Source organism: Gilliamella sp. wkB171, assembly GCF_001693755.1.
Classification (GTDB): domain Bacteria; phylum Pseudomonadota; class Gammaproteobacteria; order Enterobacterales; family Orbaceae; genus Gilliamella; species Gilliamella apicola_F.
In genome coordinates this window covers 1-97484 of record NZ_LYST01000034.1, presented here as the reverse complement: position 1 = coordinate 97484, position 97484 = coordinate 1, and the positions used below count along the sequence as shown (strand labels likewise).

Sequence of the window (97484 nt, the reverse complement as noted above, 5' to 3'; positions counted from 1 at the left end):
GAGAATCAGTAAGGTCCGTTTGAGACTAAGACGTAGATAGGTCAGGTGTGTAAGTGTAGTGATACATTGAGCTAACTGATACTAATGAACCGAGAGTCTTAACCTTACAACTCGGAGTTGTTTTGGATACGCGAAGTTGAGAGTAAGAAGTCATCGAAAGATGGTTAAAGATTAATAAAACAGTTTGTTCCGGATTGAGCGATTGATGAAGATATGTGATAATGTTCGTCAATTGAGAGAAAGAGAAGACAGGATATGTCTGGCGGTAATAGCGCGGTGGTCCCACCTGACCCCATGCCGAACTCAGAAGTGAAACGCCGTAGTGCCGATGGTAGTGTGGGTATTACCCATGTGAGAGTAGGGTGCCGCCAGACTTTTAAATTAGCGCGAGAGCCCAGCAGAGATGCTGGGCTTTTTTGCTTTTTACGGTTTAACGGCTGAATAATTATGACTAACAGTGCTAGAAAATCGATAATGATTTACTATATTATTAAAAATATTGTTATTGAACATAGTTAATAGTTAAATGGATAGGAATAAAATGCGCTCATTAATTGCTTTTAACAAACCGTACAATGTAATTACGCAATTTTCTCCCCATGAAAAATATCAAACATTAAAAGATTTTATTTCATTACCCAAATTTTACCCCGCAGGTCGGCTGGATACTGACAGTGAAGGATTATTATTACTGACCAATGATGGTAAATTGCAGTCAAAAATCAGCTCGCCAAAATTTAAATTACCAAAAACTTATTGGGTACAAGTTGAAGGCATAGTAAGTCAACAAGCTATAGACAAACTCGCTCAAGGTGTTCAGTTAAAAGAGTTCTATACTGCTCCAGCTATAGCGACAAAGCTTGAAGCACCGACTAATCTATGGCAACGCGTTCCGCCTATTCGAGAACGTAGAGCTATTCCTACTTCTTGGTTGAGTTTAACTATTACGGAAGGAAAAAATCGTCAAGTTAGAAGAATGTGTGCTGCGGTTGGTTATCCTTGTTTACGTTTAATACGTGTTCAAATTGGCAATTATAATCTTTTTACTCAGCATCTGCCGTTAGGTGAATGGCAATCTATCAGCGTAAATGATCTTTAGGCTTAAATAGATCACATTAATAAATACTAAATCATCACTTATTATCATTATTTTATCATAATATAACTCAATAATATTATTCACATTTATTGAATACATTGGGGTTTATTCTAAAATAAGATAAAATGATTATCAGTTATGCTCATGGGACAATTTATTTATGGTTGAACAAAAAAAAGAAGGTTTCTTTGCTCGTTTAAAAAAAGGTCTTTTCAAGACTAAACAAAATATTGGGTCGGGTTTTTTAAATTTATTCAAAGGCAAAAAAATTGACGATGAATTATTTGAAGAACTAGAAGAACAACTGATTATTGCAGATGTAGGATTTGATACTACACAGAAATTAATAAGCTCATTAACACAACAAGCCTCAAGAAAAGAGTTAAAAGATGCAGATGCACTTCATGAAATTTTAAAGCATGAAATGAAGTCTATTTTAGACGGGGTTGATCAACCGCTTGATATTGAAAGTCATAAGCCATTTGTTATTTTAATGGTAGGGGTAAATGGTGTTGGTAAAACAACGACAATTGGTAAATTAGCTCGTCAATTTCAACAACAAGGTAAATCAGTCATGCTTGCCGCAGGCGATACCTTTCGTGCAGCCGCAGTTGAGCAATTACAAGTTTGGGGTGAGCGAAATAATATCCCCGTTATTGCACAGCATGTTAATGCTGATTCTGCCTCAGTTATTTTTGATGCAATACAAGCAGCAAAGGCAAAAAAAATAGATGTCTTAATTGCCGATACAGCAGGTCGTTTACAAAATAAATCACATCTAATGGATGAATTGAAAAAAATAGTTAGAGTGATTAAAAAACAAGATGAGACTGCTCCACATGAAATCATGTTAACAATAGATGCAGGAACAGGCCAAAATGCCATTAGCCAAACTAAATTATTTAATGAGGCTGTTGGTGTAACAGGAATGACATTAACTAAATTAGATGGTACTGCGAAAGGTGGTATTATATTTAGCATTGCTGATCAATTTAATATTCCAATCCGTTACATCGGTGTTGGTGAAAAAATTGAAGATTTAAGACCTTTTGTTGCTGATGATTTTATTAATGCGCTGTTTGAACAAACAGATGAATAGAGAGAACTCATGATCCAATTCCAGCATGTAAGTAAAGTTTACTCAGGTGGAAAGCCCGCCCTTCAAAATATAAACTTTACATTATTATCCGGAGAAATGGCATTTTTAACAGGTCACTCTGGTGCAGGTAAAAGTACTTTGATGCGTTTAATTTGTGGATTAGAAAAAGCTAACGACGGCAAAGTATTATTAAATGGTATCAATGTATCTAGCTTGAAAAAACAAGATATGCCGTTTTTACGCCGCACAATTGGGATGATTTTTCAAGATCACCAATTATTAATGGATCATACCGTTTATGATAATGTGGCTATTCCATTAATTATTTTAGGAAAACCTATAGAAGAAATTCGTAGACGTGTTTCGGCCGCGCTCGATAAAGTCGGTTTGATAGATAAAATGAAATTCTATCCTATACAGCTATCAGGTGGTGAACAACAGCGCGTAGGAATAGCGCGTGCTATTGTTAATCGCCCAAGCGTCTTATTAGCCGATGAACCAACCGGTAACCTAGATGATAAACTTTCGAAAGATATTTTAAAGCTATTTGAAGAGTTTAACCAAGCAGGCGTCACCGTATTAATGGCAACCCATAATATGGGGCTTATTCGTCGTAAACATCATCGAATACTAAATTTAAATCAAGGGCGTTTAGAGGAATAACATAATGATAAACGCTAACATTAACACTATTAAGTCAAAATTAAAAAATAAAAATAGCTTTTTATCCCGATGGAAAAGACAAATTAGTTATGCATGGCATAACGTATTTAATGATTTTCGTCAGCATATTTTTGCTTCAATATTGACAATCTTTGTCATTGCAATTTCAATAACATTACCAACGATTAGTTATTTGTTGTGGAAAAATGCAAATCAAGCAGCGCATCAATGGTATCCAACTCCAAACTTAACCGTGTATATCAACAAATCACTTACGGCAGAACAAACTAAAGAATTAATCAGTAAATTTAAAACATACCCGGAAGTTGAGAAAATAGATTATCTTTCACGAGATGATACACGAGAAGAATTTAAAACTTGGTCTGGTTTTGCAACAGCACTTGATCTTTTAGATGAAAACCCTTTACCTGCCGTTGCTATTCTTTTTCCTAAAGAAGAGGCTAAGCAAACTAGCATTTTACATGGATTACAATCACAAATCTTGAAAATAGAAGGAGTTGATGATGTACAACTTGATGATAGCTGGTTTACGCGATTAATGGCATTAACAGACATGGTAAAATCAATAGTCTGGACAATTTCGATTTTCATGATTATTGCTGTATCACTTGTTATTGGCAATAGTATTAGATTAAGTATCTTTTCCCGTCGTCAAACGATTTTGGTGATGCAATTAATTGGCGCTACTGAAGGTTTTATATTAAGACCATTTTTGTATAATGGGATTTTTATTGGGTTTATCAGTGCAGTACTTGCATTAATATTATCCAAAATATTCATTTGGCAAATTGATTCAATTATTTTGCACGTTTCAACTGTTTTTGGAACAAAATTTACTTTAGAAGGGCTTTCATGGGATGAAAGTGTATTAATTATCTTGTTTTCAATAATTATTGGATGGCTTTCAGCCTTAATCGCGACTAAAAAATATTTGAAAGTAATGTACATTACTTAATTACAAAAATAAGATAGTTACTTATTGTTAAAAATTTTAATAAAATGTGAACTAATTGACTTTTTTGTAGTCTAATATAATAGTTAGAATTTAAATTGTTGCATACTTAAAATTATGCAACAAAATCAGTTTAAATGAAGGAGGGAATTAAATGAGTACTGATTTAAAAATGCCAGTAAGTGCTTTAATCCCACAAGGCAATATAGAATCATACCTTCGTATGATTAACACCTATCCGATGTTAACAGCAGAAGAAGAAAAATCGTTAGGTGAAAAACTTTATTATCATGATGATGTTGATGCTGCACGGCAATTAATCTTATCTCATTTGCGCTTTGTTGCGCATATTGCTCGAGGTTACTCTGGGTATGGTTTACCGCAAGCAGATTTAATTCAAGAAGGTAATATTGGATTAATGAAAGCTGTGCGTCGTTTTAACCCTGAAATGGGGGTTCGATTAGTTTCTTTTGCTGTACACTGGATAAAAGCTGAAATTCATGAATATGTACTTAAAAATTGGCGAATTGTTAAAGTCGCAACCACAAAAGCACAAAGAAAATTATTTTTTAATTTAAGAAAAAATAAACAACGTTTAGGTTGGTTTAATAATGCAGAAGTCGATATGGTGGCAGATGAACTTGGTGTAACACCTAAAGATGTCCTTGAGATGGAATCGCGAATGTCTGCTCAAGATATGTCATTTGATGTAGATAGTGATGACGATGATAATTCAATTGTTGCTCCGGCACTTTATCTAGAAGATAGTAATTCTGATTTCTCAAAATCAATTGAAAATGATAATTGGGAAAATGACGCAACAGATAAATTACATGATGCTTTATCACAATTGGATGAACGAAGTCAGGATATTATTAAAGCACGTTGGTTAGATTCCGACGATAGTAAATCAACTTTGCAAGTTTTAGCTGATAAGTATAGTGTTTCTGCTGAACGTATTCGTCAACTCGAAAAAAATGCAATGAAAAAATTACGAGTTGCAATCGAAGCATAATTTTTTTTCGTTAATGTTAACTTCCTGAGCCTTACTTGTAACAAAGTAAGGTTTTTTTATAACTAAATTTTACTCACTATTGATTTTGCTATTTTTATTTAAAATAAATCTTAAACGATAATAAATTATCGTTTTACTTTAATTTATTATTGTTATTTCTATTTTTATAGGCTAGACTGTGCTCAATCTTTATAAAAAAGGAAATAAATATGAACACAACATTAGCTCGATCAAACTTACGCTTAAATCAATATTGTCGATTTATGGTACTATTAACAACCCTTATTATCATAGTTATGTTGATTGGTGCATTATCACCATCACTTTATTACTTTTTTAATATTGAAAATATTGGATTATCCTCAGGAGGATATTCTTTTTTTATATCTAACAGTGTTGATGTTGATCCAACTGAACTCGAGTTTTGGCAGGCTTTTTTAGCAACGTTAATTGATACTATACAAATCTTTATTTTAATTTATGCATTTTATCAGTTGCGATTACTTTTTTTAAAATACAGTCAATCTGATTTCTTTTCAGAAAGGTCAGCTAATCACTGCTATATTTTTGGGAAAATGTTAGTCATCTGGTCTATTTTTAGTATTTTATCTGAGCCTTTATTAACTTTAATTTTAAGTTTCAACCAAGCTGAACGTTATTTTTCTTTTTCGTTTTCAAGTGATGATATTATGGTATTGTTCCCAGCTATCAGTATTATGGTTATTGGACAAATATTAAAAAAAGCATGCCAACTAGCGGAAGAAAATCAGCAGTTTGTATAGGGGAATTAAACATGCCAATTACTATAAATCTAGATGTAATGCTCGCTAAACGAAAAGTAAAATCTAAAGATTTAGCTATGGCTATCGGTATTACAGAACAAAATCTATCTTTGCTTAAACAAGGTAAAGTGAAAGGTTTTAGATTAGCCACACTTGAGGCAATCTGTGAATATTTAGATTGCCAACCTGGAGATATTTTAGAATATATTAACGATAAAAATGATAATGCTTAGTTACTTATTGCTAGCATAGCGGCGGCTTCTCCATGAATTAAGGCTGTATCAAAAAAAGGGATATTTCGATCTGATTGTGAAATTAATAAACCAATTTCTGTGCAGCCTAAAATAACACCTTGTGCTCCGCGTTCAACTAGTTTATCAACAATAGTTAAGTAAGCTTGTTTAGATGCAGGTTTAATAATCCCTTTACAGAGTTCATCGTAAATAATTTGGTTAACAACATTTCTATCTTCTTGATCCGGTATTAATACTGTTAAGTCTTGGTCAATTAATTTTGATTTATAAAAATCTTGCTCCATTGTGTATTTAGTACCTAACAATGCTACAGTTTTAATACCTTGTTGAATCAATTTTTTAGCTGTGACATCTGCAATATGAATAATTGGAATAGTAATTGCTGCTTGAATCTGATCTGCGACTTTATGCATGGTATTCGTACAAATGACAATAAAATCTGCACCTGCTATTTGTAATCTTTTGGCTGCATCAATTAAAATCAGTGCACTTTTATCCCATTCACCATTGGCTTGACAATGTTCAATTTCTTGAAAATCTACGCTATATAATAGCGTTTTCGCTGAATGTAATCCCCCTAATGATTTTGCTACCATTTGATTAATTACTTGATAATAGGTAACGGTACTTTCCCAACTCATACCGCCGATTAAGCCAATTGTTTTCATTTAAAATACCTTATAAAAATTTATTCAACTAATTGATAATATCATATCATCTGTAAAATTAATTAATATCAACTTTCGATCGTTAAGCAAGGGTTCACTCTATTTATTTAAGGCGGTTAATTTTTTTATTTAAAATTAGATAACATAAAACAGCCTATTTATTTTTTACATTACAACCATAAAATTTATAAGGAAACTGCTTTTAAGTTATCACACTAAGCTATATGGTTAAGCGTAAACCAATGTTGATTACCTTACTATTTACTTGGTGCTTCTCTTTTTGTCGACTGATTGGCAAATCAACTCAAAAACCAGGCGTTATTGGGCCCATGATGTTCCATTTGGTAAGGATATTGGTCAAATTAGCTATCTCACCATACTGGCTAGCAATCTATTTAGAACTAGACATCGTAGCAAGCGGTAACTACAGCTTTGAACCTTTTCCTGATAAAGAACGTGTTTTACCTTTTGGCTTGGATAGGGTTATTTTTATACTTATGTCGATTTAATGCGCTATAATCTGACTGATAAAGTTTTGCAAATTGTATTAAATGTCGACTCGCATTAGCTGGAAAATAATTATTGTATAATCAAGAAAATCAATGTAATTATTATATTGATGAAAAATGCCGTTATTGGTCAAAACGGTGTTATTTAGCGAAATCATGAAATCTGGAAAGATACATTGATTAAACAGAATGCTGCCGGTATGCTGGAATGTATTTCTTGCAAAGTGATGTATAAAAATTTAGTTATAGTTAAATATGAAATTGATGGGGAAAGTATCAGTTATGAACAAAATTAGTCCTTATTTATGGTTGATATCATTCTTATCGTTTTTTTTATCTTTTTCATGTTTAGCCGACACAAAAGTTATTCATGTTCTGGTCGCATTATGTGATAACAAATATCAAGGTATAGCACCTGTTCCAGCTGCGATTGGTAATGGTCAAGATCCAAAAAATAATCTCTATTGGGGCGCGGCTTACGGTTTTAAAACCTATTTTGCTAAGCAAAAAGAGTGGCAAGTTATACAAGTTAATAAGCCTAAAGATGGTAAAATATTAGAAGAGATTATCTATAAGCATCAAAATCAAGATGTTTACCTTATCGCTCAAGCCTATGATGGTAAATACATTGATGATACGGTAAATGATTTTATTGACTATTCTGCGGGAAAAAATTCGCTGTCATTATCAGTAGATAAAAAGCAAATCAATTCTGGTGGTAATGCTGATCTTGTTGTTTATATTGGGCATAACGCATTAATGGAAACGTCATCTTGGCGCAGTTATTTACCAGGTAGTTGGCGTTGGATCACATTATCCAAAACTCAACAAGAAAAGCAAAAATCGCGTTATGCTGCTGTATTTGCTTGTAAAAGTCAGAAATATTTTACTCCACCACTATCTCATTTAGGTATTAATCCATTGATCTTAACCTTGCACCGTATGGCGCCAGAAGCTTATAGTATTTATGCTATGATTAATAGTTGGTTGGATGGTGAATCAAAAGATGAAATAAGGCTTAAAGTAGCAAGTGCTTACAGCCAATATCAAAAATTAAGTCAACCAGCCTTACATATATTTACCACCGAATATAGCCAATAATCTTTTATATCACGGTAAATTATTTAACTTATCAATAAAAAGGAAAATAGATATGTTAAAAACACCCAAAATTGTCATTTTAACTGGGGCTGGCATTTCAGCCGAATCGGGGTTATCAACCTTTCGAGCCCAAAATGGATTATGGGAAGGTTATGATGTTAATGATGTTGCCACTTATGAAGGTTACCGTCGAGATCCCATTGCGGTTCATAATTTTTACAATATGTTACGAAGAAAATTGCAAGATCCATCGGTAAAACCTAATCAAGCTCATATTGCACTGGCTAAGTTAGAACAAAAACTCGGTTCAAATAATGTATTGGTTGTAACTCAAAATGTTGATAACTTACATGAACAAGCTGGATCGAAAAATATTATTCATATGCATGGAGAATTATTAAAAGCGCGTAATGAAAAAACAGGAGAAATTATTGACTGTTTCAACGATATTAATTATCAACAAAATAAATTAATACGGCCGCATATTGTTTGGTTTGGTGAAATTCCATTACAGATGGATCAAATTTATGATGCGTTATCACAAGCAGATTATTTTATTTCAATTGGCACATCGGGCAATGTCTATCCTGCTGCTGGTTTTGTTCAAATTGCTAATCAATCCGGTGCTAAAACGATTGAACTTAATTTAGAACCAAGTTTAGGTGAAAGTTTATTTCAAACTAAAATTTATGGCCCTGCAAGTCAGGTGGTACCCGAATTTATTCAGACATTAATTTAAAACAGTCTTTACTCCATTTGTTTTAAATAATTTTTACCGCCAAGGTTAGCCATTTGCGCTCGAATCCATTCTGCTTTTTTTTGGACATAGTTTGTGGGGTTGGTTGGGCTCCATTTTCTTGGATTAGGTAACGTTGCTGCAAGTAAACTCGCTTGATAAGGCGTTAATTGGTTTGCACTGACATTAAAATAATAACGAGATGCTGCTTCAATGCCAAAAATCCCCTCACCCCATTCTACACTATTTAAATAGATTTCAAGGGTTCTTTGTTTTGACCAAATTAACTCAATCCAGATAGTAAACCAAGATTCTATTGCTTTACGTAGCCAACTTCGTGATGGCCATAAAAAAATATTTTTGGCTACTTGTTGGGTAATAGTGCTTGCGCCACGAATTTTTTTTGCATTTTGATTATGTATTAATGCTCGATTAATTGCATCAAAATCAAAGCCCCAGTGTGTTGCAAAGTTCTGATCTTCTGAAGCAATAACTGCGATTTTAATATTGTCTGAAATTGCATCCCAATCTTTCCATTCCCGCTGTTGTGTGATGCCCCAATTAACAATTTTTCTTTCCACCATTAACATTGAGCCAATTGGATCGATCCAACGCATTATTAAAATAAGAAAAATAGATAACAGCATTAATCCAATAACTACGTTTCTTGTTTTGATTAATATCTTTTTTAATAATGGATGCATATTACTTAAATCATGATATGGCTAAAGGTTAGCTATATTAACATATCATTTACATTGTTTTATCCAATACTTATAAATTTTTGTTTGGAATAGCAATCTTTCTTTTTTTCAATTGGCTATTTATGTTAAACAAGCTAGTAAATGAGTTACATCGCTATAAAAAATTAACTTTACTCAATACGTTTTATTGCCAATCAGAACATCATCATTAGATCAGTTAAATAGGTAATCGAGTATAAACTTCACAACTTGTTGTGGCTGATTGATATCCAGTAATGGAATCGATATATTTAATTGGTTATCACTGGCGATAGCAAGCGTTAAGTCATCGATAAAAACGGGATGATTAATGGTTTGACGATGACAGATAATTTTAGGTATTTTTTCGTGTTTAAATCCTTCAATTAATATGATGTCTACATCAGTAAACTGATTTATCACTGTGGCCAGATCTGCTGGTTTATTGGGGGTTTCATGGATGATTGCATAACGATTATCGCATACGATGGCTGTTTGTACTGAGCCGGCCTTACGTAACTCATAACTATCTTTACCTGGGATATCTAATTCGATGTCATGGTGAGCATGTTTTAATGAGCCTACATTAAAGCCCTGTTTAATAAGTAGTGAAATAACCTGTTTTAACAATGTAGTTTTGCCACTACCGCTATAACCACAAATTCCGATAATCTTTTTTTTATGCATCACTAGTTTATGTTAATGTACTATATTCTATAGATAAACAATATTACATGATTTTTTGCAGCAGATGTTCAAAAAGAGAATAATATGAACGATTTTTTGAATGATTACAATCAAACTGTTCACCCCAGTTTGTTAAAAAGTTTTATTGATATTAATAATAAGAAATTAGCGGGTTATGGTTTAGATGAATATTGCAAACAAGCTATAACAAATATCCAAAAACGATTACAATCTCCTCATGCTGATGTGCATTTTATGCCTGGTGGCACAATAACCAATCTAACGGTCATTTCACATATTTTAAAACCCTATCAAGCCGTAATTGCCGCTAATACCGGACACATTAACGTGCATGAAACCGGAGCGATTGAAGCGACAGGGCATAAAGTAATCACGGTACCAACAGCAGATGGAAAACTTACGCCGGAATTGATAGCACCTGTATTATTTCATCACAGTGATGAACATATGGTACAACCTAAGCTTATTTACATCTCTAATACCACCGAATTAGGCACAATATATAGTCAGCAAGATCTTAAAAATCTTTATCAATTTTGCCAAAAAAATCATCTTTTTCTCTATTTAGATGGAGCCCGCTTAGCGATGGCATTGGCAGCAAAAGATAATGATCTGGCTTTGCCTGATTTAGCTAAATACACGGATGTATTTTATATTGGTGGAACCAAAGTCGGGGCGTTTGCTGGTGAAATGGTTATTTTTAATAATCTATCTATTAATCAAGACTTTCGTTTTAGTATGAAGCAAAAAGGTGCGATATTAGCAAAAAGCTGGATCGTTGCTGTACAGATGAATGAGTTGATGCAAAATGATCTGTATTTCCAGTTGGGACAACACAGTAATAATATGGCTAATAAACTAAAAACTGTCTTTGAAAAAGCTGGATTAACTTTTGCCAGCAAACCACAAACTAACCAACTATTTGTTAATTTTCCAAACCAACTGGCTGAAAAAATTATTGCTCATTACGCGGTTGATAATTTAGGTCCTATTGATGACCATAACTGCTGTTTACGTTTTTGTACTTCATGGTCAACTCAAATAGATGAAATTGATAGGTTAGAGAGACTATTGCAATCATGGTTATCGTAAAATTTTATTTAGGATAAATGTGCATTGGCTAATTCGTCATAGGTATTAATATTCACAAAAGATGTTGGCGTATCACTAAAATCTACGCCTTTAGCTTGTACTTGCTGTAAAAATAGCATTAGTTTGCGGTTTCCTAGTGCTAAATATTGTTCTAATTGTACAAGTACACAACGATGTATAAGTAAAATCGTTGGATGCGAGTATTTGCCATCAAAAGGGTAGATAGCGCTATAATTTATCGTATATTTTGCTAAACGGGCAATTAAATCCTTGGGTAAATAAGGGGTATCACAACTAACAAATAAGTTCCAATCGGTATTGGTCCGACGTAATCCACTATAGATGCCCGAAAGTGGTCCTAAAAAACCGTCTAAATCATCACTAAATATGGCATAACCTGCTTTTTGATATTGATCTAAATGACGATTACAGTTGATCATTAGTGTGCCGACTTGAGGCGCAATGCGATCAATAACATGTTGATAAAGAGGTTTATCATTTAATAAGATTAAGCCTTTGTCATCACCATTCATGCGTGAGCTTTGACCTCCAGCTAAAATGAATGCGGTAATAGCGCTTTTCTGCATAAATTATTTCTCTTTTACATTGCCAAAACACAAAATAGCATTACTATATAGCAAAGTTATTTTAAATCGTACAATTTATAACATAGCCTTTATACTTAGATTAAGTTATCAAGTGTTGTAATTGCAAAATGAAATATATCTGTATTGGTTTTTCAGGTATGGAATAGTTGATAAATTCAATTAAACATGTTTACATCATTTATTTTGATAAATTGTTTTTATCAATAGTGTTATGCTTAAACTAACAAGTAACACAATATCAAAATAAAATATTAAATCATCATCTTCAATGGGTTTGAAGATTCAAAAAAGGTATAATTTATGAAATGTCATCGTATTGATGAAGTAATGGAATTATTAAAGTCAGCTTGGGAAAATGATTCAGATCTCAGTTTGTTACAATTTTTAGTTAAACTCGGTCAGGAAGCTGGTTTCGAGGGCGATTTAAAAGATCTGGGTGATGAAGTGTTAATCTATCACTTAAAGATGCGTGATGCTGATAAAAGTGAAGTCATTCCTGGACTAAAAAAAGATTATGAAGAAGATTTTAAAACCGCACTATTAAAAGCTCGCGGCATTATTAAAGAATAAGGAGAATTAGTTAAATGAAAAAAACGCTTATTGCTATGGGAGTATTACTGTTTTCGGTAAATTGTTTTGCCGATGAAGCGCCTTCTAATGCAAAAACAGACGCATCGCAAACAACCACTCCGGCGACGACTCAAGCTCCGATTGAAGTGGATAAACAATATATTGTATTACCCACTAACCCATCGCCAGACAAAGAAGTGATCGAATTTTTTTCGTTTAATTGCCCTAGTTGCTATAGATTTGAAAACCAATATCATGGTTCACAAGTTATTGCTAAAGCTATCCCTCAAGATATCAAAATTAAACGTTATCATTTATTGGATTTTGGTCCACTTGCTCAAGATTTAGCTCAAGCATGGGCGATTGCTAATGTACTTGGTATTGAAGATAATGTTTCACAAGCACTTTATAATGCAGTACAAAAAGATCATAGTATAAAAACGCCAGATGATATTAAAGCTGTATTTGCTAAACTCGGAGTGGATTCTGAAACTTATGATAAAACCAAAGACAGCTTTTTAGTTAAAGCTTTTATGACGCAACAAGCTAATGCTATTAAAGAAATGCAGCCAACATCCATACCAACACTGATTGTTAATCGTAAATTCTATATCAATGCTCAAGGGTTAGATGTGTCGAGTGATGATGCATTTATTAAAGATTATGCGAGAGTTACTGCTTTTTTAGTTGGTTTAGATCCAAATGTCAAAGCACATGATAATCAAGAAAACAGTAATGAGTAATTTATTACTTTTTAAATAATTGATAAATACATAGCAAATATTCATTGTTTTGATCAATTAGCGAGCTGTAAATTAACCAATCCCTTTGTTTGAATTATTTCAGCAAAGGGATTTTATTGGATTATTATTCACGTTCTAGTGCATAAATTGGATCAAGTTTTGCCGCTCGTTTGGCAGGAAAATAACCAAAAATAATACCAATGATACTTGAACAACTAAATGCCGCAATAATTGAAATGATTGAAAAACTCATAGCAAATAAAGAGACAAAATAATTGAAAATCAGTCCAACCACAAATGATAGTATAATTCCTAAAATACCACCAATTAAACAGACTAACACTGCTTCAATTAAAAATTGTTGAAGAATATCACTAGAGCGAGCACCAACCGCCATTCTTACCCCAATTTCTCGCGTTCTTTCTGTGACTGATACCAGCATAATATTCATTACGCCAATACCGCCAACCAACAGTGAAATTAACGCAATAGTTGATATCAATAGGGTTAACACCAATGTTGAAGAGTTAACGGTTTCACGAATACTATCGGAATTAAATATAAAAAAGTCTTTGGTGCCATGGCGTTGTAGCATAATCTTATTAATCGCTTGTTCTGCTACGGATAGATCAACATTATCATTTACTCTAACAGTAATGCTTTTTAATGATGTTTGCCCAACCATACGATTGATCACTGTGGTATAAGGTAACCAAATATTCAGGCTTTCATTACTACCAAAGCCTTGCTGTTGTTTAGTTGCAATACCAATGACTTTAACTGGTAGTTGCCCAACCATAATAATTTTACCAATTGGATCTTGATTGTTAAATAAGCGATTAACGGTATTTTCATCGATGACAGCATCCTGCGCGGACGACAGAACACTTGTGTGATCAAACGCTTTACCTTTAGTTATATTATAACCACGTACAGTAAAATACTGTTCACCAACCCCATTAACCGTTCCTGTTACCGCCAAATTATTAACGCGAAAATAGACACTAGTTGAAAGGTTAGGCGTGGTACTATGGACAAAACTTTGTTTAGCTAAAAAGTCAGCATCAGAAGATCGCAATGTTGTGATTTTATCGGCATTACGATCACCAAATCCATTACCAGCATAAATTTCTAACGTGCTTGTTCCTAATGAATTAATGTCAGACAGAATTTTTTGCTTGGTTCCTTGCCCTAATGCCACCATTGATACAACAGAAGCGATACCAATAATAATACCAAGCATGGTTAAAAAAGTACGTAGTCGCTGCGATAACATAGATAATATTGCCATATTAAATGCATCACGAAAACGATAGTATTTGGCTAACCAGTTATCTTGTGTTTTGGTTGTTTCTATCTGTTTAATTTGTCGATTATCGTCATCATCATGATAGCTAGGATTGCTAGCATCTGAAATAATATTTCCATCACTGATTTCTATAATGCGCTGTGCACTTTGAGCAATATTGCTATCGTGAGTCACAATGATGACGGTATGTCCTTGTTTATGAAGTTCGCGCAATATTGCCATAACTTCTAAACCGCTTTTACGATCTAGCGCGCCGGTTGGTTCGTCGGCTAAAATTACTTGCCCACCATTAATTAACGCGCGCGCAATACTGACTCGTTGCTGCTGACCACCAGATAATTGGTTCGGCTTGTTATTAATTTTATCTTCTAACCCTAATCGCGTTAAAATTTCAACAGCACGTTGTTGCCTAAATTCATTAGATGCGCCAGCATAAATTGCTGGAATTTCGACATTCCCTTGCGCAGTAAGGGCACTTAATAAATGATAACGTTGGAAGATAAAACCAAAATGTTCACGACGTAATTCGGCTAATTCATCGGGAGATAATTGATTAGTGGTTCGACCTCCAATAGTATAAACCCCCGAACTGGGTTTATCTAAGCAGCCCAAAATATTCATTAAAGTTGATTTGCCCGATCCTGAAGCGCCAATAATGGCAACCATTTCACCAGCGTTAATCGACAAATTGATACCTTTAAGCACTTTTATGGTTGAATCGCCAGCAGGAAATTCACGTACTATATTTTCCAGTTTAATCAGCGGATTATTATTTGTCATATTAGAATCTTATCCTTGGGGTCCGTCCATTAGGATTGAGTTGTGCACCATTGATACTACTCACAATGACGACTTCTCCTTCTTTAAGCCCAGATTTGATTTCAACATTAACATTATTATTGACACCTAAACTGACTTTTCGCTCTTCAATATCATTATGTTGATTAAGTACGTAAACAATAGCTTTATCGCCATCTAAATTCTTTTCAATAGCTTGTGATGGAATCGCAAGCACATCCTTCGCTTGTGATAATACTATATAAACTTGAGCTGTCATCGAAATGCGTAAAATATGATTTGGATTATCAACATCAAACAAACCATTATAGTAGATAGCTGTTTTAGTTGTTGAAGAGGAGGTGCTTGAGTTAGATGAACTTTCGGTATTAATTGAGTCTGGTGCAGGCTCGATTGCTCGTAGTGTTAACCCCTCAAAACGTTTATTAGGCTGACCTAATATCGTGAAATAAACAGGCATGCCTTTTTTTACATTAATCACATCTGCTTCAGAAATTTGTGCTTCAATGGTCATTTTATCCAGTTGTGCGACTTTGACTATTGTTGGTGCACTTTGAACAGAGTTAACAGTTTGCCCTTGATCAACCGGAATTGCCACAATGACACCGTCAATTGGTGAGCGAATTTTAGTATACCCTAAATTCACTTTAGCGGTATCAACGGCAACTTGAGCACTGATGATATCTGCATCTAGTGCTGCTATATCGGCTTTAATTCCATCAAGATCAGCTTTAGCGGCATCTAAATCAGATTGAATACCAACCCCTTTATTGACTAACTTTAATTGACGATCGTAAGTAAGTTGATAGTTAACTAATTTTGCTTTTTTCGATTTACGTTGAGCTTCTAAACTATTTAATGAGGCTTCTGACTGTCTTAAATCATTATTTTGTTTAAGATCATCAATTTCGGCAATCATATCGCCTTGTTTAACTTCATCGCCTAATTCCACATATAATTTTTTGATCTGACCCGAAACCTGAGCACCAACGCTTACTTGCTTAAAAGCACTGATAGTTCCATCGGCAAGAACAGTTTTTTCAATATTACTTTTGGTCACTGGGGCGGTAATATAATTTACCGCTTTTTCAGAAGGGGATAAAATCCAATAAACAAGATAAATAATGGCTAATATAATAAAGGTTATAGCAATATTTTTAATTTTTAAAAACTTTGACAATCTTTTCATCCTATTATTTTTTATAAAATTTTTTGTCATTGTATCGTATAAAATCAAATGTCATTGATAACTAACGATAATAAATTGTAATAATTATGAAAATATTTTAAGCAATTTTAAGTGTGTTAAGGCTCTCTTTGGTTGTAGCATTAAAAATTGAAATATATTTTTGAATTTCAACAAAAATACTCATTTAACTAATCTAATAGTTTATATTACCTTATTTAGATAAGGGTATACTGATACATTACTTTTTTATAAAACAGACTAATTTTGAATTTGCTTACTGCATCTTATCTTAGGTTTTATTAAGGATTGCGTTATAATGGCGCAAATTTTTTAAATGAATTAAGAATAACAAAGTAATGGCGTTAAAAATAACCTCTAAGTGTATTAATTGTGATATGTGTGAACCTGAGTGCCCGAACGAGGCAATCTCAATGGGGTTTGACACCTACGAAATTGATCCCAATAAATGTACTGAATGTGTGGGTTATTATGATCATTCAACCTGTCAACGTGTTTGTCCTATTCAAAATGCGATTATTGCTGATCCTGAGCATGTCGAGACCCATGATCAGCTACTGGCAAAATTTGAACAACTAAAACACTCAAATTAAACTGTTAGTTTGTTTTTACTTCAATCCGGAGTTCTTTAGGTATTTCAAACGTAATATTTTCTAAAATACCGTCGGTTTCGGTGAGTGTTGTACAACCTAAATTTTTTAAGTGATCGATAACTTGTTGGACTAAAATATCGGGTGCAGAAGCGCCTGCCGTCACTCCTATTGTACGGGCATTGGCTAACCAAGCGGGATCAATATCAGAGGCAAAATCAATTAAATAAGCATGCTTGCTATTACGTCTAGCGAGTTCAGCTAAACGATTTGAATTAGACGAGTTTTTAGAGCCAACAACCAATACCACATCCGCTTGTGAAGCAAGCTGTTTAACCGCTTGTTGGCGATTAGTTGTGGCGTAACAAATGTCATTTTTACGAGGGCTGCGGATATTTGGGAAACGCTTTTTTAGTGCAGCAATAATTTCAGCTGTATCATCAACTGATAGTGTGGTTTGCGTGGTAAAACAAAGGTGTTGTTCGTTTTTCACTTTTAGTTTTTCAACATCTTCAATGGATTCAATCAGATAAATTCCACCTTCTGGATTATTGTACTGCCCCATGGTGCCATCGACTTCAATATGTCCAGCATGACCAATTAAAATGACTTCTTCACCTCGATAACTCGATCGAGCCACTTCCATATGCACTTTAGTGACTAATGGACAAGTGGCATCAAAAATACGAAGTTGGCGCTGTTTGGCTTCTTCACGAACGCTTTTAGACACACCATGTGCTGAAAAAATTAAAATTGCATTGTCTGGCACCTCATTGATCTCTTCAATGAAAATAGCCCCTAACTCTTTAAGGCGATTAACCACATAGCGGTTATGAACAACTTCGTGACGGACATAAACTGGCGCGCCAAATAACTCTAGCGCTCGTTCAACGATAGTAATCGCACGATCAACACCGGCACAAAAGCCTCGTGGATTCGCTAAAATAATTTGCATGTTAGATGGTCTTCTTTGGTTTTTTTAAGCTGCTAAGAATAAATAATCCAATACCTACGCAAATTGCACAGTCTGCAATATTAAATGTTGGATAGTGCCAATCACCAAAATTGACATCAAGAAAATCGACAACAAAACCATGGTAAAGGCGATCGAATAAATTTCCTAATGCGCCCCCTAAAATTAATGATAATGAAAAGTTTTCTAATTTTTGTCTGCCTGTATTGCGATATAACATATAGATAATTACAGCACTAATAATTAATGCAATAGATGCAAGCATCCAACGTTGACCTTCAAAAATACTAAAGGCTGCACCAATATTACGCACATAAGTGATTGAGAAGAAAGGTAAAAGATTAACTGACTCATATAAAGCAAAGCGATCTAATATCCAGAATTTACTTGCAATATCAACAATAAAAACGACTATTGCTAACAATAGCCAGTAAAGCCCATTGTTTTTTTTCATAGCGTATATGCTCATTATGTTTCCGCCGACAATTGTCGGCGGTAAAGAAATTAAATTGTTATAGTGTGGTTGCCTATAACCCTTGTTTGATGAATTAATGACTATTTATTAAGCAAAATGTCTGATTTCACCATTACCATGGATGTTTTGTTCACAACGTTTGCATAAATGCGTTGTTGGATCATTATCGACAGTATAATGCCAGCAACGAGGACATTTATCTCCTTGCGCTTTAGCCAATTCAATTTTCAAACCTTTGATATCGCTTTGTATTGCTGATTCAGGCGCAGACTCTAAAGTTTTAACACTAGCTTGTGAAGTTAATAAAACAAAACGTAACTCATTTTCTAATTTTGCTAAAGCATCAGCAATTTTTGCATCGGCATAAAGTGTCACAGCAGCCTCAAGTGAACCACCAATTACTTTATCGTTACGACCTTGTTCAAGCACTTTATTGACTTCGCTACGAATAGCTAAAATTTGTGCCCAATATTCGCTATTTAATGCTTCACTATCAGATAAACTAAAGAGTGAACAATACCATTCATCTTCAAACACAAATTCTGATTTTTGTGATGCTGGTAAGTATTGCCAAATTTCATCCGCTGTGAACGATAATACCGGCGCTATCCAACGTACCATGGCTTGCGCAATGTGATATAGCGCTGTCTGGCAACTATGGCGAGCAATACTGTCGCTTTTTGCTGTATATTGGCGATCTTTAATAATATCTAAATAGAATGAGCCCATTTCGATCGAACAGAACTGCATAATACGTTGAACAACTTTATGGAAGTCATAGTTTTCATAAGCTTGTATGATTTGTTCTTGCGCTTCTTTAGCATTACTAACAGCCCATCGATCTAGCACCACCATATCTTCCGGTTTTACCATATCCTTAGCTGGGTCAAAGCCATTTAAGTTAGCTAATAAGAAGCGAGCTGTATTACGAATTCGACGATAGCTATCGGCTGAGCGTTTGATAATTTCATCGGAATAGCTCATTTCACCCGAATAATCAGTTGATGCGATCCATAAACGTAAAATATCTGCTCCCAGTTTATTCATCACTTCTTGTGGTGTCACAATGTTGCCAAGTGATTTTGACATTTTGCGGCCTTGACCATCAACTACAAAGCCATGGGTCAATACTTGCTGATAAGGAGCTTTGTTATCAATCGCAGTTGATAACATTAATGAAGACATAAACCAACCACGGTGCTGATCTGAACCTTCTAGGTACATGTCTGCTTCATGACCTGCAAATTCCGGACGAACACCAACGACTGAATAGAAAGTTGATCCGGAATCAAACCAGACATCTAATGTGTCGGGTACTTTACGGTAATCATCGGCATCAGGACCTAATAGATCTTTAATATCAGCATCCCACCAAGCTTGAATACCATTTTGTTCAACTAATTTAGCGACTTTTTCAATTAACGCTAATGTGTCTGGGTGTAGCGCTTCGGTCTCTTTATGCACAAATAACGTCATTGGTACGCCCCATGTGCGTTGACGAGAAATACACCAATCTGGACGGTTTGCTACCATGGTTTCAATTCGCGCTTGTCCCCAATCAGGGATCCAACGAACTTGTTTGATCTCTTTTAATGATTGTGCACGTAGCCCTTGCTTGTCCATGCTGATGAACCATTGTGGTGTTGCTCGGTAAATGACCGGTGTTTTATGTCGCCAACAACATGGGTAACTATGTTCAATGTTTTCAAAATGCAGTAATGCATTATTTTCTTTTAAAATTTCAATTACAACTTTGTTAGCTTTAAATACAAATAAGCCATCTAAACCTGCACCTGTACCCGGTAAATAGCAGCCATTGCCACCAACAGGATTAGCCACTTCAAGACCATATTTTTGACCGACAATAAAGTCTTCCGCGCCGTGACCTGGTGCGGTGTGCACTGCACCTGTACCGGCATCAACGGTAACATGATCACCCAGTACAATAGGTTCGTCAAAGTCAAGGAAAGGGTGTTTAAAGCGTAATAGTTCTAGAGCATCACCTTTACAGCTGCCAATAATTTTCCACGCTGAGATCTCGGCACGTTTCATAACGGATTCGACAAGATCAGTCGCTAAAATTAAACACTCTTTATCATTGATTTGTACTAGTTGATACTCAACGTCAGCATTTAAGGCAATACCTCGGCTTGCTGGTAATGTCCAAGGTGTTGTTGTCCAAATCACGGCATAGATAGTTAAATCAGTATTAACACCAAATTTATTGGCAACAGCTTGGTTATCCATCGCTTTAAATTTTACGTCAATGGCTGGTGAAGATTTATCGTAGTATTCAACTTCGGCTTCAGCTAACGATGACATACAATCAGTACACCAATAAACAGGTTTAGCGCCTTTGACTAAATGACCATTTTGAATCACTCTACCTAAAGCCCGAATAATATTCGCCTCAGTATCATAGTCCATTGTACGGTATGGATTTTGCCAATCACCCAGTACACCCATACGAATAAAATCGGCTTTTTGTAGTTCAACTTGTGAAGCGGCATAATCACGACAAATTTGACGAAACTCAGCAGGTGTTACTTTTACGCCCGGTTTTCCTACTTGTTCTTCAACTTTTTGCTCAATCGGTAAACCGTGACAGTCCCAACCTGGAATATATGGGGAATCATAACCACTTAAACCTTTTGATTTAATAATAATATCTTTAATTATTTTGTTAACTGCATGACCAATATGAAGTTTGCCATTGGCATATGGAGGTCCATCATGCAAAATAAAGGCTTTTTTACCCTTTTTTACTTGGCGGATTTTACGATAAAGTTCTTTATCGTACCAATTTTGTAACATTGCCGGTTCTCGTTTAGCAAGATCGCCTCGCATTGGAAAGCCCGTTTCCGGTAAGTTTAGTGTATTTTTATAATCTGTCATGCTGATTTATTCCAGTTAATTTGGTTGATACTACTTCTTTTTAATGGGTTAATTGTGCACTGATCTGTTTGGCAGTGCAAACATCTTGTGTAATTTGTTGTTTTAACTCAGCCAATGAGTCGAATTTTTTCTCGTCGCGTAATTTTTGGACAAATGTCACGTCTAAATATTGTCCATAAATGTCACCCGAAAAGTCAAATAGATTCACTTCTAAAACTGCTTTTTTTCCTTGAATAGTCGGTCTTAAGCCAATATTAGCAATGCCAAAATAATATTGTTGGTTACAGCAATTTTTAACTTTAACCACATAAACCCCTTGCAATGCTGGCTTTTTGCGATGTAGATGAATATTAGCTGTTGGAAAACCAAGTTGTCTTGCCAACGCATTACCGTGCACCACACGACCTTGGATGGTGTAATCACGCCCTAATAAACTGTGTGCTAATTGAAAATCATTATTCAACAAAGCTTGGCGCACTGCTGTGCTACTAATTCTTAAATGATTCCAAACAAATGTTGGCATATTTTCCACAGTAAAATCGTGTTGATGTGCATAGTGTTGTAAAAGGTTGATATCACCTTGCCGTTCGAATCCAAATCGAAAGTCATCACCAATAGTGATAAATTTGGCTTTTAGCTTATTGATTAACCAATCTTGAATAAAACAATCAGCTGACATGCGGGCAAAGGTCTGAGTAAATGGAATCGCTATAATATAATCAATCCCAAGTTCTTTAATAAAAATCACCTTTTCTTGAAATGATGTTAGCCGTGAGGGCGCATTATTAGGATTAAAAAACTCTAATGGCTGTGGTTCAAATAACATTAAAACAGTCGGTAAATTTAATTTTTTACCTTGTTTAATAAGATGATGAATTAATTGCTGGTGACCCAAATGCACACCATCAAAATTTCCTAATGTTAAAACGCATTGAGAAAATTGATTTTTTAAATTAGCGATACCACGGATAATCTTCATGAAAACAATGTTATTTATATTAAGTAGCCGAGAATTATACCAATCTTTCTTGAAGATGCACGCAATATAAAGCCGGATTTGTTATTGTCTTACATCACTTATTTTAATATGTTTTGGACCGATATTTAATGCTAAGTTTGGGCTTAACATCAATATCAATCAAATCGGGTTATTGTTGTTAATAATGATTGAGTGCTCGTAAAAATTCTTGTCTAGTACTTGGGTTTGTTTTAAACCCGCCGCCTAAAGCTGTTGTCGTTGTTCTACTGCTTGAATCTTTAATGCCTCGCGCTTTAACACAATAGTGGGTTGCATCAATAGATACTGCTACATTGACCGTTCCCAATAAGGTCTGTAGTGCGACTAAAATTTGTTGGGTCAGTCGTTCTTGTACTTGAGGGCGCTGCGAAAAAAATTCAACTATACGATTAATTTTTGATAAACCAATCACTTTATCTTTAGGAATATAAGAAACTGTTGCTTTGCCGTCGATGGTGACAAAATGGTGTTCGCAAACACTGGTAAGCGTAATATCCCTAACGGTTATCATTTCGTCAACTTGCATTTTATTTTCAATTAAGGTGATTTTCGGAAAGTTTTCATAGTAAAGCCCCGAAAAAATCTCATCAACGTACATTTTAGAAACTCGATGTGGTGTTTCAGCCAGACTGTCATCTGTTAAATCAAGTTCCATTAACTTCATAATTTCACGAAAATGAGCCTCAATTTTAGCCTTACGCTCACTATTATCCATAGCTAGACGACATGATGGCGTTTCAAGATTTTTATCAGCTAAGGCCGCTTTGACTTTTTGCGCAGCTAGACTTAATTGTGTCATTTATCAAATACTCAGGCAAAAAATAGATACGATATTATATAACAGTCACAGTGTAAGATACAGTTTTTTACGCGTTTTTTATACTAAAGTGTATGACTTACATTAAACATTTTTACGTTATATTATCGGTCATAATAAGAATATTATTGCCAATTAGGTTATACTATTGACTATTATATAGCATAACCTAGGTGATTATGATGCCAAATGACACACCCATTATCTTAATTGATGGATCTTCTTATCTTTATCGTGCTTTTTTTGCATGTCCTCCGTTAACTAATGCCAAAGGTGAACCAACAGGGGCTATTTTTGGTGTCATTAATATGATTCGTAGTTTAATTAACCAATTTAATCCGACTCATATCGCTGTGGTTTTTGATGCTAAAGGGGGATCTTTTCGTAATGAGATTTATAGCGAATATAAAGCAACCCGAGAGGCGATGCCTGAAAATCTTCGACCGCAAATTGAGCCTATTCATACTATTTTGAAAGCGATGGGATTACCTTTACTATGTATTGAAGGTGTTGAAGCCGATGATGTTATTGGTACGTTAGCCAGACAAGCTGAAAGCGAAAATTTGGATGTGCTAATTAGTACTGGTGATAAAGATATGGCTCAGTTAGTGAGTAATAACATTACTTTAATTAACACTATGAATAACACCGTACTTAATCCTCAAGGGGTGATGGAAAAATTTGGTGTTCCACCCGAGAAAATTATTGATTATTTAGCACTGCGTGGCGATTCTTCCGATAATATTCCTGGCGTTCCTGGTATTGGTGAAAAAACAGCTCAAAGCTTATTAGCTGAATTTAGTGGCATCACAGATATTTATGCTCGTCTTGATGAAATTGAAAAACTTTCAATTCGTGGCGCAAAATCTTTAAAACAAAAACTGATTGATAACCAAAAAGAGGCTGAACTCTCTTATCTACTTGCCACCATTAAAACTGATGTAGAATTAGATTTTACCAGCGAACAACTGATGGTAAGTGATATTGATGTCAATGCATTAAACGAATTATTTGCCTACTACGGTTTTCATCGCTGGCAAAAAGAGTTAATGGCTGGTAGCTTTTTAAAACAGCAGAAAGGACGAGTAACCGAAATTAATGATAATCTTTCGCTGTTTACTGACGATGAGAGTACAGTTAAAGCGAAGCGTGAAACTGATTATCAATGCATTTTAACTTCAGCACAACTTGAGCAATGGCTCACTAAGTTAAGTAGTAGTAAGCAATTTGCTTTTGATACAGAAACAGATAGTGTTGATCATGTGCATGCTAAACTCGTTGGAATATCGTTAAGTGTCGTTCCTTATCAAGCCGCTTATATTCCTCTAGCTCATCAATACTTAGGAGTTCCAGATCAGTTACCACTTGATGAAGTATTAGCAAAATTAAAACCAATTTTAGAAAATCCTAATATCAAAAAGATCGCGCAAAATGCTAAGTTTGATTATAGTGTTTTGGCTAATTATGATATTAAAGTGCAAGGCATTGCTTTTGATACGATGCTTGAATCTTATGTCTTAAATAGCACCGAACGCCATGATATGGATAGTATGGCTAATCGTTACTTGAATCATAAAACTATTACTTATAATGAGCTGACTAAGTTAGATAAAAAACAGCTAACTATTGATGCCATTGATATTGAAAGAACCACCCAATATGCCGCTGAAGATGCGGATATTACGTTACAGCTGCATAATAAATTGTGGCCAAGCCTTGAAAAAGATCCAAAATTAATCAAACTCTTTACTGATGTTGAAATGCCGCTTGCTCTGGTACTTGCCGAGATGGAAAGAACAGGGGTATTAGTCGATGCTAAGTTACTCAATGAATATTCAAAGGAATTGGATACCAAACTTAGGGAAACCGAGCAGCAACTACAATTACTGGCTGGCGAAAAATTTAATCCAGCTTCGCCAAAACAAATACAAGCTATTTTATTTGATAAACATCAATTGCCGGTATTGAAAAAAACACCTAAGGGCGATCCCTCAACCAGTGAAGAAGTATTAAGTGAACTTGCTAACAATTATCAATTGCCACGTATAATTTTGTTTTATCGCGGCTTGGCAAAATTAAAAAATACCTATACCGATAAATTACCGTTAATGATTAGCCCTATTGATCATCGTATCCATACCAATTATAACCAAATTGGTACAGTGACAGGGCGCTTGTCTTCCAATGACCCAAATTTACAAAATATTCCAGTTAGAAATGAAGAAGGTCGCCGCATTCGTCAAGCGTTTATCGCCCCAGAAGGGTATAAGATCATCTCGGCTGATTACTCCCAAATTGAGCTACGTATAATGGCGCATTTATCGCAAGATAAAAGTCTACTTAATGCTTTTGCTCATGACAAAGATATTCACCGTGTAACTGCGGGCGAAATTTTAGGTAAATCAGAAAGTGAAGTGACATCAGAAGAAAGGCGTCGAGCAAAAGCGGTGAATTTTGGACTGATTTATGGCATGAGTGCTTTTGGTTTGTCGAAACAAATCAATGTAGCTCGTAAAGAAGCGCAATTTTATATTGATCGTTATTTTGAACGCTATCCGGGTGTGCAAATTTATATGGAACAAACGCGTCAGTTTGCCGCTGAACATGGTTATGTTGAAACATTATCGGGGCGACGTTTATATCTACCAAAAATTACCTCAACAAATGGTATTGAGCGCCGCGGCGCAGAACGCGCAGCGATTAATGCGCCGATGCAAGGCACTGCTGCTGATATTATCAAAATCGCCATGATTGAGATGAACAAATGGATTAAAAAACAGCAAGCTGGCAATATAAGAATGGTTATGCAAGTGCACGATGAGTTAGTGTTTGAGGTTAAGCATGAATTAGTTGATGCGTATCGAACTGAAATTAAATCTATTATGGAAAATTGTTACCAATTATCAGTCCCATTAAAAGTGGATGTTGGTGTGGGTAATAATTGGGATGAAGCACATTAATTTTTAGTTAAAACACCAATAGATTTAGTTGTTCAGCGGTTTATATTAAATCGTCTAAATCAACTTAACTGTATTAACGATTGTCGCGATAATGTTGCCGATAGTAATCGGCTATTGCCGAAACCTTTTACCATGCTAGAATAAGCAACTAAACTGAATTTATATCAAAAAGTTATTCTATTGACTGATTGGGTCGAATTAGAGAAAAAAGCGTTGGTTTTGAGTTTTCATGACCAAGCTTACTTTTGTTATTATTAGGATTATTTCATGAAAATTAAAACTCGTTTTGCGCCAAGTCCAACAGGCTATTTACATGTTGGTGGTGCTCGTACTGCACTTTATTCTTGGCTCTATACTCGCCATGCCAAAGGTTCATTTGTCTTACGTATAGAAGACACTGATCTTGAGCGTTCAACACCAGAAGCGATTGAAGCTATTATGGATGGTATGAATTGGCTTAAATTGTCATGGGATGAAGGTCCATATTTCCAAACAAAGCGTTTTGATCGTTATAATCAAGTTATTGACGAAATGTTGGCGAAAGGGACAGCTTACCGTTGCTATTGTTCTAAAGAGCGTCTAGAAAAACTACGCGAAGAGCAGATGGCAAAAGGGGAAAAAGCCCGTTATGATGGGCATTGTCGTTGTGATGCTGTACAACAACAGCATAATCATAATGAGCCGCATGTTGTGCGTTTTGCTAATCCAGTTGATGGTGTTGTTGTTTTCAATGATTTAATCCGTGGTCCAATTGAAATTGCCAATAAAGAACTTGATGATTTAATCATTCGCCGAACTGATGGTTCACCTACTTATAATTTTTGCGTAGTCGTTGATGATTGGGATATGCAAATTACGCATGTTATACGTGGTGAAGATCATATTAATAATACGCCTCGTCAAATTAATATTCTTAGAGCATTAGGTGCACCGCTTCCGGAGTACGGGCATGTCTCAATGATTTTAGGTGACGACGGGCAAAAATTATCAAAACGTCATGGTGCAGTAAGTGTGATGCAGTATCGTGATGATGGTTATTTACCTGAAGCATTACTCAACTATTTGGTGCGTCTTGGTTGGTCACATGGTGATCAAGAGATATTTTCAATATCTGAAATGATTGATTTATTTTCGTTAAATGCAGTAAGTAAATCTGCTAGTGCATTTAATACCGAAAAGTTACTTTGGTTGAATCATCATTATATTAATCATTTGGATGCTGATTATGTTGCGCAGCATTTAGTTTGGCATATGAACCAACATGGCTATGATTTAAGTAAAGGCCCTGATCTTATAACCATAATTAAATTATTTGCTGAGCGTTGTAAAACTTTGAAAGAGATGGCTGAGTCATGTGCGTATTGTTATCAAGATTTTGATGATTTTGATGCTGATGCAGCTAAAAAACACCTACGCCCAGTTGCTAAAGCGCCACTATTAACGATTAAAGCGAAAATTGAGGCGATTGCTGATTTTGATTGGCAAATTGATAAAATACATCATGCTATTGAAGCAACCGCAACTGAGCTTGAGGTTGGTATGGGTAAAGTGGGTATGCCATTACGCGTTGCTGTAACGGGTATTGGTCAATCTCCATCGGTTGATGCAACCGTTTTTGCTGTAGGTAAAAAACGTACTTTAGCGCGCATAGATAAAGCGCTTGCTTATATTGCTCAACGAGAACAGACATCAGTGTGATTTAATTATCATTGCCGGCAAAACCGGCAATGAATGTTATGGGTTAGGAATATTAAATGGTACGTTTAAAGAAGCGTTATTCGATCCCATCTTTTCTATTACTCATTGTGCTATTATTTAGTTCATTTGGATGGTGGTATTGGCAGACTTTAAAACAAGAACTCGGCCTTACAGTTGATTGGCGAGGTATGAGTATTAGTTTTAATGGTTTATGTTTTGATGAACTGACCCTAACTAAACAATCTCAACTGACAATTACCGGTAAAAATTTAAAATTTTCGTGGTCGAATTTATCGGCAACAGATTTAGAAATTTACTGGCAAGCAAATCAAAGTAAAATCGATACAGATTCATTGCCAATAGATGATAAAAGTCATACTGAACAATCAGATAGCCCCTTTTCCAATTTCGCTAGTTTTTATGCATGGCTTCCAAAATTAATACATATTGATTCATTACGTTTTTATCAGCAACAAAATGAACTTATTGATATTAAAATTAATGTCGAAAAGCAGCTAGATTCATTGCAACTTCACGCCTCATTCAATAAAAATTATAGTGGTGAACTTTCAGCTAATTTATTGTTAAATCGTGCTGAATCTCGAGTGGATATAACCACTGCTGAATTTAATACTATCTTAAATCAAGCTGATATAAAAAATGGCAAAATAACGGTTCTTTTTAATGGCTGGCTAAAAAATGATCGCCTTTCACTCAATGTCAGTAACTCGACAATAAATGCAGAGCAAGTAAATATTTCACCCAACATAATGTTAGCTAATCTTAATGGCACACTTAATTTTGCAATGCAATCTAAAATTCCAGTCAATATTGAAGATGTCATAATTGATGGAAGATTCAATATCCAAAATTTAGATGGTATTTATGATAATGTTGAAATTAAATCAGCATCAAGTGGTGGGCAACTTTTAGTTAAAGATAATAAATTCTTGATTGAAACATTTAATACAAAAATACGAAATGTGAATGTCGGCATATTATTTGAAAATGTAAAATTTGCCGGAGAATATTTAGCATCTTTTGAAGCCATAAGCAAAGGCAAATTAAGTTGGCATCGCTTTGAGTCAAAGCTTTTTTCTGGAAAAATTTTGGTTAACAATAGCACAATAAATTTCAATAAACTTAAGCAAACTATCAGAGTCTATTTAAAAGCAATCCAATTAAAAGATATCTTAACCACTTATCCGGTTGAGGGACTTAAAGGTGAAGGATCTATTGATGGTATGTTACCAATCAAAATAACTCAGATTTCAACAGCAAATAATAATAGGTATAATGTCTCTATTGAAAACGGTGAACTTGCTACAACTGCATCAGGGTATTTAGCATTTAATAATTCAGCATTGCAAGATTATGCAAAAAACAATCCTAACATGCAATTAGTCACCAATGTGTTACAGAATTTTGAATATACTAAACTTGCCGCTAGTGTTAATTATGCTGATGAAATAGCAAATTTAGCGATTAACATTCAAGGCAAAAATCCAAAAATAAAAAAAGGCAAAGCCGTTAATTTAAATATCAATCTACAAGAAAATATTGTCAAATTATTGATGAGCTTACAATTATCAGATCACATTAGTGAACCGATTCGTCAACGTATTGAAGCACATTTAAAGAAGGAATCTTTTAAATAAGAGGTTATTTTATGCTACGAAATGTTATTGCAATGGTGATATTTGCCACTATATTAAGTGGATGTTCACCCACAGTTAAAGTAGAAGCGCCAAGTGAACCTATTAATATTAATTTAAATGTAAAGATAGATCACCAAATTAATATTAAAGTTGATAAAGCATTAGATAATATTATTAATAAATCTGGCTTATATTAAATGATTGGATTTTAGTGTTTGATTGGCATTTTTAAAAATAATAAATAAAAATTTAATATGGTATATCAATAACTTTTGTTATTTATATTCAATTTAATAAATTATGATGTAATTGTTTAGGGGGTTGTTATGACAATCTATAAAAAAGTATCATGTGTTTTATTGTCGATGGTTTTATCTTTTTCCGTTTTTGCATTAAATTTAGATCAAGCAATGGATGCATTGAGTCAAGCTAAAGCACAAGGTTTTGTCGGTGAGCAAGATGATGGTTATTTAGGTGTAGTTAAAAATGAAGCTAATGCAAGTGAAATTGCTCAATTAATTAACCAGGCTCGTAAAGCACAATATCAAAAAGTCTCTGCTGAAACTAATGTGTCTTTAAGTGAAGTTGAAAAAAGAGCGGGTAGTAAAGCCCAAGAGAAAACCCCAACAGGGCAATATATCAAGCAACAAGGTCGCTGGTTAAAAAAATAATTTTTAGCTTTTCGCAGTAATAGGAAAAGTATAATCACATTGTACTTTAATTGTGTATGAATAATGTGTATGCTGTTAAACAGATAGTTTGACATACCTTATTTTACTAATAACAATGGTATGAATTTTTTATATAGTTAGTTTTTTATTTTGTAATAGTATCGCGTATGCGATTTTAAATGGAGAAAATCAATGTGTTCGATTTTAGGTATTCTTGATATTAAATCAGATCCAGAACAACTACGAACAAAAGCACTAGAATTATCAAGTCTACAGCGTCATCGTGGACCTGATTGGTCTGGTATTTTTGCTTCTGATAAAGCAATTCTTGCTCATGAACGTTTATCAATTGTTGACGTCAATACTGGATCTCAGCCACTTTATAATAAAGATAAAACATTAGTTTTAGCAGTTAATGGCGAAATTTATAATCATCAAGAACTCCGAAATCAGTACAAAGATCGTTATGAATTTCAAACAGGATCAGACTGTGAAGTGATCCTTGCCCTGTATCAAGAAAAAGGCATTCATTGCCTTGATGACTTACAAGGTATGTTCGCTTTTGTTCTTTATGATATTAATAAAGACGCTTACTTTATTGGTCGTGACCATATTGGTATTATCCCTATGTATATGGGTTATGACGAAAATGGTACATTTTATGTCGCTTCTGAAATGAAAGCATTAGTCCCAGTTTGTAAAACAATTGAAGCTTTCCCGCCGGGCAGTTATTTGTCAAGCACTGAAGGTGAAATCAAAACTTATTACAAACGCGATTGGATGGATTACGAAAATGTCAAAGATAATAAAACTGACATTAACGAACTTCGTGTAGCATTAGAAGAGTCGGTTAAAAGCCATCTTATGTCTGATGTACCTTATGGTGTACTACTTTCTGGAGGACTTGATTCTTCGGTTATTTCAGCTATTACCAAAAAATTCTCAGCAAGACGGGTTGAAGATCATGAAAAATCTGAAGCTTGGTGGCCACAACTACATTCATTTGCTGTTGGCTTGAAAGGCGCGCCTGATCTTAAAGCTGCACAGGCTGTTGCTGACCATCTTGGTACCGTTCACCACGAAATTAACTTTACTATTCAAGAAGGTATTGATGCTATTCGTGATGTGATTTATTTTATTGAAACTTACGATGTAACAACCATCCGAGCTTCTACACCAATGTATTTGATGGCTAGAAAAATTAAAGCGATGGGCATTAAAATGGTCTTATCGGGTGAAGGTGCCGATGAAGTATTTGGTGGTTATTTGTATTTCCATAAAGCGCCAAATGCCAAAGAGTTCCATGAAGAAACGGTTCGTAAATTAGCAGCACTTCATATGTATGATTGTGCTCGTGCTAATAAAGCAATGGCAGCATGGGGCGTTGAAGCTCGTGTTCCATTCTTGGATAAAAAATTCTTAGATGTGGCTATGCGTATTAACCCTAAAGATAAGATGTGTGGTAGCAACGGCAAAATGGAAAAACATATTGTCCGTGAAGCATTTGAGTCTTATTTACCCGCATCTGTTGTTTGGCGTCAAAAAGAACAGTTTTCTGATGGTGTAGGTTATAGCTGGATTGACACATTAAAAGAGATTGCTGAAAGTAAAATTACTGACCAGCAATTAGCAAATGCTAAATTCCGTTTTCCGTATAACACACCAGCTTCAAAAGAAGCATATATGTATCGTGAAATTTTTGATGAATTATTCCCAGTTGAAAGTGCTGCTCACTGTGTACCGGGTGGTCCAACTGTTGCTTGTTCAACTGCAAAAGCGATTGAGTGGGATGAATCATTTAAAAATCTCAATGATCCATCAGGTCGTGCTGCGATAGGCGTGCATAATGATGCTTATAAAAAGTAATATATCAAATTTAAATACTCGCTTATTTATCTGAGTTAATTATAAAAAGGGCTATATGCCCTTTTTTATTTTCAGTGAAGTCTAAATGCTTTCTTTATGGTCCTATCTGTTCGGGATCTTATCATTCACCTGCCGTGATCAATTATTTCTATTACCGATTCTCATTTTCAGTACGATTCAATTGGATTGGTTAATTTGATAATTGATCGATTAAATTGCATTAAGATTTTTATCAAAAATGGTTTTATTGGCTTTCCAATATCTCTGGTTTTTGGGCTCTATTTAATAGAAAAGTTTTTTATTAAATCTGTGATCTAAATTCACTTTTTTCTAAATCTTATAAACTATACTAAATGTTACCAGTCACATTATGGCTGTTTGGAAAGTAAATTATCTTTATTTTCCGATAATTAATACGTAAGGGTGTATGATTAATTAGGAGCATTGAGTGAAAAATTATAAAATTGCAATAATCAACTCAAGTAGTTTTGGAAAATATTTTCCTGATCATTTAAAACGATTAGAAAAAATTGGTGAAGTAAAACATTTTACTTTCGAAAATAATATTCCCGGAATAGAACTCGCCGACGCATTGCAAGAATTCAATATTGTTATAGCAAGTGTTAGACCCTTTTTTAACAAGGCGTTTTTTGATAATAAAAAACAACCTTTACTCCTACTTTCACGCCATGGCATCGGCTTTAATAATGTTGATGTTGTAGCAGCTAAAGAGCATGGAACTATCGTCACTATTGTGCCGCCTTTAGTGGAGCGTGATGCGGTTGCCGAAAATGCTGTGACTAATTTATTAGCATTAATTAGACAAACAGTTCAATCTCAAGCTGCGGTTAAGGCAAATGAATGGAAAAAAAGAGCCTCTTTTCTAGGCATCAATGTTACGGGTAAAACTGTTGGTGTTATAGGATGTGGGAATATTGGTAGCCGCGTAGCAGAGATATTTAAACACGGTTTTAATGCTCGATTGCTGGTTGTTGATCCTAAGGTTAACAAAACATGGGCGAGTAAACACAATATTGAAATTGTTGAGTTAGATTATTTGCTAAAAAATGCTGATATCATCTCTTTAAATGCATCATTAAACGAAACAAGCTACCATATTTTAAAACAACCTCAATTTTCTTTGATGAAAAAAGGTGTTTATATTACAAATACCGCACGAGCCGAATTGATTGACGAAAGTGCATTAATTAACGCCCTAGATAGTGGTATTGTTGCAGGACATGCAACAGATGTAATGTACGTTGAACCTTCATATAACGATAATCCCTTAGTCCAGCATCCAAAAGTGCTTGTCACACCTCATACTTCAGCTTATGCCATTGAATGTTTACAAGGTATGGGTGAAAAATGTGTGCAGGATGTGGAAAATTTTGTCAATAAATTACAATTGCAATCCGTTGTTTCTTAAGGGTTTATTTTAAAGTTTAATTGATAATAACAATATCAAGGAGTTTAGATATGCAAGATATGCATGTTACATTTCTACAAGCCGCTATTATTTCAATATGGGTTGCGATGGTTATGTCTCGCGGACTAGGTGGCGCAACTTTGACACTCAGATTTACACCGATGATGACGGGTTTAATTGTCGGTATTGTCTTTAATGATATTCATAATGCCATGATAACCACAGCAGCTATTCAGCTAATCTACATGGGCGTTTTTTCACCAGGCGGGCAAATGCCATCAGAACCCGCTATAGCAACAGCCGTTGCGGTTCCTGTCGCTTTACTGGGTAAAATGGAACCAACCGCCGCAGTTGCTGTTGCAGTGCCTGTTGGATTATTGGGATCTTACCTATATCAGTTAAGATTTTTCTTTAATACGATGATTATGAAATTAACTGAAAAGTATGCACAAGAGGCAAATAGCTCTGGTCTAACTTTATCAATCATCATACTACCAATAATTTGTAGCTTTGTTCTTTTTGTCCCATTTATGTTTGTAGCACTGTATTTTGGTGCACCAATTATTGCGGATGTTATTAAAACAAATGCAGGGGGATTAGTTTTCCACATTCTTAATGTTATTGGTGGCGGACTTGCTGCTGTTGGTATTGCATTAACTATCTATGTTATTGGTAAAAAAAGTTACATTATTTTCTTCTTACTTGCGTATTTTATGGCTGTAATGGCAAAACCACTTAATATCACCATGGTCACTTACGCGATTGTTGGCGCTATCATTGCATTTATTTTTGTTCTAGCAAAAAGTGAAGCAGTTAATTCTGTCGCAGATCAACCAAGAAGTAATTCAAATAATAACAATCAAATTGATGATGATGATTATTAATCTGTAACTATTTGATTAATAGATTAGAATGAGGAATTTTATAATGACACAAATAGTACAAGAAAGTATCGATCTAAAACCAGAGGCAATTACTAAACGAGATATCACTTTTGCTTGGTTACGGTGGTATTATGCTAATGAGATCCCACACTCATTTGACCGTTATCTAGCTGCTTCTTTAATGTGGGGATTAATGCCAATTCTTAAAAAATTATATAAATCAAAAAGTGAGTTAGCTGCTGCTTACCAAAGACATTTGCTGTTTTTTAATACTCAGATAACCTGGGGAGGCGGCACTATCTCAGGCATTATGGCTTCATTAGAATCTGTAAGAGCTGATGAAGTTTATCAGAAAAAATCGATCAGTATTGATAATGATGTACTTTATAATACCAAAGCGGGTTTAATGGGGGCCTTAGCGGGAATTGGTGACGCGATTGACTCAGGAACCATTCAGTATATCTTCATAGCCATTGCGCTACCTTGGGCTCAAGAAGGTCTAGCAATCGGTGCTTTATTTCCTTTCTTTGCTTTTGTTATCTATCAACTTTTTGTGGGGTATTATTTTGCTCAGTTAGGCTTTAAATTAGGTCGAAATGCGGCAACTGAAGTTGTTGGTAATAAAATGCAGATGATTATTGAAGCACTATCCATTTTAGGGTTGTTTATGATGGGTATTTTAGCTGCTAGTTATATTAAAGTATCATCAAGTTTAAAATTTACTTTATCAGGCAAAGATTTTGTGATCCAAGACACGTTGGACAAAATTTTGCCTGGTGTTTTGCCACTTATGGTTGTGATGGGATTATATTTCTATTTTTATAAGAAAGGATTAAAGGTAACTCAAGCATTAGTTGGATTAACAGTAATACTCGGTGTATTAGCAGCTATTGGCATTTTATAAAGTTAAAAAATATAGAGGTTAAATTATGGGAAAAGTCGTTTTAGCGCGCGTAGATAGTCGCCTTATTCATGGTCAAGTTGCCACTAATGTTTCTAAAGCAGCCGGAGCAAATGCGTTGTTTGTAGCTGATGATTACTCTGCAAATGATGAGTTTACTAAAAATATTATTTTAGGTGCTGGTGCCAGTACAGGACATAAAATAAGAGTATTAAAAGAAGATGGTGCAGTAAGATATTGGAATGATCGCCAGTATGATGATTTTAATGTTATTTTGATTACTAAAAATATTGAAGTCATGTATAAAATTATTAAAGCGGGCGTGCCAATAACCAATCTTAATATTGGAGGTTTACCACTTGTACCGGGAGCAACGTCAATAATTAAAGAAGTATCAATTAATAAACAACAACTTGATTTGCTAATCGATTTACAAAACAGCTATCCCAATATGGATATCTATTTTCAAGCAACCCCTTCTTTGAAAAAAGTAACGTTAAGTGAAGCGATTAAAATGTTTGAATAATCGAGGAAAATAATATGATAGGTGTATTATTAGTTAGTCATGGCAAGATGGCTGAAGGGATTAAAGATAGTGTCACAATGATTGTTGGCGAACAAGATAAATTTGCATCATTATCGCTCAATCCAGGACAAGATATTAATCAATTAAAAACCGATTTGTTTAATTGTTCAAAGTCACTTAATAGTGGTAAAGGTGTATTAATTTTTGTCGATTTGTTTGGTGCCTCGCCTTATAACGCATCAATGCGATGTTTACCTGAGTGGGAAAAATTAGGTATGAATGTTCGGATAATTACCGGTATGAACTTGCCAATGGTCATTAATGCTGTATGTAATAGGGATTCATTATCACTACTGGATTTAGCAAAAGAGTCTATTGAGGCAGGACAAGAAAATATTCAAGAAGCTATTGGCAATATGGCTAATTTAGCCCAATCTCAAAACGAAGATGATTATTGATTAAACTTACATCTTCAATAGATAATCATCATTTTAATATTATCTATTTGTTTCGCTGTTAGTGTGAATGATAAATCGCACTAACAGTTTTTCTAAATTCAAATAATGATTAAAAATGGATAAATTTAAAGACCTTGTACTAAGATATTGTGTCATTTTTGGTAAACGATTTACGTCTAAAGAGAAAATTACTTTTTTAAGAGTAATATCGAAAGAACTGATTCAATTAGGTTATAGTGTTGAAGCCAAATTAGCAAAATTAAAGTTAGCAACAAGACGATATGAAAATTATTACAATGCTTATATTGGTGATTTAAATAATGCTGAATTAATTATTTGTACTTATTATGATACAGGTATTAAAAATTTTAATCTTCAGAAAAAATACGCATTCACGCCTCAATTTAGTAAATTAGGTTATTTTGTAGGTATTTTACCTATTATTATCTTATTTATCGCGTCACTGATATTAAATTACTTTGTTTTTATTCCTAAAATTCAATTTGAGGGATTTTTTAGTATTTCCGGCATATTGTCGATTATTTCGACCATTTTATTATTTTTTATTGTTTTAAAATACAAAAATGGCATTCCCAATCAAAAGAATTTTGTTTGTAATACTTCAAGTATTATTACAATTATTAATTTAATTCATAAGTTTGATAAAAAAGAAAAGAAAAAAATTGCGTTTGTTTTATACGACGATGGTAATGGTGGCCAATATGGTTTAAAAATGTTAGAAAGCTATTCGGAACAAATAAAAGATAAAAAATTTATTTTTATCGATAGTATTGGTAATGGGGATGATTTAATTTTTTTAAAACCGAAAACATCAATGCTAACTTTAGATGGTGTGACTTTTCATTCTGGTGAAATGGCAACACAATTAACCAACTACTTAATGATTACATCTGGTAATATCGATCAAGATAGTAAAATTCTTATCAAGAATGCTAGCTCTTCAAAAGATAATTATCTATCAGAGCAAATAATCACCAAGCATACTCAATCTCTTGTAAATGTATGCAAGGCTTTACTCACCAAACACACTAAATAATTCATTAATTGAGTAATTTTTTATAAAAAAAACGGGGTATACCCCCGTTTTTATTACTCGCTTATTCGTCATTGCATGACGACTTAATATTATTAATGTGCAGCACCTTTAGGCGCGCCAATTGGTAAAATTGTACGACCATATTGTTCATTAAGTACTTCGGCCATGGCAAGGTAAATAGCGCTAGCTCCGCAGATAATACCTTCAAAACCAGCTATATGAATAATGTCATGGTTGCCACAAATGTTACCAATTGCTAATAAAGCAAATAAAATCGTTAAACTAGCAAAAACAAATTGTAATGCACGATTAGCTTTTAAGGTACCTATAAACATGAAAGCGGTAAAAATCCCCCATAACGCAAGGAAAATACCGACAAAAGTTGCATCAGTTGGTGCAGTTGCTGGTGATGTTGGTAAATACCAAATTCCCACTAATGCAATCCAAAAGAAACCATAAGAGGTGAATGCAGTTGTACCAAACGTGTTACCTTTGCGAAATTCTAAAATTCCAGCAATGACTTGCGCAAGCCCACCATAAAAAATACCCATAGAAACGATTGCTGTCATCACAGGGAAAAATCCTGCATTATGAATATTTAATAAAATGGTGGTCATGCCAAATCCCATCAAGCCAAGTGGACCTGGGTTTGCAAGTTTAGTTTGTTCCATAAGGATCCTATAAATAATTATCATAATAAAAAAGAGCGGCAATAATAAGTGTAGAAAAGCTGATAATCAAGATTTAAGAAAAAATAATTTTTTTTCCCCTTGATATTGATAATAATGTTCCCATTTATGTGGAAACAATAACATTTCTTTGTGAAAAATAAGCTCTTGAAAATAAATATTTAAGACTTATATACAAGAAATAAAATACAGGTTTTGAGGAGAAAAGATTATGGGTAAAATTATTGGTATTGATTTAGGTACAACAAATTCATGTGTTGCAGTAATGGACAATGGTCAAGCAAAAGTATTAGAAAACGCCGAAGGCGATCGTACAACTCCGTCAATTATTGCATATACACAAGATGGTGAAATTTTAGTTGGTCAACCCGCTAAACGCCAAGCAGTAACCAATCCACAAAATACACTATTTGCAATTAAACGTTTAATTGGTCGTCGTTATGATGATGCCGAAGTACAACGTGATGTTGCTATTATGCCTTATAAAATTGTTAAAGCTGATAATGGCGATGCATGGGTAGATGTCAAAGGTCAAAAAATTGCGCCACCGCAAATCTCTGCTGAAGTATTGAAGAAAATGAAAAAAACCGCAGAAGATTATCTTGGTGAGCCAGTAACTGAAGCAGTTATCACTGTTCCAGCGTATTTTAATGATGCACAGCGTCAAGCAACTAAAGATGCGGGTCGTATTGCTGGTTTAGATGTTAAACGTATTATTAACGAACCAACAGCCGCTGCACTTGCTTACGGTTTAGATAAAGATGTAGGTAACCGCACTATTGCTGTATATGACCTTGGTGGTGGTACATTTGATATCTCAATTATCGAAATTGATGATGTTGATGGCGAAAAAACATTCGAAGTATTAGCAACTAATGGTGATACTCATTTAGGTGGTGAAGACTTTGACTCACGCTTAATTAACTATTTAGTTGATGAATTTAAACGTGAACAAGGATTCGATCTTAAAAATGATCCACTTGCAATGCAACGTTTAAAAGAAGCGGCAGAAAAAGCGAAAATTGAATTATCATCAGCACAACAAACTGATATCAACTTACCATATATCACTGCTGATGCATCAGGTCCAAAACACTTAAATATTAAAGTGACACGAGCTAAACTTGAATCATTAGTTGAAGATTTAGTAAAACGCTCAATGGATCCGGTTAAAACTGCACTACAAGATGCTGGTTTATCAGTATCTGATATTAAAGATGTTATTTTAGTCGGTGGTCAAACTCGTATGCCTATGGTGCAAAAAGCGGTTGCTGACTTCTTTGGTAAAGAACCACGTAAAGATGTTAACCCTGATGAAGCTGTAGCAGTAGGTGCAGCAGTACAAGGTGGGGTACTTGGTGGTGATGTTAAAGATGTGTTATTACTTGATGTAACACCATTATCTTTAGGTATTGAAACAATGGGTGGTGTGATGACTACCTTGATTGAGAAAAACACAACTATCCCAACTAAACATAGTCAAGTGTTCTCAACAGCTGAAGATAATCAATCAGCGGTAACCATTCATGTGTTACAAGGTGAACGTAAACGTGCAAGTGATAACAAATCATTAGGTCAGTTTAATCTTGATGGTATTCAAGCTGCACCGCGTGGTATGCCACAAATTGAAGTAACATTTGATATTGATGCTGACGGTATCTTACATGTATCAGCAAAAGATAAAAACACAGGACGTGAACAAAATATTACTATTAAAGCTTCTTCTGGTTTAAGTGAAGAAGAGATTCAAAAAATGGTAAATGATGCTGAGGCGAATGCGGAAGCTGACCGTAAGTTTGAAGAGTTAGCTCAAATTCGTAACCAAGCAGATCACCTTGTTCACTCAACACGTAAACAAGTGTCTGATGCAGGCGATAAATTACCAGCTGCTGATAAAACAGCCATTGAAGATGCAGTGAGTGCATTAGAAGTTGCAGCGCGTGGTGAAGATAAAGCTGAAATCGAAGCGAAAATTAATGCATTAATGGAAGCATCTAAAAAATTGCTTGAATTAGCACAGCAACAAGGTCAGACAGAACAGTCAGACCAAGCTGGAAGTAGCTCTACAGCGCAAGACGATGTTGTTGATGCAGACTTTAAAGAAGTTGATGATGATAAAAAATAAGCATTAACCGCTGTGTTTTTTAATGAGTTATTTCAACGAGTTTTAAACATGTAACACATTAAACGGGCGCGAGGTAACTCAAGCCCGTTTAGTTGTTTATGTAATAAATAAAAATAAAGGTAAATTATGGCGAAGAAAGATTATTATGAAACATTAGGCGTAAGTAAAAGTGCCACTGAAGCTGAAATAAAAAAAGCCTATAAACGCCTTGCCATGAAATATCATCCTGATAAAAATCAGGATAATAAAGCTGAAGCAGAAGCAAAATTTAAAGAAGTGAAAGAAGCTTATGAAGTTTTGACCGATGCGCAGAAAAAAGCAGCTTATGATCAATATGGGCATGCTGCTTTCGAGCAAGGTTTTGGCGGTGGTGCAGGAGCGGGTGCCGGTGGATTTGGTGGCTTCGGCGGCTTTAGTGGTGGTTCAGCATTTGATGATATATTCAGTGATTTCTTTGGTGGTGGTCGTGGCGGACGAGCGCAAAGCGCATCACGTGGTGCTGATCTGCAATACAATATTACCTTAACACTTGAAGAAGCCGCTGCAGGTGTCAGCAAAGAAATAAAAGTACCAACATGGGTTACTTGTGATACTTGTCATGGCCAAGGTACAGAAAAGGCATCAGATGTTGTTACCTGTGAAACTTGCCATGGTGCAGGGGTTGTGCAAATGCGCCAAGGTTTCTTTGCCGTACAGCAAGAGTGTCCAACTTGTCATGGACGAGGCAAAGTAGTTAAAAATCCTTGTAAAAAGTGTCATGGCGAAGGTCGTATCCAAAAAACAAAAACACTTTCTGTAACTATTCCTGCGGGGGTGGATACGGGTAATCGTATTCGACTTTCCGGTGAAGGTGAAGCAGGCTTAAACGGTGCACCAGCTGGTGATTTATATGTTCAAGTGCAAGTTAAACCACATGGTATTTTTGAACGTGATGGTAATAATTTACATTGTGAAATTCCAATTAATATTGCATTGGCGTCACTAGGTGGAGAAGTTGAAGTACCAACACTTAATGGTAAAGTCAGTTTAACAATACCGGCCGAAACACAAACAGGAAAAATGTTTAGATTACGTGGTAAAGGTGTCAAATCATTACGCGGTAGTGCAATGGGTGATTTGTATTGTCATGTTGTGGTTGAAACTCCTGTTAATTTAACGGGTAAACAAAAAGAGTTGTTAAAAGAATTAGGCGAAAGTTTTAAAGCCGATAAAAGTTCTAAGCATAGTCCAAAAGAAAAAAGCTTTTTTGATAAAGTGAAAAAGTTTTTTGGCTAATAATTTTCAATAATGTACAAATGGCGAGGCAGAAAAACTACCTCGCCATTTTTATTTATCTAGTTCATATCAATAAACCCTCATTTTTAAATGTTTTTTTGTTAATTCTTGATAGCTAAATTTTGTGCAATATTTTGTATCAAACGTAGATAATCGATGTTGTTCAAAATTAAATTGATGTAGTATATTGAATTACATATTATTTTTATTTGTACATAATTTTAATCACTTTTATCTATAGGATTTTTCTATGTTTTTTAAAAAACTTTGGCAAAAATTGCGACCACAAAATGTAGTCATTCCAAAACAATCAACACCAGATGATAACCTCAAAATAGCTATCCAATCCTTTTGGAATAAAGTTAAACAGTCAGAACAGTCGCTTAGTGAATTGCAACCCTTAGATTTAATGGAAAAGCTCAATAACTTGTTAAGTGAAAACCAATTAGACGTTATTGCCGAAATTATGGGGGGAGAGGTAAAAAAACATAAAATTATTTTTACTGCCGAAGGTAAAATTGAACGTTTTGAACTAGTAGTAGAAATTGTTAAATTAGCACCTAGTTTAGATCTATTTGAAGTCGAGGCATTTCGTCAACGAGCTAATAAAATTTCTGATTTTGAAATAAATTTTAATGGTACCTCTTTTTCATTGGGGGCATCAGATTTATTGATTCAATATCATGAAGATCATCGTAAAATTGCTTTGGATTTAATGTTTGCTAAACCAATCGCCAAAGATCAAATAAATTATGCACAAACATTAGCTTTAGTCATTTTGGATCATCTTTTAGGGGAGTACGACTTAGCTATAAAAGTGCAATCAATTAATTTTGTCGACACAATGCTTGATTCTAATAGTATTACGGCTGAAGAGTTTGCTAAACGATTTGATGATATCTGGAAAAATGATTTAAAACACACCGGTATTTTTCCTATTTCTGAAAGTGAAGATCAATTGTTTGTATTCGAATTGGCAAGTAAAGATGATCCTGATGATACGACTTTAGTGCAGCGTAACGAGACGGCTAATGCATTGGCTTGTGATATTAATTATGGTTATGGACTTAATCTGAGTATAGAACTAGATTGTAAAGAGACCTTATCGTTGGTTTACGATATAGAAGATGCCATTAGCGCCGCTTTCCGTGAAAATAAGAAAGGCATTCATGCCCAAAATTCTTTACACCAAGCAACAAGAACTATGCTTTGGTATGTAGAAGATAAACATCGTGCTACTCAAATAATTCAAAATATATTAAATCAATATCAAGATCTATCAGTAAAAATCGACTGTGAGTTTGATCCTGCTTGGATGGAGTATTTAGCTTGGGTAGACTAGTTTAGAACAAAGAAATTTGTTTTTTCATAAAAATAAACCCAGCATAAGCTGGGTTTTAATCATTCGATAATAAACTAAAATTACATTTTAGTTGTGAATGTACGAGCAATAACGTCGCGTTGTTGTTCAGCAGTTAATGAGTTGAAACGTACTGCATAACCAGAAACACGAATAGTTAATTGTGGATATTTTTCTGGATGTTGAACAGCATCTTCTAAAGTTTCACGACGAAGAACATTCACATTTAAGTGTTGACCACCTTCAACTTTGATAGTTGGAGCAACATCTAATGGAACTTCACGATATTCGAATTGACCAAGTTCTGCAGTTGGGATAACTTGATCTTCTTTATAAACTGATTTTGCAGCTACACAACGAGCTTCTTTTGTTGAGTCGTCCAATAACCAGAAAGAGTTAAGAAGTGCTGCATTGTCTGCTTTAGTAATTTGGATACCTGTAATCATTTTTAAATCCTCCTAACGGGGCCTTATTGCCCTAAAATAATTAAGGTTAATATAGCACTTTCAAGTTTTGATTAAAGTCAAAAAAAGCTATTAATTCGATAAGTAATACCTTTGATAAAAAATGATTAATAATTTTTTTAAACTAATCAACTTATTGATATGTAAGATATTATTATTCAATTGTATTAAAATACTTTACAAGTAATAAAACGATGATTAATAAGTTAGGTAAATCAAGTTGCCTTAAAAACGGTATTTTTTACTTCAATTTTAAGTGGTTCACTTAAGGAAAAAGTAAATTTTAATGCCACACCTAGCCTATTATCATTTAATAATTTTTTATCAATAGCAATACGCTTATCAATACAAATATGATTTTATGTATATTTTATCTTATTCATCCAAGTATACACATTACCAATAAACCATAAATATCATTAATCCCTTTGGGATGATTACTTTGATGATGAGTGTGTTACTCATTAATAAAATTAATCAGATTATTAATAAATCCAAATTTCAGATCTTAATTCATAAACTTGGATTATTACAAAAAAGATCGTTAAATATTGATACTATACGAACAAGTTATGTCTAATTTATGTTTGACTGAATTTTTAAGCGTGTTTATTTAGATTAAACGTACTTGATTACTGTTAGGTTTATTATTATTTTTAGGTATAATTAATGTTATCGGCTGATAATGTTGTTGAGCCATATGAAATAATAATATAGGTATTGTATGAGTAATCAATTAACATGGCATGATGTCATTGGATCGGAAAAAGATAAACCTTATTTTCAACAAATAATGCAATTTGTCGCATCAGAACGAGCTAAAGGTAAAGTGATTTACCCTCCACAGCATGATGTGTTTAATGCATTTCGCTTTACGCCTTTTAATGACATTAAAGTCGTGATATTAGGACAAGATCCATATCATGGACCAAATCAAGCTCATGGTTTGTCGTTTTCAGTACTACCTGGCGTTAAACCACCCCCATCGTTACTTAATATCTATAAAGAGCTTTCGACGGATATTGAGGGTTTTAAAATTCCTTCTTATGGTTATTTAGGTTCTTGGGCAAATCAAGGTGTTCTTTTATTAAATACGGTATTAACTGTTGAAGCAGGACAAGCTCATTCCCACGCTAAAATAGGTTGGGAAACGTTTACTGACCATGTTATTGCGGCAATTGATAAATATCTTGAAGGTGTTGTATTTTTATTGTGGGGATCACCCGCTCAAAAAAAAGGGCAATTTATCGATCGGCAAAAACATCATGTTTTAACGTCTGTGCATCCATCACCATTATCTGCACATCGTGGCTTTTTGGGTTGTAAGCATTTCTCAAAGGCAAACGATCTTATTATAAAACAGGGTAAAACCCCGATTGATTGGCAGCCACAACTTCCGGAAAAACAGTAATGAGTTATAGTAAAAAACGGCGAACTGGTTTGCAAGAAATTGCTAATTTAATTGGCATAAGTAAAATGACAGTGAGTCGATATTTACGCGATCCTAATTTAGTGTCTAAACCACTACAGTCTCAGATTTCAGCAGCAATCGAACAGCTTGGTTATATCCCTAATAAAGCACCTGATATGTTATCAAATGCAAAAAGTAATGCGATTGGGGTTGTGTTTCCATCGTTAACCAACCAAGTTTTTGCTGATATTTTAAAAGGAATTGAGATGGTTACTGATGCCAAAGGATATCAGACCATGATTACTCATACAGGATACAATGCCGATAAAGAAGAGCAACGGGTTCGTTCGTTACTCTCTTATAATATTGATGGATTAATCTTAACTGAAAGAATCCATAATCCTGCCACATTAAAAATGATCGAAATTTCGGGCGTTCCTGTAGTTGAAATTATGGATAGTGTATCACCGTGTATTGATATGGCGGTTGGTTTTGATAATTTTACTGCAACCCGAAATATGATTCATCGTATGATCGAAAAAGGGCGTCGCAATATTGTTTATTTTAGCGCAAGGCAAGATCAACGTAGCATCATTCGGCAAAAAGGCTATGAAAAAGCTATGCAAGAAGCAGGGTTAACGCCGCGTACGTTAGCGACTAAAGAAGCCTCCTCTTATGAACTTGGCGCACGTTTTTTACACCAAATTTTAAAAGAGTTTCCTGCCGTTGATGGGATTTTTAGTACTAACGATGATTTGGCTTTAGGAGTACTGCTTGAATGTCAACGAATGGGTATTGAAATTCCTAAACAAATCGCTATTGTTGGTTTTCATGGGCATCAAATCGGTCAATATATGAATCCAAGATTAGCATCGATACATACTCCAAGAATTGAAATGGGTAAAATAGCTGCAGAACTATTATTAAAAAGAATTAATGGGGAAAGGATAGATCAAAAAGTGGTGGATTTGTCTGTTGAATATCTAGATGGAGAAAGTATTTAATTGCATAAAAATAATGTTGGAATAATAGAACCTCATCAATAAAATTGATGAGGTAAACAAGCAATTATAATCCTTTCGGATTATCACCATATTGGTTACTACCTGGTGTAGAATTTATACACATGAAAATAAACAGTATAATACCACCAACAAATGGGATGAAGCTAATTAAATACCACCAGCCTGATTTATCGGTATCATGCAAACGACGTACAGTCACCGCTATGCTTGGGATAAGAATAACAAGTAAAAAAATTACTTCAATTAGTGACATTGCTGATGCCATAGTTTCACTGAGTGAAGCTAAAATGATTAATACCAAATAAAATATAGCGACAAATAAGGTGAAAAGCCAATACTCTTTACGACGAGCTCGACCACTAAAGTTTGCATAATTTTTTGTCATACAACTGATAAACCAATTCATTGTTATAATTCCTTCTTTATTTATATTTGACTTTTGCTATTTAAAGCGGCGACTATTCTAATAAAAAAACACAAATAAAACAAAATATTTACACATCACTAATAATATATTAACAAACAATATGTTATTTTTATGTTTGCTATACTTTGCTCACGATTATAGGTTTTCAGTTACAATGATCTATGTTAACATTATCGCTCAGTGGTTATTTATACCTACTAATAGATGATAAAAAGTAACACTGAGGCCCTCCCATGAAAATAGTTGAAGTAAAACACCCTCTAGTACGCCATAAAATTGGTTTAATGCGCGAACATGATATTAGCACTAAAGATTTTCGCGATCTTGCTAGTGAAGTTGGCAGTTTATTAACCTATGAGGCTACCGCTGACTTACCCACTGAAAAAGTGACCATTGAAGGCTGGTGTGGACCAGTACAAGTTGAACGAATTAAAGGTAAAAAAATTACCGTAGTACCTATTTTACGTGCCGGCTTAGGCATGATGGATGGTGTACTTGAGCATATACCTAGTGCACGTATAAGCGTTGTTGGTTTTTATCGTAATGAAGAAACGCTTGAACCTGTTCCTTATTTCCAAAAATTAACTTCTGATATTGATGAACGTATGGCTTTAGTTGTTGATCCAATGTTAGCAACGGGTGGTTCTATGGTTGCAACAATTGATCTACTAAAAAAAGCAGGTTGTAAAAATATTAAAGTGCTTGTTTTAGTGGCCGCACCAGAAGGTATTAAAGTCTTGGAACAAGCTCATCCTGATGTTGAACTTTATACTGCTTCAATCGATGATAAATTGAACGATAAAGGTTATATATTACCAGGGCTTGGCGATGCTGGAGATAAGATATTCGGCACAAAATAAAATCTCAAATTTTAGACCGGTTTATCCGGTTTTTTTATGTCCGCTATTTAGTAAAGAAATAAATATTAATTAATAGAGTAATTAAGAGAGGACCACGTGACTAAAAATGCTCTTGATCAAATAAACAATAATATCTCGCCACTTAAACATGCTTGGCAAGATATTTTTACCGGTGCGCAAATGTTATTTGTTGCCTTTGGTGCATTGGTTTTAGTGCCACTTTTAACTGGATTAAATCCAAATGTTGCAATGTTTACAGCGGGTGTGGGTACGTTATTATTTCAATTAACCACTAAAGGAAAAGTGCCTGTATTTTTAGCTTCTTCATTTGCATTTATTGCACCTATCTCTTTTGGGGTTGCACAGTGGGGAATTCCAGCTACGTTAGGTGGATTAGTTGCGGCAGGTTTGGTTTTTATGTTTTTTGCTTTTTTAGTCAAAATTAATGGCAGCCATATTATTGATCGCATTTTACCTCCAGTTGTAACAGGGCCAATTATTATGGTTATTGGTTTATCTTTAGCGCCGGTAGCGGTTGGCATGGCAATGGGTAAAAATAGCGGTTTATCCGCAGAAAACTATCAATTGATTATTATTTCAATGGCTTCTTTATTAACGACGTTGATTGTGGCAATCTGGGCAAAAGGTTTTTTTAAATTAGTACCAATTATTGCTGGAATTATTGTTGGTTACATGTTTTCTTGTATTTTTGGTATTGTCAACTTTCAACAAGTCATCGATGCACCTTGGTTTAAAATTCCCGATTTCACTTTTCCTGAGTTTCAGTGGCAAGCCATTTTATATATGATTCCGATCGTTATAGCACCAACTATCGAGCATGTTGGTGACATTATGGCTATTAGTTCTGTCACCGGTAAAGATTACACTAAAGAACCAGGATTACAGCGCACGTTACTGGGGGATGGGTTAGCAACATCTGCTGCTGGTTTCTTTGGTGGCCCGCCATGTATTACCTATGCTGAAGTTATTGGCGCAGTCACATTAACGCGTAATTTTAGAACTAGAGTAATGACCTGGGCAGCCATTTGGGCTATTTTAATGTCATTTATTGGTAAGATTGGTGCTTTTTTAAGCTCTATTCCGACAGTTGTAATGGGCGGAATTATGGTATTACTTTTTGGCTCGATAGCTTCGGTTGGCATTAATATTTTAGTCAAACATAAAGTTGATCTTTCTGTATCACGTAATATGTGTATCGTCTCATTAGTACTCGTATTTGGTATTGGCGGCATGATTTTTGATTTTGGATCTTATGCTTTGCAAGGAATCAGTTTATGTGGAATTTTAGCGATTCTACTAAATTTAATTTTACCTCATAAATCAGCTGACTAATAAATAGCCGTTAATTATTAAGTTGATTAACGGCTAAAAATGTCGCTTATTTTTTCGAAAAGAGCGGGGGATATATTTTTGAATATAAAAATAATCCGCTATATTTTAACTATATCTGACTATTTAAAGGCTATTAGCGTTTATTATTTATGGTGTTATTTACATTTCTTTACAAATAATTCGGCTGAATGAGTGACTTTTTTTTATCATAGCCTTATAATTCCGAAAATTAAGCTTATTTAAGCTTGATTTATAGCCATTTAACATAAAAAAATCAAATAAAATAACAGATTAGTTGACGGGTGGAACGCCATGCAGTATAATTATAGACACCAGACACCAGACACCAGCGCTGGCAAAACAATGTTTTAAAAACTCCCCAATCTCTCTTTAGGCTAAAATTTAATTCAACTCTTACTTCTACACCTAACTTATTTCATCAAAGTAAGGTAACTCACCATCGTTTTTCAGCAATCAGAGTAAGCAAAAGATGCACATTTAGTTTAGCGTTATGCTATCGCTTAATTAAAGCGATAAATTTAAGGTTAATCTTACGTCCAACCCTGTTTTTTACGCAAATTCAAGCATCAGGCCCGTTATCTAAACTGGCTTTAGCATCGATACCATGGTTATTATTGCTGTATGCCGCTACGACTCAAGCATTGTCGGCAACGACGGCGCAAGTCATTCATGGTAGTGCGCCCTATTTAACCTTTGATAATGGGGTCACTAAGGTCACCTCGACTGAAGGGCTGTTAGGTATTACCGTCTCTGACGGCACGACTCAAACCACCTACACACCGGACAATAATACTTCAACCGCAGATAATCCAATCGTTCTCCCAGAAGCCAATGAACACTTTAGCGATATTGGAATGCTGGTTCCTGCCACTGTTAACGCTATCGCCTTAAACGACTTAATTGGTGAGCCTTACAATTATTGGGGGGATGATGATGGTGATGGTCAGGGTACTAATGGAATTACCGCGACTGGTAATTTAAGCGTGAGCATTACCGATAGATTGAATCGAGCAGTGACGCGTAGTGCCAATGTAGATAACTGTATGGCACCTTATAAGGTAGAATTAACCAGTACTGCTGGTAGTTTAACCACCCAGTATGGGGTACCAAATAGTGGTAATTTTAGTGGTAGCACTGCTGCCTATTATATCAGCAGACCTAAATCCGTGCCTAAAATCTGTTACGCATGGCCGGGTCGTCAGGGGGGGCCCGTTTATTCCAAACCTTCCGATATTTGGAATCGACAACGGGGTTTTGTAAAGCAAGCAGCTGAGCCATCACAGTACAAGCTTAACTTCCCGACTACCGGTGCTAATAATCTGTATTTTGATTTAGACATAGAAAATATTGATAGCTCTACATTAACCTGGCCAACTGTCACTCAAGGTGGTATTACCGCTACCATGACACCATCACCATCTAAGCCAAATTTCATACGTGTCACGCTTACTGGTCCAGCAGTAACAAAAGCCCAACAGGATTCAGCATTACCGGGTAGTGTTGCTCCAGCTAGCTTGCCGCAGACTTTTGTGATAGCGGGTAAAGATAGTCGTAATAAAGCGGTATTAAGCTATGGTTTTGTGTTAAAGCAGTGGTTTGTTGCCCGCCCATTAGGCGTAGGCGATATCACTGTTGATAGCGCCTCATCCTGGTGTAGCAGTTTAGGCGGTGGTTATCGTCTGCCACAAGTAAAAGACTTAACTAACGCAGTTCAAAGCAACATTGTACGGGGAACATGGACACCTGCCACACCGCCATCCAGTGGTAACTATGCCGATGCTAATATCGGCGCAGGTTTCCTTTCTGAATGGGGCAATGTGCATTTTTATATCTCTTCCATTTTTACCGGCAGCACCGCTATTGCCATCGGTGATGATTCGACACTGTTGACTGTTTTTTACGACATAGGCGTCGTTCACGACTACTCCTCCCGAAACGATCTGGTTTGTGTCTATCCTTAGTGCTTATTTCTTGAGCGCGAAAGTTGAGGGTTAGCAAAAATAGTGTTTATTCGTTAACTTAAATGGTTTTGTGAGCGATAAATAGTAATTTTGTGGTGTCTAAGCCTGTACCGATATAGTTGAGTAAATTGCAGTAACATCACGTTGGTTAAATTTATAGCCAACGTTGCTTGCGAACCCAAAATCTACATAAAGGCTAAGTTATTGTATTGATGAACAATCGGTTATGATCTAAAGTGATTAAGTACTTACTTTCTAGGTTAAGCTATACGTGATTGATTATCATATTATGGTTATTTATGTAATTAAGTGAACCTAATGCTAAATAATAGTGAGCATTAAAAACGCAAAGACTGCTGATTTGTTTTAGCGTAAGTTAATAACTTATTTGGGTATGAATCAAACAAATATACTCTATGATTGCTAAGTTATGTTTATGTAAAATTCACTTTTCAGTATTTAGTTTAATGAAAAGTCTTGATAAAACCTTTATATATTCGTAATCCACGTTTAGTGGTCATGTTTATAGTGAGTAATAACTTACTATATTATTTATCTGTTGCTAATTAAGTTACAGGCTACATGTGTGGAGTTAAGCATGATGCTAAATTATATTAATGTTAATTGAACTTGATTGGTAATTGGAAAAGTCTAATTAGATATATATTGTATATATAATATGCTTATTGTGAGTAAAATAATTTTAGAAAAGTTAAAGAAAATATGAGTGTTTACTGACAAAACTCACCTATTTTTTAATAGATGAGTTTTTTTATGGTATTGGGTTTATTTAATTGGACGCATAGTTGGGAACAAAATGACGTCCCGAATGGTATGGCTATTGGTAAATAGCATTACTGTTCGGTCAATCCCAATTCCTAGTCCAGCTGTTGGCGGTAAGCCGTGCTCTAATGCGGTGATATAATCTTCATCATAGAACATTGCTTCGTCATCGCCCGCATCTTTTTGCGATACCTGATCGGCAAAACGTTGTGCTTGGTCTTCAGCATCGTTAAGTTCTGAGAAGCCGTTACCAATTTCACGTCCACCAATAAAGAACTCAAATCGATCTGTTACAAATGGATTTTCGTCGTTACGGCGAGCAAGTGGCGATACTTCAGCCGGATATTCAGTAATAAACGTTGGTTGAATTAAGTTAGCCTCGGCAACTTCTTCAAAGATTTCAGTCACTACTCGACCGAGTCCCCAACTTTTTTCAATTTTAATACCGACAGCTTTGGCAATTGCACACGCTTTATCAAAATCATCTAAATCAGCATTATCGGTTTCTGGGCGGTAATGACAAATTGCCTCACGCATAGTCATTTTGATAAATGGTTTGCCAAAATCGAAAGTATGCTCGCCATATTGTACAACTGGATTACCCGTTACGGCGATTGCAAGGCGGCGGAATAATGCTTCAGTCAAAACAATCAGGTCTTTGTAATCGGCATAAGCCATGTACATTTCCATCATGGTAAACTCTGGATTATGTCTTGGCGATACCCCTTCGTTTCGGAAATTGCGGTTGATTTCAAATACTCGTTCAAAACCACCTACAACTAAACGTTTTAAATAAAGTTCAGGGGCAATTCGTAAATACATGTCTAGATCAAGCGCATTGTGGTGAGTAATAAATGGCTTGGCTGATGCACCACCAGGAATGACTTGCATCATTGGGGTTTCGACTTCCATAAAGTGATTTTCTAACATAAAGTTACGAATTTCAGTTACCACTTTTGAGCGAGCAATAAAGGTGTCACGTGATTGTTGATTAGTAATTAAATCAAGGTAACGTTGACGATAGCGCATTTCTTGATCTGCTAAGCCGTGGAATTTATCGGGTAATGGGCGTAATGCTTTAGTTAGTAGGCGGATTTCTTCACAGTGGATTGATAGTTCGCCTGTTTTGGTTTTGAATAAGTAGCCTTTAGCGCCAACGATGTCACCAAGATCCCATTTTTTGAATTGTTCGTTGTAGTAGTTTTCGGGTAGATCATCACGAGTGACATAGAGCTGGATTTGCCCTGCAACATCTTGTAATGATACAAATGAGGCTTTACCCATAATACGGCGCATCATCATTCGACCGGCAACAGTGACAGTAATTTTATTTTCAATTAACTCTTCGTTAGTTTTTTCATCATACAATTTATGAAGATCGCTTGAAATTGCGTCACGACGAAAATCATTCGGGAAAGCAATGCCTTGTTTGCGAATTGCAGCTAGCTTTTCACGACGTATTGTAAGCTCGTTATTTAACTCTTCAATATGGTTTTGTTGCTCTTGCTGTGTTGACATAATTTTACCTTTTATTTATTACCAGTTATAAACCGGCTTTTAAGCTTTCTTCAATAAATTGATCTAAATCACCGTCTAAAACGGCTTGCGTATTGCGTGTTTCAACGCCTGTGCGTAAGTCTTTGATTCGTGAATCATCAAGTACATACGAACGAATTTGGCTGCCCCAACCAATATCGGATTTGTTTTCTTCCATTTGTTGTTTTTCGGCATTCTTTTTGTGCATTTCAAGCTCATACAGTTTTGCTTTTAACTGTTTCATGGCCTGATCTTTATTACTATGTTGCGAGCGGTTATTTTGACATTGTGTCACAATTCCCGTTGGTACGTGGGTAATACGTACAGCAGATTCGGTTTTATTAACATGCTGACCACCTGCGCCCGATGCACGATAAACGTCGATGCGCAGATCGGCTGGATTGATGTCGATATCAATATTGTCATCAACTTCTGGATAGACAAATACCGATGCAAATGAGGTATGACGGCGGTTTCCTGAATCAAATGGGCTTTTTCGTACTAATCGATGCACACCGGTTTCAGTGCGTAACCAACCATAAGCATAATCGCCGGTTACTTTGATTGTGGCTGATTTTATGCCAGCTACATCACCGTCTGATACTTCCATCACTTCAGTTGTAAAACCTTTCGATTCAGCCCAGCGTAAATACATTCGCAGTAACATTTCAGCCCAATCTTGGGCTTCAGTACCACCTGAGCCTGATTGGATATCTAAGTAACAGTCAGCACTGTCATAATCACCCGAAAACATTCGGCGAAATTCAAGACTGGCTAGCTTTTTTTCGAGTTGTTCAAGTTCTTGATTGGCTTCGTCAAAAGTGTCTTGATCTTCTGCTTCAATAGCAAGTTCAAGTAGACCTTCGACGTCGTCCAGACCTTGTTCTAAAGTATTGATGGTATTGATGATCTCTTCTAGCGCAACGCGTTCTTTACCTAATGCTTGTGCTTTTTCAGGATCGGCCCAAACTTCGGATTGTTCTAATTCGGCATTGACTTCCTCAAGACGTTCTTTCTTGAGATCATAGTCAAAGATACCCCCGAATGACATTTGTGCGCTCGGTAAGTTCAGCTATTTTGGATTTTATTGGATTAATTTCAAACATGTTTTATTTTTGTTAGTTTTTATAACTTTGGCATAATCGCACATTGTAGCGGATTTATACATAAATTAGCAATTGGCAATTTTATGCCTTATCCTTGCTTTGATACATTATTGTTGAAAATAAAAATGACGCATGATGCGTCATTTTTAACTCAAAACAGAACTATTTAAATTAATTATTTTTTAGCTTGAGCATAAAGTTCAGCCACTTTGTCCCAGTTAATGACATTCCAAAATGCACCAATGTAATCAGCACGGCGGTTTTGGTATTTTAGATAATAAGCATGCTCCCAAACATCAAGTGCTAAAATTGGTGTACCAGAAACACCTGAATATTTTTCACCCATTAGCGGAGAATCTTGGTTTGCTGTTGAAACAACGGCAAGTTTACCATTTTGTAATACTAACCATGCCCAACCTGAACCAAAACGACTTGCCGCTGCTGCTGAAAATTTTTCTTTAAACGCATCAACTGTACCAAAATCTTTTTCAATTGCGGCTTTTAGTTCACCTTTAAGTTCAGTTCCCACTTTTAGGAGTTCCCAAAATAACGTGTGATTAACATGTCCACCCACATTATTTCTAATTCCAGTAACTTTATCGCTTGGCACTTTGTCCAAATTAGCTAATAAAGCTTCTGGGCTTAATTGTTTGATTTCATCGGATAGTGTTTCTAAAATACCGTTAGCATTATTGACATAAGTTTGATGGTGTTTGTCATGATGTAGATGCATAGTTTGTTCATCAATATAAGGTTCTAATGCATCATACGCATAAGGTAGCGCTGGTAAAGTGTAGGCCATGAAGTTGCTCCTTTCATATATATTATTAACTACTTAATCTAAACAGTATACGAGTTATTAATATGGCTCACAAACTATTATTTAGATAGTTGATGACTATTTGTTTGTGAAAATTACTATTTTTCTTATGGTTGTTAATTAATCTTCATTATTTTTTAAATAGGGTACGTACATCATAATGGCATGATTTTCACTAATCAGCTTTTCTTGCTGATAATGATCTATTAAATGGGTTTTTCGTTGCCATATTTTATTGTGCCTTGTGTAACCTCCCCCACCATTGTTGCTCAATGCGATGATCCGTTTCGAAAACTTCATATTGATAACATATTGGTGTATCAGCAAGTAGTTCCCCATGTAAATATTTATCATCAAACCAAAGATTGAGTCGGTATGTCGTATTGGTTTTGTTGAGTAGCTGCAAATCAACATAGTTATAAGATAAGGTCGCACCACAAGCAAAAGGGATAGTGCGGTTCACATCAGGAAAAACATCAAAACTATGTCGCCAGCGTTCTGTAACCGTTAATTCAGAATGCAAAAACATCCAATAAATTAAATTGCCTAACTGACAGATTCCCCCTCCAATATCTTTACCAATTTTGCCATTGTGCAGTGAAAGACCTTCTAAAAAACCACGTTTTTTCGTTGGGCGCCCGACATTATGCCAGATCGAAAAACGTTGATTCGGTTTTATGATTGAACCATTGAGTTTTTCTACCGCTAAGCGTAGATTGGTGATTTTGTTGTATTGCAGATACATATCCACATCTTTTAACTGCCTTAATAAAACTGATCGATGTTTTTTTGGGGAATAACAACACGAATGATTATTGATGTCGACAGTACTATATAGCTTACGATTTTTTCACCAATTTAGTTTACGTTTTAAAATAAAGTATTCTTTTCCTAATTTTAACCTTAAAGAGCTGCGTTTTTCCGGTTTATCTACTACAAATTTTTGCATAATTGACTGTTTTTATATCGAATAATGGATCAATTTTTACAGGTGGAGTGATAATACTTGTTAAGTTTATCGAGAAAAATAAACAGCTTTAAGTTCATTTGGCTATAATCGTGCGCGCGTAATTTGTCTTCTGTATCGACAAAGCGATAATTTGCAGCTTGACTAATATCATCTTGAGAATGTGCAATGAGCTTAGCAACCACTTCATGAGTTAACTCCATATGACATTGAAAACCATACACCAATTTGCCATAAGCAATAATTTGCCGAGGACAACCTTCGCTATAGGCAATGATTTGGGCATTTGGGGTTAAACCCGGCATATCATTGTGCCAATGGCCGACCGCCAAACTATCACCGAAATGAGAAAAAAGCGGATTTTTTTTGCCTGCTTCGGTCAACGTAATTGGGAATTTGCCAATCTCTTTTTCTGGGCTATGTTCGTAATGTGCACCGAGTGCTTCACCAATTAGTTGTGAACCAAGGCAAACACCAATAACAACTTTATTGGCTTTAATTGCAGATAAAATGGTAGCTTGCTCAGCTAACGAGTCAAAATGGGCACATTCTTGTTTTGTGGTTGCCGGTGATTGTGGTCCACCCATAATAATTAGAAAATCAATACTATTGATATTATCTGGAAGGGGTTCACCAAGGTAGACACGTGAATAGCTAATTGTGTGTTGATGTATTTTTGCCCATTGTTCATAAGCGCCGGGTGCTTCAAACTCTTCATGAATAATAAAATGTATATGCATTATTCTTTTTCCTAAATTTCATTTTTACAAAATTTATTTTAATTTTATTATAAATTATTGACGATTGTTAATCGTTTAAGCCATTGTTCATAAATGCGTTTTAGCAGCTAACTTATTTTAAAAATAAGCTTTAAATCAAATAAATAGTATTAAATATGCTATTGATTGATTTTTTTTGCAAGATATTCTTTCAATTTATCAACTAAAATTATTTTTTAAATTCTATATTCTAGTGGTGAGTCACAGTTCAAACTCATTTAGATAATATCATTAAACCGTTATCATTTAGGATTTTAGCAAAACAATTTTGTTTTATAACGTTTTGCAGGATTGAAGGATGATTGAGGCTTATAATTTCAACAGCATTATGCCATTTAAAGAAGCTTTCTAGTTAGCTTAACGCCAAGTATTCATCAGTAACTTTGAAAATCGATAATTCAAATGATTTGCTAAGATTGGAAAAACATAAGGTGAATGAAGTTGGCTCCTCCAACAGGACTTGAACCTGTGACATACGGATTAACAGTCCGCCGTTCTACCGACTGAACTATGGAGGAACCGAAATGTAGCGCGCATATTATAGATTTAATGCCGTTATGTCAACAATTAAATTATTTCAAATCGCTTTTTTATGTTCAATTGACCTATTTTATTGACTTTATTTGCTAAGCTTAATATGTTCGGATAGTTTTAAATAAATGTGTTTGCCGCATTAACTGTTGTGGATGTGAACCTAATGCACCTTGTGGAATAGTTTGGTTAAGTGCTCGATAATAATCGATCCAATAGGGGATAATTTGGTTAGTAACAGAATCTTTAAAATTCATTGGATATAATTGAAAATAATCTTTACCTGACGGGTATTTAAAGGCAAAAGTAATCAGTTCACTACAGTAAAAGCCCTTATCATCTGCTCGAAAACTATGGTTATAGGGCAACCCAAGGCAGGTTTGAACTCGTGTTAATGCATTTTTGATGACTGACTCATCATAAATGGTTGCGACAAGATTATATTTTGCAACGGCTAAAAAGTCATTAAGGGGGGTATAGATTACCCCATGTTTTTGGGTGGCTTCAATAACGATATTATCGCCAATATATAACCCAACATGGCTTATTTGATTGATTATGTCATCATCGCTGATTTGGGCACCAGAATGAGTAATCGCTGTATTGAATTTGCTTTCTTCATTCTGGGATTGAAATATAATATCGCCAATTTGCATGGTTATTAATGTTTTTTTGCGTGATGATGCCACAATGAGAACATCACGCAAGTTGCAATAATAAATTTAGCTGCATCAACACCAACAAAAGGTAAGTAGCCGACTTTTAGTGCTTCGATAAGTGAAATATGCATATATCCCATTAGATAAACGACACCAAATACAAACAATAGTTGGTGTGCGCAAGCGAAAGCGATTAAGCCTAGAATGAAGCGACGATCGTAACCTTTTTCGGCAGCAAAACCAGCTACATAAGCACTAAATACATAGCCATATAAATAACCTGCTGATGGTGAAGCCAGTGCCATAATTCCACCACTACCCTTGGCGAATAATGGTAGACCTATCGCACCTAAAAAAAGATATTGAAGTATGGTTAATGCACCTAGTTTACGACCTAAAAAAGCGCCAATTAACAATACGGCTAACGATTGAAGTGTGAATGGTACTGGGTATGTGGGAATACTGATATTAGCTGCTAACCCTAGCAGTAGGGCCGCCCCTGTAGTTGCACACAGTTTGCGTTGCCAAGATGATAAGTTAAATAGTGTATTGATATAAGTTGGATAATATGTTGTGAGTTTCATTATTTTCTACCATTAAAAGATAAACAGTAGTGCAATAATAATACAAAAATTTATAATGTAAACTTTTTTAACATTAAAAAGTTTACATTATTAATGTTGCTTTTTATTTAAACCAATAGTTGTCTTAGACTAAAAAAGGGTTAGTCATTCGTTCATTGCCAAAGCTCGACATAGGTCCATGGCCAGGAACAAAGATAAAATCATCACCCAGTGGGAAAAGTTTATGGGTTATTGATGAGATTAAATCAGCATGATTTCCACGAGGAAAATCGGTTCGTCCAATGCTACTTTTAAATAGTACATCACCAACAAATGCAATTTTATCTTTTGCATTAATAAATACGATATGTCCTGGAGTATGGCCGGGGCAAAAAAGTACATCAAGTGTAATATTGCCTACTTGGATTTTATCGCCTTCTTTCAGCCAGCGATCGGGTAAAAAACTTTCGGTATAGGGAAAACCAAATTGCATTGATTGTTGTGGTAAAGCATTAAATAAAAACTCATCTTCTTGACTGGGTCCGATAACCTTCACACCAAAATTAGTTGCTAATGTAACCGCTGCACCTACATGATCTAAATGCCCATGTGTTAGCAAAATTTGTTTTATTTTAACGCCTAACTTTTCTACTGCTTTTTCTAATAATTCAGGTTCACCACCAGGATCGATAATTGCGCCTTCCATGGTTTTATCACACCAAATGATGCTACAATTTTCTTGGAAAGCTGTAACTGGAATGATTTGATACTGGAACATATTGTTATCTCCTTGTTTCTTGATGATGAGAGGTTAGATTTTGTCCATCCTCTTTTTTTAACTGGGCAAAGATCATGCTTGATAATATGGTAACAACGCCAAGTATAATAAAGGTATACTGAAATGCATGAATAGTACTGGTTGAGTTACTAATCAATCGTACCAATACTGCGCCAAATCCTGTACCAAAACTAATCGCTAATTGTTGGTTTACTGCCATTAAACTATTACCACTGCTAGTATTTTCGCCTTCTAAATTTGCTAATGTGATGCTATTCATCGCTGTATACTGAATAGAGTTAATGCCACCAATACAAAATAGCAATAAACACATAAAGATAAGCGGGGATGATGAATTCAAAAGTGACATTAAAGCAATCATAATGCCTGCAAAAATGGTGTTGGCAACTAACACAAAACGGTAACCTAAACGCCCTAAAATTCGAGGAATGAATATTCTGGTACAGATTGAAGCTAGCGCCATTGGTACTAACATCACACCTGCAAAAATGGCTGAATAACCAAATCCTACTTGTAATAATAGAGGAATTAAAAAAGGCACGCCCGATATGCCTAAACGACAAATTAGATTGCCAATAATTCCTATTTTGAATGTACGAATCTTAAATAGTGATAAAGGAAATAACGGCGCGGGTTTTTTATTTGCATATCCACGATAAATAAATAAAAACACAATACTAATTATTACAAGTAACAAGGGTAGCTGATATTGTTGATTTTGATTTAAAAGTTCAACACTTAACGTTGCACTAATAAAAGTAATGACAATGAATATAAAACCAAATAAATCAAAAGGCATTCGTACACCTTTTATGTTGGGCATATATCGGAAACTAATTATCATCCCTAGTAGACCAATAGGAAGGTTGATCAAAAATACCCAATGCCAACTTACCATATCAACTAAATAACCGCCGAGTACTGGCCCTAATACCGGTCCAATTAAACCGGGAATAGTGGCGGTGTTTAAAGCGACTAAAAAGTCGCTTCGTTTAAATGACTTGATGAGCACCAAACGTGATACTGGAACCATCATGGAGCCACCAATACCTTGAATGACGCGTGAGATATCTAAGAAAATTAATGAATTGGATGAAGCACAAAGTAATGACCCTAAGGTAAATAACCCCACCGCCATAACAAAAATATTTCTGGTACCAAATTTATCAGATAAAAAACCACTAACCGGAATAAATAATGCAAGTGTTAAAGCATAACTAATGACAGCTGATTGCATATTTAACGGTGATTGATTAAGGTCTTTAGCCATGGTTGGCAGTGCAGTGTTTAATATCGAGGTATCGAGCGATTGCATAAAAAAAGCAAATGCCGCGATCCACGGTAATATGCGATACACAAAAGGGGATAATTGTAATTCGCTATTCATTTTAATTAACCTAAAATTCATCGGAATACTGGGCTTAACAGGGGAAAAATATCAGCCCTGAATTTATATTGTTTTGCCGGGTTTAATCGATTATTAAGCCCGACAAAGTACTGAAGGTTATTCTACAATATTATTTATTAATTGTTGGCTTTTTTCTTATTTTTAACGGCTTTGCCTTGCCAATATCCTGCAAGTAATGAACCTGAAATATTGTGCCAAACTGAGAATACTGCTGCTGGTAAAGCGGATAATGCTGAAAAATAAGTTGTACCAAGGGTTGCTGCTAATGCTGAGTTTTGCATACCTACTTCCAGTGACATAGTTCGACAGGTTGATTCATCAAATCCAAATAAACGTCCGCCCCAATAGCCACCCAGTAATCCTAAGCCATTATGAATAATAACTGCAAAAATAACTGTAAAACCAACTTGTCCTATTTGTGCATGGCTACCTGCAACTACAACACAAAGAATTAATAAAATACAGATCATTGATAAAAGTGGTAAAAAACGTTCACATTTTTTTACTAATGGGTTGAGTAAATGGTGCACCAATAAACCTAATATAATGGGAATTAACACAATTTGCACAATATGAACAAGCATATCCAGAACCGGAACTTCAACAGTGGTACCAACTAATAATAACGTGAGTAGCGGGGTAACAACTACGCCAACTAGGGTAGATACTGACGAAATTGTGACAGATAACGCGACATCGCCTTTTGCTAAATAGATCATAACATTTGATGCGGTACCACTCGCAACACTACCGACTAAAACCATGCCAACTAATAACTCAGGTCGCATGGTAAACAATTTAGATAAGATTAAAGCGGTCAGTGGCATGACGATATAATGCAGTAGGGTACAAATTATTACCGCTTTAGGTTTGGTAACGACGCGTTTAAAATCATCAATACTTAACGTTACGCCCATAGTAAACATTACAAACATTAATAACTGTGATGTATGAGGGCGCACAGGTAAAAATGTACTTGGAAAAAAATAGGCTGCTACGGCACAAAGTATTGCCCACAGCGGGAATAAGCGTGTAAGGGATATGAGTGATTGAATAAAAAATTGGTTATAACGTTTCGCCATAAAAAAACACCATCTGGTTAGTTAAATAAAATATCTTTATAATAATTAATTAGTTATTTATTTTTTGCACAGTGTGGTCATTCTATTAATTCTACTAAATAGCGTCAAGGTATTTGTTAAGATAGTGTTAAGTATTTGCTCGGGCGATTCACTGCGTAATTCGGTTAAAATTTTAAATATCTCGACGATATTTTCAGGTCGATTTGCTTGACCTTGCTTGCCACTTAATGGCATATCGGGCGCATCAGTTTCGAGCACAAGGCTTGCAAGCGGCAAGTTAGCAATTGTGTTGCGTGTTTTGTTTGCGCGATCATAACTAATTACTCCTCCAACACCAATAGAATAACCAAGCTTAATAAATTGCATCGCTTGTTGATAGCTACCTGAAAAACCATGTATCACGCCACGACAAGGTAGATCGGCTTGGCGTAACTCGTGATACATAATATCATGAGTTTTACGCGAATGAATAAGAACCGGTAAATCGAATTGTTTAGCCAACATTAATTGTGATCTAAAAAAGAATAACTGCTGTTGCCAATCGATCGTCAGATTATATTTATCTAAACCTATTTCACCAATTGCAACGACTTTTTGGGGAAGATGGCTGAGTCGATTACGTAATTGGTCTAAATCAGCTTCAGTATGGCTAAATATTGGGTGTAATCCTAATGCAGCATAAATTTCATTATAATGATTGGCTAATTGTAGCACTGTATCAAAATGATGAGCGGCGACTGCTGGGATAATCAATCCCCTAATATTTGCTTGTCGAATATAATTTATTGATTCGTCTAAATGATTGGTAAACAGTGGAAAATCAAAATGACAATGTGTATCAATAAACATAATGCCTCCTATTCAACTGTTGTTTGATGTAATAAGATCGGCAATAAAAATCGCTTAGCTAAAACATTAATTTGTTCTATCAAATTTTGGGTTAGTTCAGGATAAAGCCTTTGATAGTAACTATCACATTCAGCTGGATGAAACAAACCACCTTGCCAAGTACTTAACAATTTATTATTGGCTTTTTCACTTGGTACAATTTCACCGGTTTTCGGGTTGTAGGCTGTCATTAACCAACTCCACGCACTTTCGATTGGCATAAATAAGGGTTCATTTATCCCCTGTAAATACCCTTCGACTAAATCAGTCAGAAAACCTAAGGCTTGATTAGCGTTTAAATATGAAAAACGCCATTGGGTCTCTTCTCGACCATACATACGGCTTTGAGTTTCAAGTTTATCGGGATTTAAAATACAATAGAGTAAGTGATCAATCCATAACGAAATCCCATTACGAATTGATAATTTAGATGGGCGCCAAGTTAAAATACCATCTTGTTGAATATGGGTTAACCATCCTTGCAATTGACAATCGTATTGACTTGTAGAAATAGTTAAATTGACTTCTTGAGTAGTAAAGTTTAGGCGTTCTTGATTAATTTTATCAGCTAAAGTGTGCATAGCTTGATTTTGCTCATCATAGATGATCTGTCCAAAAGCGCCATCGGGTAAATCACCACTTAATGCTAAACGTTGATAAAGATCGTCTTGTGAATTATTGCCATCTTTTGTAATTAGTTGTTCAAGTATTGCTATATTTAATTGATAACGCTCTAAGTTATCTAAATTAAAATTTTCTGCATCCGGTAAGTTATCATCTAAATAATTAATATAAAAATTGAAGCGTTTTTGTAAAAAAAACCTTATTGAATGCTGATAAAACCTTTTTAGTTCATCAACATTGATACTATCTACTGTGATAGTGGCAATTTGGCTGATAAAAGGTACAGTTTTACCTTGCTGTAATGCGGCAGGTAACCATTCATCGGCATAACTTCTTGGTTCTTGTAAAAAGTTTTGTGGATTAAAAGGGGTACGGGTATGATGGGTACATAAAAAATCAGGAAAATGTTGTGTATTTTCTGTTTTTTTATCACCTTCTTCACAATAGTATTGTGCTATATAATCGCAAAGTTCATCAACTAAAACAGATGGATAGCGCTCACTATCATCTTTCATATCACGACCTATATAGCTGATATATAATTGATTTTCAGCCGATAATATTGCTTCTAAAAAAAGATAACGATCATCATTACGACGACTTCGATCACCTCGCCTTGGGTGCTCAGCAATTAAATCAAAATCTAGTGGTAATGAAGTCCTAGGATAATCACCATCATTCATACCGAGTAAACATACCACTTTAAATGGAATTGAACGCATCGGCATCATAGTACAAAAGTTAATTTTACCAATTAAAAAGCGATGGGCTAAATGGTTTTGTTCTAAACGTGCCTGCATTGCATCATGTAAAATTGTAATTGAAATTTTGTCAGAAAAATTGGCTGTTAATCCACTGTCTATCAGTTTTTGCCACTCTTGTTCAATCATCAATAATATTGATTCGTTTTGAGTATCCTTGAAAAAAAAGTCATTGATAATTTCAAGGCAGCAGCTTTGCCATTCTGCCAAAGGTTTATCTTCATTTAATAACACCAACCATTTACTGACTACACCAATAAATTCAGCTAATTGACCAATTAATTCAGCATCTAAACCCGTTGCACCATCATAAGGTAAAATTTGTTGCCAACCACCTTGTTCACTTGCCATGGTATAACCCAGTAGCAATCGTTCAAGCCCAAATAGCCAACTATGGCTATGTTCAAGTCCAAAGCGAATGCCTGACTCAACAATCCAAATTCGTAATAGTGATAATTGTGATTCATTAATTGAAAACTTTTTGGAAATAGCAGGTATTTCAAGTAAGTTAAACAATTCTTCAGCAGTAAACCGGCTTTGTGGAAAATTTAATATCGCAAAGAAACCTTGTACTATTGGATCAATATTGCGAGCTTTTTGATCTGAAATTGTAAAAGGTAGATAGCGTTGCCCATAAGCATTACCAAAAACTGAACGAATATAAGGAACATATTTATCAATATCCGATACCATTACAATGCAATCTCGTAACTCAAGTGATGGATCGGCATCAAAAATTGACAAAAGATAGTCATATAACACTTCAACTTCGCGTTGTTCACTATGACAAGCATGGAAAGAGATAGAGCGGTCTTGAGTTTGTATATATTGTTGAGTTGCCACTTGGGGATAAAGATCCAAAATATCTTGTTGAATAGAGTGTAATAAACAATCACGTTGTTGATCGACAAACACATCAATATCTTGCTTATTCATACACTCTTGCAATAAAAATAGATTATCTCGACCTAATTTTCCCCACGAGGTTAATAGAGCATTGGGTATTTGGGTTGGGTCATTATGTGTTTGTGATAATTGCTTCTCAACGATATCTCCCCAATACCATTTACACGGGTTATTAAACATTAAATGGACATCAATATGTTGTCCTAATGCTGAAAGTAGTGATAAATAAATTGGTGGAAGTGAAGTTATACCAAAAATAAAAATTCGTTTGGGTAATGGCGTCAGCTGTGCTGGATCGAAATGAGGATCTGCTAGAATCTCCAACATTTGTTGATAGATATTAGCGCGATGGTAAGGTTGACTAATTGATATTAATTTACGCCAGAGTTTTGCTTGCCAAACTTCATCGGCATGTAAGTTTAATTCTTGAACTGTTTTATTGGCTTCCCATTGTGCTAGCCAATCAGGACGATAAACTAAATATTGGTCGAACAAACGAGCAATACGAGTTGCAAGTTGATATAACTTTCTATCTTGCTTATCAATACTTAAATAATGTTTAAGGGTAATAAACTCAGGCTCATCGATAATTTTAGGCAATAAATAATATAAGCGCCAAGCCATAGATTCCGGATTAAACGTATTTTCAATGGGAGCATTAGGTAATAGCGTTTGATAAAGTTGCCAAATAAATTGAGTAGGAAAAGGAAATTCAACATTGGCTATAATGCCCAATTCATTAGCAAGCTCAATTTGTAACCACTGTGCCATTCCTTGGCTTTGCACAATAACCATGTCTGGCATAAATAGATCATTTAATGGTTGTTGTCGCATTAATTGACTTACCAAAGACTTGAGTAAATCGACTTGATTTGAATGGTAAATGGTAAACATAATCACATCAAAATTAGTATAGTTACCTGAAATTATCGCTGATAGTGATTAATAAATCCAGCAACGATAATTATTCACACTTGATCTTTTATGCATGAATATTTTCGATAGGATTTTCCTTTTGAAAAAGGCAAACGTTTAATGTTTTATCATTTAGCTTAATTATGATAAATGCTGACAAGGTCTTTGAATGATAACTGTGTATGTTTATTTTAAATTAATCACCTACAAACTATAGTTACCAAAAAACATGGGGATCCATTTTATAGGAAACAAAATATTTTATATTCTCTTTTATCAAACTTGCTATTGATCGGCATTTAATTTACTAAATGTATAGTGGATCATAACCTATTTTGCTGTGAAAGAATTAAACTATATTGCTCGCTTAATTACACTTTGAGGTGATGACGTGTCTAAATTAGCCCAGTAATCGACTTTATGATTATAAACTAATAATTAATCTGACTTATCAACAACAAAATCGTTTTTCTTTTTTGCCAAAACTTTTAAAGTTGAACTATTGTCTTGTTTAACTTGTTGATTTTTCATTGTTAAATACAACGCTATTTACTTGATTACAATGATTATTGTTACTAAAAATTTTGTGCTTAAAAGTCGTATAAACCTGTTAACAGCTGAATAATCGACTATACGTTTTTTTGATCAATGCAAACTAAATGAACATTAAAAAATGTTATTCATGATCATATTGCCAATTGTCTATCTTATTGAATAAATTAGTTTTTACATAACTTTACCAAAATTATCATTACAAAATTTTCGAACTTATTTACTATGACGAAAACTTTTACAAGCTTTTATACTGGCTTGTTGAAATGGTTTTAATGTTTATCTAATTGAATTTTATGAAAAAATTAAGTAAATCACTACAAGGATTAGTAAAAATATGTTAAAATGTGGTCTTAATCGGGCATCGGGCATCGGGCATCGGGCATCGGGCATCGGGCATCGGGCATCGGGCATCGGGCATCGGGTTTAAGTCAATTAGAGAGTAAACACCGACTTTCTGTATTGGCATTATTACAAAATATTCTTCCATTTACATTAGTAAAATCATCTATTCACTTTTTCGATATTTTTAGCTCAAAATTTTTCAATTTATATTTTTCGATAGCGAAGATAAAGTTAATAATCGTTATATTATTTATGAGTTTATTTTTGCAACCAAATGCGTATGGCTTAACCTCTACTACCGTGCAAAATATTATAGGTAATGCGCCGAAAGTGGCAAATGTAAAAGAAGCATCCGATAAACATGGTTTTACGGTAAAAAATGTATTTTATAGCGAAGCAAGTGGCAATATTACTAGTGATGTAGTAAAAAGATTTGATGGAAATCTTCGGTTCAGCGATTTTGTTGTCAAAATGTATTATTACAATAACTTAAGTAGTATAACTAATTTTTCAGATATTGATGGAGATAAAGCAGATCCCATTAAGCCTTTTTTACTCACAGTGACAAGTTCTCAATGGTATGATGGAAAGGGAAATAAAATACCAAATAGTGATTTGAATAATATTATCGGTTGTGGCAGTGGTTATGTCATGCCGTTAACATTAGAGATATCAGCAGCGCTCAAAACCTATTCTCAATACGGCATACCCAATGAAAGTGATAGTGTGACGTTAACCAAAAAATATAAGATCGCTCCTGAATCTATGATTTGTTATGCTAAATCTAATGACATCGTTCTTTCACCTAAGATGCAGTGGCGAACTTATGATGAAACAATAACTTCACCTGTTTCAGGACCTTGGGAATGGAATGGTTCTAAAGGCACGCCGGATGCTGTTCATGGTGGTGGTTACACAGCTGATTATGTGCCTAATTATGGATTTAAAGCTCAACCAACGGTATCTGCAAAAACATTTCCGACAACTGGCTTTCCTGGAGCTAAATTTCAGTTAGTGATGACTGGTGCACAAACGGACTATACTTACACTTTGATCAGTAATCCTGGTGGGAAGGTTGCTGTAGATTCATTAGGTTTTATTACATTAAATGATAAGCCAACAGGTAATGTGACAGTGCGCGCAACTTTAGGGTATGATAAATCGATATCGCATGATTATACCTTTAATCCAACATCAGTATGGTTAGTTCCTGTAAAGAGTGGCGATATAAATCAGGCTACCGCGCAAAATTTATGTGGTGGACTTGCTAATGTGCCATCAAGGCGCGATTATACCAACTCTCCAGCAAATTCAGTTGGCGTCAATTGGACTGTTTATACGAACAGCTTTATCCGCGCAATTGGTAGTTCTATTATGGGAGAATGGGGATTGGTAGTAGGCACAAACTATCCTAATTCGAATTGGGAAACGGAAAATACCTATTTCTCTTACTATTGGACGCGCGAATTAGATTGGTCTGCTTATAATATTTATTTTATTGTGAATTTTTCCGGTTATGTTTCACATATGGAGGCCCCTAATAGTTCTGGTGGGCGAGTGGCGTGTAAACGTTAAATTAAAGCAGCGTTATAAAAAATAAGTGATGATATGGGCGACGATGCCATTGTTGGCGCTATGCGCCTATAATGGCAATAGCCGGCATATGCGATGTTAATGCATATGCTGGCGTCGGAGCCGCCGGCGCCGAACTAGCTTAAAAAATAAGCAAAAGTGAGTCAAAATTATGACTTGTAGAAATTCTTAAATTAAGCCTCGTTAAATGACAAAAAGCGCTTTGTTGTTGTTTAATATTTCGCGAGTCATTTTTATTATAAAAATATAGCTAAAATGTCTGTTAGTTAGAGCAAAAGAAATTCTAAAATACGTTGATAGTAAGTGAGATGAAAACCATATCTTAACAAACATTTACATTAAATTAGATTACAAAGCGATTAAACATATTTATCATGTAAAATAGGTTTTTTGTAAGATAATTCTCACAACATTTAACCAAATGACTAAAGATAAATAAAATTATCCAATTGAATTTTATGAAAAAATTAAGTAAATCGCTGCAAGGAGTAGCAAAAATATGTTAAAATGTGGTCTTAATCGGGCATCGGGCATCGGGCATCGGGCATCGGGCATCGGGCATCGGGCATCGGGCATCGGGCATCGGGCATCGGGCATCGGGAAATTCTCAATCATCATTTAATCAGTTCTAATTTTTTAGTTCCTAATTTAGTCTTCTTTTCAGGCATTTTATCGTTCAATTCCATATTATTTTATCTTAAACGTATAAGTGCGGTTATTTTTTTGTTTTATTATATAACGCCAGTCCATGCTTTAACCACCAAAACAGCAAATATCATACAAGGATATAAACCAGAATTTGTTATAACTGATGCTGCGCAAAATAAATTAGGTTTCACAATTGGCAGTAAAACCTATAGTGAGTATGCTGGTAATATTAATAGTTCAATTGTTAATCCTTTTTCTGCAACTAATAAATTAAGTGATTTTATTGTACAAAATTATACTGCTAGTAATTTGAATGTAGCAGAAAATTATGCTGATAGAGATGGCGATATAGCAAATTCACAACCATTTAATATAAATCCAATCAAGTACACTTGGTATGATGCCACTGGTCAAGAAATTCCAGCCTCAAATTATGGCAACATGATTGGCTGTGATAGTAATTTCAAATTACCATTAAAATTAAAAATTTATACTGACATAAAAGCTTTGTCACAATATGGTATACCGAATGAAGGCGACTGGCGACGTATTGAGAAAAACTATCAAATTGAACCTAAGGGTATATGTTATTTATCGCCAAATGCGATTAAAGTTTTCCCGTATGAACAATGGATTGGTTACGATACTTCAGGAAGACATGAGGATACAGGAATTGCAGATGGCGATAGTAATATTATATATGGCTGGAATAGTAGTAATATAACTCAGCCCGATGCTACATATGGCGGTGGTTTTACTGCTGATTATGTTCCAGATAAAGGTTTTAGAGCTCGGCCTATTAGTTCCAATAAATTTTTTCCAACTACGGGTTTTGTTGGGGCTCAATTTCAATTAATCATGGAGGGAGCGCAAAGTGATTATAGTTACAGTGTTCCAGTTAATCCTGGTAATGCAGTGACAGTAGATAGTACAGGTAATGTTCTATTCATTGCAAAACCAACAGGTAAAGTCACTGTGCGAGCAACATTACGCAAAAATAATGTTAATTATTATTTTGATTATAGTTTTATGCCAACTGATGTTTGGGCTAAACCTTATAATCAAAGTACTGATTGGCAAACTGCGACAGTAGTTTGTAATGGTGCATATAATGTCTTATCAAGTTCAGAATTAACTAATTCTAGGGTTTCGTCTCAGCGTGGTTACGCATTCACCCGTGCTATTGGTGGCGGTATATTTAATGAATGGGGCAGAACAGAAAAACTTTCTTATCCAAATTCTAATTGGGAACGTGCATGGTTCTTAACTAGAAATACAACTTCTGATGGAACTCGTCGTTATATTGTTTCTTCATATATGGGAGATATCTATTTTGATGATGGTTCTAATTTAGGTTGGGTAATTATGACTGCTTGTCGAGGCTGATGAATTATAATATTTTGTATGAATATCTCTGAAAAACTCAATTTACAACACCAATTTAAGGGTATTTTACTTTTTAAAGAAGGTGTGTTTTTACGTAGTTATAATCAAGGTGCTTATGTTTTAACACAGTTATTTGGTTACGCTTTAAAATTACAAACGGCACGACTGAAAAAATATCAAAATAGATGGGTTATTGCTTGTGCCTTTCCATTAAATAAGCTGAGCGAACGATTGCCAGAAGCCGTGTTAACCGATTTTGGTGCTAAACTGGAATGTACCTATCAAATTGATGATTATCAGCAGTGGTATGAGCGACGTTGCCGTGAAGAGAGCAGAGCGAAAGTAAAGGCAAAAGCCAGCAACGAGTCGTTGCAAACGAACGAGAAGCAGGCGTCGGAGCAAAGCGCTGTTGTTTATTTAAACAATAATTATGTAAAGTTAACCTCTCAACAAATCGCTTATCTTCGATCATGGCAGTCGGGTGCTTACCCGATTGACGTTGATAGATGTTTTATTGAAAGTTTAAAAAATAAAATACTTGCAGGTTTGTCTAAAATTAATAGTTAACATTTAACACTTAGTTCAAATGTAAAAAAAGGTTACAAATCTAATTTTTGTAACCTTTTTTAAGTTTGGATAGGGTAACTCAGTTATTGTCCAATACGGCGAGTTAATTCGATGACTCGGATTTTTGCCAACGCTTTTGACAGTTCGGCAGAAGCTTGTGCAAATGACATATCATCACTCGGATGATTAATATGCTCTTGCGCTTGTCTTACTGCTTCTTGCGCCCTGGCTTCGTCTAAGTCTTCTCCACGAATAGCGGTATCGGCTAAAATCGTTACAAGGGTTGGTTGCACTTCTAAGATGCCACCTGATAGATAGATAAACTCTTCTTCACCATCCGCTTTCACAATACCTACCATACCCGGTTTAATCATGGTAAGTAATGGGGTATGACCGGGATAGATCCCAAGTTCACCTTCTTGTCCTGTGACTCTGATTCGCTGAACATCACCTGAAAAAAGGTGAGATTCAGCACTAACAACTTCTAATTGATAGGAAGTTAGTGCCATAATGCTCTCTCCGTTCTATAAATCTCTTAGAGAGATTTTGCTTTTTCAATCGCTTCGTCGATTGAACCAACCATATAAAATGCCTGTTCAGGAATATGGTCATAATCACCGTTCATAATACCTTTAAATGCACTGATGGTGTCTTTTAATGGTACGTATTTACCTGGCGAACCAGTGAATACTTCCGCAACGAAGAATGGTTGAGATAAGAAACGTTGAATCTTACGTGCACGAGCAACAGTTAATTTATCATCTTCTGATAATTCATCCATACCAAGGATTGCAATGATATCTTTTAATTCTTGATAACGTTGCAAAATTGACTGTACGCCACGAGCACAATCGTAATGTTCTTGACCAACAACAAGTGGATCTAATTGACGACTTGTTGAGTCAAGTGGATCAACCGCTGGGTAAATACCTAATGATGCGATTTGACGACTTAATACGATTGTTGCATCTAAGTGAGCAAAGGTTGTTGCTGGTGATGGGTCAGTTAAGTCATCCGCTGGTACATATACCGCTTGGATTGAGGTGATTGACCCCGTTTTGGTTGAGGTAATACGTTCTTGAAGAATACCCATTTCTTCTGCTAGTGTTGGTTGGTAACCTACTGCAGATGGCATTCGTCCTAATAAAGCTGATACTTCGGTACCGGCTAGGGTATAACGGTAAATATTATCGATAAATAAGAGTACGTCTTTACCTTCGTCACGGAATTTTTCAGCCATGGTTAAACCGGTTAATGCAACACGTAAACGGTTTCCTGGTGGCTCATTCATCTGACCATAAACCAGTGATACTTTATCAAGTACGTTTGATTCTTTCATTTCGTGATAGAAGTCGTTACCTTCACGTGTACGTTCACCCACACCAGTAAATACTGAGTAACCTGAGTGTTCGATCGCGATGTTACGAATTAACTCCATCATGTTAACGGTTTTACCAACACCCGCACCACCAAATAGACCAACTTTACCCCCTTTAGCAAAAGGACAAATTAAGTCGATAACTTTGATGCCGGTTTCAAGTAATTCTGTTGAGTTAGCCAATTCTTCATAACTTGGTGCTGCACGGTGAATCGCCCAACGCTCTTCTTCACCAATAGGACCTGCTTTATCAACAGGATCACCAAGTACGTTCATAATTCGGCCAAGTGTTTTTGTTCCCACAGGAACTTCTATGCCGTGTCCTGTATTTACTACTTTAAGTCCACGTCTTAAACCATCAGATGAGCCCATTGCAATACAACATACAACGCCACCACCTAATTGTTGCTGAACTTCCAGAACTAATTTTTCAGTGCCGGTTTCCACTTCTAATGCATCATATACCTTTGGTACAGCATCTTCAGGGAATTCGACATCAACCACCGCACCGATGATCTGGACAATCTTTCCAGTAGCCATTTTTAATCCTCTACGTCTTTTTCTTAACTATTAGCCAATATTTAGCCTTAACCTGAAACAGCAGCGGCACCCGATACAATATCAATTAATTCATTGGTAATTGCGCCTTGACGTGCTTTGTTATACGCAATTTGTAATTCATTGATTAAGTTTGCACCGTTATCGGTTGCTGCTTTCATGGCTACCATTCTTGCTGCCTGTTCACTCGCTAGATTTTCAACCACAGCTTGATAGACTTGTGATTCAATATAACGACGTAAAATCACATCTAGTAATGATTTCGCATCTGGCTCATAAATATAATCCCCTGATGAAGCTTTAAGCTTTTCATCATCTGAATGTGGTAATGGTAATAACTGCTGTATAGTTGGCTTTTGTGACATGGTATTAATAAATTTATTGGTGACAATATATAATCTATCAACCTTGCCATTGTCATATGCCTCAAGCATTGTTTTTACCGGTCCAATCAAATCAGATAATGTTGGTTCATCACCTAAGTTGGTTACTTGGGTTAATATGTTCGCTTTAACTGATGAGAAAAACGATACCCCTCGTGATCCAATTAAAGCGACATCAGACTCAACACCTTTTTCCTGCCATGCTGACATATCAGCAATGACAGTTTTAAAAAGATTAATATTTAAACCACCGCATAAACCACGATCGGTTGAAATGATAAGATAGCCAACTCGCTTAACATCTCTTTCTTCTAAATAGGGATGTTTGGCACCTATTTGAGCTAACGCTAAATGTCCAATTACTTCACGAATCATTTCAGCATATGGTCGGCTAGCTGCCATTCTATCCTGCGTTTTACGCATTTTAGAGTTGGCAACCATCTCCATTGCTTTAGTGATCTTTTGTGTACTTTGGATACTGGCAATTTTCGTTCTAATCTCTTTTGCATTAGCCATTTGTTATCCCATCCTTACCAAGTTTGAGTTGATTTAAAGCTTTCAAGCATTGCTTTTAGCTTATTTTCAATCTCATCATTGTAGTTACCTGTTGCATCGATTTCCTTAACAAAATCGGCATATTGGCTATGGGCATAAGCAAGGAGTGCTGCTTCAAATGGTAACACTTTAGTCAGTTCAACATCTTCAAGATAACCACGTTCAGCAGCGTAAAGCACAATTGATTGCTCAGCAACTGTCATTGGTGAATATTGCTTTTGTTTGAGCAATTCAGTTACCTTTTCACCATGGCTTAATTGGTTTCTTGTTGCTTCGTCTAAGTCAGATGCAAACTGTGAGAAAGCTGCTAATTCACGATATTGTGCAAGTGCTGTACGAATACCGCCTGATAATTTTTTCATTATCTTAGTTTGAGCCGCGCCACCAACACGAGAAACCGAAATACCCGGGTTTACCGCAGGACGGATACCTGAGTTGAATAAGCTGGTTTCAAGGAAGATCTGACCATCTGTAATTGAAATTACGTTAGTTGGTACGAACGCTGAAACGTCACCCGCTTGAGTTTCGATAATTGGTAACGCAGTTAATGAACCGGTTTTACCTTTTACTTCGCCTTTAGTGAACTCTTCAACATAAGCTTCGTTAACACGCGCTGCACGTTCAAGTAAACGTGAGTGAAGATAGAACACGTCACCAGGATAAGCTTCACGTCCAGGTGGACGACGAAGTAGTAATGAAATTTGACGATAAGCAACTGCTTGTTTAGATAAATCATCATAAACAATTAGTGCATCTTGACCACGATCACGGAAGTATTCACCCATCGCACAACCTGCGTAAGGTGCTAAGTATTGTAATGCTGCTGATTCAGATGCTGATGCAACAACCACAATGGTATTTTTAAGTGCACCGTGCTCTTCGAGTTTACGTACTACGTTAGCAATAGTTGATTGTTTTTGACCGATTGCGACGTAGATACATTTAACACCAGAATCACGTTGGTTAATAATGGCATCAATCGCTAAAGCAGTTTTACCAGTTTGACGGTCACCGATGATAAGTTCACGTTGACCACGGCCAATTGGAATCATTGAGTCAACCGCTTTATAACCAGTTTGTAACGCTTGGTCAACGGATTGGCGGTCGATAACGCCTGGTGCAACGACTTCTACAGGTGAGAAGCCGTCATGTTGAATCGAACCTTTACCATCAATTGGTTCACCAAGTGTGTTGATAACACGGCCTAATAAACCATCACCTACTGGTACCTGTAAAATACGACCAGTACATTGTACTTTCATCCCTTCAGACAAGTCTTCGTATGGTCCCATGACCACCGCACCAACAGAATCTCTTTCAAGGTTTAATGCCATTGCATAACGGTTGCCGGGTAATGCAATCATTTCGCCTTGCATGACATCAGTTAATCCGTGGATTCGAAGGATACCATCACTTACTGAGATGATTGTTCCTTCATTGTGAGCATCACTCACAATATTGAACTGAGCGATTCGCTCTTTAATTAGTTCACTTATTTCAGTTGAATTTAGCTGCATTATCAGTCCCCTTAAGACTGTAGAACGTCATTTAGTCGATTTAGACGTCCTCTGATACTACTATCAATAACCATATCGCCCGTACGAATAATAAAACCAGAAATGAGCGATTTATCAATATGACATTTTAGTTTTACTTTTCGTGATAAACGTTTTTCGACAGCGACAGAAATTTTATCAAGTTGTTCACTGGTCAGCTCATTGGCAGAAATTACATCAACGTCTGCCTGTGCTTCTCTTTCTAAACAGTATTGCTCAAACAGTGTTAACACTTCAGGAAGAAGGGATAAGCGTTTGTTTTCAGCCATCACTTTAATAAAATTAGTGCTAAACTCATCAAGTACATCCTTACAGATGTTAATGAGTAAGTTCGCCACTGAATCGGTTTTCATGTCAGATGTTAAAATACTTTTTATTTGAGCATCTTTGCTCACTTCAGCAGTTAACACTAACATTTTGTGCCATGATTCGATGCTATTTTTTTCAACAGCAAAGTCGAAAGCGGCTTTAGCATAAGGGCGAGCAATCGTAATTAAGTCAGCCATTGCTCTATTCTCCTTATAGTTCAGCTACGAGTTTATCAATGATGTCGCTGTTAGCGGCTTCATTAACAGAACGTTCAATAATTTTTTCTGCACCGGCAATAGCGAGTGTAGCAACTTGTTGTTTAAGCTCTTCACGAGCGCGTTTACGCTCAGCTTCAACTTCAGCAAGTCCTTGAGCAACAATCCTTTCTTTTTCACGAGTAGCTTCTTGTTTAGCTTCTTCAAGAATGGCTGCTTTGCGTTTATTCGCTTGCTCAATAATTGCATTAGCCTCAACCTTAGCCTGTTGCATTATGTCAGATGTATTTGCTTTGGCTAATTCCAAATCTTTTTTTGCTGTTTCTGCTGAAGCAAGTCCTTCAGCTATCTCTTTTTGGCGTTTTTCAATCGCGCGGATAACTGGAGGCCAAACAAACTTCATACAGAACCAAACAAACAATACAAATGTAATTGCTTGGCCGAGGAGAGTTGCGTTCATATTCATGAGACGATTCCTCTTAAAATTTTATTAACCTGCAACAGCAAAAATGACATATAGTGCAATACCTACACAAATCATTGGGATCGCATCAACTAGACCCATAACAATAAAGAATTGAGTACGTAACATAGGCATTAATTCTGGTTGACGTGCAGCACCTTCTAAGAATTTACCACCTAGTAAACCAATACCAACTGCACCACCAATTGCAGCTAATCCCATCATTATGCCTGCGGCTACAAATAACATACTATCCATTATATACTCCAGTTTATTATCAAAAAAATAGTGAAATTAATGATCTTCCGTTGCCGATGCCATTGCTAAATAGACGATCGTCAACACCATAAAAATAAATGCTTGTAATGTAATAATTAAAATATGGAAAATGGCCCACGGTAATGATAATACCCACTGTGACCACCAAGGCAATAGTGCAGCAATTAAGATAAAGATAAGCTCACCTGCATACATGTTACCAAATAGTCGAAGACCTAAAGATACCGGTTTAGCTAAAAGGCTAACTAACTCAAGCACTAAATTGATCGGCGCAAATGCCCAATGATTAAATGGATGTAAGGTATATTCTTTAATAAACCCTGAAATCCCTTTATATTTGATTGAATAAATAATGATAAGTGCAAACACGCCGAGTGACATTGACATTGTAATGCTAACATCAGCTGTTGGTACCACTCTTAAATGAGAAAGACCTAACCATTGCGCTGCATAAGGTAGAAAATCAACAGGGATAAGGTCCATTAAATTCATTAAGAAAACCCAGATAAACACTGTTAAAGCAAGTGGAGCGATGAGTTTATTTTGACCTGTAAACATGTCTTTGACAGTATTATTAACAAATTCGAAGATCATCTCGACAGCACATTGTAGTTTACTTGGTACACCACTGGTTGCTTTTTTGGCTACACGGTGGAAAATCCACAAAAAGATAACACCAAGTAAAATTGAGAAAAATAATGAATCAAGATTAAAGGTCCAAAAACCCGAGCCCACCTGCAAGTTCTCAAGGTGATGCTTAATATAAGCTTGTGGTGAAGCTGGAGAGGAAACTGACATATAACCCTCTTACCTATTTCTAATAATAAAAAAACACTGCTTATTTTTAACCTTAAAAGGTATAAGCAATCGCTGTAATAACCGAAGCTACTATTTTAAACCCAATTGCCTATATTAAGTCAACAACTGATTAACAAAATTAAGAATTTAGACACTTTTTACTAATTTTGTGTAAAGAATAGAAGCTGTAAGAATAACTTTATTAGAAATATTACCCCATCAATAGCTAAATTAATGGGGATAAATGGGGCTAATTTTGCGCTTTGACTGCTTGGGCAATTTGTTCAGCTAGGTTTTGAACTTCGGATTGATCGGTTCCTTCTACCATAACTCGAATAAGCGGTTCTGTGCCTGATTTACGAATCAAAACTCTACCATGGTTACCAAGTTGTTGTTCGGCTTGTTCAATAGCGGTTTTTACTGTATTACTTTGTAGAGGATCATGTTGGCTTGTGAATCGAACATTGATTAATACCTGCGGCAACATAGTCATACCACTACAAAGATCGGCTAAAGACATATTATTGTGTACCATTGCAACCAATACTTGTAAACCAGCAACAATGCCATCGCCAGTTGTGGTTTTATCTAGTAAAAGGACATGTCCAGAATTTTCAGCACCGAGTCGCCAGTTTTTTTCAATCAGTTTTTCTAGTACATAACGATCGCCAACTTTTGCTCTTTCAAATGGGATACCCAGATTTTTTAGCGCTAGCTCAAGTCCCATGTTACTCATTAATGTGCCGACAACGCCGCCTTTCAGTTGCCCTTGTCTTAAAGCTTCTCGGGCGACGATATAGATGATCTGATCTCCATCAACTTTGCAGCCTTTATGATCGACCATAATAATGCGATCACCATCACCATCTAAAGCAAAACCTAAATCCGCTTTTTCATCAATTACACGTTTGGATAATGCTCTAATGTCTGTAGCACCGCAATTATCATTGATGTTGACGCCATCTGGTTCACAACCGATTTTTATCACGTTGGCACCAAGTTCACGTAATACTTTAGGGGCGATATGGTAGGTTGCCCCATTAGCACAATCGACAACAATTTTTAAACCAGATAAGCTAAGATCATGGTTAAAAGTACTTTTACAAAATTCAATATAGCGGCCAGCAGCATCAGTAATACGACTAGCTCGGCCCAGTTGTTTTGATTCAACGCAGTCTATTGGTTTTTCAAGCTGAGCTTCGATCTCTAATTCAATTTCGTCATCAAGTTTTTTACCCTCTGTCGAAAAAAATTTAATACCGTTATCATAAAAAGGGTTATGTGAAGCTGAAATGACAACCCCAGCATCTGCACGAAATGTTCGGGTTAAATAAGCAATAGCAGGCGTTGGCATTGGTCCAGTAAAAGCAGCAGCCACGCCCGCAGAAGCAAATCCTGCTTCTAAAGCTGATTCAAGCATATAACCTGAAATGCGGGTATCTTTACCGATAAGAACTTTTTTTACTCCATCTTTCGCTAATACGCGACCGGCAGCCCAACCTAATTTAAGTGCAAAATCTGGCGTGATAGGATATTGACCCACTTTTCCTCGAATTCCATCGGTTCCAAAGTATTTTCGATTCGACATGTTTATTCCCTCACACAAAAGTATTTTTGATTTACCCATTTATAATGAGTAATTTTTATTATTAAACATTAATAATTAATAATCACACGCCAATAAGGCGCAATTAATGACTAATTTATCGTAAAATATTTAAATTTTACTGAATGTTAATTGTAATTTTAATCTCGATTATCATTGGCAAATTTTAATAAAACTTGGCTCTCTTTTATAAATCGCTCGGCATAAGGACCAAACCATTTGGTGACTTCATTAAAATTTTCAACAAATTTAGTCTTATCTCTTTGTTCAATTAATTTCACCATTTGGCCAAAACATTCATAATAGCGTTTGATTAGTTCAATATTATCATCTGATGCCATGATGATATCGGCATAGAGCTCTGGATCTTGAGCAAATAAACGACCGACCATCATGAGTTCTAATCGATAAATCGGCGATGATAGAGCAATAAGCTGCTCCAAATCGGCTTGTTCACGTTGTAGATTAACGCCATATGAAAAAGAGGTGAAATGGCGTAAAGCTTGAATAAACGACATGCATTTATCATGTTCTTTAGCGTCAATTGCGCATAAGTTAGCACCCCAAATTCGCATTTGTTCGATAAGCCATTGGTATTTTTCTGGATAACGACCTTGGCAATAAACAATAATTTGTTTGGCAAGATTGGGGACATCTGGACCAAACATTGGGTGTAATCCAACTACTGGCCCTGAATGTTTATCAAGCATGGCTTGTAATGGTTTGGCTTTTATAGACGTGAAATCAGTTAAAATACAATCTTTAGGTAATGGTGGTAATTGATGAATAATATCACACGTTTTATTGATAGGAACCGTAACTATTACTACAGCGGCATCAGCGACAACTTCAGCAGCTTGATGCATGGTTTTTGAACCTAAGGTTTTAACTTCATAACCTGATAGGGTAAATAGTTTGGCAAATAGTCTTCCCATTTGACCATTACCACCAATGATGACAATCGAGCCTTTGCCGTTGTAAACTTTTTTAAAACCTTTGTCGTTTTCACTGATATAGGATTCACGCATTAACCGACGTAAAATATCTTCTATTAAAGAGGCGGATACACCTATATTTTGTGCCTCTTGTCGTCTTTTTGTTAACATTTCAGCTTCACGTTTTGGATCATATATTGGAATACCATGTTTACTTTTTACTTTGCCAACTTCGGCAACTAGCGCTAATCGCTGATTAATTAACGATAAAATTGCTTTATCAACTTCATCAATTTTATCGCGTAGTGTGAGTAATTCCGTTGACATAGATGGGATTCCTTTAGCACAAATTGAAGCTTTTACTGTAATAGCTTAACAGTATAACGTATTTTTGGTAGCATGAGTCAATGACAACGTTAATTCCAGTATAATAAATTTATTATGAAAGTTATCTCATTTAATATTAATAGTCTTCGCGCCAGAATTCATCAACTCGCTGCGATTATTGATACCCATCAGCCTGATATAATTGGTTTACAAGAAACGAAAGTCCATAATGATCAGTTTCCGGTTGAAGAGTTAGCCCAATTTGGTTATCACTTACATTATCATGGGCAGAAAGGGCACTATGGTGTTGCACTTTTAACCAAGCAACAGCCTATATCAGTACAATGTGGCTTTCCAACCGATGAACAAGATGCCCAATGTCGTTTAATCATGGCACAGTTACCCACCAATGAAGGTAATTTAACGGTGATTAATGGTTATTTTCCTCAAGGCGAGAGTTTACATCATGAAATCAAGTATCCAGCAAAACGTAAGTTCTATCAGGATCTGATTAATTACCTAAAACAGCAACAATTAAGTGAACAGCTATGTTTAATTATGGGCGATATGAATATTTGTCCAACTGATATTGATATTGGTATATCAGACGATAGTCGTAAACGTTGGCTACGTACTGGTAAATGTTCGTTTTTACCTGAAGAGCGAGATTGGATGAACAATTTAATGTCGCTTGGCTTTACGGATACTTATCGCAATGAACATCGAACAAAACAAGAATATTCTTGGTTTGATTATCGTTCCAAAGGCTTTGATACCGGTACTGGGCTTCGAATTGATTTAATATTAGCCAGTCCAAAACTATTATCTCATTGTCAGCAAACAGGTATTGATTATGAAATTCGGGCAATGGAAAAGCCGTCTGATCATGCGCCAATTTGGGCAGAGTTTGATTTAGTTTAAGTTTATACACCTATTTAGTAAGGATAATAGCATGCAAAGTAGTTCAATTTTATCAGTTAAAGATCTTAATCAAATGGTAAAAGATGTACTTTCAGATGCTATTGGCCAGATTTGGTTAGTGGGTGAGATTTCTAATTTTTCTCGCCCATCATCAGGTCATTGGTACTTCACGCTAAAAGATGATGCAGCTCAAGTGCGATGTGCTATGTTTCGTAATAGTAATTTTCGAACGGGCTTTACTCCACAAAATGGCCAGCAAGTTTTAGTTCGAGCAACTGTCACACTTTATGAAGCACGCGGTGAATATCAACTTGTGATTGATAAGCTACAACCAGCAGGTGCAGGTTTATTACAACAAAAATTTGAACAGTTAAAGCAAAAGCTATCCGACGAGGGGCTATTTGATGCTATTTATAAAAAAACCTTACCGGATAATATTCGAACAGTAGGTATTATTACTTCATCAACCGGTGCAGCACTACATGATATTTGTCAGATATTAAAGCGCCGAGATCCAAGTTTGCATTTAATTATTTATCCAACACAAGTACAAGGTACTGAGGCTGCCGCGCAGATTGCTCGAATGATTGAAATTGCCAATATTCGGCAAGAATGTGATGTATTAATTGTTGGTCGTGGAGGGGGATCGTTAGAGGATCTTTGGTCTTTTAATGAAGAGGTCGTAGCAAGAGCGATTTTTGCCAGCCGTTTGCCGATTGTCAGCGCAGTTGGGCATGAAATTGATTTTACCATTGCTGATTTTGTCGCTGATGTTCGAGCTGCTACGCCTTCGGCTGCTGCTGAATTAGTTAGCCAAGATAGCTTAGATCAAATAAAGCGGCTACAGATTCAAGAACAGTATTTATCTATGGCTATTGATTACTATTTAACAAGATGTCGTGAAATGTTAAATAAAGGGTATCATCGATTACAAACTCAACATCCGCAAGCAAAGTTAGCCAAACAGTTAAATGTGTTATTAACTTATCGTCATGCCTTATATGACAATATTCAGCAATATTTGCTTCGACAAACAAATCTCTATAATTATTTAGATAAAAGATTGTTACGTCTCTCTCCGCAAAATACGATAAGCGCTTTACAGCTGACAATTAATCAACGTCAGCAACAAATAATCCATCTGATTGAGCAAAAATTTACTCAATCACAACATCAATTTGCCTTACAAACCTCACAGCTTAATAGTGTTAGTCCACTTGCCACATTAGAAAGAGGTTATTCAGTGACCACAACGGTTGATAATGCGGTAGTTGGCTGTGCTGCACAAGTTACCGTTGGTGATTTCATTATTACCAGGTTAAAACAAGGTAAACTTGTTAGTCAAATTACTACAATTGATGATAAAGATATCACCTCAAAGTAATCTCAGTGAATATAAAAATTAAGAGTATTCGATCTAAATTAAATAAGCTTTATCACAAGGCTGATATTTAAATTGATTGTTCACTGTATTTATTAATTGAATTGTTAAAACTTGCTGAAAATTATATTTTTTATTGATATTTCAATGTGTTATTTGCTTTGCAATTTAGGCTAGCACTAGTATATAATTCGAGCATAACAAATTATTATTTTATTTAAAAAGTGTATGAATCCTCCAATTGGTATTGATTTAGGTACGACAAACAGTTTAATTTGTGTCTGGCAAGAAGGTAAGCCAACGTTGATTCCCAATGCTATCGGTGAAGTTGTAACACCTTCTGTGATAAGTATTGATGAAGATGATTCTATTTTAGTTGGTCGTGCAGCGTTGTCTCGTTTAACGACTCATCCTGATAAAAGTGCTGCCGCATTTAAACGATTTTTAGGTTCAAATAAAATTTATGAGCTTGCGGGTAAAAAATTCACCCCAACAGAACTTTCAGCATTAGTTTTAAAATCGTTAAAAGCCGATGCCGAAGCATTTTTGCAACAAGAAATTCGTGATGTCGTTATTTCTGTTCCGGCTTATTTTAATGATGAACAACGAAAGCAGACTCGTTTTGCTGCCGAGTTAGCCGGTTTAAACGCAGTTCGTTTGATTAATGAACCAACCGCTGCTGCCATGGCCTATGGATTACATGAAGAACAATCAGGTAATACGTTAGTATTTGATTTAGGTGGCGGGACCTTTGATGTAACAGTGCTTGAATATGCATTACCCATTATTGAAGTTCACGCGTCAGCGGGTGATAACTATTTAGGTGGTGAAGATTTTACCCATGAAATTGTTCAAGCTTGTTTAAGTGAATGGAAGCTTAAACAACAAGATATTGCTGTTGATGATTATGCTCGATTATTAGATTTAGCTGAACAAGTCAAATGCAAGTTAAATGGTGAACAAATGCAATATTTAACTTGGTTTTGGCAAGATAAAGAGTGGCAATTTGAACTTAATGAAAGTCGAGCTAAAGTGATTTGGTTACCACTGCTTAATCGTTTGCGAGCGCCAGTTGAACAAGCCTTAAGTGATGCGCGTTTAAAACCAGCTCAACTTGAACATATCGTATTAGTGGGGGGATCATCACAGCTAGGTGTAGTACGTGAATTGGTGACTAAACTTTTTGGTAAATTACCTTATCGTCACATCAATCCGACTACGATTGTGGCACAAGGTGCGGCGGTACAAGCGGCTTGCCGTTTGCGCAATCAAGATGTAGAAGAGGTAATATTAACTGATGTCTGTCCTTATACACTTGGTATTGAAAGTTGTTCAGGTAAGGTAAGTGGCTTGTTTTCACCTATCATTGAACGTAACACTATTGTGCCAACATCTAAGGTAAAAACGTTTTATTCAACGCAACCACAGCAAAAAGCGATCTGCATTTCGGTTTATCAAGGCGAAAATCCTCGCGTAGAAAATAATGTGTTGATTGATGAGTTTGAAATACCACTTACACCGATGGAAAAAACACAGGGTGTTGATGTTCGTTTTAGCTATGATTTAAATGGATTATTAGAAGTTGACGTCGTTCTACTTGAGACCGGTGAACAATATGGTAAAGTGATCGATCAAAGCCCAATTGGATTAACCGATAAGCAAAAACAGGAAAGCCATGAGCGGTTAACAGCGTTAAAAATACATCCACGTGATGAAATGCCAAATCGTACTTTATTGGCAAGATTAGAACGTGCGTGGGCGCAATCACTAGGCGATGAACGACTGTTGATTGGATCTTATATTGAAGATTTTTTAACGGTATTAAATCAACAAAATTTAGATGAAATAAATCAGATGCGCGTTGAAATTGAGTCACAATTAAACGAGTTAGGTAGGTAATCGCTTAGCTGCATGATTTGATGAACGTTTAATTCCCCCCCTTTTATTTTGTTGATTTAAAAAAGGGGGCGTTTGGCTAATTACTTTTGCCTTATTCTAAAGGCGGACCAAAACGATTGATCTGTTTTAAACTAGGCTGATAACAAGGATACAGTAAAAAGATTAACAAAAATGTGCCTATACTAAAAAAGTATTTTTGTCCTTGATAGCTATCATTCAGACGTCGTTTTATGGCAAACACGATATTTATTCCGGCAAAAATATAAGATATAGTCAGGAGTACATAAAATATATTTGGCGTTTGATTATATATATCAATAAATATCTTACCGTAAGCAATGATAATCAAACTAACAAATGATTGTTTAACAAATCCTGATAGGTCAGTACGTCCATTCCAACGCCAAAATTGCGTCCATTCATTTTTAGGCAGCGATAACGAGTTTAAATACGCTTGTTTTTGGTTATTTTGGGCTAAAAGTAGTGTGGCACAAAGTCGCAGTATCAAATCATTATCTGTGTTATCTTTTAGCTCTTCTAATTTTTCAAGTTCAGTTTCTGAACATATACCATATTTTTGAGATAAAAGTGCAATCATTGACTGTATCAATTGAGCTGGTTGGTAATGGCTGGCGTTTTGTTTGAAGTTATTTAAATAGGGTAAACCCCTATCTTTATTTAAATTAGTTGCTAATTTGATTAATGCTTTATCATCACCAGCAAAGTTTTTTAGTATTTGATCTAGCTGTTTAGCTTGCGAAGGTTTATTTAAGACAATTTTATATAAAAACATTAAATAAATTCGATTGCCATTTTTTAATTTAGCATGCCATGAGTGCGCTAATTTTTGTTCAATATCATCAAAATCAACGCTGTTTGGGTCATCAATAAAAGACTCTATCGAATCTGGATAACTGATTAACATACTATTAATCAATTTATTATCATTATTAATCAGACAGTATAATTCATCGCTTGTTTGCCATTTAGGATTTTTAAAAATATCTATAATGGGTTTAAGTTCATTATTATTCGATAAATTAAAGGTATTACTGTGTTGTTGCAGGTATTGAGCGGTTTTAAAAGGCGAGTTAACAATGGCTAGCGCCAAGATACATTCACGATACCACTGCCAATATTTATTTTCGTTGTAAAATATTGTGTTGTCATTGGGTGGTGAGGGTAATTGATAAATTTTTTGAAATTTAAAATATACAACCCAGTCATACATCTCCATATGCGTGTAGTTTAGATTTTTATAAAGATGTAATATTGCGATGTCAGGTAAATGATCGAACCTATCAAGGAACAATCGGCTATATAAAAACTGATCACCATTTTCATCTGGATCGAATCTAGCCGGAATAGGTAAGTTTTCATTATTATCATATAGCCAAGCTTTGAACTCTTTTACTGGTGTAAGCCTTGATAGCCATGCTAAATGTTGTTTAGCTTGTCGCTTTAAATTAGTCAGAATAAATTGTTCAAATGGATCATCGCTCTGTTCATCTAAAATTTGTTGTAACAATGTTTCGTTACCGTGACGTAACATGATGGCATGACGATATAAACGGAATAAGCGATTGTTACCATCATCATGTAATAACATTAATAATATTTGTCGGTAATTCCAGTTTGTACTTAAAGCCCAATTAATAAAATCCGCAATCTCAGTGTTATATTCGCTCGGATCAATTTTGGCTAATCGAGCGATGGTGGTTGGTGTAAATTGTGGAATGGTAAATAGATAATTGTCAGTTTTATCTACTTCAAGGCAGTAAGAGTCATTAAGCGCAACAAATAATAATGGTAAGTAATTACTAGCATAATATGCACACCAACCCGCAATCCAACTTTCTGCTTTTTCTACATAATGCCCTGAATGGTAAAGATCAATCCAAGCTTGTAAAGCCTGCTGTTTATTATTGAGTAAAGTATATTGATTTGCCGCAATATATTTCCATTCAATAATCAGATGTTCGGCTTGATCTGGTTGTGTTATTGCTGATAGCGCATAGTCTAAAATTGCTTGATTTTCTAATTCAGCCACACAATGCCAGTAGCTTAAAGCAAGCATCAATGTTTTATCATCAGGCAAATAAATAACAGTATCTTGTTGTAAATAGGCATAAAGGTCAGCTGAACGTTGCTCCCAATATGTCCATTTGGCATTATACACATAGTCAATTGTGACATTTTGTATTTGCTTATTCGTTGTGGGTAAGGCGGTGTAATCAAAAAAATCCCCACCCTCAAGATATTTTAAAAAATTGTTGTAGTGTTCATATTGATCGGGATATTGGGTGATGAGTTGTTGTCGCCAACGCAAATTTTCGGCTAATAAGTTAACACATGATTGTGATATATTGGTAGTTTCATAACTTATTTCTAGCAATTGCCATTTGACGATATCTATTACCGCCATTGGATAATCATAAAATGAACCAATAAATTTTTGCCACTCATCAATTTTGTAACAACGGTTAGGATCGTTTAATAGCGCTTGATAAGCAGCACAAATTTCATTGGCCTGAATTTGTTCGTCACTTACAGGATCGTTGGGTTTTACTTCAGATTCTGCTTGTGGTTGATCAATTACTGTTTCGGTAGATTGTGCATACAGTATTGCATTGTCATAGGCTTGACGTAACGCTTTAAACCCCTCAGGATCCCTTTCAGGATGATAATCAGGTAACTTAGTTCGATATGCTTGACGAATAACTGCGATATCTTTTGTTGGAACAATCCCTAATAAATGCCAAATATCTTCATTCATGACCATTGATACTCCATTAATGATTCAGGTTTTTGTTGATCATCCAAATCAATAAACCAAGGTAAGCGGTTAAATGGTGCTTGTAAGTCTGAATATAAATTGGTCATGGTATGTGCGTTTGAAGCTCTGGATAATTCGCAACGTAGTAATTCTAAGTTTTCTTTATTATTTAGTGATATCCAATACTGATAGCCAATAAACCAACTGGTGAAATAATGTTGCCAAGAGCTATAATAGTATTGGGCACGAATACCAATTCTGAATAAAATCCATAATGCTTCTTGTTCGGTGATATATTTGTTTGTGATACCATTACGTAAAATATAGGCCATTCGTGCATAATCCCAACTTCGGATGCTAGCTACACCACATATAGGAAAGGTTTGTTTAACAAAATCAAGCAACACTTTTTGGTAGTCAGTTTGCTCATTATAATAGTTACACCAGTCAAATTCTGCATATCGTGAATAGATAAAATAGTATTGAGATAGGGTTGAAGCATGTCCATCATCGACCATATCAAACACGCAATTTAGTAAAGTTTCTCGAGAATCAATCCCCCAACTTTCGCTCATATCAACAAAATCTTGTTGAGGATAAAAAAATGGTGAAGTATAACTGGCACCCTTATCTTTATGTAATACAACCATTGGTGCTGACAATCCATATAACCAATCGATAATATCTTGATTCATATTTTTTATATCATTACTTATATTATTTAATATAAAAAGATAGCAGATTTAAGCTAAAAAAAGAAATTGTTATTTAAATTAATGGGATTAGATACATTTTAAAAATCCCTTTAATTGAGTGAAATGAATCTTAGAATTGTTGCAAGTTACGGTAATTATATTTTGCAAATCAATATCAACAAGGCATAATAAAAGCAAAGTAATCACTATTTGATTACTATTAAGCAATAAATAAAAAGGAGTCACCATGAGAAAAATTGCTTTATTCGCAATATTAATATTTGGTGTGTTTATGTTGCAAGGTTGTGTTGCTGCCGTAATTGGCGCAGGGGCAGGTGCTACTGCTAAAGTGGCTTCAGATCCTCGAACAGCAGGAACACAAGTTGATGACACTACACTCAATTCACGTATGGGCATGAAGTTAAAAGATAACGCATCCACATTTATTGGATCCCACATTGCAACAACTGCTTATGATGGTAATATTCTTTTAACTGGTCAGGCAACGAATGAACAAATTGAAAAAGCTGATAGCTTAGCCCATGAAGTTGAGGGAGTAAAAAAAGTTTATAATCAAATTCGTGTTGGTGAGCCTGTTGATGCAGGTACCATGACTAATGACGCGTGGATCACTACCAAAGTAAAATCTCAATTAATTTTCAATGCTGAAACAAAAGCTCGTAAAATAAAAGTTGTGACCGAAAACGGAGAAGTTTTTGTAATCGGTATTGTTACTGAGCAAGAAGGCAAATCTGTTGCTGACGTTGCAAGTAAAGTTGATGGCGTTAAAAAGGTAATTACGCTCTTTACCTCTCCAGAAAATTAATTTATCTGATGATTAAATGGGGAACTAACTCCCCATTTTAATTGCAATTAACCTATAGATTGAATCCGAGTAATTAATTGGCTTAATCCGTGTAAACGTGAAGGGCTTAATTCATCAGTAATTTTGAGCTTATTTAAAACAGCCAGAAAATCAATATTACTAATTTGCTGTGCTGTGTTATTATTTGCCAATATAATCAATATAGCCAATAACCCTTTTACAATCCTACCTTCACTTTCTCCTTGAAAAATGAATGTACCATCTGTTTGTTTTTGCCAAGTTAACCATACTCGATTTTCACAACCTTGTACTAGATTTTGCTCGGTTTTGAGTTCGTCTGGAAAATCGGGTAACTGTTTGGACAGTATAATTAACTGGCGATAACGATCTTGCCAGTTTTGTTGTGCTGAAAATAATTCAGTTAACATTTGCGGTGATAGCATAATTAAACCCTTTTATCGCTAATTACTTGTTAAGTAGATTAAGCTAATGTATGTATAGTCAGATTAATACATTCATCGCATTTTTTAATGCTGTAATGAATTTATCAATATCATTCTGATTATTATATGGCATGAGTGATATACGGATCACGCCGTGGCAACCTAATTTATTCATTAAAGGCTGAGCACAAATCTCACCTGTTCGAATAGCTATTTGCTGCTCACTTAATAAAATCGCGATATCATTGTGGTGAATTTGATTAATATTAAAACTAATAATGGGGCTATTATCAACGCTGTAAAACTTGATATTAGCTAATTGTGTTAACTGTGTTTTAGCATACTGAGATAATTGATCTGTATATTGCTCAAGTTGAGTCAATGGCCAATTTTTAAGCCATTGTAGTGTGGCATTAAATCCTATAATTCCAGCAATATTAGGGGTACCTGCTTCGAACTTATATGGTAGATCTGCCACAACAAATTCTGTAAAGGACGCCTTTTTTAACATTTTGCCCCCGCCTTGCCAAACCGTCATTTGTTCAAGTAATGCTTTTTTACCATATAAAATACCTAGACCTGTTGGTCCATATAATTTATGGGCAGAAAAAGCATAAAAATCAATGTTGAGAGCTTCTACATTGATCGGTTGGTGAACAATGCCTTGGGCGCCATCAACCACTAAAATGGCGTTATATTGATGTACTAACTGACTAATAGCGAATAAATCAGGGCAAAATCCAGTGACATTCGACATTTGCGTGATAGCTACAATTTTAGTTCTCGATGAAAGTAGCGATGTTAGTTCATCAACATTGGATGACCATTTTATAATTTTGGCACCGGTTTGCTGCGCAACAATTAGCCAAGGTAATAAATTGCTATGATGCTCTAATTCACTAACAATAATTTCGTCATCCGGCTTTAATAAAGGGCGAGCATAACTTTGTGCAATTAAGTTAATTGATTCAGTCGCCCCTTTGGTCCAAATAATTTCACTACTGTTTTTGATTGCAATTAAATCAGCAACATTTTGTCTGGCCTGCTTGATTGCTTCCGTCACTTTTACAGCATCGTGATGTAAACTACGCTCAGCAGTTGCCGTATTATGGGTATAATATTGCATTGTTGCATCAATCATCGCTTTAGGCTTGAGTGCGGTTGCTGCTGAGTCGAGGTAAACACTTTCGCTATTTAATGCAGGAAAATCCGCTCTAAATTGTTTAGGCGAAAAATGTTTATTGGCTGAGTTCAAGTCCGGCGATACCATTCCAGTAACCATTACAATCTCGTTTATGTTCAATGTTTAATGGGTGTGATCCATCTTCATTTGCTTTAAATTGCTTAACAATGTCGAGTGTTGCTAGCCCAAGTGGCGAAATTCTAACGATATCGACAAGTCCTTTCATGTCTTTAAGATTATTTCCTAAATTGTAACAATAACCGCTTTGTGTTTGAATGCCATTTAGTACAAAGACCTTTTGTTGTTCTTGGGAAAATACTTCTCGACCAACCGGATACTTGATACAACAAGTTTCACATTTATCTTTAGGTTTATCTTCTGATCTTGCAGTAAAACAACGCGCTGAATACGCTAAAGGTAGATAGCCGTAACTGAACACTTCAACTTCAAATTTTCGTTCAATATTTAAACCATCAAATTGATTAAGTACATTAGTTAACCAATCACGTGACAGTTCAACTGGCATACACCAACGTACCATACCTTGTTTTTGTAATAATTTTAAGGTTAAAGCGTTATAGCAGTTAATCGCAGGGCCTGCTACAAAGGGTAATTTATGTTCTTGCGCTATATTTATTGCAGCTAAGTCATTAGCCTCAACTAAAAAGTCGCCATTATTAACTAATTGTCGTAAGTCATTAAGTTCTGAAGGGGCTTCGAGTAGTGCAAGTGTTGACAAGACAACTTGCTTACCTGATTTCGCGATCTGCTTTGCTAATTCTAACCAATTAGCCACTTTCATTTCACGACGCTTAGTACATACGGTCTCACCCATATAAATAATATCAGCTTCACTATCTTTAGCTGCGTGATAAAAAGCTTCTGTTTCGATTTTAGGCCAATAATAAAGCACTGGACCTAATGCGTATTTCATAGTTTTGCTCACTATATTGATATTTTATTGTTAAAAGTGATTAATAATAATTGTTAATCGACATCATTTCTTCAAAAAAGAAGCGATTTAAAAAAGATTTAATCTTTTTTAAATGTTTAATTGTGGTATTTTAAGTCGACCAATATCACATTATTGCCATTTACGATGGTAGGCCCCTAATGTTGTTTGTGTTCCCTCAGAAACTGAACCAAGTGTATCCATCCAACTTTTTTCTGCCTGAAATGTTTGAGGATTAGCTTTATAGCGATCTATCGCTTGGCGCCAAACTTTTGTTACCTGCTCAACATAAGCTGGGCTACGCTGGCGACCTTCAATTTTAACTGATGCAATATTGGCTGCAAACAGTTCGGGTAATAATTCGATAGTGTTTAAGCTCGTCGGTTCTTCAATTGGGTGATAAAGCTCATTACCAACAAAGTAACGTCCTTTGCAAAGAGTTGGATAGCCGGCGTTTTCGCCTTTTTTATGGCAGTCAATTAACACATTATTTAAACGGGACTCAAGACCTTTTTCGGTCTCTTCCCAACGCACAAATTTTGCGGGTGAACAGGCGCCAACGGTATTAGGTGATTCGCCAGTTAAATAAGACGATAAATAACAGCGACCTTCAGCCATAATACATAAACTACCAAAAGCAAACACTTCTAAAGGTACCGGTGAAACTTGTGAAAGTTGTTTTACTTGATGCATAGATAAAACGCGGGGTAAAACAATACGATGTACGTGAAAATTATTATAATAAAACTTAATTGATTCTTCATTGGTTGACGACGCTTGCACCGACACATGGCGTTCAAGATTTGGATACTTCTCTGCTGCATAATCAAGCATGGCCAGATCTGCAATAATTAATGCGTCAGCGCCAATATTAGCTGCGGTATCTACCGCATGTTGCCAGCGCTCAAAGTTTTCAGGATGAGCAAAAGTATTAATCGCAATATGCAATTTTTTACCACGTTTATGCACATAGTCTGAAGCTTCTAATAATCGTTTCTCATTAAAATTTAAACCAGCAAAATGACGAGCATTAGTGTCATCTTTCAAACCGATATAAACAGCATCAGCGCCATTATCAATTGCCACTTTTAGTGAAGGTAAAGATCCAGCAGGGCACAGAAGTTCCATAATAATTCCTAACTTATGTTATGTATTCAATACGCGGTGTATTATGCAATAAATTATCATCTAATGCGAATAGAAAGCTAATCTTAGCTAAAAGAACAGCACAAGTTTAGTTTTAGGTATTATAAAGTTAATAGTGATTAATTAATATTGAAAATAATAAGGAATTAAAACAGTCAGTAACGGTGACACTGTAAAATAGTAGCAACTTACTGAGCTGATTTAATAAATTAATGACCAGATATTAATTATTTTTTATCTGGTCTAGATGTTATAAGAAATTAACTTAATTTATTTTCTATTTTAGCGCATTTTCGAAATTAGTTATATTTTGCTCTGATTTTAATCGGTTTATACAGGCATTAATTGCTTTACTGGCGGTATCTTGTACTAATTGATAATTATTGATCTCCCATTCATTAAAGGGCTTAGTTCTCTCTTCTGGTGTCAGATCGTTTTGCTCAGAACAATCAAAATGAAATCCATTAGTACGTATAGTGGTGTTATAAATAAAATTATATTTATTATCGGTTAATCCATCATAAATTAATTTAAATTTATAAGGTTGTATGGTTATAACATTGTCTTTTTGGTTATTAGCATCGAATTTTTTAATTATTGTATATAACTGTGGGGTTAAATAATCCATAGTTTTATTTGGAACCGAATTGATATAACTGCCTTTTAAATCCTCTTTTGAAAAACCATCAATACTACCGCTACCAGTCCCATCAAGGAATAGTGTGGCAAATTCAAGAACCTTTAATCCGACAACTTTTGCTGTATCTGCACGAGAGACAATATTTAAATAATTATTTGTATCGTCTACAACGTCACCATTAATCGCGTTTTCAGTTAAAATATCAACTGTTGTGCCATTATTTAACGTTATTGTATCGGTATTTACAATTATTGTTCTAGGTAGTGACTCTCTATTAGCACAAGAAATTAGGCTTAACATACTACAGGTTACTATAAACAATTTAAAAAGTTTCATCATTATTATTCCTATTAGGTGTTATTATTTTTGTTATTTTTCAATAAGTTATGCGAAATGTGTCTATGTGTTTTTTTGATGCGTTTTCATTATGGTTGTAAAAGTATCGAATGTCGAGATTTGTTTGCCACATTTGAGCTTAATTGATGCATCTATATTTTCGATTAAAAATGTTTTTATTTGTGTTTTTGTTTTGTATGTTTATATTCGAGCAGTGTTAATTCTTACCTGATTTTGTAATTAACATGCGATAAAATATTAAAAAAACGTTGATGTAGTCTTAAGTAGTGCTTTTTGTTGGAGGCTGACTATATATTTCAATTAATCAATTCAATAACTGTTTTTTATTAATATGACATAATGCATCTTTATCTCAACTTGTAGAGAATTTAGTGAAAAATATCATGTACTTTACTTTAAACACTTATGAACGACTGTTTTTAAATCTAACATATTAATTCACTTCCAGAATCTGATTCTTTCTATCACGAATAATTAACTCACCATTATCTATTGCTTAATGCGTTATCGATTGTTCATTGTCTTTTTTATTATAACCGGCTGGCACCATTGGCATGCCAATGGTGCTGACGCCAACACTGCTGCTACTGACTTTATAATCCGCTTGGTTTTCGATATAATTTTGATTAGTGGATAGTTGAAAAAGTGAGGAACTAAAGCCACGGGACGGATTTCAGCTTAAGTTTGAGGTGGTCAAGCAGGTGACTGCTGACGAGCAGAAGTCAATAAAAGAGATTTTAGATGCGATGATTTTAAAACATCAAGCTAAGCAGTTGCTTGGTTGATTAAAACCGAGCGAGCTAAACAAGAGAAGCTACACAAGACAGTAAATAACAGCGCAGATTAACGGTGCACTACCATCACAACTTAATGGGCGGTTTTATACCGTGGGTTACGTGCTACAAGGCACAAAACCCAACCCAAGACCACAACTAACAATTAAAGGCAGGTGGCAGGAGCAATTCGGCTTTTATGTAGGCTGCCCTGTTATAATTAAGATTGAGCTGGGCAAGTTAATTGTCGAACTTGCGAAGCAGATCGCATAATCAGAAGATAATTTATTGTGAACTCACTACCTAAGTCCATTCTAAAGAACCATCATCCAAAACCCAGACGGCTTCTGCCGGACAAGAATCATCAAAAAACCAATAATCATCCATTAATTTTTGTTTATCAAACATTCCATCCGTCGTTTTTGGAAAAGCGTCATAAAATAATTTTATTTGATCGTCTATTGAACCCGATAGAAGATGTCCATCTTTTGCTAACTTAAGACGACCTTCTTTTAGTAATCTATGAACAAAATAAAAAAATAACGCTTTTCTTTTTTGGAATGGAATCTCGTTTCCAGTAACTTTTAAGGACGGCAACATATTTGGTGCAATATACGCCCATAACCCATTTAATGATTGTTGTTCTGCACAATCAACCACACAGTTATACTCAGTTTCTTTTATCATATTTATAATTTTCTCACTTAAATTTTATTTCAGCTTTATTAAGTCCATTATATAATCTTAATAACGTTGGGTTATTTTTTATATCAATAGTCCAACGAGCGCCCGTATTTGAATTGGATACATTTCTTAATGTAATATTAGTTCGATCTTGAAGACGTGCGGTATAAATACCATTTTTAACTTTTGTTAATGGCTGCTTGGTTAGTTTTTTCTTAGCATTCAGCAATAATTTTTTTCCAGCTAAAATCATACTTACTAGAAATAAGTACATAACGAATAAAGATTGTGGAATTTGCCTGTCAGTTCTAAAAACAACAAGAGAGCTCCCCGCTGGTTAGGTGGGGATTTTTTTACTATTTTTTAGATAGATCTATAGCAATAGCCAGAGTCAACTTAGATGATTTATCCTTAATTTTTTTAGAATATTCATTTAATGACTCTACATGTACATCACTAATAGAATAATCTAATCGGGACAATTCAAATTCAATAACATATTTTCCGTTAACTAATAAAGTATATATATCTTCAGCTTGTTCTATAATCTGGCTTAAGCAATAACTATGCTTAACTTCTCCAAAATTACTAATCAAAAGATTATATATAGCCTCATTATTTAGAATAATCCGTTCAAATTTTTCTAATCGTTCTCGTATTAAGTTTTCAGTTCTAGAGCCTATTAATTTCATTTAATTCTACCTGGTGTTGTTGTGATCAAATTACCCTTTGAATCAGTCAAAATAGTCATAGTATTGGTTGGACTTCTACTAAATTTATCCACACCTATATTCTTATCAAATATAATCACGCGTTCATAGCGAGGCCCATCAGCACTATCAATTATTCTACTAATAGGTACTTTAGCAACTTCATTACTTTGAAGAATTGTCTTCAATTCAGATTGACTAATTGTAAATTGACTAGCGTTTTTATCAGAAAAATGTCGATCAATAACATGATTCCAACCCGCCTTGCTATCTCCATTTTGGACATTAATGCGCGACTGGGTAATTGGATGATCTAAATCAGCCTTAGCGATTACACTATCAGCGCCATTTGAGACTTTATAGCCATTACTTGTTATCCCTGTCGTTCCCTTTCCGGCATTTGAATTGGATTATAAACAGGTTTATTAACAATATCAGGGCGTTGTAAAAGTGCTTTAACTTGATCATTTTCAATATGATTAAATCAAAGACAGACAGATAAATTAATTATTTTATTAACGTTAAAAATTTAGTAACAATAAAAGGCTGCAATCTTATTTCAACCTCCGTTCTTGTATCTTCAAGTACAACCTCCGTCATTAGGTACTCGCCATCTACATCTTTTACTATCTTAAAATATTCTACACCCTCAATTAAATTGTGTGCTATTTTTTTCTGTTTAAGCTCTATAACTGTTTGTATCCAACCTTCAGTTGCACTAAACGAAAATGTCAGAGACATTTCATTTTGATCAGTATATTTGTATGCAAAGTGCAAATCCTTTGCATTTTGAAAAATAGGCTCTCCCTCAAAAAAAGCCAACAAATCTATTTCATCTGGAAAAGATCGAATAAACATTTATTTTTTTCCTTCTTTTGGAATTGTTGTTACAAATCTACGAGAACCATCTGGCATAATTTCAAATGACGTATGTAATATAGTACCCTTTCCAGAAGGCCCCATTAAGAAAGATTCTCTAACTTCAAAACTCTGAGAACCTTTTTTATAAGTATCAATAACATTACCTTTTGTATTTATTACTTTATTAAAGTGTTCTGTTAAAACTGCTGTACCTGATTCATTGGTCTGTAGCCCAAGCCGTCTCATCATTTGGGATAATTGAGTTGAACGAGCAGTATTATGTGATCCGCTATTTACTTTGCCATAAAGATAATCAAATTTATTTGGATCTATTTCAAGCTTCGTCCCATTTCCAGCATTTGTAACCTCTTTTTCTTTATTTATATTACTAACATTTTTGTTTATTTGCTCAATTTCTTTTTCGGTTAATTTTTGCCCGGTTGTTCGAGATGTCAATGCTAATGCTTTTAAACTATTGGCTGAAATCGCTCCAGTTGAAAGACCAAATAACATTTCAGCATCTGACTCTGATGTGCCTAATATTTTTGAAAGCCCTTGTGCTGTTTGAGTATAGTATGTCTTCCCCTTATAAATAACCATTAGCGCAGTTGCGCCATTATCAACCATAGACCATGTTAATAAAACACTTGGCGCACAACCTGCTACGCTACCACATGCGGGTGATAGTGCGACAGCTGCTACACCATCGAGTGCAGCATATCCCAATTGCAATACTCCACCCGCTCTTATACTTATGCTATATTTACTGTCAAAATAATTGACATTATCAGAAATGCTATCGCCAGTTGTATATTCAAATAATTTTTCCAGTTTTCTATAATACTCTTCTCCTCCACCTGTAGTATAGTTGGGCAATTTAACTTTGGCACTATCTGTTTGCTTACTTAACTCCTCTCTATAAGCATCTAGTTCAGAACTATTTCCTAGTTCTTCTAACGCTAAATATTCTGCTTTCCTTGGGTCGTCATCAGCAAACTCTTTAGAGCAATGCACTAAAGCACAAGCTGCTGCTTTATACAATAAATATTGCTGTAAATCATCTTTGGCTAGTTCCCAAAGGCGTTTTTCTTCTTTTGGCGTCAGTAATCGGTTATTCTCAACCGCATTTTTACCACCAGCGATAGCGGTATTAA

General features: G+C 35.3%; 89 protein-coding genes, 1 tRNA gene, 2 rRNA genes and 2 pseudogenes. 44 read left to right on the top strand and 50 right to left on the bottom strand.

Annotated features, from left to right (window positions below; genetic code table 11):
• The 9 genes and pseudogenes from A9G03_RS04425 to A9G03_RS04385 form a co-directional block, all read left to right on the top strand.
• A 23S ribosomal RNA gene (locus A9G03_RS04425) occupies window positions 1-106 on the top strand; the annotation flags it as partial.
• A gap of 152 nt (window positions 107-258) precedes the next feature.
• Window positions 259-374, top strand: a 5S ribosomal RNA gene (gene rrf, locus A9G03_RS04420).
• Between the two features lie 167 nt (window positions 375-541).
• On the top strand, window positions 542-1099 hold the full coding sequence (locus A9G03_RS04415; protein WP_065798516.1) for a pseudouridine synthase: 558 nt from the start codon (window positions 542-544) through the stop codon (window positions 1097-1099).
• 175 nt (window positions 1100-1274) lie between these two features.
• Window positions 1275-2198: pseudogene (gene ftsY, locus A9G03_RS04410) on the top strand (signal recognition particle-docking protein FtsY); the annotation flags it as partial.
• 9 nt (window positions 2199-2207) lie between these two features.
• On the top strand, window positions 2208-2861 hold the full coding sequence (gene ftsE / locus A9G03_RS04405) for a cell division ATP-binding protein FtsE (RefSeq protein ID WP_065633227.1): 654 nt from the start codon (window positions 2208-2210) through the stop codon (window positions 2859-2861).
• Between the two features lie 4 nt (window positions 2862-2865).
• Window positions 2866-3837 (top strand): permease-like cell division protein FtsX, encoded by a 972-nt coding sequence (ftsX, locus tag A9G03_RS04400; RefSeq protein ID WP_065633226.1) that lies wholly within the window; start codon window positions 2866-2868, stop codon window positions 3835-3837.
• A gap of 151 nt (window positions 3838-3988) precedes the next feature.
• Window positions 3989-4849 (top strand): RNA polymerase sigma factor RpoH, encoded by an 861-nt coding sequence (gene rpoH / locus A9G03_RS04395; protein WP_065633225.1) that lies wholly within the window; start codon window positions 3989-3991, stop codon window positions 4847-4849.
• A 209-nt stretch (window positions 4850-5058) separates the two neighbouring features.
• Window positions 5059-5631: a DUF2975 domain-containing protein gene (locus tag A9G03_RS04390; RefSeq protein ID WP_065798515.1), complete on the top strand. Its 573-nt coding sequence runs from the start codon at window positions 5059-5061 to the stop codon at window positions 5629-5631.
• Window positions 5632-5642: 11 nt separating this feature from the next.
• The gene (locus tag A9G03_RS04385; protein WP_065633223.1) at window positions 5643-5864 is read left to right on the top strand and encodes a helix-turn-helix domain-containing protein; all 222 of its coding nucleotides are present in this window, start codon (window positions 5643-5645) and stop codon (window positions 5862-5864) included.
• On the opposite strand, the gene A9G03_RS04380 is transcribed toward A9G03_RS04385, so the two are convergent.
• On the bottom strand, window positions 5861-6553 hold the full coding sequence (locus tag A9G03_RS04380) for an aspartate/glutamate racemase family protein (protein WP_065798514.1): 693 nt from the start codon (window positions 6551-6553) through the stop codon (window positions 5861-5863). The two genes, A9G03_RS04385 and A9G03_RS04380, sit on opposite strands and share 4 nt — an antisense overlap.
• 791 nt (window positions 6554-7344) lie before the next feature.
• Here A9G03_RS04380 and A9G03_RS04370 point away from each other — a divergent pair.
• Together A9G03_RS04370 and cobB are read left to right on the top strand one after the other, a co-directional pair.
• Window positions 7345-8163, top strand: coding sequence for a hypothetical protein (locus tag A9G03_RS04370; RefSeq protein ID WP_065798512.1), 819 nt, complete (start codon window positions 7345-7347; stop codon window positions 8161-8163).
• A gap of 52 nt (window positions 8164-8215) precedes the next feature.
• Window positions 8216-8902, top strand: a complete 687-nt coding sequence (gene cobB, locus A9G03_RS04365; protein WP_065798511.1) for a Sir2 family NAD+-dependent deacetylase — start codon at window positions 8216-8218, stop codon at window positions 8900-8902.
• Between the two features lie 8 nt (window positions 8903-8910).
• On the opposite strand, the gene mtgA is transcribed toward cobB, so the two are convergent.
• Window positions 8911-9603 carry a monofunctional biosynthetic peptidoglycan transglycosylase gene (gene mtgA, locus A9G03_RS04360; protein ID WP_065798510.1) on the bottom strand — a complete coding sequence of 231 codons (693 nt, stop codon included), beginning with the start codon at window positions 9601-9603 and terminating at the stop codon, window positions 8911-8913.
• A gap of 213 nt (window positions 9604-9816) precedes the next feature.
• A complete protein-coding gene (gene mobB, locus A9G03_RS04355; protein ID WP_065798509.1) occupies window positions 9817-10308 on the bottom strand; it encodes a molybdopterin-guanine dinucleotide biosynthesis protein B in 492 nt (163 codons plus the stop codon).
• A gap of 84 nt (window positions 10309-10392) precedes the next feature.
• On the opposite strand from mobB, the gene A9G03_RS04350 reads away from it, so the two are divergent.
• The gene (locus A9G03_RS04350) at window positions 10393-11421 is read left to right on the top strand and encodes a threonine aldolase family protein (RefSeq protein WP_065633232.1); all 1029 of its coding nucleotides are present in this window, start codon (window positions 10393-10395) and stop codon (window positions 11419-11421) included.
• An 8-nt stretch (window positions 11422-11429) separates the two neighbouring features.
• Here A9G03_RS04350 and mobA read toward each other — a convergent pair whose 3' ends face one another.
• Window positions 11430-12008 carry a molybdenum cofactor guanylyltransferase MobA gene (gene mobA, locus A9G03_RS04345; protein WP_065633216.1) on the bottom strand — a complete coding sequence of 193 codons (579 nt, stop codon included), beginning with the start codon at window positions 12006-12008 and terminating at the stop codon, window positions 11430-11432.
• A 321-nt stretch (window positions 12009-12329) separates the two neighbouring features.
• Here mobA and A9G03_RS04340 point away from each other — a divergent pair, with 321 nt between their 5' ends.
• Both A9G03_RS04340 and A9G03_RS04335 read left to right on the top strand, forming a co-directional pair.
• A complete protein-coding gene (locus A9G03_RS04340; protein WP_065633215.1) occupies window positions 12330-12599 on the top strand; it encodes a YihD family protein in 270 nt (89 codons plus the stop codon).
• 14 nt (window positions 12600-12613) lie between these two features.
• Entirely contained in the window at window positions 12614-13342 is a 729-nt protein-coding gene (locus tag A9G03_RS04335) for a DsbA family protein (protein ID WP_065633214.1), read from the top strand.
• A 124-nt stretch (window positions 13343-13466) separates the two neighbouring features.
• Here the strand turns inward: A9G03_RS04335 and A9G03_RS04330 are convergent, their stop codons facing one another.
• A complete protein-coding gene (locus tag A9G03_RS04330) occupies window positions 13467-15431 on the bottom strand; it encodes a MacB family efflux pump subunit (protein ID WP_065798508.1) in 1965 nt (654 codons plus the stop codon).
• Between the two features lies 1 nt (window position 15432).
• Entirely contained in the window at window positions 15433-16638 is a 1206-nt protein-coding gene (locus A9G03_RS04325) for an efflux RND transporter periplasmic adaptor subunit (protein ID WP_065798507.1), read from the bottom strand.
• A 356-nt stretch (window positions 16639-16994) separates the two neighbouring features.
• Here A9G03_RS04325 and A9G03_RS04320 point away from each other — a divergent pair, with 356 nt between their 5' ends.
• Window positions 16995-17249 carry a YfhL family 4Fe-4S dicluster ferredoxin gene (locus tag A9G03_RS04320; protein ID WP_065798506.1) on the top strand — a complete coding sequence of 85 codons (255 nt, stop codon included), beginning with the start codon at window positions 16995-16997 and terminating at the stop codon, window positions 17247-17249.
• Between the two features lie 4 nt (window positions 17250-17253).
• On the opposite strand, the gene ispH is transcribed toward A9G03_RS04320, so the two are convergent.
• The 5 genes from ispH to folE form a co-directional block, all read right to left on the bottom strand.
• Window positions 17254-18201: a 4-hydroxy-3-methylbut-2-enyl diphosphate reductase gene (ispH, locus tag A9G03_RS04315; protein WP_065798505.1), complete on the bottom strand. Its 948-nt coding sequence runs from the start codon at window positions 18199-18201 to the stop codon at window positions 17254-17256.
• Between the two features lies 1 nt (window position 18202).
• Entirely contained in the window at window positions 18203-18673 is a 471-nt protein-coding gene (gene lspA / locus A9G03_RS04310; RefSeq protein ID WP_065633209.1) for a signal peptidase II, read from the bottom strand.
• A 108-nt stretch (window positions 18674-18781) separates the two neighbouring features.
• The gene (ileS, locus tag A9G03_RS04305) at window positions 18782-21589 is read right to left on the bottom strand and encodes an isoleucine--tRNA ligase (RefSeq protein WP_065798504.1); all 2808 of its coding nucleotides are present in this window, start codon (window positions 21587-21589) and stop codon (window positions 18782-18784) included.
• Window positions 21590-21629: 40 nt separating this feature from the next.
• Window positions 21630-22568: a bifunctional riboflavin kinase/FAD synthetase gene (gene ribF, locus A9G03_RS04300; RefSeq protein WP_065798503.1), complete on the bottom strand. Its 939-nt coding sequence runs from the start codon at window positions 22566-22568 to the stop codon at window positions 21630-21632.
• A gap of 178 nt (window positions 22569-22746) precedes the next feature.
• On the bottom strand, window positions 22747-23406 hold the full coding sequence (folE, locus tag A9G03_RS04295) for a GTP cyclohydrolase I FolE (protein WP_065633206.1): 660 nt from the start codon (window positions 23404-23406) through the stop codon (window positions 22747-22749).
• Between the two features lie 200 nt (window positions 23407-23606).
• Here folE and polA point away from each other — a divergent pair, with 200 nt between their 5' ends.
• From polA to A9G03_RS04235, 12 genes are all read left to right on the top strand, one after another.
• The gene (gene polA / locus A9G03_RS04290) at window positions 23607-26384 is read left to right on the top strand and encodes a DNA polymerase I (RefSeq protein ID WP_218837086.1); all 2778 of its coding nucleotides are present in this window, start codon (window positions 23607-23609) and stop codon (window positions 26382-26384) included.
• A gap of 267 nt (window positions 26385-26651) precedes the next feature.
• On the top strand, window positions 26652-28082 hold the full coding sequence (gene gltX / locus A9G03_RS04285; RefSeq protein WP_065633204.1) for a glutamate--tRNA ligase: 1431 nt from the start codon (window positions 26652-26654) through the stop codon (window positions 28080-28082).
• A 56-nt stretch (window positions 28083-28138) separates the two neighbouring features.
• Window positions 28139-29740: an intermembrane phospholipid transport protein YdbH family protein gene (locus tag A9G03_RS04280; RefSeq protein ID WP_065798501.1), complete on the top strand. Its 1602-nt coding sequence runs from the start codon at window positions 28139-28141 to the stop codon at window positions 29738-29740.
• An 11-nt stretch (window positions 29741-29751) separates the two neighbouring features.
• The gene (locus A9G03_RS04275; protein WP_065633202.1) at window positions 29752-29937 is read left to right on the top strand and encodes a YnbE family lipoprotein; all 186 of its coding nucleotides are present in this window, start codon (window positions 29752-29754) and stop codon (window positions 29935-29937) included.
• 129 nt (window positions 29938-30066) lie between these two features.
• Complete coding sequence (locus tag A9G03_RS04270) at window positions 30067-30411, top strand: YdbL family protein (protein WP_065633201.1); 345 nt, start codon at window positions 30067-30069, stop codon at window positions 30409-30411.
• Between the two features lie 192 nt (window positions 30412-30603).
• Window positions 30604-32277, top strand: a complete 1674-nt coding sequence (gene asnB / locus A9G03_RS04265) for an asparagine synthase B (RefSeq protein WP_065633200.1) — start codon at window positions 30604-30606, stop codon at window positions 32275-32277.
• Window positions 32278-32725: 448 nt separating this feature from the next.
• On the top strand, window positions 32726-33706 hold the full coding sequence (locus A9G03_RS04260; protein WP_065798500.1) for a D-isomer specific 2-hydroxyacid dehydrogenase family protein: 981 nt from the start codon (window positions 32726-32728) through the stop codon (window positions 33704-33706).
• Window positions 33707-33756: 50 nt separating this feature from the next.
• Window positions 33757-34590, top strand: coding sequence for a PTS mannose/fructose/sorbose/N-acetylgalactosamine transporter subunit IIC (locus A9G03_RS04255; protein WP_065633198.1), 834 nt, complete (start codon window positions 33757-33759; stop codon window positions 34588-34590).
• Between the two features lie 43 nt (window positions 34591-34633).
• Complete coding sequence (locus A9G03_RS04250) at window positions 34634-35494, top strand: PTS system mannose/fructose/sorbose family transporter subunit IID (protein WP_065633197.1); 861 nt, start codon at window positions 34634-34636, stop codon at window positions 35492-35494.
• A 25-nt stretch (window positions 35495-35519) separates the two neighbouring features.
• Window positions 35520-36017 (top strand): PTS system mannose/fructose/N-acetylgalactosamine-transporter subunit IIB, encoded by a 498-nt coding sequence (locus A9G03_RS04245; RefSeq protein WP_065633196.1) that lies wholly within the window; start codon window positions 35520-35522, stop codon window positions 36015-36017.
• Between the two features lie 14 nt (window positions 36018-36031).
• A complete protein-coding gene (locus tag A9G03_RS04240; protein ID WP_065633195.1) occupies window positions 36032-36475 on the top strand; it encodes a PTS sugar transporter subunit IIA in 444 nt (147 codons plus the stop codon).
• Between the two features lie 115 nt (window positions 36476-36590).
• Window positions 36591-37532 (top strand): hypothetical protein, encoded by a 942-nt coding sequence (locus A9G03_RS04235; protein ID WP_065633194.1) that lies wholly within the window; start codon window positions 36591-36593, stop codon window positions 37530-37532.
• Window positions 37533-37624: 92 nt separating this feature from the next.
• On the opposite strand, the gene satP is transcribed toward A9G03_RS04235, so the two are convergent.
• Window positions 37625-38203 carry an acetate uptake transporter gene (gene satP / locus A9G03_RS04230; RefSeq protein WP_065633193.1) on the bottom strand — a complete coding sequence of 193 codons (579 nt, stop codon included), beginning with the start codon at window positions 38201-38203 and terminating at the stop codon, window positions 37625-37627.
• Window positions 38204-38432: 229 nt separating this feature from the next.
• Between satP and dnaK the strand changes: the two genes are divergently transcribed.
• The 3 genes from dnaK (at window position 38433) to A9G03_RS04215 (ending at window position 42963) form a co-directional block, all read left to right on the top strand.
• Window positions 38433-40346 carry a molecular chaperone DnaK gene (dnaK, locus tag A9G03_RS04225; protein ID WP_065798499.1) on the top strand — a complete coding sequence of 638 codons (1914 nt, stop codon included), beginning with the start codon at window positions 38433-38435 and terminating at the stop codon, window positions 40344-40346.
• 126 nt (window positions 40347-40472) lie between these two features.
• Entirely contained in the window at window positions 40473-41621 is a 1149-nt protein-coding gene (dnaJ, locus tag A9G03_RS04220) for a molecular chaperone DnaJ (RefSeq protein WP_065798498.1), read from the top strand.
• A gap of 250 nt (window positions 41622-41871) precedes the next feature.
• The gene (locus A9G03_RS04215) at window positions 41872-42963 is read left to right on the top strand and encodes a DUF695 domain-containing protein (RefSeq protein WP_065798497.1); all 1092 of its coding nucleotides are present in this window, start codon (window positions 41872-41874) and stop codon (window positions 42961-42963) included.
• An 80-nt stretch (window positions 42964-43043) separates the two neighbouring features.
• Here A9G03_RS04215 and grcA read toward each other — a convergent pair whose 3' ends face one another.
• Window positions 43044-43427 (bottom strand): autonomous glycyl radical cofactor GrcA, encoded by a 384-nt coding sequence (gene grcA / locus A9G03_RS04210; RefSeq protein ID WP_065633189.1) that lies wholly within the window; start codon window positions 43425-43427, stop codon window positions 43044-43046.
• Between the two features lie 742 nt (window positions 43428-44169).
• Between grcA and ung the strand changes: the two genes are divergently transcribed.
• Together ung and gntR are read left to right on the top strand one after the other, a co-directional pair.
• Window positions 44170-44856: a uracil-DNA glycosylase gene (ung, locus tag A9G03_RS04205; RefSeq protein WP_065633188.1), complete on the top strand. Its 687-nt coding sequence runs from the start codon at window positions 44170-44172 to the stop codon at window positions 44854-44856.
• Window positions 44856-45860, top strand: coding sequence for a gluconate operon transcriptional repressor GntR (gntR, locus tag A9G03_RS04200; RefSeq protein ID WP_065798496.1), 1005 nt, complete (start codon window positions 44856-44858; stop codon window positions 45858-45860). Before ung ends, gntR begins: the two co-directional genes overlap by 1 nt.
• A 64-nt stretch (window positions 45861-45924) precedes the next feature.
• On the opposite strand, the gene A9G03_RS04195 is transcribed toward gntR, so the two are convergent.
• Entirely contained in the window at window positions 45925-46287 is a 363-nt protein-coding gene (locus A9G03_RS04195) for a DUF805 domain-containing protein (RefSeq protein ID WP_065798495.1), read from the bottom strand.
• Between the two features lie 254 nt (window positions 46288-46541).
• Between A9G03_RS04195 and upp the strand changes: the two genes are divergently transcribed.
• The 3 genes from upp (at window position 46542) to A9G03_RS04180 (ending at window position 50503) form a co-directional block, all read left to right on the top strand.
• Complete coding sequence (gene upp, locus A9G03_RS04190) at window positions 46542-47168, top strand: uracil phosphoribosyltransferase (protein ID WP_065633185.1); 627 nt, start codon at window positions 46542-46544, stop codon at window positions 47166-47168.
• Between the two features lie 96 nt (window positions 47169-47264).
• The gene (locus A9G03_RS04185; protein WP_065798494.1) at window positions 47265-48521 is read left to right on the top strand and encodes a uracil-xanthine permease family protein; all 1257 of its coding nucleotides are present in this window, start codon (window positions 47265-47267) and stop codon (window positions 48519-48521) included.
• Between the two features lie 635 nt (window positions 48522-49156).
• A complete protein-coding gene (locus tag A9G03_RS04180) occupies window positions 49157-50503 on the top strand; it encodes a hypothetical protein (RefSeq protein WP_065798493.1) in 1347 nt (448 codons plus the stop codon).
• Window positions 50504-51289: 786 nt separating this feature from the next.
• Here the strand turns inward: A9G03_RS04180 and lysS are convergent.
• From lysS to recC, 13 genes are all read right to left on the bottom strand, one after another.
• Window positions 51290-52804, bottom strand: coding sequence for a lysine--tRNA ligase (gene lysS / locus A9G03_RS04175; RefSeq protein ID WP_065798492.1), 1515 nt, complete (start codon window positions 52802-52804; stop codon window positions 51290-51292).
• Between the two features lie 25 nt (window positions 52805-52829).
• Window positions 52830-53928 (bottom strand): peptide chain release factor 2 gene (gene prfB / locus A9G03_RS04170; protein ID WP_143425817.1). Its coding sequence is split into 2 segments (ribosomal slippage): window positions 52830-53852 and window positions 53854-53928, totalling 1098 coding nucleotides; the frame shifts between segments, so codons are not numbered across the junction.
• A gap of 175 nt (window positions 53929-54103) precedes the next feature.
• Window positions 54104-54730, bottom strand: a complete 627-nt coding sequence (locus A9G03_RS04165; protein ID WP_065798490.1) for a Fe-Mn family superoxide dismutase — start codon at window positions 54728-54730, stop codon at window positions 54104-54106.
• 250 nt (window positions 54731-54980) lie between these two features.
• A complete protein-coding gene (locus A9G03_RS12655) occupies window positions 54981-55493 on the bottom strand; it encodes a VanW family protein (RefSeq protein ID WP_218837085.1) in 513 nt (170 codons plus the stop codon).
• Between the two features lie 233 nt (window positions 55494-55726).
• On the bottom strand, window positions 55727-56455 hold the full coding sequence (locus A9G03_RS04155) for a type 1 glutamine amidotransferase (RefSeq protein WP_065798489.1): 729 nt from the start codon (window positions 56453-56455) through the stop codon (window positions 55727-55729).
• 481 nt (window positions 56456-56936) lie between these two features.
• A tRNA-Asn gene (locus A9G03_RS04150) sits at window positions 56937-57012 on the bottom strand.
• 114 nt (window positions 57013-57126) lie between these two features.
• The gene (locus tag A9G03_RS04145) at window positions 57127-57714 is read right to left on the bottom strand and encodes a YiiX/YebB-like N1pC/P60 family cysteine hydrolase (RefSeq protein WP_065798488.1); all 588 of its coding nucleotides are present in this window, start codon (window positions 57712-57714) and stop codon (window positions 57127-57129) included.
• On the bottom strand, window positions 57687-58268 hold the full coding sequence (locus A9G03_RS04140; RefSeq protein ID WP_065798487.1) for a biotin transporter BioY: 582 nt from the start codon (window positions 58266-58268) through the stop codon (window positions 57687-57689). The genes A9G03_RS04145 and A9G03_RS04140 overlap by 28 nt, the downstream gene beginning before the upstream one ends.
• Before the next feature lie 124 nt (window positions 58269-58392).
• Window positions 58393-59025: an MBL fold metallo-hydrolase gene (locus tag A9G03_RS04135; RefSeq protein WP_065798486.1), complete on the bottom strand. Its 633-nt coding sequence runs from the start codon at window positions 59023-59025 to the stop codon at window positions 58393-58395.
• Window positions 59026-59029: 4 nt separating this feature from the next.
• The gene (locus A9G03_RS04130; RefSeq protein ID WP_065798485.1) at window positions 59030-60433 is read right to left on the bottom strand and encodes an MFS transporter; all 1404 of its coding nucleotides are present in this window, start codon (window positions 60431-60433) and stop codon (window positions 59030-59032) included.
• 137 nt (window positions 60434-60570) lie between these two features.
• Entirely contained in the window at window positions 60571-61536 is a 966-nt protein-coding gene (gene panS / locus A9G03_RS04125; RefSeq protein ID WP_065798484.1) for a ketopantoate/pantoate/pantothenate transporter PanS, read from the bottom strand.
• Window positions 61537-61593: 57 nt separating this feature from the next.
• A complete protein-coding gene (locus A9G03_RS04120; RefSeq protein WP_065798483.1) occupies window positions 61594-62385 on the bottom strand; it encodes a TatD family hydrolase in 792 nt (263 codons plus the stop codon).
• Window positions 62386-62393: 8 nt separating this feature from the next.
• Window positions 62394-65609, bottom strand: coding sequence for an exodeoxyribonuclease V subunit gamma (gene recC / locus A9G03_RS04115; RefSeq protein ID WP_065798482.1), 3216 nt, complete (start codon window positions 65607-65609; stop codon window positions 62394-62396).
• A 1170-nt stretch (window positions 65610-66779) separates the two neighbouring features.
• Between recC and A9G03_RS04110 the strand changes: the two genes are divergently transcribed.
• The 4 genes from A9G03_RS04110 to A9G03_RS04100 all read left to right on the top strand — a co-directional run bounded on the left by A9G03_RS04110 (window position 66780) and on the right by A9G03_RS04100 (window position 70721).
• Window positions 66780-68102 carry a hypothetical protein gene (locus tag A9G03_RS04110; protein WP_065798481.1) on the top strand — a complete coding sequence of 441 codons (1323 nt, stop codon included), beginning with the start codon at window positions 66780-66782 and terminating at the stop codon, window positions 68100-68102.
• Window positions 68103-68619: 517 nt separating this feature from the next.
• Window positions 68620-68742 (top strand): hypothetical protein, encoded by a 123-nt coding sequence (locus tag A9G03_RS12700; RefSeq protein ID WP_257006526.1) that lies wholly within the window; start codon window positions 68620-68622, stop codon window positions 68740-68742.
• Between the two features lie 101 nt (window positions 68743-68843).
• Window positions 68844-70154: a hypothetical protein gene (locus A9G03_RS04105; protein WP_065798480.1), complete on the top strand. Its 1311-nt coding sequence runs from the start codon at window positions 68844-68846 to the stop codon at window positions 70152-70154.
• 18 nt (window positions 70155-70172) lie between these two features.
• Window positions 70173-70721, top strand: a complete 549-nt coding sequence (locus A9G03_RS04100) for a hypothetical protein (RefSeq protein ID WP_065633170.1) — start codon at window positions 70173-70175, stop codon at window positions 70719-70721.
• Window positions 70722-70804: 83 nt separating this feature from the next.
• Here A9G03_RS04100 and A9G03_RS04095 read toward each other — a convergent pair whose 3' ends face one another.
• From A9G03_RS04095 to tyrA, 10 genes are all read right to left on the bottom strand, one after another.
• Entirely contained in the window at window positions 70805-71230 is a 426-nt protein-coding gene (locus A9G03_RS04095; protein ID WP_065633169.1) for a F0F1 ATP synthase subunit epsilon, read from the bottom strand.
• Between the two features lie 26 nt (window positions 71231-71256).
• Complete coding sequence (atpD, locus tag A9G03_RS04090; protein WP_065633168.1) at window positions 71257-72639, bottom strand: F0F1 ATP synthase subunit beta; 1383 nt, start codon at window positions 72637-72639, stop codon at window positions 71257-71259.
• Between the two features lie 47 nt (window positions 72640-72686).
• Window positions 72687-73556: a F0F1 ATP synthase subunit gamma gene (gene atpG, locus A9G03_RS04085; protein WP_065633167.1), complete on the bottom strand. Its 870-nt coding sequence runs from the start codon at window positions 73554-73556 to the stop codon at window positions 72687-72689.
• Between the two features lie 14 nt (window positions 73557-73570).
• Entirely contained in the window at window positions 73571-75112 is a 1542-nt protein-coding gene (gene atpA / locus A9G03_RS04080; RefSeq protein WP_065633166.1) for a F0F1 ATP synthase subunit alpha, read from the bottom strand.
• Window positions 75113-75123: 11 nt separating this feature from the next.
• Complete coding sequence (atpH, locus tag A9G03_RS04075; RefSeq protein WP_065563774.1) at window positions 75124-75657, bottom strand: F0F1 ATP synthase subunit delta; 534 nt, start codon at window positions 75655-75657, stop codon at window positions 75124-75126.
• Between the two features lie 13 nt (window positions 75658-75670).
• Window positions 75671-76141, bottom strand: a complete 471-nt coding sequence (gene atpF, locus A9G03_RS04070; protein ID WP_065563773.1) for a F0F1 ATP synthase subunit B — start codon at window positions 76139-76141, stop codon at window positions 75671-75673.
• A 24-nt stretch (window positions 76142-76165) separates the two neighbouring features.
• A complete protein-coding gene (gene atpE / locus A9G03_RS04065; protein ID WP_034901511.1) occupies window positions 76166-76396 on the bottom strand; it encodes a F0F1 ATP synthase subunit C in 231 nt (76 codons plus the stop codon).
• 36 nt (window positions 76397-76432) lie between these two features.
• Window positions 76433-77215, bottom strand: a complete 783-nt coding sequence (gene atpB, locus A9G03_RS04060) for a F0F1 ATP synthase subunit A (RefSeq protein WP_065798479.1) — start codon at window positions 77213-77215, stop codon at window positions 76433-76435.
• A 250-nt stretch (window positions 77216-77465) separates the two neighbouring features.
• Window positions 77466-78803 carry a phosphoglucosamine mutase gene (glmM, locus tag A9G03_RS04055; protein WP_065633164.1) on the bottom strand — a complete coding sequence of 446 codons (1338 nt, stop codon included), beginning with the start codon at window positions 78801-78803 and terminating at the stop codon, window positions 77466-77468.
• Window positions 78804-78961: 158 nt separating this feature from the next.
• The gene (gene tyrA / locus A9G03_RS04050; protein ID WP_065633163.1) at window positions 78962-80083 is read right to left on the bottom strand and encodes a bifunctional chorismate mutase/prephenate dehydrogenase; all 1122 of its coding nucleotides are present in this window, start codon (window positions 80081-80083) and stop codon (window positions 78962-78964) included.
• Window positions 80084-80197: 114 nt separating this feature from the next.
• On the opposite strand from tyrA, the gene xthA reads away from it, so the two are divergent.
• From xthA to A9G03_RS04035, 3 genes are all read left to right on the top strand, one after another.
• Window positions 80198-81004 (top strand): exodeoxyribonuclease III, encoded by an 807-nt coding sequence (gene xthA / locus A9G03_RS04045; protein WP_065633162.1) that lies wholly within the window; start codon window positions 80198-80200, stop codon window positions 81002-81004.
• 31 nt (window positions 81005-81035) lie between these two features.
• On the top strand, window positions 81036-82388 hold the full coding sequence (xseA, locus tag A9G03_RS04040) for an exodeoxyribonuclease VII large subunit (RefSeq protein ID WP_065798478.1): 1353 nt from the start codon (window positions 81036-81038) through the stop codon (window positions 82386-82388).
• A gap of 225 nt (window positions 82389-82613) precedes the next feature.
• Window positions 82614-84284: a molecular chaperone HscC gene (locus tag A9G03_RS04035; protein ID WP_065633160.1), complete on the top strand. Its 1671-nt coding sequence runs from the start codon at window positions 82614-82616 to the stop codon at window positions 84282-84284.
• Window positions 84285-84375: 91 nt separating this feature from the next.
• Here A9G03_RS04035 and A9G03_RS04030 read toward each other — a convergent pair whose 3' ends face one another.
• Both A9G03_RS04030 and A9G03_RS04025 read right to left on the bottom strand, forming a co-directional pair.
• Window positions 84376-87066, bottom strand: coding sequence for a J domain-containing protein (locus tag A9G03_RS04030; protein WP_065798477.1), 2691 nt, complete (start codon window positions 87064-87066; stop codon window positions 84376-84378).
• Window positions 87057-87755: a DUF1266 domain-containing protein gene (locus tag A9G03_RS04025; protein ID WP_065633158.1), complete on the bottom strand. Its 699-nt coding sequence runs from the start codon at window positions 87753-87755 to the stop codon at window positions 87057-87059. The genes A9G03_RS04030 and A9G03_RS04025 overlap by 10 nt, the downstream gene beginning before the upstream one ends.
• A gap of 247 nt (window positions 87756-88002) precedes the next feature.
• On the opposite strand from A9G03_RS04025, the gene dolP reads away from it, so the two are divergent.
• Window positions 88003-88581 (top strand): division/outer membrane stress-associated lipid-binding lipoprotein, encoded by a 579-nt coding sequence (dolP, locus tag A9G03_RS04020; RefSeq protein WP_065633157.1) that lies wholly within the window; start codon window positions 88003-88005, stop codon window positions 88579-88581.
• A gap of 47 nt (window positions 88582-88628) precedes the next feature.
• On the opposite strand, the gene csdE is transcribed toward dolP, so the two are convergent.
• From csdE to A9G03_RS03995, 5 genes are all read right to left on the bottom strand, one after another.
• On the bottom strand, window positions 88629-89024 hold the full coding sequence (gene csdE / locus A9G03_RS04015; RefSeq protein ID WP_065798476.1) for a cysteine desulfurase sulfur acceptor subunit CsdE: 396 nt from the start codon (window positions 89022-89024) through the stop codon (window positions 88629-88631).
• A gap of 58 nt (window positions 89025-89082) precedes the next feature.
• Window positions 89083-90306, bottom strand: coding sequence for a cysteine desulfurase CsdA (gene csdA / locus A9G03_RS04010; protein WP_218837084.1), 1224 nt, complete (start codon window positions 90304-90306; stop codon window positions 89083-89085).
• Window positions 90263-91141 (bottom strand): U32 family peptidase, encoded by an 879-nt coding sequence (locus A9G03_RS04005; protein ID WP_065633154.1) that lies wholly within the window; start codon window positions 91139-91141, stop codon window positions 90263-90265. Before A9G03_RS04005 ends, csdA begins: the two co-directional genes overlap by 44 nt.
• Window positions 91142-91291: 150 nt before the next feature.
• The gene (gene ubiU / locus A9G03_RS04000) at window positions 91292-92287 is read right to left on the bottom strand and encodes a ubiquinone anaerobic biosynthesis protein UbiU (protein WP_065633153.1); all 996 of its coding nucleotides are present in this window, start codon (window positions 92285-92287) and stop codon (window positions 91292-91294) included.
• A 295-nt stretch (window positions 92288-92582) separates the two neighbouring features.
• Window positions 92583-93281 (bottom strand): hypothetical protein, encoded by a 699-nt coding sequence (locus A9G03_RS03995; protein ID WP_141671499.1) that lies wholly within the window; start codon window positions 93279-93281, stop codon window positions 92583-92585.
• A gap of 908 nt (window positions 93282-94189) precedes the next feature.
• Between A9G03_RS03995 and A9G03_RS12820 the strand changes: the two genes are divergently transcribed.
• The gene (locus A9G03_RS12820) at window positions 94190-94348 is read left to right on the top strand and encodes a SymE family type I addiction module toxin (RefSeq protein WP_218837083.1); all 159 of its coding nucleotides are present in this window, start codon (window positions 94190-94192) and stop codon (window positions 94346-94348) included.
• Window positions 94349-94378: 30 nt separating this feature from the next.
• On the opposite strand, the gene A9G03_RS03985 is transcribed toward A9G03_RS12820, so the two are convergent.
• The 6 genes and pseudogenes from A9G03_RS03985 to A9G03_RS12525 all read right to left on the bottom strand — a co-directional run.
• Window positions 94379-94762, bottom strand: a complete 384-nt coding sequence (locus A9G03_RS03985; protein ID WP_065798473.1) for a DUF596 domain-containing protein — start codon at window positions 94760-94762, stop codon at window positions 94379-94381.
• 13 nt (window positions 94763-94775) lie between these two features.
• Window positions 94776-95012 carry a hypothetical protein gene (locus A9G03_RS03980; RefSeq protein WP_065798472.1) on the bottom strand — a complete coding sequence of 79 codons (237 nt, stop codon included), beginning with the start codon at window positions 95010-95012 and terminating at the stop codon, window positions 94776-94778.
• A gap of 103 nt (window positions 95013-95115) precedes the next feature.
• Window positions 95116-95451 (bottom strand): hypothetical protein, encoded by a 336-nt coding sequence (locus A9G03_RS03975; RefSeq protein ID WP_065798471.1) that lies wholly within the window; start codon window positions 95449-95451, stop codon window positions 95116-95118.
• Window positions 95448-95657 (bottom strand): hypothetical protein, encoded by a 210-nt coding sequence (locus A9G03_RS03970; protein ID WP_218837082.1) that lies wholly within the window; start codon window positions 95655-95657, stop codon window positions 95448-95450. Before A9G03_RS03970 ends, A9G03_RS03975 begins: the two co-directional genes overlap by 4 nt.
• 319 nt (window positions 95658-95976) lie before the next feature.
• On the bottom strand, window positions 95977-96327 hold the full coding sequence (locus A9G03_RS03965) for a hypothetical protein (RefSeq protein WP_065798469.1): 351 nt from the start codon (window positions 96325-96327) through the stop codon (window positions 95977-95979).
• Window positions 96328-97484, bottom strand: a pseudogene (locus A9G03_RS12525) (hypothetical protein); the annotation flags it as partial.

Bases quoted from the DNA above. Each gene is read 5' to 3' on its own strand.
- lysS (WP_065798492.1), bottom strand. From the start codon at position 52,804: ATGTCAACACAGCAAGAGCAACAAAACCATATTGAAGAGTTAAATAAC.
- A9G03_RS04325 (WP_065798507.1), bottom strand. From the start codon at position 16,638: ATGAAAAGATTGTCAAAGTTTTTAAAAATTAAAAATATTGCTATAACC.
- ftsX (WP_065633226.1), top strand. From the start codon at position 2,866: ATGATAAACGCTAACATTAACACTATTAAGTCAAAATTAAAAAATAAA.
- A9G03_RS04350 (WP_065633232.1), top strand. From the start codon at position 10,393: ATGAACGATTTTTTGAATGATTACAATCAAACTGTTCACCCCAGTTTG.
- polA (WP_218837086.1), top strand. From the start codon at position 23,607: ATGCCAAATGACACACCCATTATCTTAATTGATGGATCTTCTTATCTT.
- A9G03_RS03995 (WP_141671499.1), bottom strand. From the start codon at position 93,281: ATGAAACTTTTTAAATTGTTTATAGTAACCTGTAGTATGTTAAGCCTA.
- csdE (WP_065798476.1), bottom strand. From the start codon at position 89,024: ATGCTATCACCGCAAATGTTAACTGAATTATTTTCAGCACAACAAAAC.
- satP (WP_065633193.1), bottom strand. From the start codon at position 38,203: ATGGAACAAACTAAACTTGCAAACCCAGGTCCACTTGGCTTGATGGGA.
- atpA (WP_065633166.1), bottom strand. From the start codon at position 75,112: ATGCAGCTAAATTCAACTGAAATAAGTGAACTAATTAAAGAGCGAATC.
- xseA (WP_065798478.1), top strand. From the start codon at position 81,036: ATGCAAAGTAGTTCAATTTTATCAGTTAAAGATCTTAATCAAATGGTA.
- atpE (WP_034901511.1), bottom strand. From the start codon at position 76,396: ATGGATAGTATGTTATTTGTAGCCGCAGGCATAATGATGGGATTAGCT.
- A9G03_RS04155 (WP_065798489.1), bottom strand. From the start codon at position 56,455: ATGCATATACATTTTATTATTCATGAAGAGTTTGAAGCACCCGGCGCT.
- A9G03_RS04005 (WP_065633154.1), bottom strand. From the start codon at position 91,141: ATGAAATACGCATTAGGTCCAGTGCTTTATTATTGGCCTAAAATCGAA.
- rpoH (WP_065633225.1), top strand. From the start codon at position 3,989: ATGAGTACTGATTTAAAAATGCCAGTAAGTGCTTTAATCCCACAAGGC.
- A9G03_RS04330 (WP_065798508.1), bottom strand. From the start codon at position 15,431: ATGACAAATAATAATCCGCTGATTAAACTGGAAAATATAGTACGTGAA.
- A9G03_RS04385 (WP_065633223.1), top strand. From the start codon at position 5,643: ATGCCAATTACTATAAATCTAGATGTAATGCTCGCTAAACGAAAAGTA.
- A9G03_RS04135 (WP_065798486.1), bottom strand. From the start codon at position 59,025: ATGTTCCAGTATCAAATCATTCCAGTTACAGCTTTCCAAGAAAATTGT.
- ispH (WP_065798505.1), bottom strand. From the start codon at position 18,201: ATGCAAATTATTTTAGCGAATCCACGAGGCTTTTGTGCCGGTGTTGAT.
- dnaJ (WP_065798498.1), top strand. From the start codon at position 40,473: ATGGCGAAGAAAGATTATTATGAAACATTAGGCGTAAGTAAAAGTGCC.
- A9G03_RS12700 (WP_257006526.1), top strand. From the start codon at position 68,620: ATGTTAAAATGTGGTCTTAATCGGGCATCGGGCATCGGGCATCGGGCA.
- gntR (WP_065798496.1), top strand. From the start codon at position 44,856: ATGAGTTATAGTAAAAAACGGCGAACTGGTTTGCAAGAAATTGCTAAT.
- A9G03_RS04100 (WP_065633170.1), top strand. From the start codon at position 70,173: ATGAATATCTCTGAAAAACTCAATTTACAACACCAATTTAAGGGTATT.
- glmM (WP_065633164.1), bottom strand. From the start codon at position 78,803: ATGTCGAATCGAAAATACTTTGGAACCGATGGAATTCGAGGAAAAGTG.
- A9G03_RS12655 (WP_218837085.1), bottom strand. From the start codon at position 55,493: ATGTATCTGCAATACAACAAAATCACCAATCTACGCTTAGCGGTAGAA.
- A9G03_RS04095 (WP_065633169.1), bottom strand. From the start codon at position 71,230: ATGGCACTAACTTCCTATCAATTAGAAGTTGTTAGTGCTGAATCTCAC.
- dolP (WP_065633157.1), top strand. From the start codon at position 88,003: ATGAGAAAAATTGCTTTATTCGCAATATTAATATTTGGTGTGTTTATG.
- A9G03_RS04415 (WP_065798516.1), top strand. From the start codon at position 542: ATGCGCTCATTAATTGCTTTTAACAAACCGTACAATGTAATTACGCAA.
- asnB (WP_065633200.1), top strand. From the start codon at position 30,604: ATGTGTTCGATTTTAGGTATTCTTGATATTAAATCAGATCCAGAACAA.
- ung (WP_065633188.1), top strand. From the start codon at position 44,170: ATGAGTAATCAATTAACATGGCATGATGTCATTGGATCGGAAAAAGAT.
- A9G03_RS03980 (WP_065798472.1), bottom strand. From the start codon at position 95,012: ATGATTTTAGCTGGAAAAAAATTATTGCTGAATGCTAAGAAAAAACTA.
- A9G03_RS04390 (WP_065798515.1), top strand. From the start codon at position 5,059: ATGAACACAACATTAGCTCGATCAAACTTACGCTTAAATCAATATTGT.
- A9G03_RS04280 (WP_065798501.1), top strand. From the start codon at position 28,139: ATGGTACGTTTAAAGAAGCGTTATTCGATCCCATCTTTTCTATTACTC.
- upp (WP_065633185.1), top strand. From the start codon at position 46,542: ATGAAAATAGTTGAAGTAAAACACCCTCTAGTACGCCATAAAATTGGT.
- atpH (WP_065563774.1), bottom strand. From the start codon at position 75,657: ATGGCTGACTTAATTACGATTGCTCGCCCTTATGCTAAAGCCGCTTTC.
- grcA (WP_065633189.1), bottom strand. From the start codon at position 43,427: ATGATTACAGGTATCCAAATTACTAAAGCAGACAATGCAGCACTTCTT.
- ribF (WP_065798503.1), bottom strand. From the start codon at position 22,568: ATGAAGATTATCCGTGGTATCGCTAATTTAAAAAATCAATTTTCTCAA.
- A9G03_RS03985 (WP_065798473.1), bottom strand. From the start codon at position 94,762: ATGATAAAAGAAACTGAGTATAACTGTGTGGTTGATTGTGCAGAACAA.
- A9G03_RS04035 (WP_065633160.1), top strand. From the start codon at position 82,614: ATGAATCCTCCAATTGGTATTGATTTAGGTACGACAAACAGTTTAATT.
- xthA (WP_065633162.1), top strand. From the start codon at position 80,198: ATGAAAGTTATCTCATTTAATATTAATAGTCTTCGCGCCAGAATTCAT.
- recC (WP_065798482.1), bottom strand. From the start codon at position 65,609: ATGTTTACCATTTACCATTCAAATCAAGTCGATTTACTCAAGTCTTTG.
- ftsE (WP_065633227.1), top strand. From the start codon at position 2,208: ATGATCCAATTCCAGCATGTAAGTAAAGTTTACTCAGGTGGAAAGCCC.
- A9G03_RS04165 (WP_065798490.1), bottom strand. From the start codon at position 54,730: ATGGCCTACACTTTACCAGCGCTACCTTATGCGTATGATGCATTAGAA.
- tyrA (WP_065633163.1), bottom strand. From the start codon at position 80,083: ATGTCAACGGAATTACTCACACTACGCGATAAAATTGATGAAGTTGAT.
- mobB (WP_065798509.1), bottom strand. From the start codon at position 10,308: ATGCATAAAAAAAAGATTATCGGAATTTGTGGTTATAGCGGTAGTGGC.
- A9G03_RS03965 (WP_065798469.1), bottom strand. From the start codon at position 96,327: ATGTTTATTCGATCTTTTCCAGATGAAATAGATTTGTTGGCTTTTTTT.
- A9G03_RS03975 (WP_065798471.1), bottom strand. From the start codon at position 95,451: ATGAAATTAATAGGCTCTAGAACTGAAAACTTAATACGAGAACGATTA.
- A9G03_RS04320 (WP_065798506.1), top strand. From the start codon at position 16,995: ATGGCGTTAAAAATAACCTCTAAGTGTATTAATTGTGATATGTGTGAA.
- atpG (WP_065633167.1), bottom strand. From the start codon at position 73,556: ATGGCTAATGCAAAAGAGATTAGAACGAAAATTGCCAGTATCCAAAGT.
- A9G03_RS04270 (WP_065633201.1), top strand. From the start codon at position 30,067: ATGACAATCTATAAAAAAGTATCATGTGTTTTATTGTCGATGGTTTTA.
- mobA (WP_065633216.1), bottom strand. From the start codon at position 12,008: ATGCAGAAAAGCGCTATTACCGCATTCATTTTAGCTGGAGGTCAAAGC.
- A9G03_RS04130 (WP_065798485.1), bottom strand. From the start codon at position 60,433: ATGAATAGCGAATTACAATTATCCCCTTTTGTGTATCGCATATTACCG.
- dnaK (WP_065798499.1), top strand. From the start codon at position 38,433: ATGGGTAAAATTATTGGTATTGATTTAGGTACAACAAATTCATGTGTT.
- A9G03_RS04250 (WP_065633197.1), top strand. From the start codon at position 34,634: ATGACACAAATAGTACAAGAAAGTATCGATCTAAAACCAGAGGCAATT.
- A9G03_RS04245 (WP_065633196.1), top strand. From the start codon at position 35,520: ATGGGAAAAGTCGTTTTAGCGCGCGTAGATAGTCGCCTTATTCATGGT.
- A9G03_RS04255 (WP_065633198.1), top strand. From the start codon at position 33,757: ATGCAAGATATGCATGTTACATTTCTACAAGCCGCTATTATTTCAATA.
- atpB (WP_065798479.1), bottom strand. From the start codon at position 77,215: ATGTCAGTTTCCTCTCCAGCTTCACCACAAGCTTATATTAAGCATCAC.
- A9G03_RS04275 (WP_065633202.1), top strand. From the start codon at position 29,752: ATGCTACGAAATGTTATTGCAATGGTGATATTTGCCACTATATTAAGT.
- A9G03_RS04240 (WP_065633195.1), top strand. From the start codon at position 36,032: ATGATAGGTGTATTATTAGTTAGTCATGGCAAGATGGCTGAAGGGATT.
- A9G03_RS04370 (WP_065798512.1), top strand. From the start codon at position 7,345: ATGAACAAAATTAGTCCTTATTTATGGTTGATATCATTCTTATCGTTT.
- ileS (WP_065798504.1), bottom strand. From the start codon at position 21,589: ATGACAGATTATAAAAATACACTAAACTTACCGGAAACGGGCTTTCCA.
- folE (WP_065633206.1), bottom strand. From the start codon at position 23,406: ATGACACAATTAAGTCTAGCTGCGCAAAAAGTCAAAGCGGCCTTAGCT.
- A9G03_RS04380 (WP_065798514.1), bottom strand. From the start codon at position 6,553: ATGAAAACAATTGGCTTAATCGGCGGTATGAGTTGGGAAAGTACCGTT.
- atpD (WP_065633168.1), bottom strand. From the start codon at position 72,639: ATGGCTACTGGAAAGATTGTCCAGATCATCGGTGCGGTGGTTGATGTC.
- A9G03_RS04215 (WP_065798497.1), top strand. From the start codon at position 41,872: ATGTTTTTTAAAAAACTTTGGCAAAAATTGCGACCACAAAATGTAGTC.
- lspA (WP_065633209.1), bottom strand. From the start codon at position 18,673: ATGAAAAAAAACAATGGGCTTTACTGGCTATTGTTAGCAATAGTCGTT.
- A9G03_RS04030 (WP_065798477.1), bottom strand. From the start codon at position 87,066: ATGGTCATGAATGAAGATATTTGGCATTTATTAGGGATTGTTCCAACA.
- panS (WP_065798484.1), bottom strand. From the start codon at position 61,536: ATGGCGAAACGTTATAACCAATTTTTTATTCAATCACTCATATCCCTT.
- gltX (WP_065633204.1), top strand. From the start codon at position 26,652: ATGAAAATTAAAACTCGTTTTGCGCCAAGTCCAACAGGCTATTTACAT.
- csdA (WP_218837084.1), bottom strand. From the start codon at position 90,306: ATGGTTACTGGAATGGTATCGCCGGACTTGAACTCAGCCAATAAACAT.
- A9G03_RS04110 (WP_065798481.1), top strand. From the start codon at position 66,780: ATGAGTTTATTTTTGCAACCAAATGCGTATGGCTTAACCTCTACTACC.
- A9G03_RS04195 (WP_065798495.1), bottom strand. From the start codon at position 46,287: ATGAATTGGTTTATCAGTTGTATGACAAAAAATTATGCAAACTTTAGT.
- cobB (WP_065798511.1), top strand. From the start codon at position 8,216: ATGTTAAAAACACCCAAAATTGTCATTTTAACTGGGGCTGGCATTTCA.
- ubiU (WP_065633153.1), bottom strand. From the start codon at position 92,287: ATGGAACTTCTGTGCCCTGCTGGATCTTTACCTTCACTAAAAGTGGCA.
- A9G03_RS04025 (WP_065633158.1), bottom strand. From the start codon at position 87,755: ATGAATCAAGATATTATCGATTGGTTATATGGATTGTCAGCACCAATG.
- A9G03_RS04340 (WP_065633215.1), top strand. From the start codon at position 12,330: ATGAAATGTCATCGTATTGATGAAGTAATGGAATTATTAAAGTCAGCT.
- mtgA (WP_065798510.1), bottom strand. From the start codon at position 9,603: ATGCATCCATTATTAAAAAAGATATTAATCAAAACAAGAAACGTAGTT.
- A9G03_RS04335 (WP_065633214.1), top strand. From the start codon at position 12,614: ATGAAAAAAACGCTTATTGCTATGGGAGTATTACTGTTTTCGGTAAAT.
- atpF (WP_065563773.1), bottom strand. From the start codon at position 76,141: ATGAATATGAACGCAACTCTCCTCGGCCAAGCAATTACATTTGTATTG.
- A9G03_RS04235 (WP_065633194.1), top strand. From the start codon at position 36,591: ATGGATAAATTTAAAGACCTTGTACTAAGATATTGTGTCATTTTTGGT.
- A9G03_RS04140 (WP_065798487.1), bottom strand. From the start codon at position 58,268: ATGAAACTCACAACATATTATCCAACTTATATCAATACACTATTTAAC.
- A9G03_RS04120 (WP_065798483.1), bottom strand. From the start codon at position 62,385: ATGTTTATTGATACACATTGTCATTTTGATTTTCCACTGTTTACCAAT.